The organism is Methylobacterium soli (genome assembly GCF_008806385.1).
GTDB lineage: Bacteria > Pseudomonadota > Alphaproteobacteria > Rhizobiales > Beijerinckiaceae > Methylobacterium > Methylobacterium soli.
Window position 1 is genome coordinate 26,201 of the sequence record NZ_VZZK01000004.1, and the last position, 115,343, is coordinate 141,543.

The window sequence follows — 115,343 nt, forward strand, 5'->3', positions numbered from 1 at the left end:
GGCGCATCACCGAGGTCTCGTTGCACGGCGCCCAGGTCTCAGGCGTGTCACTGCTCAAGCAGGGCGAGGTAATTCGAGATCGAGACCTCGACATGCGGCTGTGTCCGGGCCGAGGTCGTTTGGAGCGAGGGCGGCGAAGCTGGGCTGCATGTCCGGACAGGCCTGCGCCACCCGGCGCTATAGGCTGCGCGGAAACATGCGGCCTGAGCTGTCGCGCCCAGCCAAATGCTTCAGAGCCTGGATCAATTCATGCGGCGTTTGAAGCGCCTATCGGCGCAGAGCCCAGCTGATGCCCGTCGACAAGACCGCCGGACGCGTTCGATTGCCGCTGACGCCCCTGCCGCGAGAGCGGCTTAGTCCTCCGGCGTACAGCAGGACTATCGGCGTGCGAACTCCTGACCCCTTGCAGACCTTAACTCCCGCTTGTGTGCAGGGCCGCTTCGAGGCGCGAAACCGACCTTAACCGGTGATCACTCGGGGAGCGTGCCGCGGTTCTGGAGCGTCAGCGCACCCTCAAGATGGCCAAGTCCGCCCATGCCTACGTCCGGGGAAACACCCTGAAGTTCTACGAGTGGCTAGATGGTCTCGCCCGCGGCACCCTGCCCGAAGGACCGCCGGTCTGGATCTGCGGCGATTGTCACCTCGGCAACCTCGGGCCCCTCGCAGACGCGGACGGGGCGCATCGACATCCAGGTGCGCGATCTCGACCAGACCATCATCGGCAATCCGACCCATGACCTCGTCCGGCTCGACCTGTCGCTGGCCAGCGCCGCGCGTGGCTCGAACTTGCCGGGGGGCGTCACCGCCCGGATGCTGGAGGAGATGGTGCGAGGCTACGCGCTCGGCCTGGGCGGGCCGGAGACGAGCGAGTCCCCGCCCGAACCGGACGTGGTGCGCACAGTTCGCCAACGCGCCCTTGGCCGGCACTGGAAGCATCTTGCCCGCGAGCGCCTCAAGGACGTGGAGCCTGCCATACCGCTCGGACGCAAGTTCTGGGCGCTCGACGGGAAGGAGCGCGGCGCCATCGAGGACCTCTTCCGTAGGCGAGAGGTGCGCAGTCTCATCCTGGCGCTCGACGAGCGCAGCGAGGCGGCCAACGTCCGCCTGATCGACGCGGCCTAGGGGATGAAGGGCTGCTCCTCGCTCGGCTTCCTGCGCTACGCCGCGCTGGTGCGCATCGTCGAGCCGGAGGGCAAGCGCAAGCTCGCCCTCGTCGACCTGAAGGAGGCGGTTGAGGCCGCAGCGCCGGCCGCCCCTGGCATCGAGATGCCGCCGGACTCCGCCGAGCGCGTGGTGGCCGGGGCGCGGGCGCTCTCCCCGAATTTGGGCGAACGCATGCTGCCGGTGGGCCTCCTCGGCAAGTCGGTAGTGATGCGCGAGCTCGCGCCGCAGGACCTGAAGCTCGACGTCGACCAGTTCAGCCGCGCGGAGGCGGTGCGGGCGGCGCACTACTTCGCCTACGTGGTCGGCAAGGCGCACGGCCGGCAAATGGACGCCGATACCCGCTCGCACTGGCGAGCCGAGGTCACAGGGAGCTGCGGCGAGGACAAGGGGACGCCGTCCTGGCTCTGGTCGAGCGTTGTCGAGCTGGCCGGCCGCCACGAGGTCGGCTACCTGCAGCACTGCCGCCGCTACGCCGACAAGCAAGCCGCCTGAAACCGGCGCCTCAGTACGGGCGCTTGGCACGCCTTCTGAGGAGCAGGGCCGCCGTTGCCGCCAGGCCGACGGCAATCCCGGTTGTCGCCAAGGGGTGCAGCGTGGCCCGGGTGTAGGCGCTCGTGCGCATGACGTAGACCGGCGGGTCGCCCCGCTCCTTTCCGGCCTCTCGCGGCGCGTGCAGGGCCCCTTGCGGGTTCCTCGGGCGCTCCGAGCGTTTCTGCAACGCGATGATGGCGGGGGCGAGCTCGTCGTAGGCGCCCGGAGCGAACTCCTTGCCCATGACGAAGAACTTGCCGCCGCCGCCCACGAAGATGTCGCGTTGCGGGTGCACGGCCGCATGCAGGATCGCGTCGGCTACTTCCTGCGGCGGGTAGATCGGCGGCGGCAGCGTCGGCTCGCGGTCCATGTAGTTGCGGGCCCGCTGCGGCAGCGGCGTATCGATGGAGGCGGGCTTCACCAGCGTGACGGATACCGGAGCGCCACCCGCGATCAGCTCCATGCGCAGCGTGTCGGTGAAGCCTTTCACCGCGTGCTTCGACGTGGCGTAGAGGCCCTGGAACGGGAAGGCGAGGTCGGAGGCGATGCTGCCGACGTTGATCAGCGCGCCGCCCCTCTTCCGCAGGTGCTCGACGGCCACGAGCGAGCCGTTCACGGTGCCCCAGAGGTTGGTCTGGATCAGGCGCTGGTAGTCCTCGTAAGCAATCTCGCGTAGGAGGCCGTAGACGGTCAGGCCGGCGACGTTGACCCAGGTGTCGAAGCCGCCGAACTTGGCGATGGCCTTGTCGGCGATGGCTTGGACGTCCTCCCGCTGGCCGACGTCGGCGACCACGTGGACGGCACGGTCACCGAGTTCGGCCGCGACCCTGGCCAGGACGTCCTCGCTGCGAGCGGCGAGCACCACCCGAGCGCCGCGCTCCACGGCCATGCGTACCGTCACCAAGCCGATGCCGCTCGACGCGCCGGTGACCACGATGACCTGCTCGCGCAGCGGTTTATGCCTCATGTCCCACTTGCTCCTTGTCGTTCGCCCTACTCGGAGCGTCTGTGGGCTACGCGTCAGGCCTAGATGCGTTGCGGCCTGCGCGCTTATCGCGCGCCGGCCAGGATCAGGCCGCGCTAGCCAGTGCCGAGGTGCGGTCGACTTCCGGGCGTTCCTCGGCTGACGGCCGGAGCAAGAGCAGCCTGTCACCGCCCGCTGCCTCGCCGAGATCGTGGTCTGGCGAGGGGAAGTCGAGGCTGCCGTCGGACCGGATGATCAGCAAGCACGGTGCCCCACGGACATCCTCCGCGCCAGCCGCCGCGACGGTGAAGCGCCACCCGGCGGCATGTCGCTCGGTCAGGATCTCGAAGTCGAATCCTCCGTTCCCCAATACCTTGCCTCGCGAGTCCCGGCTCACGCCCGTCTCGGCATGCAGGAGGTGGTCCTCCGAGGGCGCGAGTTGGTAGACCCGCTCCCGCCCGAGCTCTGGAGCGAGGCGGGTGCAGACGAGGGCGTTGTAGAGCTCATCCCGGGTCGCGGCGAGCAGGTAGTCCGGCGGCTGGTCGGCCAGGCCTTCCTCGGCCTCGCGGGAGAGAAGCTCCGCCTGCAGCGTCGGCACCCCTGCGGCTTCGGCCGCGCGCAGCGCTCCGGGATAGGTGTCGACCAACAGCACCGGCACACCGGCCCGGTGCATCGTCAGGGCCAGCTCGTTCGACCAGGGCGAGGCGCCCACGATGGCGAGGCGCTCCGCGTCGGCGGCGACCGAGAGCCCGAACCGGCGCGCCAACGGCCGCAGCGAGAAGCCATGGGCCAGCACCGTCGCGACGATCACGGCGAACACCGTCGGCTGAATCAGGTCGCCGCCGGCAAAGCCCGCCTCGCTGAGCCTCGGGCCGGCGAGGCCCGCCACCGCGGCAGCCACGATGCCGCGCGGGCCGATCCACCCGACGAACAGCCGCTCGCGCCAGGTCAGGTCGCTGCGCCAAGTCGCCAGCCAGATCGCGGCGGGGCGCACCACGAACAGCGTCGCGGCCGTGAGCGCCAGAACTGGAAGCGTGAGCTTGCTCAGGACCGCTAAGTCCAGGTCTGCGGTCAGCACGACGAACAGGCAGGACACCAACAGGACGACGAGCGCTTCCTTGAAGCGGCGCAGCTCCGCGATGCCCGGAACATGGAGGTTGGCGAGGGCGATGCCGAACACGGTCGCGCCGATCAGGCCGGCCTCGTGCATCAGGAGGTTCGGCAGCACGTAGGCGACGAGCGCCAGCGCCAGGAGCAGCGGCGTCTTCAGGGTCTCCGGTACGAGGTCGCGCCGGAATGCCCAGGCCACGAGGAAGGCCGAACCGACCCCAAGGACGGCTGCGGCCACCGCCCCTTCCGCAAGGTGCAGCGCCAGCTCCGTCAGGGCTTCCTCGCCCGAGCGGTGGGGCAAGCCCACCAGAATCTCGATGACGATGGCGGTGAGGATGGCCCCTACGGGGTCGTTGACGATGGCCTCCCACTTCAGGAACGAGGCGGAACGGCGCTCCAGCCGGGCATGGCGCAGGAGCGGCAGGATGACCGTCGGACCGGTTACCACCAGGATGGCGCCGAACACCGCCGCCGGTCCCCACAGCATGCCGCCGATGAGGTGCGCGGCGAACGTGCCGAGCACGAAGTTGATGGGCAGCGCGATGGCGGTGAGGCGGAGCACGCCCTGGCCGGCAGCGCGCAACTCGCGGAAGTCGAGGGCAAGACCGCCCTCGAACACCACGATGGCCACGGCCAGTCCGATGAGGGGACGCAGGTTCGGCCCAAAGGCTTGGGAGGGATGCAGGAAGCCGAGCACAGGGCCGACGAGGAAGCCCAGTCCGAGTAGGAGAACGATGGCCGGGATGCGGAGGCGTGCCGCAAGCACTTGGGCGGCGATGCCGCCGGCGACGATGCAGAGCACTGCCGTCGCGACACCCTCTTCCATACGCAACGCTCCTCGAGATGTGCCGAACTCGGGCGGCGCGGAACAACGCCTCCGGCCCCCAATGGTCCCTGCCGTTTATTGCCTCAGGGTCCCTCTGCGGCTTCCACCTTCGACTCGCGCGGTCGAAACGGGCAAAGCCAGTCCTTGTCCACGGCCCGGCCACTGTACTGGCGCGCCTCCGAGACCTCGCCGTGCCGCGCCAGCATCGGATTGACCGAACCTGCCAGGGCCTCGTCGCGTTGCAGGATGGAAGTGCGCAGCTTCTCGTAGCGCCCCATCTCGCGCAGCTGCTCGAACTGGGCATGCAGGTTGAACACCAGGGCCGGCGAGGAGAAACGGCGCGCGGGTCGACTGGCGCGAGGGTGCAGGCCGACCACGAAGAACGCCTCGCCCGCGAAGCTCAGCGAGAAGTGCGGACTGTCCGGCTCATGCGAGACGCGCACGTCCCAGGGGTGGCCGAGCCAGGCATCCTTGTCGGCGAGCGACTGCACCCGGTCCCAAAGGTGCCGCTCGAAGCCGTCCTCGTCCAGATCGCCTGGTCCCTCGAACAGGACCGCGAAGCTCTGGAACAGGTCTGGCTGCCGCCGGTAGCGCGCCGCGAAGGCGAGAAGCGCCGGGTAGATCCGCATGTCATCCCAGGTCGAGGTGATGTCACGGGCGACCAGGATCCGCATCTGCCCCTTGGACAGAGCCGATTTCGCTCCGACACAGGGAAAACCGGTATCGCGGATGAAGTCCCGGAAAGCCGCGGCTTGCGGGTGGTCACGGTCGTCTCTGGGGAATTGCATAGGTACTCGGCACGCAAGTCGTCAGGGTGCCTACGGTCTCCCACCAGGGTGCCGCGGCCTTATGCAACAGCGGCCCGCGAGCGGCGTTCCGGACAGCGCCCGGCACGCGTCACTTACCCACAGAAACGGCCTGCGCCTTAAAGGGATCGATTTCGCAGGACACGAAGAGAAAGCTGTCGCACCTGAACGTCGATCGCCGGCGTCTCGGTGCTCCGGCGTCCGGTCCCTTCGTCGCGGGGGCTGTGCTAGGCGCCGACGGCCCCCCATCTTGGGCAGCCTCCCCCGTGAAAGTCGTCTTGATGTGGCACCTCTACGCGTTCGCCCTGGTCGCGGGGCTCGCGAACGCGATCCAACCTGGCCCGAACTCAACCCTGGCCAAGGCGTCTACGCAGCCGTTCTTCGCGGGGCTCGTTGTCGTCATCGTCAGCGGGACCGCCCTGCTGGTCACGGGCCTGGTCACCGGTCGCCTGAGCGTCCCGAGCTATGAGCAGGCGACCCAGGTACCCTGGTGGGCCTGGTGCGGCGGCGTGCTGGGCACGGTGCTGACCCTCTCGCAGCTTTTCATCGCTCCGAAACTGGGTGCGGCCCCCTTCCTCGGCACCCTGGTGACGGCCGGCGTGCTAGCCTCCATCATCCTCGACCATTACGGTTGGGTTGGGTTCGAGGTGCACCAGGCGAGTATCTGGCGGGTGCTCGGCGGCGGCCTGATGGTGGCAGGCGTCGCATTGGTCGCGCTCTTCTGAGAGGCCGGCGGCGCCCACGGGTCGATCAGGTGCGGCCCGGCTTCTTCTCGGCTCCGTCGACCTCCTCCTCGGTGGGCAATTCGCAGCGGTTGTGGATGTCGGTTGCCGCCACCGCACCGTGGCCCATCGCGACGACGACCTGGTCAAGGCCGCGCACCACTCCGCCCGCGGCGTAGAGGCCGGGCACCGTGGTGCGGTTGTGCTCGTCGACAAGGAGCGCGCCCGTTCCGTCGTGCTCGGCCCCAAGCCCGAGCGCGAGTTCGGAGCGGAGCCGCAGCCCCAGCGCCGAGTAGAGCACATCGAAGCGGTGTTCCTCGCCGCTTTCCGTGCGCAGCAGCGTGATCCTACCTCCCTCAATGCCGAGATCCACGACCGGCTCGTGGACGACCTTGATGCCGTGCTTGGCAATGCGCTCGCGCTCGCCCGCGTCGAGGTTCATGGCCTGGCCGAGCGTCAGCAACGTCACATCGCGTGAGTAGGTCCGGGCCACGAAGACCGCCTCCCCCAGGCCTTTGTCGCCATGGCCCATGACCGCAATGCGCTTATCCATCGCCTCGTAGCCGTCGCAAATCGGGCAGTAGCGCACGAGCCCGCGCCGGATGGCGTCGGGCAACGCGGGCAAGTCCGGCTCCACGTCGTCCGCGCCCGTCGCCAGCAGCACGCGGCGCGCTCGGACTTCGCGCGGGACGGCAGCTCCAGCTCCCTCCTCGAAGGTTGCGGCAAAGCCTCCTTCGGCCTTTCGCAAGGTTGTGACGGTGCCCCGCACGACCTGCGCGCCGTACCGCGCGACGTGCTCACGTTGGCGAGCGAGGATCTCCTGCCCGGAGATGCCGTCGGCGAAAACCGGGACGTTGTGGCTCGTCGGTATCCATGACGCGCGGGAGTCTCCCGCATCCACCGCCAGGAAGCGACGCCCGAAGCGGGCCAGGTACAGCGCGGCGGTCAGGCCGGCCGGGCCGCCACCGACGATCAAGCAGTCGAGTTGCTCCTCTTGGCCGCCCGGCCACTGCTCCGCCATCGCTTCACCTCGCTCACAGACGCACGTCAGGAGACCCAGTCCTGCCGTCACGGCTTTCCCGACCTGCGACGCAGGGCCCCTGTCTGGAACTTGCGGTTGTGCTGGCCGGTTCACGCGTCCCGATCTGCGGGCATCCCAGCGAGAGACGAGCCAACGTGCATCCATCAACTCCTGCGTTACGCTTCCTCGTGGCCGAGAGCGAGCCGCCCGAGGCACGCGAGGCCCGGCGCGCGAGTGTGGGTCGCTCCTCGGGTGAGACCTACCTTGATACGCTGCGCAGCCTGGCACCCGGTGCGGAGTGCTACCGGATCAAGCCGGCAGATGCCGGGGCCGGACTGCCTGCCGGAGAGAGCCTCGCGGGGTACGATGGCGTGTTCCTGACCGGCTCGCCGCTTCATCTCTACGAAGAGACGCCGGAGACGCGGCGAACGGTCGAGTTCATGCGTGCCGTGTTTGCCTCGGGCACCCCGTCCTTCGGTTCGTGCGCGGGGCTGCAGGTCGCCACCGTGGCCGCCGGCGGCACGGTGCGTGCGAACACGCGCGGCTTTGAGGCAGCCTTCGCCCGCCGCATCACGCCGTCCGAGCAAGGGCGCAGTCACCCGCTCCTGGCCGGGCGGCCCGCCTGCTACGATGCGCCGGCCGTCCACACCGACGAGGTTGAGACACTGCCGAAGGGCGCGATTCTGATCGCCGGAAACCGGGTCACCGCCGTGCAGGCAGCCGAGATCCGCTTCGACGGGGGCGTGTTCTGGGGCGTCCAGTACCATCCCGAGCTCGCGCTCGACGAAGTCGCCGGAGCCCTGAGGCGTCAGGCGGACGGCCTGATCGAGGCCGGGCTCGCTCGAAGCCGGGACGAGGTCGGAGCCTATGCCGACGACGTCGATGCGCTGCATCGTGAACCCTGTCGTCGTGATCTGGCGTGGCGCCTCGGTCTCGACGAGCAGGTGACCGACGCGTCGAAGCGGCTGACGGAGTTGCGCAATTTCATCGAGGTCTTGTGCGGAAACCGCGAGACCGCGCGCCGCTGAGCGAAGCGAAATCAACCACTCCCTTATCTCCACATCGGCTGGAAGGGGCCGGTCAGGCGCGGTCAGGCACGGACCCCCATGCCCCGACTCAGGTTCGGGCCTGCCTTGGCTCAGTGCGCAGGCAGCCTGCCATCGGGGGTGTAGCGGTCGACCGCCGAGGGAAGCTCGCGCGAGAGCCGGGACAGCAGTTCGTCGTGCGAGAGCCCGGTCTGCCGTGCGAGCGTGTCGAGCACGTCCGGCCCGATGGCGGTCTGCAGGTGATGGGGCGCGATGTCTTTGTTGGGACCATGGTTGATCCAAGAATCCGCGACCTCGCCGTGGCCGTTGTGGCGGAACTGGTCCACCAACTGGCCGAGCCCGCCGCCGAGCAGGCCGCCGGCACCACCTCCGGCCAGGGCACCGCCAAGGTTTCCTAGGATGCCCCCGAGGCCGCTGCCAAGACCTCCCGAACCAGGAGCGGTGGAGCCGGTGGCGGGCCCTGAGTGGCTCCCGCCCCCCAGCATCTCCGCGATCTTGTCCTTGTTCTGGAAGCCAGCAACGGCAAGGAGCCCTAGCAGCGCCGTCATGGACGGAAATCCATTGTCGCTCATCATCTATCTCCGCTTGGACTTCCGAACCATCGCGGGGCGTCGGGTTAGGGGCGGTCACCGCTCAGGGCTAGCTGCTCGGCTTCCGTTTGCTGTCGTCGACTTGTACTCGGCGACAGCCGCCCGGCATCCGGGCGAGACGTCGTCGATGTTCTTCCGGAAACAGGCCTCCATCTCCGGCGCGTGCGGATCGATGTCGGGACAGAGCCGGACGTAGTCCGCCGTGCAGAAGGTCTGAAGCCTGTCCGTGGGGCGCACCGGATCACGAGCTTGCGCAGGCGTGATCGTCGTGGCGGCTAGCAGGGCGATGACGGTGAGGGAATAGGCGCTCTGCATGGCCATCGTGTCGAGTCCAAAGTCGCGTGAAACGGTAAAACAAGGGCGGGAACGGCTCGATGCCGTTCCCACTTGTGGGCCTCAGACGGGCTTGCGCGCCTCTGTCCCCGTCGTGCCGGTGCGGCTGACGTTGCCGCGCTCGTCCTCGACCTCGACCTCGGTGCGCCGCACAGTGTCGGAGACCGTCTCCGTACGCTGGCCCGCTTCCTTGCGGATGCCGATTTCCTCGACGACGCGGGCATCCTTCGACACCACCGCTTCCTCGCGGTGCTCGGTGGCCTCGATGGTCTTGTCCGCGAACAAGGCCTCGTCGGCGGCCGTCACTGGGCGGTCCACGGCGCGACGCTCGACCTGGACGTTCTCCTCGCGCAGGCTGACCTGCTCCTCGACGGGCGTCTCGACCGCGTAGGAGCGGACCCGCACCCGTCCGTGCTCGGCCACGCGCTTGCCGACGTTCAGCCGCTCCTCGACGACCGGGATGTACTCCGTTCCGGCTGCGGTCCCTGCCGTTGCCGTAGAGCCGGCCGCCCCACCCGTGCGTAGGTCCGCCGCGCCCGCCCGGGCTCCGGTGACGCTGGTTCCGCTGGTCGCCGCGGGAATGCCGCCAGCTGCCTCGGCCGCACCGAGCATGCTCGGGTTGCCTGTCGTCCCCGTCGACGTGCCCGCCGCCGATGCAGCGCCGTAGCCGCTCCAGCCTTCCTTGCGCCAAGCCGCTTCGCGCTCGTCGAGGTCGACCGAGCCGTGCTCCTCCAGAATGTCCATCGCGGTGTCGACGTGGGTGTCCTCGACCGAGACGGTCAGGAGCGTGCCGCCGCGGCTCAGACCCTCGCTGTAGGTGTAGCGGTCCTCCTCCGGCATGAAGGCGTCCTTGAGCGAGGCCCAGAAGCCGCCCTCGTCGCGGGTGTGGTCGTAGCCCGTGGTTGTGCCAGTTTGAGCTGTCTGAGCTGTCTGGGTGCCGGCGAGCAGCTTGATCGAGGCCTGCGGGATGCCGGCAGCCACGAGCTTGGCCTGGGCGGCCTCGGCCTCGGCACGGTTGTCGTACATGGCGGTGACGGTCTGGGTCATGAGGTCTTCTCCTCCGGTGGGACTTCAGTGACGTGCCCGTCGGCGGACACGCGTTCAACGACGGCGTGCTGCCTGCGCAGCGACACGGGAACCTCGACCGCCTCGCCCGAGGTGGTCTGGCGGATGTGGATTTCTTCCCTGAGGACGAGGCGCTTCTCGACGACGAGGACCTCTTCCAGGACCGGGATGATGGTCACCCCGCTCTCCGTTCTGGTGACCGGGGCGACCTCGCCCTCGGCAATGACCCGGTCGATTGGCACCCGGGTCACCCCGACAAGGTCGCTGCGCAGGGTCTCGCGCAACACCTCCTCGGTCGTCTCGGTCCGGGTCTGCACCCGGACCCGTCCCCTCTCGACCACCCGCTTGTCGATGCGGGCGGTCTCCTCGACGACGGGGATCGTCTCGTTCTCCTCGACCGCAAGTTCCGCCACGGGCCGGTCCGGCGTCCCCAGCCGATGCAGGTCGGTCGCGGTTGGGCCGGGGCTCATGCGCGGCGCTGGCCGAGCGGAACGCCGGCAGTCCGCGTAACGGTGGGGTCGACCGCTGCGCCGCGACCGGCGAAGTAGGCGGCGAGCGCACCGAGGATCAGCGCCAGGGCTCCGTAGAGCGCGGCTTGCGAGGCGGTGCGGGCCGTGGCGTCGGCGGCCTGCTTGGCCTGCTCCTTGGCCTTGGCCGTCGTCTCCTTGAACTGCTGGGTGTACTGCTGGACCTGGGTCCGAGCCTGCTCGACCGGGATGTTCTGCGCCTTGGCGAGCGCCTGGGCGGCCTTCTCGGTGGCCTGCGCCTGCTGGGCGTCGTCGCCCGTGACTGCAGCCCGCATGGCGCTGACGGCGGTGTCCTTCAGGGCGGCGGGGTCCTGGCCGTTGGCGCCGCTGCGCACTTGGTTCTCGATGCTGGAGAACGGGTCGGAGATCTTGCTGAGCGACGGGGCCGCGGTCTGGGCCACGGTCTGGATCGAGCCGCCGGCCGCCTTGCCGAGGCCACCCACCGCGCCGGAGGCGGTGTTGAAGGCACCACCCACAAGGCCGCTCACGGCCGAGGACAGCATGTAGAAGATCACCAGGGTCGCGACCGCCCAGGAGATCAGACCATGGTAGCCGGCGGTGGAGTTCGAGGGCTTGCCCGAGAGGCGCCCTGCGAGATAGCCGCCGGCGGCAGAGGCGAGGATGCCGGAGATCACCCACCAGAGCCCTGCGCCCAGGCCGAGCGAGCTGGCCGCCGGCGTGCCGTCCCCGGCCGGGTCGACGGTTGAGAGCCCGATGCCGAGGCCAAGCATGTTCAGGATGACCTGCAGCACCAGGGCCGCGGTGGCGCCGGCGAAGACGGCGCCCCAGGAGATCTGGTTGAGGGCGACGGTGCGCAGGTCCTCGGCTGGGGTGACCATGCTGGTCTGCGGCAGGTCGCGGTCGTGGATAGAGCGGTCGCCCGGTCCGCGTGCAGGGTCTGTGATGGTGGCCATGGAGGACTCCTGAGTTTGGTACGCAGTGGTGAGTGAGCCGAGCGAGGTTCAGACGACCCGGCGACGCCCGATGAGGGCGTGGTAGAGCCAGAGCACGACGACGGCGCCGACGACGGCGCCGACGACGGCCACGAGCAGGCTGTAGAGGTTGAACCCGGACACGCCGGGCTGGCCGAATTGGTTGAATAGGAAGCAGCCTACGACGGCGCCGACGATGCCGAGCAGGATGTCGACGACGAGACCCTGGCCGGTGTTGTTGACGATCTTGCTGCCGATGAAGCCGGCGATCAGGCCGAGCACGATCCAGGCGAGGAGGGACATGGGCTTGGCTCCGTATGGTCTCGCGACCTCACACCCGCCCGGTCCGTCGCACGACGCGAGATGGCCCGGATCGAGCGAGCGGGTTGTCGATGAGCCGCCGCCTAGGCAGGCGGCGGTCGGGTACGTTTCGTTTTCCGCGATGCCTTGACGTGCGCCGCCTCGATGGCGTCGATCTCGGCCGTAGCCTCAGCCTCGGTTTGTTGGTCACCGAAGACGATGCCGACCGCCTGCTTGATCAGGGCACGGGCGTGGTCATCCGACAGAACCTTGCGGCCCTTGCCCATCGCCCGGCACCTTGTGTTGATCTTGCGATCAGTGCTGAGATGCTCGCCCCCAGCAGAGCGACTGAAGCCACAAGCCAGTCGAACGACGTAGTGTTCCGCAGATTTACATAATAATATTTCACATCAGTCGACTTAGTGTTTTCGACCTAGTTTCGCGGCCTTCGCGCTTTCCTTCGCCGCGCTTCCCCCGATGCCACGTTCCCTGGCCCAAACCACCACCGCGCTGCGACGGTTGACGCCGATCTTGCGGTAGAGGCTGGCGAGGTGGTTGCGCACCGTGCTGAGGGACAGGCCGAGCTCGGCCGCGATCTCCGGGTCCTTGGCGCCCTTGCAGATCCCGGCCAGCAGGTCGTGCTCACGGGGTGTGAGCTTCTCGACGAGGGCCGGCGACTTCCCGGATTGCGGCGGGTTGCGCATCAGCGCCAGCTTCTCGATCACGCCGTGGCTGAACCAAGAGGCATCCGCCATCACGGTCTCGATGGCGGCGATGAGTTCCGTTTCCGTGCGCTTGCGAGCCGTGATGTCCTGGATCGCGCAAAGGACGAAGGCCTCGCCGTTGATCCGCACGGACTCGGCCGAGACCAGGCAATCGACGGCCTCCCCGCCCCGGGTCCGCAGACGTGCCTCGAAACCCCGCACCCCTCCCGCTCGCTTCAGCGCGCGCTTGAACCTGGCCTGCTCCGCCTCGTCCACCCAGAGGCTCGGCGCGCCTCCGTCTGGGTTGTCGCCAGGCCCCCCGAACATCGTGGCGAAGGCCTCGTTGACGTTTGATGCCACCAACCCATCCCGGCTCAGGAGGGCGGTCGGGACCGGGCTGAGCTGGAAGGCCTTGGCGAAGCGCTCCTCGCTGAGCTTCAGCTCCACCTCCGCTTTACGACAGTCCTCCAGGTCGGCGAAGGTGAACAGCATGCAGCGCTCGCCGCCCGGCATCCGGATGGGATGGCCGGCGACGATGACGTACTTCTCGCTGTCGGAGGGCACGTTCAGGCAGGCTTCCATCTGCGGGATGGTGCGGCCGGCATGCAGGTTCTCGACGGCGAGCGCCCGGCACTCGGCCTGGGCCAGCAAGTCGATCTCGCAGAAGGAGCGGCCGAGCACATCCTCGCGGGCGTAACCAGTCAGGTCGAGGAAGCCCTGGTTGACCTTGACGTAGCGCAGGTCCGCGACGCGGCAGACGAGGGCCGGCGCGGGGTTGGCCCGGAACATGTCCTCGAAGCGCGCCTCGGCCTCATAGCGCTCGCTCACGTCCTGCATCACCAGCGCGAGTCCCGTGGACCGCCCCTCGTCGTCGGTAGTGACCAGGGAGCGGATGCGGTGCATCCAACTGCGTCCCGGATCACGGAAGTGATGCACCTCGACGACAGCGTCCCGGAACGACTCACCGGCCAGCAGGCGGTCGACCGGATGCTGGAGCGGGCCGACGTCTGGGTGGTTGCGGTAGTCCAGTACGAAGTTGCGCCGGTACTCGGCCACGGTCTCCCCAAGGTCGTCGAGGGCGGCCACGCCGTGCATCGCGAGCGCGGCCTCGTTGGCGTAGGAGATGGTCTGGTCCGGCTCGATCAGGATCACGCCCTCGCTCAGGCCGGCCACGACCTGCCGCATCCGGTCCGTCTCACGCGCCATCCTGGGCCTCCGCCGCCTGGAGGGACAACGCCGCCGCGTCGGCGAAAGGTCACCAGGCGGGCCGGGGCCGGCGGACCGTGCGGCAAAACGGCCCGCGGCGGCGTTGTCAGCCAGTGTGCCGCGCGTGTCGGCGCAGCGTCGAGGAGTTTACGCCGCATGCCGATGGATGAAGTAGCCGCCCCGCGCCCGCCCGCCCAAGTGCCGCCGCCCCTCGTGCCCGGCCTACGCGGCCTCCTGACCCTCGCCGTCGGTGTCGTGCTCGTTACCGCCCTCTACTTCGGCCGCGAGGTCTTCATCCCCCTCGTGCTGGCAGTGCTCCTCAGCTTCGTCCTCGCCCCCGTCGTCAACTTGCTGCGCCGGATCAAGCTTGGGCGCGTGCCATCCGTCATCGTCGCCGTGCTGCTGGCGCTGGCCATCATCGGCGGCATCGGAGCCTTGATCGGCACCCAGGTGGCGGGGCTCGCCGGCAACCTGCCGCAGTACCAAGCCACGGTGCAGAAGAAGTTCGCCGGGCTGCAGGCGGGCTGGCTCGGCGAGGCCAACCGAGTCTTCCAGAGATTCAGCCATCAGGTTCACGACGCCACCCAGAAGGCGGACGCCGCCGGCACCGCGGCGGCGACGGGCCCCGCCGGCGACACGCCCAAGCCCCAGCTCGTCAAGGTCCAGGAGCCCGACCCGTCCCCCTTCACCCTGGCCGAGAAGGTGCTCGGACCCATCGTCGAGCCGCTGACCACGATCGGCATCGTGCTTGTGGTGGTCGTGTTCCTGCTCCTGCAGCGCGAGGACCTGCGAAACCGCATGATCCGCCTGTTCGGGTCGGGCGACCTGCACCGCACGACGGTGGCCATGGACGACGCCGCCGGCCGGCTCGGCACCTACTTCCTGGCCCAGCTCGGCATGAATGCGACCTTCGGGGTCATCATCGGCGTCGGCCTCTGGTTCATTGGTGTGCCCAACCCGCTGCTCTGGGGCGTGTTCTCGGCGCTGATGCGCTTCGTGCCCTACATCGGCGCCTTCATCTCGGCCCTGTTCCCCTTGGCCCTAGCCGCCGCAGTCGACCCGGGCTGGTCCATGGTGATCGCCACGGCCGCCTTGTTCCTGGTGGCCGAACCCCTATTCGGGCAGGTGGTCGAGCCGCTGCTCTACGGTCACTCCACCGGGCTCTCACCCTTCGCCGTAATCGTCTCGACCTTGTTCTGGGGCTTCCTGTGGGGGCCCATCGGCCTGATCCTGGCCACCCCGTTCACGGTCTGCCTCGTGGTGCTCGGTCGGCACGTCGACAGCCTGGAGTTCCTCGACATCATGCTCGGCGACCGGCCGCCGCTGACGCCGGTGGAGAACTTCTACCAGCGTATGCTGGCGGGCGACCCGGACGAGGCGCGCGATCTCGGCGAGACCATGCTGAAGGAGCGCTCGCTGTCGTCGTACTACGACGAGGTCGCGCTGAAGGGCCTTCAGCTCGCCGCCAACGACTACGCCCGCGGCGTCGTCACCCCGGCCCAACTGGAGAACATCCGGGCCTCGGCACGGTCTCTCGTCGAGGACTTTGACGACCATGAGGACGTCGAGCCGACGCGCGAGGTCAAGGAGGTCAACCCGAACGCGACGCCGACGCTTGCCGAGCGTGCCCATCCGAAGAACGAAGCGGTACCGGGCCAGGCGCCGCCCCGCGACGCGCTTCCCGAAACATGGCAGGGCGAGGCACCGGTGCTGTGCGTGGCCGGGCGCGGCCCCCTCGACGAGGCCTCCTCGGCGATGCTGGCCCAACTGCTTCGTAAGCACGGGCTCGGTGCCAGGGTAATCCCCTACGGCGAGGTCTCGCGAGACCGGGTCCGCAGCCTCGACATGACGGGAGTGGCGATGGTCTGCATCTCCTACCTCGACATTACCGGCAACCCGGCGCACCTGCGCTATCTCCTCGAACGTCTTCGGAAGAAGGCACCCTCCGTTAAGTTGCTGGTTGGCCTGTGGCCGGAGGGCGAGAAGGTGCTGACGGATGCTACCATTGGTCGGCAGGTCGGCGCCGACGTCTACGTGTCCTCGCTCCGACAGGCGGTCGACGCATGCCTCGCGGCCGCGTCGGAGGCTTCCGAAGACGTTGGTCGCGCAGCTTGAGCTTCGATAGAGGCGGGCTCCCGGGTGCTTGCCTTGCGCCCGCAGAGCCTGGCCAGTTGAACCTTGGATCTCCTCACAAATTAGACCCAAACCTCAATGGCATTTGAAGGAGACCAGCGGTTAGGCGCTCCCTTTGGAGAGCGGCATCGGGGGCGGTCACGGTCCGAAGCTTCGACAGTATCTCCTCTCGGTTCCTAGCGCGGCGCTCAGCAAGAAGCTTGGCAGTCAAGCGCATGATGCAGTGGCAGAAGCCCTCGGCCCAGAAGCGGTTGAGCCGGTTCTCGACCTTCGAGAGGCGGACGGCCGATCTTATGTTAGCGTCGTCACAGTCAGCTTCCGCATCAAGAGCGGACCTTCGGACACAGGAACGCGAAGGTCTGTTGATGGCGCGATCCAGACCCGCGACCTCGACCGTTGCTATGTCCGCTTCGAAGCTTTCGCCCGAACGGGCTGAATGGCGACGACGGGCGCAAAGCCGAAAGTTCGCCTTCCAGTTTGGCGCATTGGCGCTCCACATCCTTGAACCTCAGCTTCACGTGCTGACGCACAGGTGGACCATTGGTCATCTGGGGAGTTCCGCGATAGGGGGCTTCCGGGGTGATGCCATCCGATCCATGACCAAGACGACGGGATCCGGCTTATAAGGCTTGCCAGGCGCACAAAATCGTCTAGGTTTCCAGCAAATTTATTTGGGATTTGGGGTCAGCTCTCGTTCAGAGCGACAGCATCTTTGAAGTGACAGATCAGCAGTTAACCTTGTAAGTCACTGTTTATTAGGACACTTACCAGGCGCTTAAAACTCACTGCATTGGCCCTACCAGGGGGACCCGGGTTACACGGGTCGCGGCAGGGTACCGGGCGGCGCCCGCAGGCCTTCCCCGACGCGCCGCGGCCCAGTCCGGCGCCCCCTGGCCGCCGCCTCAGCCTCGCCGCCAGCCGCGATGGCGTTCGCCGATCCCGGAACCGGCGGCCGGCATGTCCTGATGACGGGGGCCATCAAGCGGAACGAAGACGCGCTCGGGCGAAGCCGCACGGTGTCGCGCGGGAACTTGCAGCAGCGCCGTCGCTGGCCGGGCCGGCGGGCTGGACGGCCGTGGCCTGCCGCATGGGGCCATGCCCTCGCATAACCGGGTTCGAGCGAAGGCGACCCCGATCTTGGCCGGAGATTTCTGGAGGCCCTCAGGAACGCTGCCACGCCTGTTCAATGCGTTTGCTGATTTTGGTGGCCCGCTCTTGAGCGGCGTCGGGCGCATTCTCCCAAGGACTATTGTAATCGTCCTTGCCGAGCCATGGCAGCCTGAGGGAGGTACCAGCGCCTTGCGGCAGATCACACCGGGCGATGGGACCGAAGCCCAGTTCAACGTAGTCGTCGATTTTGAGGGTGGACAGATCCCCTGAAACCTCGGCGACCACAACTTCCGGCGGCATGTTCCAGCGCCCCTGCCGATACGCCTGCCTTACGCTTCCATCGACGATCCATTTCCGGCCCTCGAACCGGACCAGCGCGACGACGTGCACGCCTTGAGGCCCGAGGTTTTCGTCCGGCTGTCCGATGCCTAGGGTGCCGGGATGCATCTGACCTGACCGGCTGGCTTTGGACCGGGCTGATTGAGAGGATCAGCCCGGTCCAGAGGAACTGGAGATGAAGCGAGGACAGAGGCCGAGCGCGGAGCAGGTGGTGCTGACGCTGCGCCGGATCGAAGTTCAGACGGCGCAAGGCAAGAGCATCGCCGTCGCGTGCAAGGAGGCGGACGTCTCCGAGCAAAGTGACTCACGCGCCGACGAGTGTCTCAAGCAGGAAATCTTCTACTCGCTGAAGGAAGCCCAGGTCGTGATCGATCTCTGGCAGAACACCTGCAACCGCACCCGGCCGCACTCGTCGCTGGGCTATCGCCCGCCCGCGCCTGTCAGCCTCCCGGATCTGGCCTTCCGCCTACCCATGGCCGCTACCACGCAGTGGCCTCTCATCCGGCCGGTCCAAGATACCGGTCAGGTCAGGTCAGGGCTGGGACGCAACCTTTATCAAAAGCAATCCAAGTACGTGATACGGGCCGAGATGATGAAAAGCGTTCCGGGCTTAGTGCAGTATCAGTATAATTGCCGCAAGGGTTTCAGCTACGCTTAACTTGCCGGTATTTGAGCCGGGCTCAAGAAATATCGATTTTTCAGCCGTGATCCGGAAGATGCCGAGCTTCGCCGTCTGGATCGGACGCCGCAGCGGTGCACGGCGTGAAGGTAATCCTTGACCGGGGTGCGGCCCGGCTTAGAAACGCGGGTTCAACGTCCGAGCCATCCTCACCCCTGTCTCCGGCAGGAAGGACGGTGCAACACGGGTGACCTGTCCATGGCGCTGGTGAAGAGGACGCAGCTCGCGTCGCATAGCGAACCCGTTGATGCGGTTGCGGCCGGACCCAACCCTACGCCGCTCGCCCCCGTCCCAGCCGGGCGTTCGCGCGAGCGGTCCCGCGCACGTCGGCAGAAGGCTGTGGAACGGCTGGCGGCGGCGACCGAGGAGCTCGCCGCCGGGGTGACCCAGGCATCGTCGGCCTCCGAGGAACTGCGCCGGTCGATGGAGCAGATCGCCTCCGGCGCCGAGGAAGCCGCCGGGGCCGCGCAGGAATCCCTCGACGCCATCGCGGGTATCGCCGGTCGGTTGTCCGAGGCCCGGGAGCGGGCCGATACGTCGCGTCAGTCGACCGCGTCATTCCAGACGCTGCTAGCGGAAACCGGGGTCCAGATCACCGCGTCGGTCGCGGCGGTTCAGGCCAACGCCGGGCGGCAGTCCGCCACGGTCGCCCTGATCGAGGAACTCGACCGCGGCGCCGCAAGCATCGGCGAGATTACCGGCACGGTCGAACACGTCTCCGACCAAACCAACCTCCTGGCTCTGAACGCCGCCATCGAGGCCGCGCGCGCGGGGGAGCATGGGCGCGGGTTCGCTGTCGTCGCCGACGAGGTGCGGGCGCTCGCCGAGACATCCGAGGCCAGCGCGGCCGAGGTCCGTACCCTGGCTGAGGCGATCCGCACCGAGGTCCAGGGCGTCGGCGAGATCACCCGCGCCGCGGCCCGGACGGCGGCGGCCGGGGCCGAGGCAGGCGGGCGCGTGACCCGGAGCCTGGAGGTGGCGCGTGCGGATCTGGGTGCGGTGAACGAGGGCGCGCAGGCCATCCTTGCCGCCGCGCTTGAGGCCGAGACGGCTATCCGGGAGGCGCAGCGCGGCGCGGAGCAGATCGCCTCGGCGGCGGAGGAGCAGGCCGCCGCCGCGGGGCAGGCCCAGCAAGCCGTGGCGCAACAGGTGCTGTCCCTCGACCAAGCCCAGACGACGGCTCAGGCGCTGGCCGGCCTTGCCGACGACCTGACAGGCAGTGGGTCCGTGCAGGAGCAGGCCGCGGAGGTCGCCTCGGCCGCGGAGGAACTCTCCGCCACGGTACAGGAGCTGTCCGGGGCGGCGGGCGAGATCCTCGCCGCCATCGACGAGATCAGCCGCGGGACCGCCATCCAGAGCGCCGCCGCGCAGCAATCCAGCGCCGCGATGGCGCAGGTCGAGCGCGGCGCCGCAGTGTTCAGGTCGAACGCGACGACCGCGCTGGAGACCGTCGCCGGCGTCGGGGCGACCCTTGGAGAGGTACGCTCGGCGGTCGGTTCCCTCGCCGACGGCGTTGCGCGCTCGCTCGACGAGACCCGCGCCTGCCTCGCACGCATAGGAGAACTGGAGGGCAGCACTCGCCGCATCGAGAAGATCGTCGGCTCCATCGCCCTCGTCGCCGTGCAGGTGAACATGCTCGCGGTCAGCGGCGCCATCGAGGCGGCCCGCGCCGGCGAGGGCGGCCGGGGCTTCGCCGTCGTGTCGAACGACATCCGCGCGCTGGCCCGCGACGCGGCGACGAACGCCGAACGCATCCTCGACACCGTGCGCGACATACAAGATGGCGTCGCCGCCGTTCGGCGCGCGCTTGAGTTGGTCGTCGCGGCGTCCGAGACGGAGGCACGGCGCAATCAGGCTCTCGCCACCACCCTGGCCAGCGTCGAGGAAGTCGTCGCCCGGCTGGAGGCTGGCAACGCCGACGTCCTGAGCGGGGCGGAGGCCATCGTCGTCGCCGCTCGCGAGGCCCTGAAGGGCTCGCAGCAGATCGCGGCCGCGGCCGAGCAGGCCGACCGCGCCTCCAGCGAGGCCGCGACTGCGGCGCGCCAGCAGTCGAAGGGTGCCGAGGATCTCGCGGCGAGCGTCGAGGAGATTGCGTCGCTCGCCGAGGAGTTGCAGGCCGCGGATGTATGAGGCCGACGATACGAGCGACGGTCGCTATCTCGTCTTCACGCTTGGCACGGACGACTTCGCCCTCGACGCGGGCATCGTCCGCGAGCTTCTCCGGCCGCCCGGGCTGACGCGCGTTCCCGGGGCGCCGGCCGCGTTGGCCGGTCTCGCGAACCTCCGCGGCGCGGCCCTGCCGGTGCTCGACCTGCGCCGCGTCGTACGCCCCGACCTGGAACCCGCGACGGAGCCGACACGGGTCGTCGTCGCTGACGCCGGCGAGCCGGTCGGGCTCATGGTCGACCGCATCGTCGCGTTCTCGGGCGGCACGCAATCCGTCGAGGGAGAAGGTCCCGCACGATCCCGGCGCTTGGACCTATCGAACGGGTCCGGGAATGCTCGCGTGCTGGATTTGCCGGCACTGATCGCCGGATCCTTCCCCCACCGCGCTGCGACGTCCGCCGCCGCCGGGATCCGGCCCGCACGGGACGGGGCCGCCGGCGAGGTCGAGACGGACCGCGTCGCGCTGGTGACCTTCACCGTCGCCGGCCGCGCCTACGCGTTTCCGCTCGAACGGGTCGCGGAGGTCATGGCGCTGCCGCCCGACGTGGTACCGGTGCCGCGTGCGGGGAGCGCCGCCCTAGGCATCGTCGCGCGGCGCGGCGGGGTGCTTCCGCTGCTGAGCCTGTCGGGCCTGCTCGGCCTCGCCGCACCCACGACGGGCACGGATGCACGCATCGTCGTCGCGCGTCTCGGGGGGACCGAGACCGGACTGGTCGTCGATGCACTGGGGCCCATCCTGCGGCTCGCGCCGGACGCCGTCGATCCGGTACCGTCGGTGTTGAGCCGGGGCGGCACGACGACCATCGACGCGATCTGCCGCGTCAACGCTGGCGGTGCGCTGGTCTCCGTGCTGTCCGCCGACCGCCTGCTCGAAGGAACGACCGTGGCTGCTTTTCCCGCACGCACCTCCGACGCCAGGACCATTGCAGCCGAGGCGGGAGGCGCGCTGGAGCAGGTCGTCATCTTCGACGTCGCCGGCGAGAGCTACGGCGTGCCGGTGGGTGCGGTGCGAGAGGTGCTGCGGGTCCCGGCGACCATGACGCGCCTGCCCCGCTCGCCCGACCTCGTCGTGGGCGCCATCGACGTGCGGGGCACCGTGCTGGCCGTGGTGGACCAGCGCCGACGCTTCGGCCTGCCACCTGGTGAGCCGGGGCCTCGCCGGCGGATCGTCGTCCTCGAAGCGGGAGGCACGAGGGCCGGCCTGCTCGTGGACGGCGTCTCGCGCATGCTGCGCCTTGAGGCGGCCGCGATCCGACCGATGCCCGACTTCTCCGGTGACGCCGGGAACCCGGTCGACCGGGTCGCGACCCTGAACGATGGCAAACTCCTGCCTATCGTCGACGCTGCGGCCCTGCTCGCTGGCACCGAACGCAGCGTGCGCGCGGCTACGAAGCGACCGCGAGGACGAGAGACCGGAGCGCACCCCGCGACATGATTCGCCTCCTGGTCGTCGATGACTCGGCGCTGATGCGCAAGCTCCTCGGCGGCGTGTTCGCGCAGGAGCAGGACTTCGAGATCGCCTTCGCCCGGGACGGCGACGAGGCTCTGGCCGAGCAAGCCCGCTTCCGTCCGGACGTGATCACCCTCGACGTCAACATGCCGGGCCTCGACGGTCTCGCCTGCCTCGACCGCATCATGCTCGACCGGCCCACGCCCGTGGTGATGGTGTCGTCCCTCACGGCGGAAGGCGCGGAGATCACCCTCGACGCGATGGAGCGCGGGGCCGTCGACTTCGTCGCGAAGCCCGGCGGGGCCGTCTCGCTGGAGATCGACCGCCTCGGTCCGCTGATCGTGCAGAAGGTCCGTGCTGCCGCCCGTGCCCGCTTGCGTCCAACCCTGCGCCTCGCCGAACGCATCCGAGCCAGATCCGGCGCGTCGGTCGGACCGGCCACGCGATTGCGGCCTTCCTCGCGCGCGCCATCTTCGGATTTGGTGACCCCGCCCGTCGCGAGGTTGTTCGAAGGCGTCGTGCTCGTCGGGACTTCCACGGGCGGGCCGCCGGCGCTCGACGCCTTGCTGTCACGGTTACCCGCCGACTTCCCATGGCCGGTCGTGGTCGCCCAGCACATGCCCGGCAGCTTCACCGGTCCACTGGCACGCCGGCTCGATGGTTTGTGCGCCCTCCAGGTGCAGGAGGCCTCGCGACCGATGCCGCTTGCCCCCGGCAACGTCTACGTCGGCAAGGGGGACGCGGACGTGACGCTCGCGCGCCGCCCCTCCGGGTTGGTCGTGCAACCGGTGCCGGCACACGCCGATTACCTCTGGCACCCGAGCGTTGACCGCCTCGTCGCGAGCGCCCTCGAACTGATGGAACCCGCGCGCCTAGTCGGGGTGCTGATGACCGGCATGGGCCGCGATGGCGCGGTCACGATGGCCGAGATGCGGGCGCGGGGCGGGCGCACCATCGCCGAGAGCGAGGAGACCGCGGTAGTGTGGGGCATGCCGGGCGAGCTCGTCAGGGCTGGCGGCGCCACAATCGTCGCCCCTCTCGAAGGCATCGCCGACGCGCTGCTGGATATGGTGCCCTGATGCCTCTCGTCCGCCGCGATCCGCCCCACCCGTCGGAAGGCCTGGCCGCCGCCGGGCCCGACCGGTCCGAGACGTCGCAAGACCTCGGCCTCGCCCTCGGTGCGGAGAAGGACCCGCGTGCCCGCGAGGGTATTCTCGCCATGCTCCTGGCCCGAGCCGATGCATCCGCCGCCGCGGCGCTCGCCCGGCACCTGCGCTCGGAGGACGCCGGGCTGCGCAACGCCTGCGTTGAGGCGTTGCAGGCGATGCCCGTCGCGGCTTCCTCCGTGCTGCCGGACCTGCTGTCTGACCCTGACCCCGACGTCCGCCTGCTCGCCACCGAGATCGTGCGGACGCAGCCGACCGAGGCCGCGAACGGGTTGCTCGCTGGCCTGCTCGACGCCGAGCCCCACCCGAACGTCTGCGGCGCGGCCGTGGAGGTACTGGCGGAGGTCGGGACGGCGGATGCGGTGCCTGCCCTGCGGGTCGCCCGAAGTCGGTTCGCCTCGGAGGCCTTCCTGCCCCTGGCCATCGACACCGTGCTCGCACGCCTCCGAACGGGGCTTTGAGCGCGTGGCCGAACCCCCATCGCCGGTCACCGACGCCGACTTCACGCGCTTCTGCGAGTTCCTCTACCGGCGCACCGGCATCCTGTTCACGCCGACCAAACGCTACTTCGTCGACCGGCGCCTCGCCGAGCGCATGTACGCCACCGGGTCACGCTCGTTCGCGGTCTACCTCGCCCGCCTGCGGTCCGACACGGACGGAGAGGTCGAGCACCTCATCAATGCGTTCACCATCAACGAGACCTACTTCTATCGGGAGGACCACCAACTCCGTTGCCTGACCTCCTCGCTGCTGCCAAAGCTCGTCGCCCGTAAGGCCCCAGGGTCGACCGTGCGGATCTGGTCGATGCCGTGCTCGACCGGCGAGGAGCCGTACTCGGTGGCAATGTGGCTCCTGGAGAACTGGCCGGAGGTCGACCGCTACGACGTCGAGATCGTCGGCTCGGACATCGACACCCGGGCGCTCGCCGCCGCTGAGGAGGGCCGGTACGGCGAGCGCGCGCTGATGCGGCTGAGCCCGGAGCTCGTCGTCCGCTACTTCGAACGCGAGGAAGCGCGGCTCGGCCCGGCCTGGCGCATCCTCGCGGACCTGCGCGGGTCGGTGCGCTTCACACCTTGCAACCTCACGAACGCGGCGGCGATGGCGACGCAGGGCCGGTTCGACGTCGTATTCTGCCGCAACGTCCTGATCTACTTCGACGACGCTTCCCGGCGTCTCGCGGCGGATAACATCTACGATGCCCTCGTTCCGGGCGGCTTCGTCTGCCTCGGCCACACCGAGAGCATGAGCCGGATCTCCCCATTGTTCAGGGTCTGCCGCTACGATGACGCCATCGTCTATCGGCGGCCGCGCGAGGGTGAGCATGTCTGAGACCCCGACCGTGCACGTCGAACCCGTCGAGTTTCCCCGCGTGCTCGTCGTCGACGATGCGAGCCTCGTGCGGATGTACTATCGCGGGATCCTGGAGAAGGCCGGCTTCGTCGTGGACGAGGCGCTCAACGGCATCGAGGGGCTGGAGCGCGTACTGGGCACGACCTACGACCTTCTGGTCGTGGACGTGAACATGCCGAAAATGGACGGCTTCAGCTTCCTCCGCGCCCTGCGGAGCCGGGAGCCCGCGGTCCGCTCCGTCCCGGCCCTGATGACCAGCACTGAGGCAGGCGACAGCGACCGAGAGGCCGCGCGAGCCGCGGGCGCGAACTTCTACTTGGTGAAACCGCTCTCCGAGGACGCGTTGATCTCGCATTCCCGGGCGTTGGCGGGAAGGCGCGCGTGAACGACCTGCTCGAACAATTCCTCGTCGAAACACGCGAGCTCGTCCAGTCCGCCACGGAGGATCTACTCGCCCTTGAGGCATCGCCGGGCGACGCGGATATTGTGAATCGGGTGTTCCGGGCCTTCCACACGCTCAAAGGCTCCGTCGGGCTGTTCGATTACCCGCCGTGGTTAGCCCTCCTGCACGCCGCGGAGGACGGCCTCTCCGCGGCGCGGGCCGGTACCCTCGCCGTCGACGCAACACTGGTCGACCTAGCGCTGGAGACGCTCGACGCGACCGCACGCTGGGCCGACGCCGTCGAAACGTCGGACGCACTGCCGGGCGCCGCCGCGACCGAGGCCGATGCCCTCGCCGGACGCTACCGCTCGCTCCTATCGCGCCGTCCGGAGACCCCGGCCTCGGATGCGGCACCCCTGCCGGAATGGGCGTCTCGGCTCGCCGGTTCCTTGATCGACCTCGGCGAGAAGCCGATGACCGCGGTGCGGTACCGACCCCACGGCGATTGCTTCTTCGCCGGGGACGATCCGCTCGGCTTGGTCCGGAAAGTTCCCGGCCTGCTGGCTGTCTCGGTCGAACCGGGTGCGCCCTGGCCCCTGGACGAGGAGTTCGACGCATACATCTGCAACCTCGACATCACCCTGCTCACTGACGCATCGCGCGCGGAGGTGGACACGGCCTTCCGGCTGGTTCGCGACCAGGTCACCACCGTCGACATGCCCGCCGTCGATGCACGAACGGTGCTTGGCGGAGCGAATCTGGCGAACGCGCCCGCGTTCGGGTCGGTCGTCGTCGCGATCCTCGCGGAACAGGTCCGGGTGCTTGCCACGGCGGGCGACGCGGATACCGACGCGGGCCGCTTGGAGGCCTGCGCGCAGGCAGCGGCAAACGCCCTGAGGTCGGCCGGGCGCGCCGGTGACGCCGAGCGCTGCGCACTGGCACTCGAAAACGGTGCCGGCGGCCTTCGCGAGGCTATCAAAGCGATACTGGCCAGCCCTTCCACGGCGGCTTCCGCGACGAACGCGGGAGAGGTTCCCGAAGTATCCGAGCCGGCCGGCGTCGATGCGGCTCGCACCCTGCGGGTCGACGCTGGCCGGGTCGACGCGCTCGTCTCCCTCATCGGCGAACTCATCGTGTCCCGCAACGCCCTCGGCCATCTCGCCATGCGGGCTGAGGCCGGCGAGGATGCGGCCACGCTGGCCCGGGCGATCCGCGAGGCCGACGCGAATATCGGGCGCCTCTCGACGACGTTGCATCGAAGCGCGGTGTCCTTCCGGCTCATGCCGCTGTCGCAGGTGTTCCGCCGCTTCGCGCGCCCCGTTCGCGAGGCCGCGCGCGGGCTCGGCAAGGAGGTGATCCTCGACATCGCGGGCGAGGACACGGAGGCTGACAGGGGAATCGTCGAGAACCTGTTCGAGCCGCTCCTTCACGTCGTACGCAACGCCGTCGATCATGGCCTTGAGGATGCGGGGACGCGGCGGCGGGGCGGCAAACCCGGAGCCGGGCGCATCCGCATCGAGGGCGGGCAGGACAGTGACGGCATCGTCGTGTCGGTATCCGACGACGGGCGCGGGATCGACCCGGCCTTCATCCGTCGCCGGGCCGTCGAGCGCGGCCTACGCTCGCCGGAGGCCGCCGCAGCCCTGGACGACGCCGCCGTGATCGATCTGATCTTCGCCCCGGGCTTCTCGACGGCGGAGAGCGTCGGAGCCCTCTCGGGTCGGGGGGTCGGCATGGACGCGGTACGCGTCGCGGCGGAACGCATGGGCGGACGCGTCTCGGTCGAGAGCCGCGTCGGTCTCGGCACCACGGTCCGCCTGCACCTCCCTCGAACCATCGCCCTTGCCCGCGTCATGGTGGTCGGGGCAGGCGGGGAAACGTACGGCATCGCGATGGATGCCATCGTCGAGGTCGTTCGCCGGCCCCGGACAGGCATCCATGCCGTCGGCGGCGGGAACGCGATGGTCCTGCGGGGTCGGACCGTTCCAGTGGTCCGGCTCGGCGCGCTGGTCGGTCAGAAGCGCCTTCCCATCGTGGACTTAGACGCGCTGCTCCTCGTCGTCCGCGCGGGCGCGGAGGCCGTGGCGCTGGAGGTCGACCGCTTCGAGGACCGCATCGAAGCCGTGCTCAGGCCGCCGTCCGGCCTTGTCGGAACCGTGCCGGGGGTGGCGGGCACGACCCTTCTCGGCGACGGCCGCGTGTTGCTCGTGCTCGACCCTGCCTCCATGCTCGGGGCCGAACCGACGGCCGCCCGACCACCCCGGGAGGAAAGGTGATGGCCGTCGTCCGCCGGACCGATACGGGGCAGGGGGCGCCGATATGCCTGGAAGGGGTCTGTCCGGTCGAGGATGCCGAGACGCTCGCCTCGCTCATCCTCGAAGACCGGACCGCGCCGGTGGACTGGACCGCATGCACCCGCATGCACACCGCGGTATACCAAGTCCTGCTTAGGTTGCGGCCCAGCGTGCTGGGGACCTGCGGAGACCCGTTCGTCGTCCGCTGGCTTGCTCGGCTCGGGCCAGGATAACGCGACGTCACCGATGCTTACGGCTATGCCTCGCAGCGGCTCTGGCGCATAAAGGGCGTCATCGTCATGCATCCGAGCGTACCGCGCGCAAATTAACCAGCATCGCCCTTCATGCCGACCACAGCCCTCATCGTCGACGATAGCAAGCTCGCGCGCCTCGTCGTCGCCAAGCTCCTGCGCCAGCTCAGACCGGACTGGGAGGTCGTCGAGGCGGTCAACTCCGACTCGGCGATATCCGTGATCGGCGAACGCCGGGTCGACGTTGCGCTCCTCGACTTCAACATGCCCGGCAAGGACGGCCTCGAATTGGCCGCCGACCTGCGCGCGGCAAAACCCGACATGCCCATCGCCGTGGTCTCGGCCAACATCCAGGACGAGATCATCGCACGCGCCCGCAGCGTGGACGCCACCTTCCTGTCGAAGCCCCTCACCGAGGAGGCGCTCGCCGGGTTCCTGTCCGGCGCTACGCTGAGGTTGCGCAGGGCGGCTTCGTGACGGCAGGCATCGTCGATCTCACCGAACTGCAGCGCGACGCCTTCACCGAGCTGGTCAACATCGGCGTCAGCAAGGCCGCCGCCAGCCTGCGCAAGATGATCGGCGTCCAGGTGCTGCTGTCCGTGCCGGCGGTGGAGATCGTTTCCCAGGCGCAGGCCGCGCGCATGATCGGCGAGCGCGAGGCGTCCGAGCTCGTCGTCGTCCAGCAAGACTTCACCGGCGCCTTCGCCGGCCGCGCCCTCTTGATCTTCCCGGAGGAGAACGGGCGCGAGCTCGTCCGCGCAGTGGCGGGCGAGGAACTATCGGCCGAGGAGGTCGCGGAACTTGAGGACGAGGCGCTCACGGAGACGGGCAACGTCATCCTGAACGGTTGCCTCGCGACGATGGCGAACCTGCTGCAGCGAACGCTGAGCATGTCGCTGCCGGAGGTCAGGAGAGGCGACGGACCCCGCATCTTCCAATCGGCCGGCGACGATAGCGCCGATGCGCTGGTCCTGTTCCTCTACATCAATTTCTCGGTGCGCGAGCGCGACATCCGGGGCTACATCGCCATGTTGATGGACCTACCCGCCCTCGAAAGCCTGAAGGTGCTGATCGACGGCTTCATCGAGCGCGCCATCGGCGAGACGGAACCGTGACGGGTCCTGCTCGTAGCGACGGCATGCCCGAGCCGTATGCCGAAAGGCCTGCTTGCCTGGAGCAAGCGAAGGCGGAGATGCGCCGCCGGGCGGGACCTTTCGTCGCCGCCCTGGAGCGGACCAGCCAGCCGATGGTGGTCACGGATCCGCGTCTCCCGGACAACCCCATCGTCTTCGCGAACCGCGCCTTCCTGGCGTTGACGGGGTACGAGGCCGGGGAGGTGCTCGGGCAAAATTGCCGTATTTTCCAGGGACCGGATACGGATCCGGCCGCCGTGGCTCGCGTGAGGTCCGCGGTAGCCGAGCGACGCGAAGTCAAGGTTCAACTCCTGAACTACCGCAAGGACGGCGGCACGTTCTGGAACGAGCTCTATCTCAGCCCGGTGTTCGACGAGCGCGGCTCCCTGATCAACTTCTTCGCCTCGCAGGTCGACGTGACGCTTGCCCGGCAGGGCGAGCTCGGCCAGGAGCGTCTCGTCGGCATGGAGCGCCGGCTCGCGGACGCGCAGCGGCAACTGAAGATCACCCTCACGGCGGCGGGGGTCGCCGGAACCTGGGACTGGGACATCCTGGGCAAGCGCCTCCACGTCGACGACCGCTTCGCCCTCCTCAACGGCATCGAGCAGGCCGTGGGGGAGGACGGAGTCCCGACGGGCGCGTTCTTCACCTGCGTCCATCCCCAGGACCGGGCGCGCGTGCGCATCGCGGTGACCGGTATCCTCAACGGCGCCGAGGTGTTCGATAGGGAGTACCGCCTGCAGGCGCCGGACGGTTCGGTCCACTGGGTCCATGCCCGCGGACGCTGCGTGTATGGCGCGGACGGCGAGCCTGCGCGGTTCACCGGTGCCCTGGTCGAGATCACCGAGCAGAAGCGGGTCGAGGAGCGATTGCGCATCGCCCAGACCGCCGGCCGCATCGGGACCTTCGAGTACGTGCCCGGCTTCGCGACCGTCGAGGTCTCGCCCCAGTTCTGCAAACTCCTCGGCGTCGTTCCGGCCGCGATCCTGGCGGTCAGCTCCGTGAACGCTCTCGTCGTCGAGGGCGACCCGCTCCTTGACCCTGGCGTGCGTGAGGCCGGCGAGCTTCCCTACGCCGAGATGCGCGTGCGATTGGCGGATACCGGCGAGACCCGCTGGCTGGCCCGCCGCGGCGAGGCGGTGCGCGCGGACGATTCCGCCGAACTGCGTCATGTCGGCGTGGCATACGACATCACCGCGGCAAAGGCGTCCGAGGTCGCCCTGCGCGAACTGAACGATACGCTGGAGGCCCGCGTCCGCGAGGCCATCGCGGAACGCGAGCAAGCCGAGGAGCAACTGCGCCAGTCCCAGAAGATGGAGGCGGTCGGCCAGCTCACGGGCGGCATCGCCCATGACTTCAACAACCTGCTGACCGGCATCGTCGGTTCCCTCGACCTTTTGCAGACCCGCATCAACGAGGGGCGGATCGAGAACCTGACCCGGTACGCGGGGCTCGCCATGGCCTCCGCGCAGCGGGCGGCTGCGCTCACTCACCGCCTCCTAGCCTTCTCGCGCCAGCAGCCGCTTGAGGCCAAGCCCGTCGACGTGAACCGACTGGTGGGTTCGATGGACGACCTGCTCCGCCGGACGCTGGGCGAGCGCGTTCGCTTGGAGGTCGTCGTGGCGGGCGGCCTTTGGCTCACGCTGTGCGACCCGAACCAGTTGGAGAACACCCTCCTCAACCTCGCCATCAACGCACGCGACGCGATGCCGGACGGGGGCAGGCTCACCATCGAGACGGCGAACAGCTTCCTCGACGACGCCTACGTCGCGCGCGAGATCGGAGTGCGTGCGGGCCAGTACGTCTGCGTCTGCGTCACCGACACCGGCACTGGCATGCCGCCCGAGGTCATTGCGAGGGCCTTCGATCCGTTCTTCACGACGAAGCCTATCGGGCAGGGCACCGGGCTCGGCTTGAGCATGATTTACGGGTTCGCCAAGCAGTCCGAGGGCAACGTCAAGATCTACTCCGAGCCCGGCGAGGGAACCTCGGTGAAGCTCTACCTTCCTCGCTATTACGGTGAGTTCGAGGAGCAAGACAGGACCGGGGGCGAGACCCCACGCGCCGAGCACGGCGAGACGGTCCTGGTGGTCGAGGATGACGACACCGTCCGGACCCTGGTCGTCGAGGTGCTCGGCGAGCTCGGCTATGCGACGCGGGAGGCATCGGACGGGCCGTCCGGCCTGCGCATCCTGCAGTCCGATGCGCGGGTCGACCTCCTCGTTACGGACGTCGGTCTGCCCGGCTTGAACGGGCGCCAGCTCGCCGACCAAGCCCGCATCGGCAGGCCTGGGTTAAAGGTGCTGTTCATGACCGGGTACGCGGAGAACGCCGCCTTTGGGGCCGGTCACCTCGATCAGGGCATGCAGATGATCACCAAGCCCTTCCCCGTGGAAGGACTTGCCAGCAAGATCCGTTCGATCATCGAGGCGTGAGCGCCGGTTGGCGAGGGGTCTGAACCGCACGCGAGCTTGTGCCGATACTGGGCCATAACATCCTAACGAGAAGCTCGCCCATTCGGATGCGGAGCCAGGACGGCGCCACGTCCCGCATGCCTGCCAGACCACGACGAGTGAGGCCAAAGGCCTGGTTGGCGCGTTGACGCGACCCGACCCCACCATGCCAACCAGACCCCTCGTGAAAGCTCATCGATGACCGGCCACCTGGCGCGCGCCCCATCACCACCGCCGGAACGGTCCATCGGCTGGTCGAACGCGTTGTCCCGGCGCTTCGGAAACATGGCCGGCCGCCGGGCCTACGACCTCATCGTGCCGTCAGGGCATGACCGAGCCGCCTTGCCGCTGGTGGTGATGCTGCATGGCTGCTCGCAGACGGCGCGCGACTTCGCCATCGGAACGCGCATGGACCAATTGGCCGAGGAGCTGGGCTTCCTCGTCGCCTACCCCGACCAACCGAGATCGGCGAACCTCGGCAAGAGCTGGAACTGGTTCCGGTACGGGGACCAGGGCCGTGACATGGGCGAGCCATCCATCCTGGCGGGCATCACGCGTCAGGTCATGGACGAGTTCCACGTCGATCCCGCGCGCGTCTTCGTTGCCGGCCTCTCCGCAGGAGGCGCGGCCGCCGCGGTCATGGCCCAGGCCTACCCGGATCTCTACGCCGCCGTCGGCATCCATTCGGGGCTGGCCAGCGGCTCCGCCGGGTCGATGTCGGCGGCATTCTCCACGATGCGCCGCGGTGCCTTGCTCACGCCCATACGGGCGAGGCATCCGGTTCCGACCATCGTCTTCCACGGGGACCGCGACGATACGGTCTCGTCGGTCAACGGCGACCAGGCCATCGCGCAGGCCCGGCCGGATGGTGAGATGATCACCGACACCATCGAGGGCCGCTCCCAAGGTGGGATGGCCTATACCCGGACCCTCATGACCGAGCCGGGCGGGTCGTGGGCCTCCGAGCAGTGGCTGCTGCATGGCGGAGGGCATGCCTGGGCCGGCGGCCATCCGGCCGGTTCACACACCGACCCCTCGGGTCCCGACGCCAGCCGTGAGATGCTTCGGTTCTTCATGGCCCATCCGAAGGGCGATGGATCAACAGGTCTATAGTGCCTATTCGGGGCATGTCGCCGAATGCGGGCTCCCGCATCCACGGGCTGCCACCTCACCCCACGAAGTACGCCTTGCTCCTTGTCAGGTTCACGACAATTCCGGCCTCGTCCCACGAGCGGGTGACGGGCCGGTTCGGCTGCCGCGTGATCGCCCGCTCCGGCAGCCTGCGTCCGTAGCCCCCCGGACCGGTCGGCTGCGTCACGGCAGGCCCGCCCCTCTCCGTCCGGGCCAGGACGAGGGTCTCCTCCTGATCCGTGCCGGAGACGTCGAGGGTGCCGGTGGGCACTGACGAGGCGCCGTCCTTCATCGAGTTCGTCGCCCGTTCGTGGATGTCCGACGCCAGGGTGGCCGCGGCGGCCTCGCCCACGCTCATCCGGGGCACGCAGACGCGGATGCGCCCGCTGAACGCGCCGAGGTCGTCGTAGGGCCTGAGAAGGATCGCGACGAGGCCGCCGAGAAGCGCCGCCTTGCCCTCGTGGCCCGGAAGCGGGCGGACGAGGTCGTGTGCCCGACCCAGGGCGCCGAGCCGCTGGGTAAGCTCGTACGCCATGTCGACCGTGGTGTTGGTCGAGCGCGAGGTGATGGCGGTCAGGCTCGTGGCGCCGGTGAGCAGGTTCTCGGCCCGGTGGCGCATCTCGCCGGCGAGAAGCGCGTGTCCCGCCTCGGCCTGCTTGCGCCCGGTGACGTCGAGGAAGATGCCGAACAGGGTCCGTCCGACGATAGCCTTGTCGTCGCCCCGGCCGCGCGCCGACACCCACCACAAGAGATCCCCGTGCAGGATGCGGAAGTCGATCCCGTCGGGGCCGATGGTCGGCCGGTGGGACGTGTGAGGACAACTCCTCGAAGGTGACGGAGCCGCTCCGCGGCAGGCCCCGTGGAACCAACGCCGCTCGTCCACGGAGAACGTGTCGTCATCGACGTTCCAGGACCGGAGGGCGACGCCGGCGGCATCGATGGCAAGCCGCAGATGCTCCGAGGATCATGAATGCGGGGCCGGGGGGAGGGGGGCTGACACAGGAACCGTTCCGACAAGGATGGCATGGCGACGGCGTGGATGCCCGGGATGGCGCCGCGGTCAAGCCCCTGCGTCTACGACGATCCTTCCGGGCGAGTCCCTTGCCAGGCCGGCCAACCGTGTCGATACGGCTGCGGCCCTCGGTGGCGCTGCCAGGTCGCCGCCCCGCCATCGAAGCGTTGGAACCTGCCGGGCGAGCGGGGCTTATGCAGCCAATCAGATCCGTCGCTGGCGGTCGGCGCGCGACTTGGCCGCAGCGTGCCGCGACCGTCCTATGGACCGGAAGGAAACACCCTGGGCGCTCGATGGGTTAGATATCGGATATGCCAGCCAAGCACTCCCGTCACATCGGCCTGACCGACACGCTCGCGACTTGGATCGTCAGCCCGGTCACCGAGGGCGTGTTCGCCTCGACAAGCGACCCCATCCGCACGGCCGTCTGGGCGCCGCGCAGCCAGGATGAGGGCAATCGTCCGGTCGAGCGCGCCGTCTCGATGCGAACGCTGCGCGGCAAGGGGCAGGCATAGGTCCATGAGTTCGGTGACTTCGGCTTTTCGCGACGGCGGCGGCATGGGCGCGCGCATGCGTGCCCATGACTGGTCCACGACATCCCTCGGCCCACGCGAGACGTGGCCCGCGGCGCTCCTGACCCTCGTGCGGGTCATGCTGAACTCGCGCCAGCCGATGTTCATCGCCTGGGGAGCCGACCGGACCTTGATCTACAACGACAGCTACGCACCCATGCTCGGCGAGCGGCATCCCGCAGCCCTCGGCCGCCCGTTCTTCGAGATCTGGCCCGAAGTGCGGGACGAGTTGGGAGCCCTGATGGATCGCGTGTACGCGGGCGACCCCGTGCACATGGACGACCTGGAACTCACCTTGCATCGCAACGGCTACCCCGAGGAGGCCCACTTCGCCTTCTCCTACACTCCCGTGCCGGGGGACGACGATGCGGTCGTCGGCCTGTTCTGCGCCTGCACCGAGACGACCCGCCAGGTGCTTGCCGAGCGGAAGGCCGCCTCCGAGCGCCAGCGCCAGCAGGCGCTGCTCCAGCAGATGCCCGGGTTCGTCGCCGTGCTGCGCGAGCCCAGCCATATCTTCGAGTACGTCAACGATGCCTACGTCACGGTCAATGGGCACCGGGATTACCTCGGGCGCACCGTCCGCGAGGTGTTTCCGGAGTTGGCCGATCAGGGTGTCTACGAGCTTCTCGACCGGGTCTATGCGACGGGCGAGCCGTTCGCGGCCCGTGCCTTACCGATCCGGTTCGCCGGCGAAACCCAGGACCGCTACCTCGACTTCCTCTACCAGCCCATCCGCAATGATGCGGGCGCCGTCACCGGCATCTTCGTCGGCGGCTACGAGGTCACGGACCAGATCCGCTCGCGAGCCGCGCTGGCGGAAAGCGACAGCCGCTACCGCACCCTGTTCGAGAGCATCGATGTCGGGTTCTGCATCGTCGAGGTGAGGTTCGACGATGCGGACCGGGCCATCGACTATCGCATCGTCGAGGCCAACCCGGCCTTCGAGCGTCAGACCGGCGCCAACGTGGTCGGCCGATGGGTCAGCGACTTCGCTCCCGACCTCGAACAGCGCTGGTTCGACACGTACGGGCACGTCGCCTTGACCGGCGAACCCGCTCACGTCGAGGACCGGGCCGACGTGTTCGGACGCTGGTTCGACGTGCGTGCCCTGCGCGTCGGCGACCCGGCCGCGCGCCGGGTCGCCGTGCTCTTCACGGACATCACCGAGCGCAAGCGCATGGAGGACGCACTCCAGGTTCTGAACAGCACCCTGGAGCAGCAGGTCTTCGAGCGCACGGCCGAGCGCGACCGGCTCTGGACGCTGTCCGAGGACATGCTGGCCCGGGCCAACTACGATGGGATGATGTCGGCGGTCAGCCCCGCGTGGACGCGGGTCCTGGGCTGGTCGGAGGCCGAACTCCTGTCACGGCCCTACGCGACCTTCATGCACCCCGATGACATGGGGCCGACGCTCGCCGGCCTTGCCCAGATGGGTGAGACACGGCAGCCGACACGCTTCGAGAACCGCATCGCCACCCTCGACGGCGGATGGAAGCCCATCGAGTGGACGGTCGCGCCCGAGCCCGATGGCACCAACTTCATCGCCGTGGGTCGTGACCTGAGCCTCGCCAAGGCACGGGAAGCGGAGCTTGCTTCCGCCCAGGAGGCCCTGCGGCAAGCCCAGAAGATGGAGGCGGTCGGCCAGCTCACCGGCGGCGTGGCGCATGACTTCAACAACCTGCTCACCGTCATCAAGTCGTCCACCGACCTCCTGAAACGTCCGGACCTGCCGGAGGAGCGCCGCAACCGCTACATCGGCGCGATCTCGGACACCGTCGCGCGCGCGGCCAAGCTCACGGGCCAGCTGCTCGCCTTCGCGCGCCGGCAGGCCTTGAAGCCGGAGGTGTTCGATGCCGGCCGGAGCGTCGCCACCATCAGCGACATGGTCGGCACGCTGAGCGGCTCGCGCATCAAGATCGTCACGGACATCCCGGACGAGCCCTGCTTCATCAACGCCGACCCAAGCCAGTTCGACACGGCCCTGGTGAACATGGCCGTCAACGCTCGGGATGCCATGGACGGCGAGGGCACCCTCACCATCACGGTGCACCCCGTCTCAGTCATTCCGCCGATCCGCACCCACCCCGCGGTCCGTGGCGACTTCGTCGCGGTGTGCATCGAGGATACCGGGGCCGGCATCGCTCCGGACCAGATCGAGCACATCTTCGAGCCGTTCTTCACGACCAAGGGCGTCGGACAGGGAACAGGTCTCGGACTGAGCCAGGTCTTCGGCTTTGCCAAGCAATCCGGAGGCGAGGTCCGCGTCCAGAGCACGGTCGGGGAGGGCACGATGTTCGTCCTGTACCTGCCGCGCGTGGCGGCCGAGGTCGCGACCCCGAGCACCGAGCCCGAGCCTCTCGTCGACGGGCATGGCATGTGCGTCCTAGTGGTCGAGGACAATACGGATGTCGGAACGTTCGCGACCCAGACCCTGGCCGAGCTCGGCTACGTCACCGTGTGGGCGACCAACACCGAGCAGGCGCTGGCCGAGTTGGCCAAGGAGGCCGACCGCTTCGACGTGGTATTCACGGACGTCGTGATGCCAGGGATGAACGGGATCGATCTCGCTCACAAAATCCGGCGGGACCACCGCGACCTGCCGGTTCTGCTGGCCTCGGGCTACAGCCACGTCTTGGCGCAGAATGGTACCTACGGGTTCGAGCTGCTGCACAAGCCGTATTCGGTCGAGCAGCTCTCACGCCTCTTGCGCAAGGTGGCGACGTGGCAGCGACGCAGGCGCATCGTCGGCTAACGGCTCAACCTCCGACAGGTCCTCGATTCCGTGCGGGACGCGATGCCTATCCGTGCTGAACGCGCGCCCGCACGCGGTCCGGACGGCCTTGCCGTCGCGGCGGTCGAGCCCGTAGGCGACCGTGACGTCCTTCTGCGATACGGCATGGCTTGCGGCGATCGGTCGACAAGCTTGCCGGGACGTCGGCAAGGCATGGCCGACGCCGTCCCGGCAAGGCCCACCCGTGCACCGGTCGGAGTCATCCTGACGTTCTCGCCACAGACCCGGAACCGCCGGGCTTGCGGGAGTAGATCATGTCGGACCGTCCTAGTGGTCAAAATCTGACGCTTGGTACCCGTGGCGAGGGGCCGCTTGCGACCCTTCTCGGGCCGTCAGAAGGTCCGCTTGTCGGCAGTCTGAGCGGCACTGAAGACCGAACCTGGCCGTTTGCGGCCCGTCCGCTTCGGCGATCAGGTCGTGGGTCAGCAGACATTCGGCGCGGCTCAGGTGAAGGCCCCAGATTGACCCCTTCCGGACCTTCGCGGCAGACGAGTGGAGCGTCCGGTCACGAGCGCTTTCCGGACATTTGATTTCCCGACATGCTTTCACGACACATTTGGTCTCCATCAGGCCCGCCGCAGACGGCACGGCCGACCTGTCGGATTATCCGTCGTTTTCCCGACAGAGCGTTTTGCGCCGTTTGGAACACCCCTTTGGAGCAAACCCTATTAGAACGCGGTGTGATCAGTACGGACAAGCTCAGACATGTGCCGGGTTCATCGCCATGGTGACGGCCGTGGTTTGGACTCGCTCAGATCATGGCCATGAGCAGGCCTTGTAATCGAGGGAACTTAAGTCCGGCGAACAGAAACATTCAACAATTATCTTGGCCATAGATTTCTGAAATTCGCCGTTTCCATACCAAAAAGCGGTCATATGTCGGTGCGGCCGATTAACACGCTCCCTAAACTGCCCTCATCATTGGCAGATCTGGTGCAGGCGCTGATGGCAGGGAGAGGCGTGCGCTTCCGCTTGCGAGACAGGGCATGCCATCATGAACTCCGCTCCCGATCACTCTCTCAACATGCTCGTGCGCAAGCTGGAGAGCGTCGCACCGCTCTCGCACGACGAGCGGCAGGCCATTCAGAGCCTGCCAGTCATGACCCGGATCCTGCAACCGGGGCAGGACATCGTGCGCGACGGAGGTCAGCCCTCGCAGTGCTGCCTCGTCCTCGACGGCTGGACCGCGCGTTACAAGCTGCTGAGTGAGGGGCGGCGGCAGATCCTCTCGTTCCATATCCCAGGCGACATCCCGGACCTACAGAGCCTTCACCTCGCCGTGATGGATCACAGCCTCTGTTCCATGACTGTGAGTACGGTGGCTTTCATCCCGCACGAGAGCCTGCGAGATCTGACAGCCCGCTTTCCCGGGCTTGCAGCGGCTCTCTGGCGCGACACCCTCATCGATGCAGCCATCTTCCGTGAGTGGATGATTGGCATCGGCCGCAAGTCAGCTCACGGCCGGATCGCTCACCTGTTCTGCGAGATGTACCTCAAGCTCCACGCCGTCGGCTTGGCTGACCATCATCGCATGCCGTGGCCGCTCACGCAGATCGACATCGGCGATGCGCTCGGGTTGTCGAACGTGCACGTCAATCGCGTACTTCAGAATCTGCGGAACCAGAAGCTTATCATCCTGGACCGGCGCAACCTCACGATGGGGGACTGGGAGGGCTTGTCCGAGATGGGCGAATTCGATCCGGTTTACCTGCACCTGGAGAGGCGCGCCGCCGCGTAGTCGATGGCACCAACGGCCGACCTGTAGCATGTTTGGGTCGTCTGGGCCGGCATCCGTGACCTCAGTGGGTGTTTGCGGGCAACAAGCGTGCTATTTCTTAGAGATCGTCAGCGGTCCCCACACAGGTGCTGACGGCTGGGAGAGCCGCGCGCTTCCGCCTGCAATGCAAGGCGAAGCCGCGATGGCCTCGAACTTCACCCATCCCCTGTTCCCGCTCATCCGCAAGCTGGACAGCATCGCCACCCTCACGGATGAGGAGCGGCAGGCGGTCGAGAACCTCCCCGTCAGGATCCGGGCACTCCGGGCGCGCCACGAGATCGTGCGCCATGGCGAGAAGGCCTCGCAGTGCTGCCTCATCCTCGAAGGCTGGGCTTGCCGCTCCAAGGTCATCAGCGAAGGCAAACGCCAGATCTTCTCGTTCCATATCGCGGGCGACATCCCGGATCTGCAGAGCCTGCACATCCCGCTGATGGATCACGACCTCTGCACGTTGACCCAGGCCACAGTGGCGTTTATCCCGCACGAGGCTGTACGTGACCTCACCATGCGCTTTCCAAGCATCGCGGCCGTGTTCTGGCGCGACACGCTCGTGGATGCGGCGATCTTCCGGGAGTGGATGATCAGCATGGGCCGGCGCACAGCCTTCGACCATCTCGCCCATCTCTTCTGCGAGCTGTACCTGAAGCAGCAGGCCGTGGGCTTGGCCGGTGAGCACCGCTGTCCCTTGCCGATCACGCAAGGCGATCTCGCCGACGCCACAAGCCTGTCGAACGTGCATGTCAACCGCGTGCTGAAGGAGATGCGCGGCAAGGGCCTGATCACGCTACGCAGCAACACGCTGGTCATCGAGGCGTGGGATGAACTTATCCGGGCGGCGGAGTTTGATGCTACGTATCTGCATCTGCAGAAGCGAGCCGTCCCATGAGCCTGCACCTCCAGCCGGTGCGCGTTGCCACCAGCAGTGACGACAGCGAGAGCCAACTCGTGTTCGCTGAAGGCTTTCTCGTGGCGATGCTGGTGCACCTCTCGGAGCAGCACGAGGACGATGCCGGGCGATGGTTCCTGGAAGCCGGGTTCGGGCGAATTCCGTCGCGAGACCATCCGACGTTCTTGGACCTGGATGAGGCGCAAACCTGGATCAGGCAGCAGCTCGGCAACGCATACGTCAGCTAGACGCGTAGATCCGAACTTGCCGAGCGACTGAGCGCGTTTTCGACCGGTCCGGCGATCAGCCGGTCGTACTCGGCCTCAGGCACCCCATAGGACGCACCCGCAATCACGAGCAGCGCCTTGCGATTGCAAATGGTCAGGATCCCGCGCTGTCTTTGGATGATCCCAGACCGCTCGAAGGTGGACACGGCTGCGGTCAGACCTGGACGGTTGACCCCAAGCATCAACGAGAGGAACTGGTGCGTCGTCGGTAGCTCATCGCCCTCGGTGCGGTCGTGGCACATCAGCAGCCAGCGCGCGAGACGCTGTTCCAGTCTGTAGCGCCCATTGGCCAGAGCGGTGGCAGTGGCCTGCACAGCGAGGACGTGGGCATAGCGGAGAAGGTGACGGTGCAGGCGCGGGCTGCGCCCGAGCGCCTCGCTCAGGGCAGCCGCAGGCATGACGTAGGCCAGCCCAAGCGCCTGCACCCGGGCCTCGTCCGGGGTTTGGCCCGCATCGAGTAGAACCGGAACGCCGACCATGCCTTCGCAACCCACGAGCCCAACCTCGATCTGCTGGGTGTCTGCCGCGACGCTGACGAGCGAGACGATGCCCTGCGCGACGAAGGCCACCTGCCTGATCGGCGTGTTGGCTGGGATCAGCACGTCTCCCACCGAGAGCGTCATCAGCTCCAGGTGCGGCTGCAGCAGAGCAAAGTCCGCCGCCGGCAGCGCCAGGAGTAGGCGGTTCATGCAGGTACGCTGCATCGGCTGAGACACAATCCTGTCCACCTTGCGGCAGGAGGCAAGCACCCTTGCACGTTTGCACCCGAGCCTAGGGGTCGGCAACGGGTCTCTTGAAATTACAAGCGAATTTGCTCCAGGAAATGGTCATATGTCGTCGCGGGCGTCGGATAACCGACATAAGCTGCAACATCGCTCTCGATTGATGTGGCCCGATGCAGGACGCGCTGACCCGCAAGCTTGAGAGCTTCGAGGAGCTGACCAATGAGGATCGGGGTGCGCTGAACGCCCTGACGCTCAAGGTCCGACAGGTGCGAGCGCGGACGGACCTGATCCACGAGGGTGACGCACCCGACACGGTCCACCTCATCCTCGACGGCTACGCCTGCCGCTACAAGGTCTTGGCGGACGGCCAGCGCCAGATCATGGCCTACCTGGTGCCAGGCGACTTCTGTGATCTGAACGTGTTCATTCTCGATCAGATGGACCACAGCATCGGCACGATCACGGCCTGTCAGGCCGTCGACATCCCGCGTCAGGCCATCGAGGCGATTACGGCCGATCACCCCCGTGTCACCCGGGCACTGTGGTGGTGCGCCCTGGTCGACGAGGCCGTGCTGCGCGAGTGGCTGGTCAACCTGGGCAGTCGGCCGGCTAACCACCGCATCGCCCATCTGCTGTGCGAGCTGCTGCTGCGGCTCGAAGCCGTCGGGCGGGTCACCAGCAACAGCTACGACTTCCCCTTCACCCAGAGTGACATCGCTGACACGATGGGCCTGTCGAACGTACATGTGAACCGCACGATCCGGGAGCTGCGCGAACTTGGCCTCGTCGCGCTCAAGCACCGGACCGTGACCATCCTGGATGTCGAGCGCCTCAAGGCTTACTGCGGCTTCAACCCGAACTACCTCCACCTCAGAAACACGCGCTGGAGTAACCGCCGGAGCGTGCCGTGGCTGAGCAGCGGCCATGGAGGCTAGGTGTGATCGGCCAGAACAACATCGAGACGCTTGTGGTTCTGCAGCCGATTGCCGTCGACACGGCAAGCCCGGACCGGGACGGCATGCTGGTGATGGCCAATGGGCTGCTGGTCGGCGTTCTGGTTCGCCTCGACACGCCTGAGCACGAGAGCTTTGGTGGCTGGTTCATGGAGGCGGGTCTGGGGCGTCTGGCAGGGCTGCGCATTCCTGCCTTTGACACTCTGGAAGACGCGACGCGTTGGCTACGGCGTCACCTGAAGCCTTGAGCGGGCCGAAGACACGAGGATGGCTCCATAACGCCCAGTCCGCGAACCCCGGCGCTCGCTGCTTTCGCATCCCTTCTGACCTCGGATAAGGGTTTGGTATCCGGGGGCAGGAGCCCGGCGGGGCAATGCACGATGGCAGGAACAACGGAAGACCGGCTCGACGATCTGAACGGGCAGATCGCGGTGCTGAAAATGGAGCGGGCCGATCAGGTCCTGCTCGTCGAGGCACGGATTGACCGCGGCCAGGACGCCACCGAGGACACGGTGGTGTTACGGGAGATCGAGGCGCGGATCGCGACGCTCCAGACCCGCACCGCGACCTTCGCGCGAGATCCCCGATGAGCCGATTTCGGCTGCACCGCGACTGGCGCGAGCCGGCTCATGACCCGCGAGTCTTCTTAGGGTCAATCCTTGATCAGGCTCTTCATGCGTGAGGCCAGCGCTTCCATCGCAAACGGCTTCGTCAGGACGTGCATGCCCGGCTCCAAGAGGCCGTTGCCGACCGCCGCGTTCTCGGCGTAGCCCGTAATGAACAGCACCTTGAGGTCCGGCCGCGTCACGCGAGCCGCATCCGCCATCTGCCGCCCGTTCATGCCGCCGGGTAGGCCGACATCCGTTACCAAGAGGTCGATGGGCACGTTCGATTGCAGCACCTTCAGGCCCGCCGCGCTGTCGGCTGCCTCGATGGCGGTGTAGCCGAGTTCTTCGAGAACCTCTGTCACCAGCATCCGCATCGTCGGCTCGTCGTCGACGATGAGTACCGTCCCGTCCTGCTCGGTCCGAGGCGCGGTCGACAGCGCGTAGGGAGCCTCCTCCGCGTCTACCGCGCCGTAGTGGCGCGGCAGGTAGAGGCACATCGTCGTGCCCTGTCCCACCTCGGAGTAGATCCGCACCTGTCCGCCAGACTGCCGCGCGAACCCGTAGATCATCGACAGCCCCAGCCCGGTGCCCTGGCCGGCGGGCTTGGTGGTGAAGAACGGGTCGAACACACGGGAGATTACGTCCGGCGGCATGCCGGTGCCCGTGTCCGTCACGCAGAGCGAGAGGTACTGTCCCGGCGGCAGATCGCGCTCTCGCGCAGTGCGCTCGTCGAGCCACTTATTGGCGGTTTCGATGGTGATGCGCCCGCCATCCGGCATCGCGTCGCGCGCATTGATGCACAGGTTCAGCAGCGCGTTCTCAAGCTGTGGCGGATCGATCAGGGCCGGCCAGAGACCTGAGGCGCCGACGGTCTCGACGTGGACGGACGGCCCGACGGTGCGCCGGATGAGTTCCTCCATGCCGGCTACCAGCCGGTTCACGTCGGTGGGCTTGGGGTCGAGGGTCTGACGCCGCGAGAACGCGAGCAGGCGGTGCGTCAGGGCTGCGGCCCGCTTGGAGGCGCCCTGGGCGGCATGCATGTAGCGGTCGAGGTCGTTGAGCCGCCCCTGGCTCAGGCGGGTCTGCATCAGCTCCAGGCTGCCGGAGATCGCCGCGAGCAGGTTGTTGAAGTCATGCGCCAAGCCGCCCGTGAGTTGGCCGACGGCCTCCATTTTCTGCGATTGCCGCAAGGCGTCCTCGGCCTCAGCCAGCAAGGCCGCTTGCTCATGCTCGGCAGTGGTTTGACGCCCGGTCGCGTAGACCTCCCCCTCCTCGAACGCGCCCGTCCAGGCGAACCAGCGGTAGGAACCGTCCGCGTGGCGCAAACGGTACTCGTAAGGCTTGGTGAGCGGCGCCTCGAAGATGCCGGCGAACGCGGCCTGCGTGGCAGCCAGATCCTCCGGGTGGGTGAACGCCACAAAGCTCTGCCCGACGAGATCGGATGCTTGCCATCCCAATTGCTCCGTCCAGGCGGCATTGACCTGGGTCAGAACTCCGTCCGCCCGGGCGATGACGAGGAGGTCCCGCGAGAGCCGCCAAGCGCGATCCAAGGCGCGCGCACGCTCGGCCACGCGGGCCTCCAACGTCGCGTTGAGATCCTGCAGGGCGATGCTGGCCTGCTCGGCTGTCCGGCGCGCCTCAAGGAGCTCCCGTTCGTACCGCCGCCGGTCGGAGGCGTTGAACACCGTAACCCGGATGAACCGGACGCCGCCTGTGTCGTCTCGACGGACGACGGCGTTGACGAGCACGGGCAGCGTTGTCCCGTCCGCGCACACGAGGTCGAGGGCAACCTCGTTGAAGAAACCCTGCATGCGTAAGAGTGGAGCGAAGTGGGTCTCGTAGTAGATCTTGCCCGCGATGTTCAGCAGGTCGAGGAAGCGGCGTCCGACGAGCTGCTCGGAGCCGTACCCGGTCCAGGTCGAAAAGGTGCGGTTGGCCTTGGAGATCCGTCCGTTCGCCAGCGCTGAGATGTAGCCGCAGGGCGCGTTCTCGAAAAGGTCTTCCAGGTCGTCGGCCTCCTGCGGCCCGGACACTGGCGTCGCCTCGTTCAAGTCGTCGCCTTCACAGGAATGCCTTCATGGCCGCAATGGTCGCCTCGGGGGCGCTCAGGTTCGGGCAATGGCCCGTCGCGTCGATGAGAACGAGTTCGCTGTTGCGAAGGTTGCTATGCACGTAGACGCCGACGGAGCGCGGCGCGATCACGTCCTCGGAGCACTGGATCACGAGGCAGCGCGCGGTGACGCCGGCGAGGTCGGCGCGGTTGTCCGAGAGGAAGGTGGTCCGTGCAAAACTCTTGGCGATCTCCGGATCGGTTCGGCAGAAGCTGTTCGTCAGCTCCTCGCCCAACTCTGGGTGGTCGGGGTTGCCCATGATGACGGGCGCCATCGCGTGCGACCACCCCATGTGGTTGCTGTCGAGGAAGTCCAGAAGCTCGTGGACCTGCGCCTCGCTGAAGCCGCCCTCGTAATCGGCGTCATCGATGTACCGGGGCGACGGGCACACCATGACGAGGGCATCGAAAAGTTCGGGCGCCTTTTTCGAGGCCAGGACCCCGATCATGGTGCTCACGGAGTGCCCAACGAAAACACCACCCCGCACGTCCAAGGCGCGGCAGAGCTCGACGACGTCGTCGGCGTACCCGTCGAGGGATGCGTACTTCTGCGGGTCATAGGCCGAGAGGTCGGAGCCACCCGCGCCGACGTGGTCGAACAGGACTGTGCGGTAGCCGCCCTCGAAGGCCGGAGCCACGAAGCGCCACATGTTCTGGTCGCACCCGAAGCCGTGAGCGAAGACCATTGTCGCGGGACCGATACCTGCCAGCTTGATGTTGTGCCGCTGGATGACTGACAACGCTACACTCCTTCGCGCTGCCCCCGTCGTTACACCCAACGCTCCATAACGCCCAGTCCGCGAACCGCGCCGCAGCCGAAAGGCGCCTGCTAGGTTCCGCTGGAGCAAGCCCTATTGGAACGAGGGTGGTTTGAATTGCTCCTGCTCAGACGCCGCTGCCGCCGCAAATCCTGCCCATCCACCCGTGGCTGGTAAAACTGCCGGGTGTCCAACCAAGTAGTCAAAAACTCTGTAAACCGCTTTACGTTGAGACATTTGAATCACATGGGTTTATGATCGTTCTTATCACCAGCTGTTCGACACAGGTGCTGGTGGCTGGGAGAGACGAGCGCTTCTACCTGCAATGCAAGGTGAAGCTCTATGTCCTCGGCTTCCGAGAACCACTCTCTGACCCTGCTAATCCGCAAGCTGGAGAGCATCGCGACCCTCACGGACGAGGAGCGTCAGGCCATCCTCAGCCTGCCGTCCAAGACCCGCGTTCTCGCGCCCGGTCAGGACATCGCGCGCGACGGCGACAAGCCTTCGCAGTGCTGCCTCATCCTCGATGGCTGGGCCTGCCGTTACAAGGTCCTGAACAAGGGTCGGCGACAGATCTTCTCCTTCCACATCGCGGGTGACATCCCGGATCTGCAGAGCCTGCATCTGCACACCATGGATCACTCCCTCGGTACGATCACTCAAGCCACAGTAGCCTTCATCCCGCACGAGAGCATGCGCGAGTTGACCACCCGCTATCCTGGCCTCGCGGCGGCCTTCTGGCGCGACACGCTGGTCGATGCGGCGATCTTCCGTGAGTGGATGATCGGCATGGGCCGGAAGTCGGCCTTCGGGCGGATCGCGCACCTGTTCTGCGAGATGTACCTCAAGCTCCAAGCTGTTGGTCTGGCCAGGGGCTACCGCTGCCCCTTGCCGATCACGCAGATCGATATCGGTGACGCTCTAGGTCTCTCGAACGTGCACGTCAACCGGACGCTGCAGGACATACGTGGCAAGGGCCTCATCACGCTCCGCGACAACACACTGGTGATCCAGGCGTGGGAGGAAATGATCCGGACCTCCGAGTTCGATCCCACGTACCTGCATCTGGAAAAGCGGGCTGCCGGATGAGCTTCAACCTCCGGGCGTAGGCCAGCAATCGCGTTCCAATGATGGCCGCTAATTGTCCTAGGTTAATGCTCTAGAATGTCATGGGTTAATGCTCTAGGCTGGCGCCCTCTGAGAAGGCTATGCCGGTGCCTGACTATGCGGCTGGACGTGCGCAGGTAGCGCGATCTGTTCGGTTGCGCGCCGACATTCGTGCTGAGGCTGCACGCTCACGCGAACTGCTCGAACAAGCTTACCTCCTCTTGAAGCGAACTGGCCCGACCCCGCTGGCGAGCACGCGATGCATGTGGGAACGACGAGTGAGTTCCGAGGTCACGAAGCCTACGTTGTAAGCTTTGCTCCATGCGAGCCGACCAGTTCCATAACGCTCAGTCGGCGAACAGCGCTTCGCCCCTGCGGAGGTCCTATAGAACAAGCCTATTGGAATGCGGGCCCGGTCTCACGCAGGCGAAGTTCATGTACGTGATGGTCCATCCCGACCAATAAGTGTAGTAGTCGACAATCGCCGGCCATGATCCTGGGCGCTAGCGGCTGAGAGACCGAGCGTGCTCCCGCCTACAAGCTGGAGCATTGCTATGGCCGGTGATACGCCCTCCGTCGCGGAGCTTTGCGCTCGTGCGAATGCAGCCATCGCGACCAGCCGCCGGCTGAAGGAGGAGATTGCAGCCTTGCTGGATGCCACACACGCCTACGCGGCGATGGCTTGCGCGAGGCTGGACCGTCCGCTCCACGGCCGTGCGGAGTCGATTGCTCAATCACCCGGCTCCGCCTCGGCCCAGCGAGCACCGTTGTGACGGTCTTCAACGTTGAAACGTCCCTCGACACCGCAATCCAGGCCGTGGCCGAAGCTGAGCAGCGTCAGGCGGGGCATGTCGGTCGCATGACTGAGATGAGCGGCGAGGAACAGGCGCGGGCCCGACACGGGTTAGTAGAGATCGAGCACACGCTCGTGCTGGCGCGTGCCCATCTTTCGCTCCTGCGCAGCCTCGGGACAGAGGCATGAAGAAGAAGAACTAATGACCGTCTACCATTTCCATCTTCGCACCGCGCATGGCCTGGAACGTGACGAGATCGGCCTGATCTGCCCGAACCTGGAGGAGGCCTATCTCGACGCTTGCGCCAGCATTCCGAAGCTCGCTGTGGATCTGATCGAGCAAGGGTACGATCCGAGCGCCTGCATTTTCGAAATCTACGACGGGGCCGATCAGCTCCTGATGGAAGTGCCTTTCTTGGAGCGGATCAAACGGGTGCAGAAGCCGCCTCGCCAAGAGCCGCTGGCCATCTCGCGGGAGACACAGGCGCTGTTCGACCGGCTCGATCTGCTGAGACTGTCGATCCAGGACGAGACGGCGAAGCTGCGGGCCAACCTCGCACAAGCGCACGAGGAAACGGCGAATATCCGAGCGCGAGCCAAGCAGCACGTTCCGTAATGCCCACCCAACGAACCGCGCCACCCGTCGTAGCTCCTCAGTGGCTGCGCTGGGATCGCGGTTCACTGGGTGGATTCCAGTGGTCGTCGCAACGGCTTGGTGGAGGGCGGTTGCGATGGCGGGTCGGCGGCGTTCGGATCGGGCTCTTCGGGATAAGTTGCGGTCACCGGGTCGCCCCGGGGTAGCCTCGCGGGAGAAGCGACGGCGGTTCTGGGCGTTCATCGCCGAAGGACTGTCGAGCGAGGATGCAGCGATGAAGGTCGAGGTATCACAACCGGTCGGCTCGCGGTGGTTCCGGGTGTCGGGCGGGCTGGCGCCATCGCATCTCGCGCGCTCGTCAAAGCCACTTTCGGAGCGTTACCTCAGCTTTGCAGAACGGGAAGAGATCGCGCTGCTTCGCGCGCAGGGGGCTGGGGTGCGGGAGATGGCGCGCCATCTCGGACGGGCGGCCTCGACGATCTCGCGAGAGCTGAGGCGGAACGCCGCGACGCGTGGCGGCAACCTGGACTATCGGGCGACCACGGCACAGTGGCACGCGGAGCGTGCGGCGCGTCGACCAAAGCCCGCGAAGCTGGCGTCGCATGCGCCCTTGCGGTCCTATGTGCAGGAGCGTCTTTCCGGTCTCGTCACTCGCCCGGATGGGGGAGAGGTGAACGGGCCGGCGGTGCCCTGGAAGGGACGGCGCCATGGGCCGCGCCAGCATCGGCGATGGGCCAGGGCCTGGAGCCCAGAGCAGATCGCCGCCCGGCGTCAGTTGGACTACCCGGATGATGAGAGCATGCGCATCAGCCACGAGGCAATCTACCAGGCGCTCTACGTGCAGGGCCGGGGTGCGCTCAAGCGCGAGTTGACGCAGTGCCTGCGGACAGGACGGGCTCTGCGGGTGCCCCGAGCGCGTGCGCAATCGGGCGGTAAGTCGTTTGTGACCCCGGAGGTCCTGATCAGCGAACGTCCGGCCGAGGCGGAGGACCGGGCTGTTCCGGGGCATTGGGAGGGCGATCTGATCCTGGGGCTGAACAGCTCCGCCATCGGCACCCTGGTGGAGCGGACGACGCGGTTCACGATGCTGCTGCACCTGCCGCCGATGGAGGGGCACGGGACGCAGCCTCGCGCGAAGAACGGGCCAGCGCTTGCTGGCCATGGCGCCGAGGCGGTCCGCGATGCGATCACCCGCACGATCACCACCTTACCCGAGCAGGTGCGACGCTCGCTGACATGGGACCAAGGGGCCGAGATGGCGCAGCACGCACGGCTGCGCATCGATGCAGGCCTGAAGGTCTACTTTTGCGATCCGCACTCTCCCTGGCAGAGGGGCACGAATGAGAACACCAACGGGCTCCTGCGACAGTACTTCCCGAAGGGGACGAACCTGGGCGCCTACGACATTGAGGAGCTTGCCGCCGTGGCCGCGGCTCTGAACGGCAGACCACGCAAGACGCTCGGATGGCGAACGCCCGCCGAGGCGCTCGACGGTGTGCGCCGATCCGTTCATGGTGGTGTTGCGACGACCACTTGAGAACAAGCTGCCATTCCTGATCGCTCGCAGGAACAGCTCTGCACATTTCGATGCGCAGGCTTCCGCTCGTGCCCTTGTGTTGAAGGCTTCAGCGGCGCGGATGGCCCCATCTGGTCCGAGACAGACTGCTAACCAGGGCAACCCGAAGGCTGGGGGATCGTAGACGACGAACGTGTAGTGGCCGTCGCTCTCTCGGCTAGGCATCCAGCCCCTCCTTCCTGGATGAAGGCCGGGACCGTACCGCCTGACGCAGTCAGTGACCAGCAGGGGGTTAACCCATGTTGTTTCCGTGCGGTCCGTCAGTGTGGACGGACCCGCCTTCCTCAGCCATCCTGAGGCATGCCGGCAGCGATCCCTGGACACAGTCTCCGCAAGCATAGCAACCGCCCGCGCATCCTCCCGCACAGGCAGTTTTTCTATACCTAATGTGCGAGGCGCCGCGCGGTCGGAACGAGCACTTCCGGAGACTTCAAAAAGGGCCTTAATCGCGTTCCATAATCGAACTTACGCGACGGGAAACGGGCACGTTACGCAAATTGCGCGGCCTCGGACGCGCGTGGGACACAGGCCCAAAAGGGCGCTAGGTTCATGTCTATGATTAACCTAGAGCAAGAGAACGACCATCTTGCCCAAGTGGACCAGCACATTGCCGAGGGCGACCTGCGCGTGACGGAGCAGATTGCTCTGATCGAGCGCATGACTAAGGACGGACAGGACACGGCCAGTGCAACGGAGCTCCTGCGGGCGCTTAAAGAGATGTTGGAGCAGTGGCGCTGGCACCGTCACCTTATTCTCGACAGGATCGCGCAACTCACGGCGGAACCATGAGGCGTTCAGTCTCATAAGTTCGCTTACGCGAGTCGGGCGGCTCCATAACACTCGATCTCAGAACGGCGCTGCTCGCGGGGGCTGCCAAGCATGTTGCGTCGCAAGTGTGCTTCCAGCGTCGCTGATTGATGCCAGGAATTCGTTTCAGCGGCCCCTCGGACGCCCGTGCTTGAGAGGAACCCAGGATGGGCCGGTCCCGCAAAGAGGCCGGCCCATACTTCCGTTGTTGGAGAGGGGTAGAAATCCTTGTCGGCCATCCCGCATCCTTGGCCGGAGCCGAGGACCTCAAACTTCCTCGGAAGCTCAGTGTCGGGTCGTGCCGCTCGCGCTTGCGTGAGCCATGAAGAAGCGCACCATCTCACGGCTCGCATCGGGGCCGCGTGGGTCCGTGTAGCTGCCATTTGTACTCCCACCGGACCAAGCGTGTCCGGCCCCATGCAGAACCCACTGCTCCAACACCTCTCGACCAGAATCATCGGACTGGATGGTGCGGGTGTAGCTCATTCCACCGGGGCTCTCCCCCTGCGTAACGATCTTGCTCGACGTTGCCTCGGGCATGGCCTGAGCGATGACTCGATCGCCGTTGACCGGGTTGACGGTGCGGTCGGCATCACCGTGGAAGACGATGGTCGGAACCGAGGTGCGCGTTCCTCGTGGCTGAACCGTCGCGGCTCCGTTCATAGCAGCGAAGGCGGATGGCATGTCCTTGGCCGCGCCGCAGGGGAGACCGGAATGGACACCGACTGCCGCGAACACGTCAGGATAGGTCGCCGCCATGATGGCAGCTGCCGCGCCGCCGGCGGACAGTCCCGCGGCGTAGACCCGCGTCGGATCGGCTGAGAACTCCCGGACGACCTCACGTGCGATGCCCGCGATCAGCGAGGGCTCGCCTCTCTCTCGCTGCTGATCAGAAGCGTTGAACCAGTTCCAGCACTTCTGCATGTTGGCCGATTGCGGCTGGCCCGGATAGGCCACCAGGAAGGTCTGCTCCTCGGCAAGCTCGTTCATCCGCGTCCCGGCAGCGAAGTCATCGGGGGACTGGGTGCAGCCGTGCAGCATGACGACGACAGGAAGCGCCTGGCCCGTATAGCCGCTCGGGACGTAGACCTTGTAGGTCCGGCTGCCAGCGTCGTTGGAGAAGCTCCGCTCCTCGTACCGGGCGCCGTCTGGCACCGGGACCGGCGCACGTCGCAGCGATCCGAGACCTTCGCCAAGGTCGGGCATCGAGCCCATCTTGGGAAAGCGCTCGCGCAAGGATCGTAGTGTCTCTGACAGGCTCGGGCGTGCGGAGGTCGCCTTCTCTTCGGTCGGAGCCGCGCCGGTTGCGCCCTTCCCGAAGCCCGGGGCCGTCCAGGCTCCTCCCGGAGTCGAGGGCGCTACCATGTCGATGGTCGGCCATGGTCGCGCAGCGCGGGCCCCGGTGCGAGCCGGCTCCTGTTCCGTGGCCGCTTGCGGTTTGGCAGCTACCGGGCGTCCCTGAAGCAGCGCCATGGCCTCAGTGAGCTGGCCGGCTCGGGTGAGACGGGTCACCTCACCCATGTCGATGGCGGAGAATGCGTTCATGGTCATGATCCTGGATGAGGTGGACGAGCCGGTGCAGGCGGGGCTGGCCCTCGCCGCGGATAAGGTTCAGATGAGAGATCAGGCGGTACGGTCGGCCAACGCCGCCTTGACCGCCGGGCTGGCGTGGAAGGCGCCGAGCACCTGCACTGAGGCAATGCCTGCCCGGGCCAGTTCCGGCGTGACGTCGGACGCGATAGAGGCGAGGCCGAGGACCTGAATGTGGAGCGGGGTGGCAGCGTCCCTTGCTGCTTCCAGATCCTGCCGGGTGTAGTGCGAGAGGCCAAGGCTGAGCTGCTTGCGGGCCACCGATTGCTTCACGGCGTCGCTCTGGCGTTCGAGCTGGTTGCGCACGGCCGTTCGAATGAAGTCGGCGCGGTTGGCGTAGAAGCCGTCGCGAACAAGCAGGTCGATATGCCCGAGATCGACGAAGCCGAGGTTGATCGTCAGCTTCTCACTGTCAGGCGATTTGGGCCGAAGCTCCCGCACATTACCCGCCACCTCTTAGACCTCCTCAGACCATCCGGATGGATGGTCTAGAGATGGCTATGGGATGCAGGTCGACAAGGGCGGGCTAACGTTTTTGCCAGGAGGTTCTCGAGACAGGGGCACACGAGGGTGCAGGACCATCGGTCGGCTTAGGAGGTGACGCTGACCTCGACGGTCATGCCTTGGGGTGCGTCGGCTGGGCCGCTGAAGCTACCCATCACCGGCATGGCTTGGCGGACGTCGCGCACGACAGCGACGGGGATCAGGTTCGCGCCGCCCACGCTGCGGTTGGTCGGGTCGAAGGTGATCCAGCCCGCGCCCAGCAGGTAGACTTCGGCCCAGGCGTGGGTGGACCCTGCGCCGGAGGAGCCGACAAGCGCTTGCGCTGGGTCGTAAAGGTACCCAGAGACGATCCGCGCGCCGAAACCGAGGCTACGAACCGCCTCAACAAAGAGGGTCGCGAGGTCCCGACAGGACCCTTGGCCCAGCGCAAGGGTTCGGCTCGGCGCCTGCGTGCCCTCATTCTCTCTGGCTTCATAGCCGATCCCGCCTGCGACGCCGGCGTTGAGATCCTTGAGGAGGGACAGGGTGTCGGTCGGATAGCCCGCGACAAACCCCTGTGCCCAGTTCTGGAGGCGCGCGTTCTCGTCGGGATACTGCCGAGCCGTGAGCGCGCCGAGATCCGTCCACTCGTCGTCGGAATACCGGAAGGGAAACGAAGCCGCTGACGCGGAGATGTCGAACACCGGATAGGCCACAGCACTGAGCTCAACCCGCGCGACGCTGTCGATGACGAGCGTAGGGGCTGGTGCCTGAAACGTGGCTGTTGCCACAGCATTTCCGGCAACGTCGTAGGCCCAGGTCACAGTCGCGGAGGGTGTCACGGTGAGGTCGGTTGAGACGAGGCGGACGTCACGCAACTCACGGGGCTGCAGCAGGAGCCGATGCGGTCCGAAGCTTACGGGCTGCCGGTAGCGGTAGGTCGTCCGATGGTGGATGCGCAGATTGACCAATGAATGCTCCCGCAGGGTTACTCAGGCTTCCCCCGCCGGCGCGGCCATTCTTCTAAAGTTGGATTGGCGTGCACCTCCGACGCCGGTTGGTGCGGTAAGCCGTCGATCACTAACCCAACGCTTGGAAGTGCAGCTGACGGTCCACAGTGAGGGTCCAGAGCGGCTCCGCAAAGTGTCCCGGGAGCTCGGAAAGAAATCCTGTTGAGACGCGGAAAGTTTCTCACGCGGATGTCCCGCCGGGAAATACCGTCGATGGACACCTCAATCCCAATCGGCTGCTCAGCTGTCAAACGCCGCTCTTGCCCTGTTGATCGGGGCCAGGAGGAGACGCAGGCTAGCAGCCATATGGTCACGGCCGTTGAACTCGCGGGTCAGGCCGCAGGTTGACCACTATTGATGTGAAGGACTGACCAAGTGTTTCGATCCGAAGATCACCCCTCACCGGGAAATATTCCTGCTCATGCGCCGCCGCCTTCTGACAAGCCGACTACGGCCATGTTGAAGGCTGACATCGATAGCGGAAGCACTGGTGACAAGGTCGTGCACTACGATCCTGGCCTGTCGCAACTCGGCACAGATGACGAAGCTGCCGGTCACTCCCCCTCGCACGAACGCATTGCCCTGGCGCGGAAGACTGAGGCAGCCTCTGACCGCGTCCGCAAGATTGGTAACCCACAAGGTCGCCAATCGTGGGTGCTGCCAGGCTTCGTGGGCTTTATCGTCGCCGTTCCGCTGATCGTTGGCAGCGCGCTATGGCTGGCTCCGTGATGAGTCCACGGCGGGGTTGATCCCGTTCCAATGGGGCCTACGACATCGGCGGTTTCGCTCTGGTAGGTGTTAGATTGAGTGTATGACTGTCCGAAAATCCCGCTGCGCCGTTCCGCTTGCCTCCTTCGCCCTTAGCTTCCAACGCGGGAGCGTTTGATGGATACCGACCGGGCGACCGAGCCGGCTGTGATCCGCGGGGACCGGTACCGGTTGCTGGTCGAGAGCATCGTCGACTACGCCATCTACATGCTTGACGCCCAAGGGAACGTCACGAGCTGGAACCGGGGAGCGCAGCGCTTCAAGGGCTACACCGACACAGAGATCATCGGACAGCACTTCTCGCGCTTCTACACGGAGGAGTGATCCGCCCCCACAGGAGTGGTCCGCCCTTTAGTATGGCTTTTGAGCCTGTGGAGTTGACCCGATTTGTGGTCCACCACCTATGCAAGTTCTCGGGCTGTGTGAGGGTCCCCCGGATCTTGGTCCGGCCGGAAGGTGAGCTTCCGGGTCTCATTCGGCGGCCTGCAGGGCCGCCGCCAGGGCGAATTCCTGGGGCGTTCGCCACCCCAGGGCTGTGTGAGGACGGCTCTCGTTGTAGTGCCGCCGCCACGTCTCGATCTTGCTCCGCGCGTCGGCCAACGACAAGAACCAGTTCGCGTTCAGGCACTCGTCGCGCAGGCGGCCGTTGAACGACTCGACCAGCGCGTTGTCGGTCGGCTTGCCAGGGCGCGAGAAGTCCAACGTGACGCCGTTCTCGTAAGCCCAGCGGTCGAGTGCTTTCGAGACGAACTCAGGGCCGTTGTCGACCTGAATCGCGCACGGTGCTCCGCGCAGCAGTGCCAAGCGGCCGACGACAGCCACGACCTGCTCGCCTTTGATGCCTTGGTCGACCTCGATCGCCAGAGCCTCGCGCGTGAACACATCGACGACCGTCAGGGTGCGCAGCCGGCGACCGTCGAACAGCGCGTCGGAGACGAAGTCCATCGACCAACGCTCGTTCGGCCGGAGTGCCGCAGGCTGACGCTCACGGTGTGCCCCGCTGACGTGCCGGCGCGGCCGCTTGAGCCGCAGACTCAGCCCCTCGTCCCGGTAGAGACGGTGAACCCTCTTATGGTTCACTCGCCAACCTTCCCGGCGCAGCAGGATGTAGATCCGGTAGTAGCCGTAGCGCACCCGGCTCTTGGCCAGATCGCAGATGCGCATCCGCAGCGGTGCCTGATCGGGCTTGGTCGAGCGGTAGCGGATGCCCGACCGACCGACGCCGAGCGCGACGCAGCTGCGCCGTTCGCTCACCCCGTGCGCCTCCTGAACCTGGTGCACGAGCTCGCGTCGCCGAGCAGGCGTTAGAGCTTTTTTGCGAGCACGTCCTGCAGAATGTGCTTGTCGAGGCTCAGATCGGCAACGAGCTGCTTGAGCTTGCGGTTCTCGTCTTCGAGCTGCTTCAGCCGCCGCAGCTCGCCCGTCCCCAAGCCGCCGTAGAGCTTCTTCCAGCGGTAGAATGTCTGCTCGGAGATGCCCATCCGGCGCAGCACCTCCGCCACCGGTGTCCCAGTCTCGGCCTGCTTCAGCGCGAAGGCGATCTGCTCTTCGGTGAACCTGCTCTTCTTCACGGCTCCGCTCCTCCCGTCAGGGCCTCACAAAACCGGAAAACTCGCACTCACGCCGGACCAAAGCGATGGGGGGACGTCAGGTCAGGGTCACGCGGACTGGGCGGCCTAACAAGGTCCAGTGCACGAATGACCGCTTTGGAGTTCCTGCCCGAACCGGCTGAATGGCGGCAAAGGGCGCGAAGCGGCCGGCCGAAGCTGGCCGAAAGCCGTCGGTCCGCTTCGAGGACCTGATCGTCAGTAAGCGGACGTCCGGCGTGGCTCAGGTGAAGGGCTCAAAGTGACCGTTGCCGACCTCCGGCGTTGCTGGTTCGCGAGTCCGCTTGGGAGGTAAAGGCGGACGTGGCATTTGCGAATACAAAGTCAGCATGGCGCTGTGCATCGAGAGACCCTGTGCAGCATGGCAGCGCATCGGATCAAGCCGCACCTCGTATACTCGAACTGCCTGACTCAACAGACGAGCGACTCAGGCTCGCTACCGAGGCTGGCGCATCAAAATTGCGGTGCTGATGGCTCGAATGTAGCGCCGTGCTCAGGGAGGGGTCGGGTCGGACGGATCCAACATCTGACACTGCCCCCTGGAACATCGACTCTCAGATGCCTCGGATGAGTCCGCCGTCGATCCGAATCTTCGCACCGGTCACGTAGGACGCGCGGGCGCTGGCCAGAAAGGCCACGACATCCGCGAACTCCTCTGGCTTGCCGTACCGGCCTGCCGGGATCGTCGTGACCACCGCCTTCGCGACCTCGTCCCTCGTCGCCCCCGTGCGGGCAGCAGCGGCATCGTCGAGCTGATCGACGCGCTCCGTATGGATGCGGCCCGGCAGCACGACGTTCACCGTCACGCCCTGTGCCGCGACTTCCGCCGCCAGGGTCTTCGACCACCCAACCACTGCGGCGCGCACACCGTTGGACAGGGCGAGCCGCGGGATGGGCTGATCGACGCCCGAGGACGCAATCGTGACGATTCGGCCCCAGCCACGCTCCGTCATCTGCGGAAGCAAGCCCTGAACGAGGTGGAACAGGTTCGCGGCCATCGCTTCGAAATGCGCCATCCAATCGCTGCGGCTCGTGTCCCGCGCCTCTCCCGGGGGTGGACCGCCGGAATTGCCGATCACGATGTCCACGCCGCCGCTCGTGCGCAGCGAAGAGACGAGCGCGTCCACCGAGGTGATGTTCGCCAGATCGACAGCTACCGCTTCGACCTGCGAGCGGCGCTCCTGCGGCATCGCTTCAATCCAGCCCGCGAGCGCGTCGGCATTGCGGGCGGCCGCCACGACGGTCGCTCCCTCTTCCGCGAGCGTCCGCGCGATCGCGGCGCCGAGCCCGCGGCTGGCGCCGATCACCAGGGCCCGCTTTCCGGCAAGTCCAAGGTCCATTGTCTTCCTCCAGATCATGATCATTGATGCGGGGGCACACGACCCCGTCCGCGTGCCCCCGAACCGTCCTCCTCGTGTGCGAAGACGGCTGCGAGGTCCCTGAAGCTGCGCAGAGAAGGACTTGGTCGGAAGCTTAGGCCGATCTTGTCAGAGGCGCCGCCTCGCTTATCATCCGTGGGGCTCGTGGGGAGCCGACCGCCCGCTGCGCCATCCGGGCAGCGGGCAGTCCAAGTCGGGCTTGGCTGGTGCCGGCCCATCAGGTCGCCTGCAGGGCGGCCTTCACCTTGGCCGGCGTGAACGGTACCGAACGCAGGCGTGCGCCGGTCGCGTCGAAGATCGCGTTCGCGACCGCCGCTGGGACGATGGCGGCCGAGGGCTCGCCCGCGCCCCAAGGCTTCTCGGTCGGCCGGTCGATCAGCGCAGTCACCACCTCGGGCACGTCCGGAAAGGTCAGGATCGGGTAGCTCGCCCAGTCGAGGCTTGTCACCGCGCCCCGGTCGAACGTGACCTCCTCCATCAGCACCCGGCTCACCGTCTGAATGACGTTGCCGTCGAGTTGGTTGCGCACGCCGTCCGGATTGATGATCTGTCCGCAATCCTGCGCCACGAAGAAGCGCGGCACGCGCACCTGCCCGGTGCTGCGGTTGACCTCCACCTCGGCGACGCCCGCCACGTAGGTCCGGTTGAGCTCGTACTTCACGTAGGACAAGCCGCGCCCGCGCAGAACGTCGCCGGAAACCTCCTTCACCGGCGAGGGCCGGGCCTGCCACTGCGCGATCTCGGCCACCCGCTTCAGCACCGCGATGCCGCGCGGGTCCTTGAGCGCGCGCAGGCGGTACTCCAGCGGGTCGGCGCCCGCCGCCGCCGCGCACTCGTCGAGGAAAGCCTCGTTGGCGTAGGTGTTCTGCATCCGGCCCGGCGTCCGGATCCAGGAGGGTCGAAACGGCGTCGTGGCCAGGCGGTGGCAGACGGTGCGCACGTTCGGGAAGGCGTAGGGCAGCGCCGAGTTCTGGATGACATTGCCGGGCGCCATCGTGGTCTCGTGCGGCAGCCCGGCGAGATCAGCCGCCACCAGCGGCACGTTGCCGGCCGCGCCCTCCGGCACGTGGAACTGCGAGGACCAAGCGGCGACGTTGCCCTCGCCGTCGAGCCCCGCCTTCAGGTCGATCAGCGTCGGCGGTTCCTTCGGGTCCCAGCCATGTTCATCGGCGCGCGACCACTGCACCCGCACTGGCCGGCCGACCGCGCGGGCGAGCAGTGCCGCATCGCCCGCGGCGTCCTCGTGGCCGTTACGGCCGTAGCAGCCCTACCCCTCGACGTAGATGCAGCGCACGGCCTCGGGCGCGAGACCGGCCATTGCCGCGAGCTGCTTGCGGAGCGCATGCGTCATCTGCGAGGCCGTCCAGCAGGTGAGCAGCCCGTCCTTGAACTCCGCGATCGCGCATGAGGGCCCGATTGAGCCGTGGGTGTGGATGGCGAAGTCGTAGCTCGCCTCCAGAACGCGGGCGGCCTTGCCAAGCGCCGCATCGGCATCGCCTGTGCTGCTGGTGACGTCATCCTTCGTCACCTTGGTGGCGCGAACGTGCTGCCAGAGCTTGTCCTGCTCCGGCAGGCCCTCCCATTTCGACCAGGTCGCCTTGATCTGCCCGGCCCCCTTCGCGGCCGCCCACTCCTTCTCGGCGACGACCGCCAGGAAATTGCCCTGGCGCACCACTTGGATCAGGCCCGGAATGCCGGCGACCGAGGCCTCGTCCACGCTCTGCAGGTCCGCCCCGATGGCTGGCGGCCGGACCACGCGGGCATGCACCATGCCGGGCACGCGGTAATCCTGCATGTAGGTGAAGCGGCCACTCACCTTGTCGGGAATGTCGATCCGAGCCACCGACTTGCCCACGAGCGCGAAGGTGGCGGGGTCCTTGGTGGCGACGGCCGGGTCGACCTTCAGGTCGAGGCGTCCGTCCTTCACGAGCTCAGCGTAGGTGATGCCCGCACCGCCGGCCTTCGGCCGCACAGCGCCGTTCTCGCTTACCAGCGTCTCGGTCGGCACGCGGAGCCGCTCGCTCGCGAGTTGCACGAGCCGGGCGCGCGCCGTCGCGGCCGCCTGCCGGATCTCGACGCCGCCCTTCTGGATCGAGAGGCTGCCGTAGGTTGGGCCCTGGTCGGGGGTCAGCGCCGTGTCGCCCTGCACGAACGTGACGCGGTCGAGCGGCAGGTCGAGCTCCTCGGCCGCAATCTGCGCCATCGCGGTCTCGATGCCGGTGCCGAGATCGACCTTGCCGGAGAAGATCGTGGCGCGGCCATCGGCGCCCAGCGCCAGGAAGCTGTCCACTTGGTCCGGTGCGATCGGCTTAGAGAACCCGTTGGTGACGACCGGCGCGAAGGCCTGCGCGTGGGCGGCGCGGCTGCCGGAGAGCGAAAAGCCGACCACGAGCGCGCCGCCCTGAAGGAGCAGGCTGCGGCGCGAGAGTGTGGGTGCGTTCATGGCTGCAGCCTCCCTCAGAGCGTGCCGGCGGCGCGCTGGACGGCGCGCACGATCCGCAGGTGGGTGCCGCAGCGGCAGAGGTTCTGGGCCAGCGCATGCCGGATCGCGGCCTCGTCGGGCTTCGGGGTCTCGTTGAGGAGGGCGGCCGACTGCATGATCATGCCGTTGATGCAGTAGCCGCACTGCGCGGCCTGCTCCTCGATGAAGGCCGCCTGCACCGGATGAAGCGTGCCCGGACCGCCGAGGCCCTCGAGGGTTATAATCTTCGCCCCCGGCTTCAGGCTCGAGACCGGGGTGATGCAGGAGCGCACCGCCTGCCCGTCGACATGGACCGTGCAGGAGCCGCACTGGCCCAGCCCGCAGCCGAAACGCGGGCCGTGCAGGCCGAGATCGTCGCGCAGCACATAGAGGAGCGGCGTTTCGGGATCGTCCACGGTCACGCGCGCGGCGCGCCCGTTCACGTCCAACGACATAGGCTGCGCCATGGAGTGTCTCCCTGGAACTATTCTCGTATGCGGGGCCTATACCCTGCGTTGAGCCGGGGCAACGCGACCGCGTGACAGCAAACGTCCATTCGCTGCCTGCGATCCCGGTTTGGTTCGGCGTCATTAGGGAGGCCCCATGTCCTGGCGCAGCCGCAGCCGTTTCGTCCCCGCGTTCGCGCTCGTGCTTGTTGCGGGCCAGACAGCTGCAGCCGAATCGGTCGCGCAGGATTGGCCGGAGCCTGCACGCAAGGTCGCGGTTGCGATCATGGACAAGTACGGCCCTCCGCAAGAGCGGACGGCGACCCTTCTGATCTGGTACCGGAATGGACCCTGGATTCGTACCGTGGTGCACAAAGTAGGTGCCGAGCACGACTTTCCAGCTAAGCACAGCGACGTGCTGGAACAGAGCCTGCCCTACAAAGTGCCGCTCAATTTCTACAGCGCGGTCGCGACCTTCAACGGAAGTGCAATCCCCGACCGCACGCGGGGCACGCTCACGGCCTACGGCGCGGGTGAAACCGAGAACGTGCTGAGCCTAAATCTCGCCTGTGCCGTGGTACGGGGCGAGCTGACGCCGGAACAGGCGCGCGAGAAGCAGGTTGCGGCTGCCCAGGAGCTCAAGGACGGAAGGACGCCCGAGTTGGCCGTGAAGCTGACGGTCGAGCAGCAGCAGGAAGGCGACGTCTCGGACCCAGACACGGCGATGATCCTGCCGCCCGGCCGCACACCGTAGGTGATCACCCCCTTGGTCTCCCTCCGCTTCCATCAAGAGTGGACCTTAGGCACGTAATCCAGAAGGCCCGGAAGTAACGCTGAGCGGCCGGCCGAAGCTGGCCGAAAGCTGCCAGTCCGCCTTGAAGCGGGCAAAGCGGTGGAGCGGACATTCTGCGCGGCTCAGATGAATGCCTCAGAGTGACCCTCATGGGCCTTGCGAGCGGCCGCCGTCGCTCGCGTCCATCCGTAGCGCGATCCTGGGGCGAGTTCGATAGGTCGGTCCAGGGACACGGCCGGTGCACGCAGACCAGGCCTTCAACCAGTGAGCACGTTCCCGCTGAACATGCCGCCCCGGAAGACCGGCGCCCCCGGATCGGTCGAGAACAGGACGAGGTCGGCGTCGGAGGCGGCCTGCACCCTCCCGCCGTCCCCCTTCAGGTACGCCGTCTCGCCCACCGCATCGTCAAGCAGCCGACCTCGACGTCGCCGCCGAAGACGTGGAGCAAGCGAACCGCGTCGGGCGCCGGGAGCGAAGGCAAGGACAACGCGGACCCGGCCGGAACGTGCGCGTCGGAAACCCATGCCTGGGCGCGGACCTCCAGCGGCGCGCCTCCGGGCCCCGCGATGAGGCGCCACTTGCCGTGGCTCAGGACCTCCCGGAACTCGTGAAACTGGACCTTGGGTTCGAGGTCGGCCGCCCGCGGCCGCAGGAAGATCTGCAACGCCTTGACCGGGCCGTGGTCGAGCATCCGCTCCTCGTGCCGGAAGGTGTGGCCGGCGTTCATCATCATCATGCGCGTCGCCGTGATCTCCTCCTGGTTGCCGACGGTGTCCCGGTGGAGCATCCGGCCGGCTCGGACGTAGGTCAGGATCTCGTCGTCGCGATGCGGGTGCATCCCGATGACGTGCCCAGGTGCCACGGTGGCGCGGTCGATGCGACCGATGGCGCCCAGGCCGCTGTCCCCGCCTCCGAGGCTCAGCCCGGGACGTATGATCTCCACAGCGAAGCCGCGGGCCGGGTCACCCATGCGGTCGCCGCGCCTGAGCTTGGTCACGTCCATGGTCGTCGTCCTTTTTTCGTGGGCGTCCTAGCCAGGGAACGTAGCGTCGTCGTGACCGGGACGGTATCGTCCGATCCGGGCAAGCTCCGTCCCGGGAAGCGGAACGCGCATGGACGTCGACGACCTGAGGACCTTCGTGGAGGTGGCCGACGCCGGCGGGGTGTCCGCCGCGTCCCGCCGCCTCAACCTGGCGAAGTCGATTGTCAGCCGGCGGCTGCTGCGGCTGGAGGCCGAACTGGGCACCCAGCTCCTCGCCCGCACCACCCGCGGCGCAGCCCTCACCGAGGCGGGCACGACATTCAGGGACCACGCTGCGAGGGTGTGCGCGGAGGTGGACGCCGCCCTGGAGGCCATCTCGCCCGGCGGCGAGCTCCGCGGCCTTCTGCGGGTCGCCGTGCCCTCCACGTTCGGCCCGACGCATTTCGCGCCGGCCATCGCGGAGCTCACCCGCCGCCACCCGCAGCTGCAGATCAACTGCCGCTACAGCGATCGCTACGTCGACCTTGTCACCGAGGGCTTCGATTGCGGCATCCGGGTCGGGTACCTGCCGGATTCGAACCTCGTCGCGCGCCGCATCGGGTCCTTCTCCGTGCGGCTGTTCGCGAGCCCGGACTACGTCGCCGCGCACGGCGCACCCGAGACGCCTGGGGAGGTGCCCGGGCATCCCGCCGTGATGATCGGCACGGAGACTTGGACGTTCAGCGCCGGGGGCAAGTCGTTCCCCATCCGCCCGACGGGCCGCTTCAAGGCCGATAGTGCGGTGGCTATCGCGGAGGCGACGGCTGCGGGCGCGGGCATCACCGCGCTGCCCGACGTCATCGCGGAGCGCTACGTCGCGGCTGCCTCGCTGGTGCCGCTCATGCCGGGCTACGCGCTTCCGTCCATCGGCATGTTCGTGGTGCGCCCCCCGGGACAGCACCAGTCGCGCAAGGTGCAGGCGCTCACTGACCTTCTGATCGAGCGCCTCGGCCGCTAAGCCACACCGCTCCGCCGTCGTCCCGCTTTCAGGGACGGTGAGTGCCGGAACCGGCGGCTAGTGGTGCAGAGTGGGGGACGGCATCTTCGTGGTGTCAAGCGGTTCCGGAGCGGGGCCGCCACACCGAAGGAGAACGCCATGCCCTACGAGAGATTGACCGCCGAGAACGCCGCCGTCCTGTTCGTCGACCACCAGACCGGGCTCGCCAACGGCGTGCAGACCCAGACGCCCGCCGACTTCCTCAACAACGTGAAGGCCCTCGTCACCATCGCGCAGATCTACAAGCTGCCGGCCATCATCACGACCAGCGCGGCCGACGGCCCGAACGGACCAGTCTTGCCGGTCGTCGCCCAGGGCCTGCCCAACGCGACCGTCGTGCACCGGCCGGGTGAGATCAACGCCTTCGACAACACCGACTTCGCCGCCGCCGTGAAGGCGACCGGCCGCAGGAAGCTCCTGATCGCCGGCATCTCGACCGAGGTCTGCGTGGCCTTCGCGGCGCTCGCGGCCCGCGAGGCGGGCTATGACGTCTACGCGGTGCTCGACGCCTCGGGCACCTGGAGCAAGCTCGTCGAGGAGGCGGCCATCGCCCGCATGGTGCAGGCCGGCGTCGTGCCGATCACCTGGGTGGCGGTGGGCGCGGAACTCCTCGGCCACTGGCAGTCCGACGCCGGCGAGGCGCACGCCAAGCTGATGGGCGACCACCTGCCCTTCGCCGGCAACATCTACGCGAGCTTCCTAGCCGCGAAGGGCTAGGCGTGACCGTCGGGAGGGACCGGTCCCCATCGCTCGGTGACGGCCGGCCCCTCGCTCCTGATTATTCCGCTCGCGACAACAATGAACTGACGAAAGCGAGCATTCTCGCCGTGGTCCATCCGGGACACCTTCTCCCTGCGGCTCGGGACTTTACCCGGCCACGAAGTCAGGGAACGCGGTCATGAAGCTCTACCATCACCCCCTCTCGGGCCACGCGCACCGGGCCCGCCTGTTCCTCTCCCTGCTCGGCGTGCCCCACGAGGCGATCGAGGTCGACCTGAAGGCAGGCGCCCACAAGCGGCCCGAGTTCCTCGCCCTCAACCCGTTCGGGCAGGTGCCGGTGCTCGACGACGAGGGCACCGTCGTCTTGGACTCGAACGCCATCCTCGTCTACGTGGCGCGCAAGCTCGGGCGGGCCGACTGGCTGCCGGAGGACGCCCAGGGCGAGGCCGCCGTGCAGCGGTGGCTGTCGGTGGCGGCCGGCGAGCTCGCCTACGGCCCGGCCGCCGCGCGGCTCGTCACTGTGTTCGGCGCGAAGTTCAACCCGGAGGAGGTGATCGGCCGGGCTCACACTCTTCTCAGTCGCCTGGAGGCGCATCTCGCCGGTCGGGACTGGCTGGTCGGCGAGCGCCCCACCATCGCGGACATCGCGCTCTACAGCTACCTGGCGCGCGCGCCCGAGGGGAACGTCGACCTCTCAGGCTACGCCAAAGTCAACGCATTCCTCCGCCGCATCGAGGCCCTACCGGGCTTCCTTCCCTTCGTCCAGACGCCCGCCGGCCTGACGGCCGCCGCGTGACCTTGCGGGTCGGGGCGCGCCGGTGGGCGCGCCCCGACCGTACCAGACGGGAGTGCATCATGAGCGACGGTCTGACCATCACAAAGTCCTCGCCCTGGCATCCGGGCGAAAAGGCCATCCAGCAGCAGGTCGGCGTCGCCGATCGCATGGAAGAGGTGGGCCGCCGCGTGGTGCGGGACTACATGCCCGACCAGCACCGCGCGTTCTACGCCCAGATCCCCTTCATGGTGGCCGGCAGCGTCGATGGCCGGGGCGATGCCTGGGCCACCCTGCTCGCCGGCTATCCAGGCTTCATCGCCTCGCCGACGCCGACCGCCCTCGACATCGCGGTCCGGCCCGATCCGAGCGATCCGGCGAGCCAGGGCATGCGCGACGGTGAGGCCATCGGGCTCCTTGGGATCGAGTTGCACACCCGCCGCCGCAACCGCGTCAACGGCCGGATCGGCGGGTCGGCGGACGGCGTCCTGCGCTTCGCTGTCGATCAGAGCTTCGGCAACTGTCCGCAGTACATCCAACTGCGTGACGTCGCCTTGGTCCGCGACCCGCAGGAGCCCTTCGCTGGGGCCGTCGAGGAGAGCGCCGAGCTCGACGCCGGGGCGCGCGCCATGATCGAGGCCGCCGACACCTTCTTTGTCGCCTCCTACGCCGAGCGCGACGACCGCCGCCAGGTCGACGTCTCGCATCGGGGCGGGAAAGTGGGCTTCGTCCGCGTCTCAGCCGACGGTCCGCTGACGATTCCCGACTTCGCCGGCAACCTCTTCTTCGCGACGCTGGGCAACATCCTCCTGAATGGCAAGGCCGGTCTCGTCTTCGCCGACTTCGAGACGGGCGACCTCCTGCAGATGACCGGCGACGCCGAGGTTGTCTTGTCCTCGCCCGAGATCGCAGCCTTCCAGGGCGCCGAGCGGCTCTGGACGTTCCGGCCCCGCCTGGTCGTGCGGCGGCGGGGCGCGCTGCCCCTGCGCTGGACGTTTCAGGCGGACGGCTGGTCGCCGAACTCCGTGACGACCGGTGACTGGCGCGAGGCCGCCGACCGGCTCCGGGCCGCGGACCTCGCGACGCAGTGGCGCCCGTTCACGGTCACGAAGATCGTCGACGAGAGTCACGCGATCCGCTCCTTCCACCTCCAGCCTGCGGACGGGTCCGGGCTGATCCCGCACCAGGCGGGGCAGCACCTGCCCATCCGCGTGTTGCTCCCCGGCGCGGACAAGCCGGTCATCCGCACCTACACGCTCTCGGTCGCGCCCTCGGACGCGGTCTACCGGATCAGCGTCAAGCGGGACGGCACCGTGTCCGGGCACCTCCACGACACGCTGAGAGTCGGCGACGTGGTTGAGGCGCGGGCGCCGGCCGGCGGCTTCACTATCGATGCCCACGCCAAGCGGCCCGCCGTGCTGCTCGCTGGCGGCATCGGCATCACGCCGCTCCTCGCGATGCTGCGCCACATCGTCTACGAGGGTCTGCGCACCCGCGGCATCAGGCCGACCACCCTGGTCCAAGCGGCCCGCTCGAAGGACGAGCGTCCCTTCGATAGGGAGGTGGCCGAGCTCGCCGCCGCGGCCCAGGGCGCGGTGAGGATCGTGCGGGTGCTGAGCGCGCCCGGGAGTGCCGTGGAAGGCGTCGACTACGACGTCCCCGGCCGGATCGACATGGCGCTGCTCGCCCGCGTGCTGCCGTTCGGCGACTACGACTTCTACCTCTGCGGTCCGACCGCCTTCACGCAGTCGCTCTACGACGGGCTGCGCGGCCTGAACGTCGCCGACGACCACATCCACGCCGAGACCTTCGGCCCATCCTCGCTGATCCGGAGCGTCCCGGGCGACATCGGGACGGCCCGGCTGCCGCACGCGTCGACGGAGCCGGTCCCGGTCGCCTTCCTGAACGCGTCCAAGGAGGCGCGCTGGACGCCGGAAGCCGGAACGCTGCTGGAACTCGCCGAGGCTCGCGGCCTCAGCCCGGAGTTCAGTTGCCGGACCGGGACCTGCGGCACCTGCAGGACCAAGCTCCTGAAAGGTGCCGTCACCTACGCGAAGGCGCCCACCGCGCCCCACGCGGCCGACGAGGTGCTGATCTGCTCCGCCACCCCGGCCGAGGGCAGCGACCCCGTACACCTCGCCCTCTGACCGAAGGCGATGGCCGAGGGGCACGTCCCGCCGGCCTACCGACCGCCCTCTCGACACGCGTCCACCCCGAAAACCCCGAGGAGAAGCCGATGTCCCGTCCCCCGCTGCCGCCGTTCACTGAAGAGAGCGCCATCGAGAAGGTCCGCCTCGCCGAAGACGGCTGGAACAGCCGCGACCCGGCCAAGGTCGCCCTGGCCTACACGACCGACACCCGTTGGCGGAACAGGGCCGAGTTCGTCACGAGCCGGGAGGAGGCCCAGGCCTTCCTCACCCGCAAGTGGAACCGCGAGCTCGACTACCGCCTGATCAAGGAGCTCTGGGCCTTCACCGGCAACCGCATCGCGGTGCGTTACGCCTACGAGTACCACGACGACAGCGGGCAGTGGTTCCGGGCCTACGGCAACGAGAACTGGGAGTTCGCCGAGGACGGGCTGATGCGGGCGCGTCACGCCAGCATCAACGAGCACTCGATCAGCGAGGCCGAGCGCCGGTTCCGCTGGCCGCTAGGGCGCCGGCCGGACGACTATCCGGGTCTCAGCCACTTCGGCTTCTGAACCAACCCTCGAAACCCGAGAGTGCCGCCATGTCTTCCTTCACCCTGGACGGGCGCGTGCGCCTGTCCATCGTGCTCGCCCTGGTCGACAACGGCCGCGACCCGCCTGCTTCTCCAGGGCGGGAAGCGGAAGCCCGCGGGCTCGGGATGTGCGGCGCCGAGGTCGACGCCGCGCGTCGGGGCCGGAGCTTCGATGTGCGCACGTCGCGAGCGCTGGCCCTGGCCCTGGAGGCGGCCTCCCGGGACGGCGGGCGCCTTCACGAGGAGCGTGCGCGGGCGGTGTGGTCGGGCATCCCCGCCGAGGTCTGCCGCGAGATCGAGAGCCTCGCCGAAGAGGTCGCTGGCTACGTAGCGGCGCCGGACGCCGAACCGGCGGTCGCCCGCGACGGCTAGGCGGCCTGGCCCGGCATGCCGTTCACCATGCCGCGACGGTCCGGCGGCGCGCCTGCGCGAACAGCTGTATTCGTCAAGGCGACGATGGCCGAGCCGCTGGGGACGGGGGAGCAGGGACATGGACCGCTGGCAGGCCATGCGGATCTTCGCGAAGGTCGCGGAGACGGCGAGCTTCGCGGAGACCGCGCGCCTGATGCACATGAGCCCGCCGGCCGTGACGCGGGCCATCGCCGCGCTGGAGGAGACCGTCGGCGCCCGCCTGTTCGTGCGGACCACACGCTCCGTGAAGCTCACGGAGGCCGGGGGGCGCTACTACGAGGATTGCCGGCGTATCCTGGCCGACATCGTCGAGGCCGAGGCTGCCGCCGCAGGCTCCTACGCGACGCCGTCCGGCACTCTCGCGGTGACAGCATCGGTCCTGTTCGGCCACATGCACGTGCTGCCCGTCGTGACCGATTACCTCGACGCCTACCCGACCATGGCGGCGCGGACGCTGTTCGTCGACCGGCAAGTGAACATCGTCGAGGAAGGCATCGACGTCGCTGTGCGCATCGGCCATCTGTCGGATTCCGGCTTTACGGCCGCCCGGGTCGGGTCGGTACGCCGCGTCGTCTGCGGCTCGCCGGCCTACTTCGAGCGGCACGGCGTCCCGCAGACACCGCAGGACCTGAGGGACCACCGCGTCGCCATGTCCACGGGCGCGTGGGCCTCGACGGAGTGGCGGTTCGCGCAGGATCAGCGCGTGACGGTCCATCCCGCCCTGATGAGCAACACGAACGAGGCCGGCATCGCCGCTGCCCTGGCGGGTTGGGGCCTGACGCGGGTGCTGCACTACCAGATCGGCTCCGCCCTGCTCGAAGGCCGCCTGCAGGTCGTGCTCGCCGACTACGAGGAGGAGCCGCTGCCCATCCATGTGGTCTACCCCGAGGGGCGGCAGGCGCCGGCCAAGGTGAGGACATTCGTCGACCTGGTCGTGGCGCGGCTGCGGTCCAACCGCCTGCTCAACTGAGCGGGAGCAGGTCGATGCGAGGCGTCGGTCCGGGTCGGTTCAACCTGGCCCAGGCCGAAGGCGCCAGGCGATCTTATTTATTCCGCAGGCGACAACAATGCCTTCCACACGACGCCGATTAACGCCTGCAAGCTGAAGACCGATGATGTCTCCATGAGGCGGCGAGGTCCTCGACGACTTACGAAAGGAGACTCCGATGAAACACCTTCTGCTTGCCCTGATGCTCGCGACGGCGGGCACGGTCCTCCCCTCTTATGCCAAGGCGGAGCAAACCCCGGTCGCCGCGCAGGCGCCGGCAACGGTCCATTACCGTTCCGCGATGGTCGACGGCGTGAAGGTCTTCTACCGCGAGGCCGGCCCGGCCGATGGCCCGGTCGTGCTGCTCCTGCACGGCTTCCCGACCTCCTCGCACATGTTTCGCAACCTGATCCCGACGCTTGCCGACCGCTACCGCGTCATCGCGCCCGACTACCCCGGCTTTGGCCAGAGCGACGCCCCCGACCACACCAAGTTCGCCTACACCTTCGGCCACTACGCCGACCTAGTGGACGGCCTGCTCGGGCAGCTCGGCGCCAAATCCTACGCAATGTACGTGATGGATTATGGCGCGCCGGTCGGGTACCGGCTCGCCCTCAAGCATCCGGAGCGGGTGACCGGCCTGATCGTCCAGAACGGCAACGCCTACGACGAGGGACTCCGCGAGTTCTGGAACCCGATCAAGACCTACTGGGCCGACGGCTCGGCCAAGAGCCGCGAGGCGCTGTCGGGTCTGGTGACACTCCCCACGACGATCTTCCAGTACACCGACGGCGTGCGGGACGTCTCAAGGATCAGCCCGGACAACTGGGTCCACGACCAGGCCCTGCTCGACCGGCCCGGCAATAAGGACATCCAGCTCGACCTATTCTACGACTACCGCACCAACGTGCCCCTTTACCCGCAATTCCAGGCGTTCTTCCGCGAGCGCAAGCCGCCGACGCTGATCGCTTGGGGCAAGAACGACAAGATCTTCCCCGAGGAAGGGGCGCACCCCTACTTGCGGGACCTGCCGAACGCGGAGCTGCACATCCTCGACACTGGCCACTTCGCGCTGGAGGACAAGCTGGAGGAGATGGTGCCCCTCATTCGCGGCTTCCTCGACAAGCAGGTGGCGAAGCGCTGACCCTTCTGACGGCCCAGGCCGGTAGGTGCGATGCGGACCGCGCCCCTTTCACGGGGCGCGGTCCTTGGCGTTCCCGCCGCGTTTCGGTGTCTGTGAGAGCGGAGCATCTGCGGGGTAGACCTGGCGTCAAGCCTGGAAGTCGGTCGAGAGGCTGAGCTCGCGCCAGGCACGTAGCTCGGCCAGCCGCGCCTCGTCCCCGGCTCGGCCTGCGCGTAGGCGTCGCTATCCAGCACCAGGCGCAACGGCGGCGCTTTCGCCGAGACCACGGCCATTATCGCCCGGGCGGCGCGCTGCGGGTCGCCAGGCTGTTTCCCGTCGTAGGCCCGCTGCATGGTAGCGACCTGGCCGACGGTCTCGGCGTAGGCCGGGTTGCCCTCGGCGATGCGCGTCGACGATCCCGCAAAGTCCGTCCGGAAGCCGCCGGGCTCTGACCGGCTGGCTTTGGACCGGGCTGATTGAGAGGGTCAGCGAGGACCGAAGGAGTCGGACATGCGGCGAGGTCAGAAGACGGGCGCGGAGCAGGTTGTGCTGAAACTGCGCCAGATCGAGGTGCAGACGGCGCAGGGCAAGAGCCTGGCGCTGGCGTGCAAGGAGGCGGAGATCTCCGAGCAGAGCTATTACCGTTGGCGCAAGGAGTACGGCGGTCTGCAGGTCGATCAAGCCAGGAAGATGAAGGATCTGGAGCGCGAGAACGCTCGGTTGCGCCGCCTCGTGGCCGACTTGTCCTTGGAGAAGCAGGTGCTGGCGGACGTCGCCTCGGGAAACTTGTAGCCCCTGAGCGACGCCGGCAGGCGGTGGCGGCGATCCAAGAGACGTACGGCCTCTCGGAACGTCACGCCTGCCGCATCGTCGGTCAGCACCGCGGCACACAGCGCTATGTGCCCACCGTGCTGGCCGACGAGGATGGGCTGACCCGAGCCATCATCGCCCTGGCATCCGAGTACGGGCGCTACGGCTACCGCCGCGTCACCGCCCTGTTGCAGGCAGACGGCTGGTAGGTTGGCAAGGATCGCGGTCAGGGCTGACTACGGTCGTGACGGAGACATGGTAGTGGCTGTCGATGATCACGGGCTGCCCTGTAGGAAGCAGTCAGGCAAGGGTTGGGCGCAGGTGGACTTGGCTGGCGAGAGCGGATCGAATTCACGGAACGGGGCCCATGCCGACGCCGCGGCGCTTTTTGCCGGCCCCGGCGAGGTCCGTTCGCTCGCCCGGGACCTCGACTGGTCGGCGACCCCCCTCGGGCCAACCGCAGCTTGGTCACCGGCGCTCCGGACCCTGGCGCGGTCGATCTTCGACTCGCCCTTTCCGATCTGCCTCTGGTCGGGCCCGCATTACGCCCTCATCTACAATGATCCTTACCGCAGGATCCTGGCCGCCAAGCACCCCGCGGCCCTCGGGCAACCCGGCTCCAGCGTCTGGGCCGAGATCTGGGAAGAGCTTCAGCCCCAGTTTGACGGCGTTCGCGCGGGAGGCGATCCGCTCTACTTCGAGGATGCCCCGTTCGTCATGGCGCGGCTCGAAGGCGGCGGCACCGAGACCGCCTGGTTCAACTACCCGCTGTCCGCCCTGCGCGACGAGGATGGCAGCGTCGCCGCGGTCCTCAACATCACGCCCGAGACGACGGCCCGCGTCGTTCTCGAACGTCGGCTCACCGAGGAGCAAACGGCTCTGGCGATGAGCGAGGAGCGCCTGCGCCTCGCCGTGAACAACGCGGATGTCGGCCTTTGGGACGTCGATCTGGTCAATGACCGGTTGGCGTGGTCCGCCCGCACCAAATCCATGTTCGGCATCTCCGCCGACGTCCCAGTGACCATGGACGACTTCTACGTCGGGCTCCATCCCGACGACCGTGAAGCGACCACGGCGGCCTACCTCGCTGCGGCCGATCCGGAGCGCCGGGCCCTCTACGATGTCGAGTATCGAACGGTCGGCAAGGAGGACGGCGCAGAGCGGTGGGTCGCTGCCAAGGGCCGTGGCGTGTTCGACGCGTCCGGGCGCTGCCTGCGGGTCACCGGGACAGCGCTTGAGATCACAACGCGGAGAGCCGCGGAAATCCGGCGTGGCCTCCTCGTCGACCTGACCCAGGTCATCCGCGACATGAAGGACCCGGCCGACATCGCGTATGCCACCGCCGCGGTCCTCGGACGTACGCTGGGCAGCAGCCGGGTGGGATACGCCGCCATCGACCACGATGCCGAGACGCTTCACGTTGCCCGGGATTGGACGGCGCCGGGCGTGGAAACGCTCGCGGGTGTCCTGGCGTTGCGGGATTATGGCTCGTTCATCGACAGCCTGAAGCGTGGCGAACTCACCGTCGTCGACGATGTCCGCACCGACGCCCGGACCGCCGGTCCGGCCGCCGATGCACTCGAACGCAAGAGCGCCCGGACCTTCGTGAATGTGCCTGTCCTGGAACTGGGACGGCTTGTTGCAGTGTTCTTCGTCAATCACGGCGAGAAACGGAACTGGAACGAGGGCGACCTTGGACTGATCAGGGAAGTCGCGGACCGCACGCGGACCGCCGTCGAGCGGGCACGCGGCGAGCATGCCCTCCGGGAAAGCGAGGCGCGGCTGCGCGAGCTGAACGAGACCCTGGAGGTCCAGGTCGAGGCGCGCTCGGCGGAGCGCGACCGGTTGTGGAACCTCTCCCAGGACATGCTGGCGCGGGCCGACTACACCGGCATGATGTCGGCAGTCAGTCCCGCCTGGACGCAGGTGCTCGGCTGGAGCGAACGCGAGTTGCTCTCACGGGGCTACGCGACATTCATGCATCCCGATGACGAGCCTCCGACGCTTGAGGCCATCGGGCGCATGGCGACCACTGGTCGACCCGCCCGCTTCGAGAACCGCATCGCCACACGGGATGGGGGCTTCAAGCATATCGAATGGACGGTTGCCCCGGAGCGGGACGGCGTCAACTTCATTGCCGTCGGACGTGACCTAAGCGACGCCAAGGCGCGCGAGGCGGAGCTCGCGATGGCTCAGGAAGCCTTGCGGCAGTCGCAGAAGATGGAGGCCGTCGGCCAGTTGACCGGGGGCCTCGCGCACGACTTCAACAACCTGCTCGCGGGCATCTCCGGCTCCCTGGAACTGATGCAGACGCGGATGAGCCAAGGCCGGTTCAACGACGTGGACCGCTACTTGGCGGCCGCGCAGGGCGCCTCGAAGCGCGCCGCAGCCCTGACGCATCGCCTGCTCGCGTTCTCGCGGCGCCAGACCCTCGACCCAAAGCCCACCGACGCGAACCGGTTGGTATCGGGCATACAGGAACTGGTGCAGCGTACGGTTGGCCCGCAGATCCTGATCGAGGTCGTGGGCGCGTCGGGGGCCTGGCCGGCCCTGGTCGACCCGTCCCAGCTTGAGAACGCGCTGCTCAATCTCTGCATCAACGCCCGCGACGCGATGCCGGACGGCGGCCGGATCACCATCGAGACCGCCAACAAGTGGCTCGACGAACGGGCGGCACGTCAGCAGGACATGCCGCCCGGGCAATACCTGACGCTGAGCGTTACCGACACCGGGACGGGCATGCCGCCGGAGGTGATCGAGCGGGTGTTCGAGCCGTTCTTCACCACCAAGCCGCTCGGCGAGGGTACCGGGCTCGGGTTGTCGATGATCTACGGGTTCGCCCAGCAGTCCGGCGGTCAGGTGCGGATCTACTCGGAGGTCGGGAAGGGCACGACGGTCTCGATCTACCTGCCGCGCCACTACGGCGAGTTCGACGCGGAGGAGGTCCACGCTCCGCCCGCGATGCTCCCCCGTGCCGAGCAGGGCGAGACCGTGCTGGTCGTGGACGACGAGCCAACCGTGCGCATGCTGGTCACCGACATCCTGGAGGATCTCGGCTACACCGCCATCGAGGCGGGGGACAGCGTCGCCGGCCTGAAGGTCCTGCAGTCCGACGTGCGCATCGACCTTCTCGTGACCGACGTCGGCCTGCCCGGGGGGATGAACGGACGTCAGATGGCTGATGCCGCGCGCGTATCCCGGCCGGCCCTCCAAGTGCTGTTCATCACGGGCTACGCAGAGAACGCGGTGCTGGGGAACGGGCATCTGGCGCCCGGCATGGCGGTCCTGACCAAGCCGTTCGCCGTCGAGACGATGGCGGCCCGCATCCGCTCGATGATCGAGGCAACGCGCATCGAGCCCCTCAGGCGGTCGAAGGCTTCGTAGCGCCGGACTTACCTGCGGCGGGTTCGTTTGTGTTCACCGGCGTCGGGCTTGGGAGATGCTCTTCGATATCAGTCTTCCAGGGCGGCAGTTGGAACGGATGATCCGCCTTTTAGCAGGGGATCCAGCCGCGTAACCAGGGAACGGCCGGCCCACCCTGAGGATTGCCCGTCACCCACAGGAGTCGAGCATGACCGAGAAGAAGGGCTACGGCAGCGAGACGGCCAAGAAGGCCAACGCCAAGGCGAGCCACGAGGGCAGGTCAAACCCACGCACGTCTTCCTCGGCCCAGGCCGAGCTCGGCAAGAAGGGCGGCAAGTCCAAGTCCAAGTCCTAGTAATCGAAATCTGACGCTTGATACTCATCGCGAAGGGCAGATTCCGACCCTACTCGGACCCTGGAGCTTTTACCTCCCCACGACCGGAGTCGATGGAAGGCGGTCATGGCGGGGCGCGTATAAGCTGAGCCGATGCCCGACCTTGCCTTCGCCTTTGCCATCGCGGTTGTCGCTGCGCTCTACTCGGCCGTGGGGCAAGCAGGGGGCACCGGTTACGTCGCGATCATGGGACTTGCCGGCTTCGCGCCTGAAACGATCAAACCTACCGCCCTGGCGCTCAACATCCTTGTTTCAGTACTGGCCTGCATCCGCTTCTACCGGGCGAGGCTGCTGACGTGGCGAGCCTGCTATCCGTTCGGGGTCCTGGGCTTACCGTTCTCGCTGCTCGGTGGAGCTCTGCACCTGCCGTCTTCCACCTACCAACCCGTAGTCGGCGCGTTGCTGCTGGCGGCGGGGTTGCAGATGCTGCGAGGGTCGAGGGCTGGCGTTGATCAGGCGGGCTTGCACCCGCCGCCTTTCGTGCTGGCACTGCTGACAGGAGGCGTGATCGGGCTGGTTTCCGGGGTAACCGGCGTCGGAGGTGGCATCTTCCTCGCCCCGGCCATCCTGACCCTTGGCTGGGCCGATACAAGGCAAACCGCTGCAATCTCGGCGACCTTCAACCTCATCAACTCAGCCGCTGCACTCGCGGGCGTATGGGCCACCATGCCCGTGCTGCCAGCGGCCTTACCATTCTGGCTAGCCTGCGTCGGCGGCGGTGGCATAGTCGGCTCGTGGCTGGGGGCACGTCATCTGCGGCAGCGTACCCTGCGCCTTGTCCTGGCCGCCCTGTTGCTGGCCTCGGCGGTGCGCATGCTCGCAGCCTCGCTGTAGCTGCGTCGTCCGCTTTAGGTTGCGGTCCGGCTACGGCGTGGCGGATCGCGCGTCGCGTGGATGTGACCTTTGGGCCCAGGTAAGGAGCCCCAGGCTCGAAGTCCGGTCGTAGGCAGGCATCCGGGCCGATGCTAGACAGTGGACGACGGTCGCCGCCAAGCAGGCCGGGACCGTCGGGAGGGGAATCTGACGTCGGATCAACGAAGCGACGCGACGCCACGGCCCGACCTTACGGCCTGCGATCGCGAGCCCATACACATCGTCGGCAGCGTTCAGCCCCACGGGTTCCTGCTCACCCTCGACCCCGCCAGTCTCGCCATCGCGCAGGCCAGCGCGAACGCGCCGGGCACCGCGGCCGCCGGGGCCACCCTCGACGCCGTCTTCCCCACGCTCGTTCCGGTGGTTCGCCGATACCTCGACGCCCCTCCGGACGAGGACGGCGCCCACTACCTCCGCACCGTGACCCTTGACGTTGCTGGCGTCTCCCAGGCCTACGAGGTCGCTGCGCACCAGGTCGATGGCCTGGTGGTGTTGGAGATGGAGGAAGCGCCGGACGCCGACGTCGACGCTGGGCTCGACGCGCTCACCCCGCGGCTGCGCGCCTTCGTCCAGCGTCTTCGCGTCGCACGTTCGGTCGAGGACCTCTGCGCCATCGTCGCGGAGGATATCCGGCACGTCACCGGCTTCGACCGGGTCTTGGTCTACCGCTTCGACCGGGACTGGCACGGCACGGTGCTGGCCGAGGACGGCAACGGCGTGCTGCCGTCCTACCTCGACCTGCGCTTCCCGGCCTCGGACATCCCGGTGCAGGCGCGCGAGCTCTACCGTCGCAACCGCCTGCGGATCATCCCCGACGCCGGCTACGAGCCGGTGCCGATCCGGCCGTCGCTGACGCCTGCGGGCAAGCCGCTTGACCTCAGCCAGTCGGTCCTGCGCTCGGTCTCGCCGGTGCACGGGGAGTACATGCGCAACATGGGCACTGGCGCTTCGATGTCGGTCTCGATCATGGTCGACGACGCCCTCTGGGGCCTGGTTTCCTGTCACAACCGCCAGCCGCACCGCGTGCCGCTCCAGGCCCGCAACGCCTGCGACTTCCTCACCCAGATCTTCGCCTTGCAGGTCTCCGCCCGCGAGCGCGGCGCCCAGGCCGAGCAGCGCCTCGCGCTCGGGGCGGTGCAGGCGCGGCTCCTCGGCTTCATGGCAGAGGAGGACAGCTTCGTCGACGGGCTCCTCAAGCATCCCGACGACGTCTTGGCGCTCGCCAACGCCGCGGGCGCTACCATCGTCACCAAGGACCGTTGCCGGTTGATTGGGACCACGCCGGCCGAGCCGGAGGTCCGCCTGCTCCACGACTGGCTCTCGGCGCGGACCGACGAGGCCGAGGTGTTCTCGACGGAGGCACTCTCCGAGCTCCTGCCCGACGCCGAGGCCTTCGCCGACAAGGCCAGCGGGCTCCTCGCCATCTCGGTCTCGAAGAAGTACGCGAGCTACATCCTTTGGTTCAGGCCGGAGGTGGTGCGCACCGTCAAGTGGGGCGGCAACCCGGTGAAGCCGGCCCAGCCCGACCCGGAAGGCGGCCCCGACCGCCTGCACCCGCGCAAGTCCTTCGAGATCTGGAAGGAGACCGTGAAGGGCCGTTCGCTGCCCTGGTCGGGCCCCGAGGTCGATGCGGCCAAGGACCTGCGCAACTCGGTGCTCGGCATCGTGCTGCGCCGTGCCGAGGAGCTCGCGGCGATGAGCGAGGAGCTGCAGCGCTCGAACAGGGAGCTCGAAGCCTTCTCCTACTCGGTCAGCCACGACCTGCGCGCGCCGTTCCGACACATCGTCGGCTACTCGAACCTTCTGAAGAACCGCGAAGCGGCCAACCTCTCGGAGAAGGGCCGGCACTACGTCGACACCATCATCGAGGCGGCCTTCTCGGCCGGCACCCTCGTCGACAACCTGCTCTCCTTCTCGCAGATGGGCCGCAACTCACTGAACCGGGTCACCGGGGACATGAACGCCCTCGTCGAGGAGGTCCGGCGCAAGACGATGCGCGACGTCGCCCCCGAGCGCACGGTGCGTTGGGAGGTCGGCTCCCTCGGGCGGGCCTACGCCGACCCGTTCATGCTGCGCCTCGTGATCGAGAACCTGCTCTCGAACGCCCTGAAGTACAGCCGCGACCGGTCCGAGGCGGTCATCGAGGTCGGGCGCCTGCCTCCGAAGGACGGCGAGGCGGTGTTCTTCGTTCGCGACAACGGCGTCGGCTTCGACATGGCCTACGTCGACAAGCTGTTCGGGGTGTTCCAGCGCCTGCACCGCGTCGAGGAGTTCGAGGGCACCGGCATCGGGCTCGCGAACGTGCGGCGCATCGTCGAGCGTCACGGCGGCCGGACCTGGGCCGAGGGCAGGCTCGGCGAGGGCGCGACCTTCCACTTTACGCTGCCCTTGCGGGAGGACGGACACTAAGATGGCGAGCCTGAAGCCGATCCTCCTCGTCGAGGACAACCCCAACGATATAGAGCTTACGCTCGCCGCGCTGGAGGCGGGCCAGCTCGCCAACGAGATCGTCATCTGCCGCGACGGGGCCGAGGCGCTCGACTTCATCTACCGTCGCGGCCCACACGAGGGCCGCGCGGTCCAGGACCCGGCCGTGATCCTCCTCGACCTGAAGCTGCCCAAGGTCGACGGCCTGGAGGTGCTGGCCGCGGTCAAGGGCGACCCGCGGTCCCGTGGCATCCCCGTCGTGATGCTGACCTCCTCGCGCGAGGAGACCGACGTGGTGCGCTCCTACGACCTCGGGGTGAACGCCTTCGTGGTCAAGCCCGTTGGATTCGAGGAGTTCTTCGCGGCCATCAAGGAGCTCGGCGTGTTCTGGGCCGTCCTGAACGAGCCGCCGCCGCATCGGGGAAGCTGGCCATCGAACGCGTGACTGACGCCGGCAACCCGATCCGCATCCTCCACCTGGAGGACAGCGACCTCGACGCGGAACTCATCGAGGCGGAGCTCGACGCGGTGGGCCGTCCCTTCGTGATCGAGCGGGTCATGGACCGGCCCGACTTCATGGCGGCCGCCCAGCCTGGCCGGCACGACCTGATCCTCGCGGATTACGTCCTGCCGACCTTCGACGGCATCAGCGCCCACAGCATCGCCCGGGAGCAATGCCCGGACACTCCCTTCGTCTTCGTCTCGGGCACACTCGGCGAGGAAACGGCTGTCGAGGCGATCAAGAACGGCGCGGTCGACTACGTCACGAAGCAGCGCCTCGACAGGCTCCCTCGTACGGTCCTGCGGGCCCTCGCCGAGGCGCAGGCGAAGGCCGACAAGCGTGAGGCCGAGGCCGCGCTGCGGGAGCTCAACGAGACGCTGGAGACCCGCATCGTCGAGCGCACCCGCGAGCTTGCCGAGGCCAACGCGGCCCTGCAGTCGCAGATCGCCGAGCGCGAGCGCGTCGAGGAGGCCCTGCGCCTTGCCCAGAGGCTTGAGGCGGTCGGGCAATTGACCAGCGGCGTCGCGCACGACTTCAACAACCTCCTCACCGTCATCGCCGGAAATATCGAGTTCCTGGCCCGCGAGGTGGCGACCGAACGCTCCCACCGGCGGCTGGCGATGATGAAGGGGGCGGCCGAGCGGGGCGCGAGCCTCACGGCGCAACTCCTCGCCTTCTCGCGCCGCCAAAGGCTGGAACCCACCCCGGTGAGCCTCAACCAGACGGTCGCCTCGATGCGCGACCTGCTACAGAGCTCCATCGGGGGAGCGGTGCGCATCGAGACGACGCTGCGGGCCGACCTCTGGCCGGCACTGGTCGACGCGACCCAGATCGAGCTCGTGATCCTGAACCTCGCCATCAACGCGCGGGACGCCATGGCGGTGGGCGGCTGCCTGACCATCGAGACCGCCAACGTCACGGTCACCGGCCCTCAGACGAGGCCCGAGCAGCCTGTACCCGGCGAGTACGTCATGGTGGCGGTCAGCGACACCGGCACGGGCATGCCGCCCGAGGTCGTGGCACGGGCCTTCGAGCCCTTCTTCACCACCAAGGAGGTCGGCAAGGGCTCGGGCCTCGGCTTGGCGCAGGCCTACGGCTTCGTGAAGCAAAGCGGGGGCGGCATCCGCATCGACACGGTCGTCGGGGAAGGCACCTCGATCAAGGTTTACCTGCCCCGGTCCGAGAACGTGGCGGATACGGTCCCGGAGGGTCCGCGTACGGTCGATTGCGCCGCCCAGCACGCCAAGGACAGCCAGTCCTCCGTGTTGGTTGTCGACGACGACAGCGCCGTCCGCGAGGTCACCACGACCCGCCTTGAGGAGGCCGGGCATGCGGTGCGCGAGGCTGGCTCCGGCCTGGCGGCGTTGGCGGCACTGGAGGCGGACCCGTGCGTCGACCTCGTGCTCCTCGACTTTGCGATGCCCGGGATGAACGGGGCGGAGGTCGCCACCGAGATCCGCAAGCGCTGGCCCGGGCTGCCGGTGCTGTACGTGACCGGCTATGCGGACACCGCCGCTCTGATGCGGGGTGGGGCCGTCGGCCCGGAGGGCATCGTCCTGAAGCCGTTCCGGGACGGCGAGCTGGAGCGCAAGGTCGCCGAGGCCATCGCCAAGCGGCCGCCGCCCGGCCTGCGCCTCGTTTCGGGCGGACCGCGCGACGCCTGAAGGCCGTCGACAACGACGCCCAGATACAATCTGTCGCGGGCGACAGGCGAGACCACGCTGATAGGTCTTGCACGATGCGCCTGCGGCTCGGCCTGCGGTCACGGGGCTTGCCGAGGGACTCCGGTCCTGGTTGGGCAGCCTTCGTCCGCATCCGGCTGGTGGAAAAGTATCTCATGGGGAGGCCAGGGGGATCGGGTCGTGCGGAAGGACGGCGATACCCCCAAGGGGGACTTCATGGACGTGGTCAGCGCGCAGGACATCGTCGACACCGTCCGGACGAGCCTCCTCGTCCTCGACACCGATCTTAGGGTCGTCTCCGCCAACCGCGCCTTCTACCGTACCTTCTCCGTCGATCCGGACGCGACCGAGGGACGGATGCTGTTCGAACTCGGCGACGGACAGTGGGACATCCCCGGCCTGCGCAGCCTGCTCGTTGATGTCGTCCCGCGGGACGATGCGGTCGAGGCGTTCGAGGTCGCGCACGACTTTCCGGGGGTTGGGCACAGGGTGATGCTCCTGAACGCCCGCAAGGTGTTCCGCCCCGGGAACCACGTCCCCTTCCTTCTGCTCGCCATCGACGACGTCACCGGCGAACGGGAGGCCAGGGCGGAGGCCGAGCGCCATTGGCGCCTCGCCCAGAACGTCGTCGACACCGTCCGCGACCCGCTCGTGATCCTGGAGCAGGACCTTACGGTCGTCACCGCGAGCAGGGCCTTCCTGACACTGTTCCGGGTCCAGGCCGACGCGGTGGTCGGACGGCCGATACAGGACCTGTCGCAGGGGCAATGGAAGGTCGGGCGCCTCCAGGAACTGCTCGAACGCGTGGTGCCGGATGATGCCGCCGTCGACGGCTACGAGGTCGAGGACGATTTCCCGGGGCTCGGACGGCGCATCTTCAGGCTGAACGCCCGCAAGATCCACCGACCCGGCAATCACGTCACTCGGCTCCTCCTGGTGTTCGAGGACGTGACGGAGGCCCGCCTGATGGAGCGGCACCGGGACCTCCTCGCGGCCGAGCTCGCCCACCGCATCAAGAACTCCCTGCAGATCATCACCTCGTTCGTCTCCTATGAGATCCGCCGCGCGGCGGCCCCGTGCGTCGAGGGCTACCGGGCAATGCAGGCGCGCATCGGCGCGGTGGCAGAGCTCTACGACGTGATCTCGCGCTCGGCGACGCTCGGACCGGTGCCGATGCGACCCTACCTGGAGGGCATCGCCGGCAGCCTGCGCTCCAGCCTGCTCGGGATGGACGCCCGGGTCGCGGTCGAGGTGGAAGCCGAGCCGCTCGCCATCGTCGCGGACCAGGCGGTGACGGTCGGCCTGATCGTCAACGAGCTCGCCACGAACGCGGTCAAGCACGCGTTCCCCGGCGGGCAGGGCCGCATCGTGCTCGGGTTCAGGCGCATCGACGGCGAGGTTGCCCTGACGGTCGCCGACGACGGGATCGGGCTGGGGGGCGCCGCCGGCGGCGGGACGTCAGGGCTGGGGTCGCGCTTCGTCGACGCCTTCGTGCGTCAGGTCGGCGGTACCTTGGCGCGGGCCACGGGCAAGGAGGGCACGACCGTCACGGTGCGGCTGCCCGCCACCATCCTCGCCGAGGTATGACGCCCGACGTTGCGTGAGGGCAGTCGTGGGGCCGGCTACGGATGTCCTTGGCGCCAAGTGAAGCCCGGCGCCGGGATGGGCCCGATCCGTTCGGCGTTCGCGGATGCATGTTCAGCCCGAGCGCTGGCCGTAACGACCGTCGCACTGGGCCTCGAAGTACCTTCCGAAGCCCACGCGGACGTCCATCTTCTTCTTGAGGGTGCCGGGTGTGAGTGGCTCCTTGTGCAGGGCCGCGACGATGCGTGCATCCCTTCAACGACGATAGGCAGCTAGCAAGCTTTGACAGCAGCTTGGCCGGCGTGGGAGTCTGCGGCATGTCGAGCACGCCCACCCGCAACATCGCCCTCACTCCCGTCATGGAGGAGTACATCCGGGCGCAGGTGGCTTCGGGGCACTACGGAAACGCCAGCGAGGTCGTCCGGGCCGGCTTGCGCCTCCTGATGGAGCGGGACCCCGCCGTCGCCCGTCTCAAAGCCGCCGGGTCGAAGGCTCAGCCCAACCGATGAGCCTCCCCGATGCGGCGCGCCCGCACGACTTCCAGGCCGACATCGACCTGATCGGCAGCATCGAGGCGGTCCCGACCATCCTCGACGCCGTCTGCCGCATCACCGGCATGGGCTTCGCCGCCGTGGCGCGCGTCACCGGGGACCGTTGGGTCGCCTGCAGCGTCAAGGACGACATCGCCTTCGGCCTGGAGCCCGGCGGAGAACTGGAGGTCGCGAGCACAATCTGCCACGAGATCCGGCAGAACCGGACCGCAGTGGTGATCGACCACGTGGCCGAGGATCCCCGGTACCGCACACACCACACGCCGGCGCGGTACGGCTTCCAGAGCTACGTCTCGATGCCCATCGTGCTGCCGGACGGTACGTTCTTCGGCACTCTTTGCGCTATCGACCCGAAGCCTGCGGCTGTGAACCGACCGGAGGTCGTGGGCACCATCAGGATGTTCGCCGACCTGATCGGCTTCCACGTCGATGCCAACCAGCGCGTCGCGTCGAGTGGCGCGGCGCTGCGGCTCTACGCCAACATCGTGCAGTCGGATGCGGCGCCGATCTGCGCCTTCGACCACGACTTCCGCCTCATCGCCTTCAACAAGGCCCACAACGACGAGTTCTTCCGCGTCAACGGCTTCCATACGAAGGTCGGCGACGTATTTCCGGACCTGTTCATCCCGCAACAGGCCGCCGCCATGCGCGCCAACATGGCCCGGGCGCTCGCCGGCGAGTCGTACAAGGTCGAGGCCGTCTTCGGTCGACCCGAGTTCGGGCAGCCCTGCTGGGAGATCACCTACACGCCCCTGCGCGACGAGACGGGCTCTATCATCGGTGCCTTCCACCAGGCGCACGACATCAGCGCGCGGCTCCTGGCCGAGGCCGAGCTCCGGGACGCCCAGGAGGCGCTGCGCCAGTCGCAGAAGCTGGAGGCGGTCGGCCAGCTGACCGGGGGCGTCGCGCATGATTTCAACAACCTGCTGACCATCATCCGCTCGTCGGTCGACTTCCTGCGCCGGCCCGAGCTCTCGGCGGAGCGCCGCGCCCGCTACATGGACGCGGTCTCCGACACGGTCGACCGGGCCGCCAAGCTGACGGGCCAGCTCCTCGCCTTCGCCCGGCGGCAGACGCTCAAGCCCGAGGTGTTCGACGCCGGGGCGCAGCTGCATGCCGTGGCCGACATGCTGGACACGCTCACCGGCGCCCGTATCCGCGTGGTCACCGAGGTGGCGGACGAGCCCTGCTTCGTCCGCGCCGACGTCAGCCAGTTCCAAACGGCGCTGATCAACATGGCCGTCAACGCCCGCGACGCGATGGATGGCGAAGGGACGCTGACGCTGCGGCTCACCTGCGCGAGCGGGCTGCCGGCCATCCGCGGCCATGCCGCGGCGACCGGACCCTTCGCCGCGGTGTCGCTGACCGATACCGGCGCCGGCATCGCGCCGGACCAGCTCGTGCGGATCTTCGAGCCGTTCTTCACCACCAAGGAGATTGGCAAGGGCACGGGCCTCGGCCTGTCGCAGGTCTTCGGCTTCGCCAAGCAGTCGGGCGGCGACGTCGCGGTCGAGAGCGAGATCGGCCGGGGCACGACCTTCACCCTCTACCTGCGGGAGATCGCGGGCGAGCCGTGTGGCGAGCCACCGGTCACCGACGCGAACGAGTCCTTCCCGGTGGGCGAGGGACAGCGCGTGCTGGTCGTGGAGGACAACGTCGAGGTGGGCCGCTTCGCAACCCAGATTCTGGAGGATTTCGGCTACAGCACGACCTGGGCGGCGAACGCCGAGACTGCTCTGGAGGTGCTCGGCCCTGACGGGTCCGGGTTCGACGCGGTGTTCTCGGACGTGGTGATGCCAGGCATGGGGGGGATCGCGATGGCCCGCATCCTCCGGGACCGACTCCCGAACCTGCCGGTGTTGCTGGCCTCGGGCTACAGCCACGTGTTCGCCCGGGACGGCTCGGACGGCTTCGAGCTCCTGCACAAGCCGTACTCGGCCGACCAGCTCGGGCGCATTCTCGGCAAGGTCGTGCCGCGGCGCATTCGCGAGCGGGACTAGCGGTCAGCCTCCTACGCTTGGAAGTCGCCTAAGAAGGCTCGCTCGGCGTGGGTAGCGGAGGTTTTCTGAGAACGTTGTGGCCGCCGGAGCGATCATTCTACCTCAACGTCCGCTGTCGGGCTCCAAGCGGCCATTCGAGTGATTTCGCCCGAAGGTCCGCTGATGGCGCAAGTGGGGCCTGTGATTCAGCTTGAGCCAATGTCCGCTTCGGAGACGCCGGCAAATGCCGCCGAATGACCGAGATGGGCGCACAGCCGAAGGTCCGCTTCCGGGCATCGAGCTAACTTCCGCTCCCCACCCTTTGCGGACCTCGCGACTGGGTACTAAGCGTCAGATTTCGCCCATTAGATCGACCCTCGTCGCCGCCACCGCCGCTGGATGGCGGACCGCATGACCCGTCATTCGATCAGCGCCGTCGCGAGTGCGGTGTTTGGCGACGCGGCACGGCTTCATATCCCATTGCCGACATCCTTTCCGGCCCCTCCGCCGGCCTTGTCGGCCAAGTTCGGCACGTCGCGCAACTCGTCGTCGATCTGACGCACGACGATCCGCCCTTCCGCGATGACGATGGTCGCCGCCACGATGACCGTGACGAAGCCGCCGATTGCCGTGACGATGCCGCAGACCGTGACGGCTGCGGACCGCGGGACGATGACATCCAATGCGCCGAAGATGAGGGAGCCGATCAGCAGGATGGCCGCGACGAGGCCAAGGAGGGACGCCCGGCTCATCAGGCGGCACCTGTGCCGGTATGCGAGCACCTGTGCCTTCAGGTTGTCGGCCCGGCCGGCCTCGTGCCCCTTGGAGCGGTAATCTCCGACCGCCTGTTGGTAGCGGTTCAGGGCCGCGTCGTAACGCTGCTGCAGGAACCCCATGAAGATCCAGGCGGCGAACACGATGGACGCGTTCGGCCCGATGGCCTTGAGGACGTCGCTGAGCTGTACCATCGCGGATCCATGGTGGTGGGTGTCGTCACTTCGCCGACACGGTGCGCCAACCCGGAGCGGTCGATGTCCCCTGTTCGGTGCCGGTGGCATCGGATCGGATCCTCGCCCGACCCGATGCCTGTCGTTGCCTATGCGGTGCCGTTGCCGCCGGTGGCGCCATAGACTTCGCCCGTGACGAAGCTCGCCTCCTGAGAGGCCAGGAACACGTAGATCGGGGCGAGCTCGACCGGCTGACCCGGGCGGCCCAGCGGCACCTCCGACCCGAAGGTCTCGACCGCGTCCTGTGGCTGGCCGCCGGAGGGCTGCAGCGCGGTCCAGAACGGGCCCGGGGCGACGGCGTTCACCCGGATGCCCTTCGAGATCGCCTGCTTGGCCAGCGCCTTCGAAAACGCGACGATTCCGGCCTTGGTGGTCGCGTAATCGACGAGGATCTGCGGCGGGTTGTAGGCGACCACGGAGGCCGTGTTGATGATGGATGCGCCGGCCGGGAGCAGCGGCATCGCCGCCTTGGTGATCCAAAACATCGCGTAGAGGTTGGTCTTCAGCGTCAGGTCGAACTGCTCGTCCGAGATGTCGCCGATGTCCTTCCGGTTCGTCTGCTTGCCGGCATTGTTCACGAGGACGTCGAGCCCGCCGAGGCCCGTGACCGCCCGGTGGACCAAGGTCTCGCAGAACGTCCTGTCAGTGATGTCGCCCGGCAGCAGGATGGCCTTGCGACCCTCCGCCTCGATCAGCTTGGCGACCTCCTGAGCATCGGGCATCTCGGTCTCGACAAAGCTGAGGGCGACGTCGGCGCCCTCGCGGGCGAATGCGATGGCGGCGGCGCGTCCGATGCCGCTGTCGGCGCCTGTCACCAGGGCCTTGCGGCCTGCGAGGCGGCCATGCCCCCGGTAGCTGGTCTCGCCGTGGTCCGGCTTCGGGTCCATGGCCCCGGCGAGGCCCGGCGCTTCCTGCGGCTGCCGCTTGAACGGCGGCTGCGGGTATTGGGTGCGCGGGTCCTGCATCGTTGTGCGATGACCGGGTGAGTTCGTCATGATGTGTCCTTCGACATCGCCGGAAGCCCGGGCGGGGACGGCGACGCAATGATGGGTTGCTGGCGGAATGTCCGGCGCGCGGGGGCGGTTCCTGCTCCGGCCCGGTCACGCCCGGGCTTCGGGGACGCCACCTCGTCACGGCCCCAAGGGATGCCGAACCCCGCGTCGCCCACGGCCTTCCGGTCGGTGATCGGAGGCTCGGCCGCACGGGCGAAGACCCCCGCACGGATCCGGGAGATGCTCCCGGCGGACGTCGCGCCGCGGTTGGTCCGATGCCGGTTCAGCGGACCCATGGCGGCGTCGCAAGGACGTGCCTGGTCCTCGAAGGCGACGAGGTCCAAGCGCATGTCCTCGATCTCCGCGGGCCCGATCATCCCTGGCATCCCTGCGGCCGGGCGGAGGTCGTCACATCCCGGCCTGCACCGGGGATCCGAGACCTACGGCAGGGCGCCGATCATGCCCTTGGCCTGGGTCATCGTGTTCTCGCAGGCGCGCTTGTCGCCGCGCCGGTCCTCGTCCGCCGCACGCACGATGAGTGTCCTGGCGACGGCCACGTGGTCGGCGGTCGAGAGGGTCTCAGGATCGCTGGGAGCGTCGGCGCGGGCGGCGGCGATGCCCTTGGGCGATCCTGTCCGGACGGAGTGACCGTCCTGCAGCCCGGCGACCTGGATGGCCCCGGCGCTGTCGAGGCGACGCTCGATGGTGCCGATCTGCTCGGCGCAGGATGACGCCAGGACCGGAAGCGGCGACAGGACGAGGAGGACGGCGGTGAGGGTCGGAACGATGCGCATCGGCATGACTTTCGGGAGGTGGCAGCATCGTGGTTTCGCCCGGCGAGCGTTCGACCCGATGCCGTCCCTCACGCGGCGATGCAAGGGTAGCGTCCGGTCAACCAGCCCCGGCAGCTAATGTTGCATCGCAGCGTGAAAACGCGGGGCAGGTGTGCGTGGCCGGGCGAGCGATGGACGACTGGCAGCCCGGACCGGGCGCCTCACCGATATGACTTCCACCTGTCCGATGCGCGCTGGCTTCGTCAGCCTCGCCAACGACGTCGCCGAGGCGGGGACCGACTTTCGACGACTGCGACGCCCCGCCACCGTCCTGGTCTGGATCTCCGGTGACGCCACGCTCCCGGCGCACCGGAACATGCAACGCAAGCCACCGCTTTCGTAGAGGAAAGAAAAAAGGCGTTCCATGCCCACCGCAGTGATCTTCGACGTCGATGGCACCCTCATCGACTCGGTTCCCCAGCACGCCCGTGCCTGGCAGGACGCCTTCCGCGACTTCGGTCACGACATCCCCTTCGAGGACCTGCGACGGCAGATCGGCAAGGGCGGGGACCTCCTGCTTCCGGTGTTCCTGTCGGAGGCCGAGAACGCGCAGAAGGGGGAGGCGCTGGAGGAGCACCGCTCGAAGATCCTGAAGGAACGCTACCTGCCGACGATCCAGGGCTTGCCGCAGGTCCGTGCACTCGTCGAGCGCCTGCTGGCCGACGGCAAGCAACTCGCGCTCGCGTCCTCCGCCAAGGGCGACGAGCTGCAGACCTACAAGAAGATAGCCGACATCGAGGATCTCATCGGCATCGAGACGTCCTCGGACGATGCCGAGGAGAGCAAGCCGAACCCGGACATCTTCCAGGCTGCCCTGAAGCGCATCGATGGTGTCGCGGCGGAGGGAGCCATCGTCGTCGGCGATACCCCCTACGATGCCGAGGCCGCCAGCAAGGCCGGCATACGCACGATTGGCCTGCTCAGCGGCGGTTGGACGGCCGAGGAACTCATGCAAGCTGGCTGCATCGCCACTTACAGGGACCCCGCAGACCTGCTGGCTCAGTACGACACCTCACCGCTGGCTGGGTCTCGGACCTGAACGCGCAAGGGCGGAGCACCTCCCATGACAGACACCATCCCGAGCGTCTCCGACGGCCCGCACCTGCGCACCATCGCCATGCCGCGTGACACGAATGCAGGGGGTGCCATCTTCGGCGGCTGGACCGTGTCGCAGATGGATCTCGCCGGCGGAACCTTCGTGGCCCAGCGCGCCCAGGGACGCGTGGCGACCGTCAGCATCGATGCGATGCGCTTCCTGCGACCGATTGCGGTCGGCGACGAGGTGAGTTGCTATTGCCGGCTGCAGGAGGAAGGGGAGACGTCCCTGGCCGTGAAGATCGAGGTCTGGGTTCGGGCCCGCACCGGCAGCAACCCGGAGAAGGTGACTGAGGGCGTGTTCACCTACGTGGCCCTGGACGACGAGGGCAAACCCCGTTCCCTGAAGGGTGGTTGACGGTCGAGGGGCCAACACCGCCGACCTCATCTGCGCGCCCGTGCCGGCACGGTGCTGTCAAGCGCGCGTTCACCCGCATCGCCGGCCTTCTGCCCAGGGTTTGGTCCCTCGGTCCGAGAACGGCTTTCCGTGTGATGCGGAAGCGACCTACTTGCTCTTCCCACCCTTCTTGCCGAGTTCGGCCTGGGCCGACGACGAAGTGCGCGGGTTCGACTTTCCTTCGTGGCTGGCTTTGGCGTTCGCCTTCTTGGCCGTCTCGCTGCCGTGGCCCTTCTTCTCGGTCATGTTCGTCTCCTCGTGAGGCAACGGAAATGCGCCGGGCAAAAGCTCGTTCCTGGACGGGTCGTATATTGCGGGCCTGGCGGGATGTCGGAAACGCACGTCGTCAGGGTCGCAGGGAGGGTGCTACCGGGAACGAGCCCTCATCCGCGATGGTTCGCCCCTGAATGGAAACCTATGTCCTCGTCGTCGCCGGGTTCGGTGTCCTGGTGCTTCTGACGGCATGGCTGCCGATGGTGCTCCGGGCCTTACCCTTGTCGCTGCCCATCTGCTGCGTTGGGATCGGGGCCGCCCTATCCCTGATCCCCGCAATCGCGGACCTCACGCCCCATCCCGGTTCGCACGTCGGTCTCATCGAGCATGCTACCGAGGCGGTCGTCGTCATCTCGCTCATGGGCGCGGGCCTGAAGATCGACCGGCTGATCGGCTGGCAGCGCTGGGCGCTGACTTGGCGCCTGCTCGGCATAGGCATGCCGCTCACCATCCTGGCCCTGACCGTCCTGGGTTCTGCCCTGCTCGGCCTGGGCACGGCGGCGGCCCTGCTCCTGGGCTCGTCCCTGGCTCCCACGGACCCGGTGCTGGCGTCCGACGTGCAGGTCGGCCACCCGGCCGAGGACTACGAGGACGAGCCCCGGTTCGCCCTGACCTCGGAGGCGGGCCTCAACGACGGGCTCGCCTTTCCCTTCGTGAACCTTGCTATCGCCGGGGCTGGGACCGGTGGCTTCGCGGGCTTGGCGTGGTCGCACTGGCTCGCTGTCGACGTGCTCTGGAAGATCGTCGTCGGCGCCGTCCTGGGGGCCCTGATCGGACGGGCGCTGGGCTGGTTGACCTTCCACCTGCCCAACGTCTCGAAGTTGTCCCGGACCGGAGACGGCTTCGTCGCGCTCGGGGTGACCTGCATCGCCTATGGAAGCGTCCAGGCCGTCGACGGGTACGGCTTCGTGGGGGTGTTCGCGGCCGCGCTCGCGCTGCGCTCGTCCAGCCACGGGCACGACTATCATCGCAAGATGCACAACTACGCCGAGGAGCTCGAACGGCTCTTGATGATGGTGCTGCTCGTGGGCTTCGGGGCTATTCTGGTCGGCGGTGGGCTGCTCCAGGCCCTGACCTGGCAAGCCGCCGCGTTCGCCCTTATCGCCCTCCTGGTCGTGCGCCCCTTGGCGTGCTGGGTCGGCCTGCTCGGAAGCGGTCGATCCCGGGAGGATCGCGCGGTGGTCAGCTTCTTCGGCATCCGGGGGCTCGGGACGATCTACTATCTCTCCTTCGCCATGAGGCACGCCGCGTTCGAGGGGGCGGACCTGCTCTGGGCCACGGCGGGGCTGACGGTGCTGATCTCCATTCTCCTGCACGGGGTCACGGTGACGCCGGTGCTCCGCGCGCTCGACCGCCGGACGGGACGGGACATGGAGAGCGCCCAGCCCGACCTGACGCTCTCCCGGCCTTGACCCCGTGATGGCGGCGGACGCGACCCGCGTTACCCCTCGCCGACGCTGACGTCGCCCTCGACGCCATCGGTCTTGCCGCTCAGGCCCGGCACCTCGTCGAGCTGCCGCAGGCTCGTGAACCGGCCGCGCTCTACGCGGTACCGCGTGATCTCGAACCCGTGGTCCTTCAGGGCCGGTACGCCATCCAGTTTCTCGGCCGTCGCGGCATTCAGATTGATCATTCCAGGTCCTTCCGATGACCGGGCGCGAGTTCCCCGAGATGCGCTCGGCCACCTCACGCCAGACGATTGTTTGCCCGCGCGGGACCGGGCGCGATGGATGCTCGCGTCCCGGTCCCGTCCATGTCCGGTCAACCGTGCGGTTTGAACACGACCTTGGTGCAGTTGTCCTTCTTGTCCCGGAACATGTCGTACAGGGCCGGGCCGTCCCCCAGGTTCGTGGAACGATGGCTGATGATGAAGGACGGGTCGATGTCCCCGTTCTGGATGCGCTCCATCAGGGGCTTCATGTAGCGGACCATGTGCGTCTGGCCGGTCTTCAGGGTCAGACCCTTGTTCATCAGGACGCCCAGGGCGACCGGACCCACGGGGCCGGCGAAGACGCCGGGCATCGAGACGTTGCCGCCCGGGCGACAGGCCAGGATCGCCTGGTTCAGGGCAAACGGTCGTTCCAGGCTGACGGTGTGCTCCATGATGGCCGAGGAGACCTTCTGGAGCGTGGTGTCCGCGCCGTGGGACTCCATGCCGACCGCCTCGATGACCGAGTCCGGCCCAAGGCCATGGGTCATCTCCATGAGCGTGTCCTGCACGTTCTCCTTCGACAGGTCGATGGTCTCCGCGCCGGTTTCCCGGGCGAGCGCGAGGCGCTCCGGCACGCTGTCGATGGAGATGACCCGCTTGGCGCCCAGCATCAGGCAGCACTTCACGGCAAGCACGCCGACCGGGCCGCAGCCCCAGATGGCGACCGTATCCTCCGGACCGATGTCGCAATGTTCGGCGGCCTGGTAGGCGGTCGGGAAGATGTCGCTGAGGAACAGCACCTGCTCGTCGGTCAGGCCCTCGGGCACGACGATGGGGCCGACATCGGCATAGGGCACCCGCAGGTACTCGGCCTGACCGCCGGCGAACCCGCCGGTAATGTGCGAGAAGCCGAACAGGCCCGCGAGTGGATAGCCGTAGGTCTCGGCCTGGAGCTTGCCGTTCGGGTTCGTGCGCTCGCAGCAACTCCAGTTGCCCCACTCGCACTGGCGGCACTCACCGCAGCAGATGGTGAAGGGCACCACGATGCGGTCGCCGACCTTGAGCTTCCGGTTGTCGCGACCGACCTCGATGACCTCGCCCATGGTCTCGTGGCCCAGCACGTCGCCGCACTCCATGGTGGGCATGAACCCGCCCATGAGGTGGAGATCCGAGCCGCAGATCGCACAGGCGGTCACCTTGATGATGACGTCGCGCCCATGCTCGATCTTCGGGTCGGGCACGGTCTCGCAGGAGATCTTGCCCCTGCTCTGCCAAGTCAGCGCCTTCATGCGTGTCGTTCTCCCGGGGAATGACGGTCCGCCGAAGGGAAGAACCTTCCACCGGTCGACGCCAAGCGAGGGTCAATGGTTTCCACGGAGCACATGATCCTCAGGGTCCGAAATAAGGATGCTTGAACCGGGGACCGTGGCATTCGCGCCATCGCCGGAGAGGAGATCCCGACTGGTGGAGACCAACGGTACTTCGTCGCTCTTGTGGGGGACGAGGATGGCCGTCCCGTCTACTCGGCCACCCTCAACCATGCCCGGCATTCATCAGCGGTATAAGCCGGTGCCGCCGACGGCCCTTTCGCCTGCCGCCTCGGACGGAACGGAAAAGGTTGCTTTGCAAGACCTTCCGCGTCGGTCGCGTGGGAACTTGCTCGGGCAACCGTAGCCACTGGCCCCCAAAGCTCAACTTCGGCCTGCCGGTATGCGACCAGGTCGTCGGGCGCCTCCTCCGGTAGGGGGAACACCGAGCTCGCGTTGATCTCGAAGGGCACGTAAGTGTCCTCGCCGCCAGCGTCCCAGAGCAATGGCGTCACCCTAAGCGATAAGCCCGCTTGTATGCATTCTGGATCGTGCCGCGCCGGTCGCTTGAGTCGTAGCGGCCGTACGTCGCCCGTACCATGGCCACGTCGTCTTGGATCGCGTCCGCCGCCGCGGACCAGCTGTCCGTCGCCTTGAAGACGCCGGTCGCGACGATGTGGCGGAAGTCCAGCGGCGGGAACGCGCGCACATCGGGGATACCGGTTCCCGCATTCGCCCTGCCCGCCAAGTGACGCCCTGTGGCGGCCCGGACCTGATTGTCGATGGCGTCCGGGCACATCCGGCATGCGTCTGCCGCGGGGGGCAACTCGCCGTTGGGGAGCCGGACGACCTCGCGTTCGCGTCGCACCGGCCGGCGCTCGGCGTCGAGCCGCGGCCTGACCACGAACAGCGCATCGGTGTGGCCGATCAGCTGCCCGGTATGGCGGTCCCGCCTGATGATGTCGCGTCCCTGGGAGACGTATCTGGCGATTGCATCGTGCAGCCCGCACAGGTCCTGGATGTCCTCCTCGAAATCCTTCCAGGTGGTCCTGCCGACGCGGAAGTAGGTGCTCCACGGGTTCTTGAACAGGAACCGGGAGATGCGCAGCTTCCAGCCGCCGCCTTCCCGGCGGAGGTGCCCCCGGCCGTCCGACGTGTAGTCGAGGAGTGAGAGGGTCTCGGGACGCAATGGGAACTGCGAGAGCACGCCGACGAGGACCCGGTCCCGAAGATGCATTGCGGCGTGTATCCCGCCGGTGATCGCCTCCCCCTCCTGCTCCATGCCCCGATTGAGCGTGTGGAGGGCAGCGAGGGGTTCCGGGGAACTCAGGATGGGCAGCACCGGCTCGTGCGAGTCCCGCCCCGGCGCGACATGGCGCTGGTAGCTCTTGATGAGGCTGCGGCAGTCCCGGTGGGCACCGGCGCAGGCCCCGGCCCAGTCGGCCTGGACCGCCGCGATGTCCTCCTGTGTGACGAAACCTTCCACCGGCGTCAGCCGCGAGGCGAGTTCCGCGCGCTGGGCGAGCCAGCCGGTACCCGGCTTGAGCTGGCTGCGGATCATCCACAGGGCGCTGACCTCGGCCGTCGTGATGTAACCCTGCTTGAGCTTCTTGGCAGTCCGGTTCCTGTCGCTCCGGAAGGTCAGGTACGAATTGTAGAAGCGACCGGCGAAGACCAGGTGGGTCAGGGTCAGGTCCTCGGCCTTGACTGAGTAGGGACTTCCGGGCTTGGTCATGAAGCCGAGGATGCTGCTGAGTGCGCTCTTGAGGATGCGCAGCGTACCGGGCCGCCATAGCTTGCCTTCGCGCCGGTCCGTGCCCCGCCCGAGCGCGCCCTCGCCCTTGAAGCGCGCGAGCTCCCCCCACTCGCGCTCCAGGCGTTCGGGCCAGACGTTAAGGCGATAGGGCGAGCCGATTGTGTGGGAGACGTGGTGTTCGCGCCCCTTCTCATCGAGCAAGCGCTGGCAGGTCCCGAGGATCAAGGCATCGCGCTGGGCGGTCCCCCTGGCCATGATGTCGTCCGGTAGCTCGCGCAGGAGGCGGCGGCGTAGGGGCGTCCCCGGCGCAAATTCGGGCGGCAACGTGAGCTCGCGCGGAAGCGCGCCCTTACCGCGGCCGCTGAACCTCACACGCGAAGCGAGGGTCCCAGGCGCGAGGCGGCAGGCCGCTTCCAGACGGGCGACCAGATGCATCGAGAAGGGCCTTGGGGCGGCCCGCCCCCCGACCCAGGCGACCAGGGTGTGGAAGGTCATTCCGACCTGTTTGGCCGCCTTCTTCTTGGAGAGGCCGGCCTTGATGAGGGCGGTGCGAAGCGCCGACGCGAAGCTCTCGGGCAGGTCCTGGCCGGCCTCGTAGGTGGTGAGGAGCCGCAGGCACCAATTCAGCTCGGCCCGGAGGCTGCCGCTGCCATCGCCCAAATCAGCCAACAGGGTCTCGATGGCGGCCCTCGCGCAGGCGTCAGGACCGGTCGATTTGATGACCCGGTTCAACGCCCAGCGAAGGTTGGAGAGCTTCTTCCGGTTGCTGGACTGGTCCTCGGGCGCCTTCGATAGCGTCTGGGACCGTCCGTTGATTGCCAGCTCCTTGAAGCGAAAGGTGCTGATGCCGTCGATCCCGACTACCTGCGTGAGCCCGATCTCCCGAGCGAGCGCCTGGATCTCGCGTCGCGCGAACTGGCCGGAATGCACCTGCGACTGCGGCAGCCCCGTCTCCCGACGGACCTGCCACCAACAGATCTCGCCAAGCCGCTGAGGGTTCTCGGGAACGCCGCGACCTTCGTCGAGCAAGCGCTGCCGGTAGGTCCTGATCGCCTCGCACTGGGCCATACGAAGCGTCGCGAGCGACCCGAGCGGCCGCCGCCGACCACGGGTCGGCCGCTCGGGGGTACCCTGGACGTTGAGGCCTAGTGACATCGGAACTCCTGGTTCGAGGCATGGAGGGATAGGCATCAGGACAGCCGCTCTCGATGGCCCTGCCGGATCTCGGGAGACATGTCTGAGGACCCCGGTGCCTGGTCGGCCAGGGTCGTCCGGTCCGCACTGGAGAAGCATCAACAGCGTCGCCGCGAGGGCGCCCCTCGCGGCAATCGGCAGCACGCAGCCACCGATTAGCTACAACTGGATGCGATAAGCCAAATTGTACGACAAATCAACCATCATCCAAAGAACATAGTCAAGATCACAACCGCATTACGGGGCTTTATTCAGTAAATGATTGGATGATCTATCCTTGAATTTTCAGTCATACTCACGTCAAGGATTGACGCAGGCCATCACCAGCCAGACCGTATCTTTCCGATTTTTATCAGTAGTTTGTGGAGCAATGCTGCGCGGTGGCGCGTCTCGAAGGACCAATGCGGCAATTCTCTGTGACAGTCCCCAGATCGCGCCCGCGGGGGCAACCCCCGGGGCGCAACGGGCCGGGCCTAACGGCCTGCCCCCATGCCCAGCCAAGCCTGGCCTCACCTAGGCGAGCGAGTGCCTTGCCGTGATCTGAGCGTCAAAGCGCCCGAAACGCGGACGCCAATCGCCGAGGCCGATCCGATGGCCGGCCAGGTTGAGGAATTCCCGAACGTCTCCAGGGTTGAGGACGTCGGGAAGGAAGTGGGCCTCGAAGGACAGCCGCCAGCCGGCCGGGAAGCGTGGCCGCGTTCGCATGATCTTGCGCGGCCCGATGGAGACCGGGACGCGCAGACGGAACCGCGGGTCGCATCGAAGGTCCCCTAGGTCCTGGGGTCCATCGTAGACTAGGAGCGGGGCTTCCGGGACGAGGAATCCGGCGCGGACCGCCTTGGAGGCCCTTCGGAGCTTCGCAGCCTCAGCCACCATCGCCTCGATGGCCTCCCCGGGGACGCAGGGCACCCCTGAGCGCGCCCAGAGGCCACCGGTCCACTCAAGCTCGTCGATGCGGGCGATATCGGCGTCCGTCCGGGCGCGCTTGCGCGTGATGGCCGCTATCTCGCGTGAGATGGGGTCTAACGGATCGACGAGCCGCGCCGACCTCATCAAGAGCGGGGCCGTGCCGGTCAGCTCGACGGTCAGGCTCTCGTAAGTCATGGGCGGGTCTCCGTGGCGAAATGTGGCCTAGGCGGCGGCCAGGGACGAGGTCGCGTATGTCGGGGGGCGGACCGATTGGCCGGAGGGCATAGCGGCGCCGGCGCAACTCGGCGGTCACCACGCGATGGCAGGGCTGACAGAGCAGCGTGAGGTCCGCCGCGGCTTCGCAGCCGAACCGCTCGTAGGTCCTATGATGGACTTCGAGCCGCGCGTCCTCGGCCCCAGCGTTGCAGAGGCGGCAACGGCGGCCCGCGGACTCGATTTCGGAGAGGCGGGCCGCGCTCGTCCGCCACTCGGCAGAGCCGATGTAGCCCTCGTAAGATATCGGCATGGAACCTCCTTTCGGTTTGCCGCGCGACGAGAGCGCCTCACGGAAGCGCACGTTTCCCCGGCCATGACAGCCGACGTCCGCACCACCGAGCAGCCCGCTCGCGGCGCGTGTTGAGGTGTCTAGGAATGCTCGCGGAAACCCAACCGCTCGCCCGCCCCGCCCGATGGAGGCGGCAGAGGACCCGGGAATGCAGGCTCGGCGGAGGGGAGGGAGCCTGGATGGCTATTCCTGCGCCCTAATCTGCATCGGCTCCGTCACCGGACTTCCGTCCAGCGGCGGGAGGCGCAGCTTGGGCATCGCTCGCCGCGCGGCCCGCATCTCAGGACCTTCGCTGTAGACGTCGAGGGTGATGGATCCATTCGCATGCCCCACGATTCCGGAAATCAAGTCTGGGGCCACCCCTGCTTGCTGCATCCGTGAGATGAACCACCGCCGGAAGCTGTGGAAATTCACCCGCGAACGCCGGCTGCTCCCCACGACGTCGGCCACCCCGACGGTACGCCGATATTCCGTGAAATGGTTCGACGTCTTGAAACTACGCTCGCGCATGGAGCCGGCCTTCTTGACCGGGGGCCATTCAGGGAAAAGGTCGTCCCCATGTGCCTTCCCGGCGATCCTCCGCTCGATGACCGGCGCCAGGTCAGGATGGATCGGCACGAAGCGTCCGGCGCTCTCCTTCTTCTGCGGGTTGAAGAACAGGCATTTGTGGCGGACGTCGCTGACCTTCAGCTCGACGATGGCATTGAGGCGCGCGCCGGTGAGCGCCCCGATCATCATCAGGTCATGCATGTGCGGCGTGGCCGGTCCCAAGAGCAGGTCGGCCACTTCCCTGTTCGTGAATGGCCGCTCCTTTTCGGCGGCCCTTTTCTTGGGCTTCCTGACGGTGACGCCTTCGAACACGTTCTGCACGACCGCATCCGTCCTGTTGATCAGGAACTGCCAGTAGGATGAGAGCCTGCCGAGGTACTTGTTGAGCGTCACGGGCTTGTGACCGCTCGTCGCCTTCAGCGAGTCCGCAAAGGCATAGGCCTGCTTCTTGTCGATCCGTTCAAGCGTGGCCGGAACCTTCTGTTCGGCACACCATTGCAGCAGGAACTTGAGGGCCCGTTCGTCGTCGGCCTTCGTCCGAGGGGTTACGTCGAGTTGTGCCAGGTAATCGGCATGCAGGATGTCGATGGGCGTCGCGCGCCCGTAGGCAACGTCCGAGAAGGTGTCGGCCTTCCTGGCCTGCTCGGGCCGCGCCTCCTCAGCCTCGAAAGGCCCGTCCTCCGGATCCTCCAGGGTGATCCACTTGGCGTCCTTGTAACGGATCTCGGCCTGCTGCTCGTAGACGACCTCGGAGAAGGCTTGCCATTCCTCCGCTGAGCCCTCCCGCCGCAGCTTGGCGGCGATCTTCCCGAGGTCGATGGCGACACGCAGCTCGGTCTTGCTCGGGCCCCGCATGCTGGCGACCGCTTCCGCGATCCGCCTCTTGAAGCGCTCGACATGCGGCTTCTTCAGCAAGTTGGCGGTCCTGAGGCTGTCGGTGCCGAGAGGGTGCCGCAACCGCCCCGTGCCGACAACCCGCCGCGCCTCCGCGGGCACGGCGACGCTGACGCGCCACTGCGTGCCATGGAGTTCGAGGTACTCCTTCTGAGGGTCCGGTTTGCGCGGCAAGGTAAGCCCCATGTTGACGGCGGATAAGTCCCACGTTCGTCCCAGGACACGTCCCAAAATCCTTCGGGCGGCCAAAGGCTTGTTTAGCCTCAGGAGGTTAAGCGAACGTGGGTAGGTTTCCCCTCAGCTCCACCAGGCTTTCCTGGTGATCGTCAGGTACCGTATTCGGACATGATCCGGCGCCTTCGGTGCGACGAGCGCCGTCCTTCCCGCCACGCCCTGATCATGCGGTTCCCCCCGGATCCGCCCTGCGCCGTGCCCGCTTATCGCTCCGGCTGGCCGCTCGCCGGCGGAGCCGGATTCACCAGCAGCCTGGCCGTTGCGAGGCCGAGCAGGAGGATCGCGGCGCCGCATCCGGCCAGAGCCGCGAACTGGCCGACGCCCTGGAGGGCCGCACCCACGATCGCGACGCCGAGCGCCTGACCGCAGAAGAAGGAGAAGGCGTGTAGCGCGACCGCCGAGGCGCGCGCGCCCGGCGCCACCTCCGTCACCTGAACCTGGAACGTGTTGTGCAGCATGTAGAAGCCGAGGCCCATGGCGACGAGCGCGGCGCAATCGAGCTGCCAGCGTCCCGCGAGCCCGATCGCCAGCAGTGCCCCGGCGCAGACGATGCCGCCGCAGATCAGCATCCGCGACATCCCGAGAAAGCGCAGCAGCAGCCCGACCAGGGCGGAATAGAGCAGGCCCCCCGCGGCGAATCCCGCGAGCGCCAACCCCGCCTCCCGCGGGCCGCCCTCGCCGCGCGCCTCGATCAGCGGCGCCAGGTGGGGGAAGATCCCGAACACCGCGATCGCCTCGATGAAGACCGCCGCGAACAGGACGCGCGCCCGCGGGTTTCCGATGATCGCGCGATAGCGCGTCAGCGCCTGCCGGAATTCCGGCCGGCGCGGCGGGGCGCCGACGCCGCGCTCGAAGCCGAAGAGCGCGGCCGCGCAGCCGATCGCCCCGACGGCCGCCGTGATGGCGAAGACGCCCTGCCAGCCGACCTGCCCCTCGATCAAGCCCGCGAAGGTCGAGCCCGAGAGCTGCCCGAGGATCACCGCGACGAGGAAGCGGCCGATCGCCACCTGACGCCGCTGCATCGGGATGCGATCGCCCATCAGCGCGAGGGCGAGGGGCACGACGCCGCCGGCTGCCGCCCCCGCGACGATCCGCAGGCCGAACAGGAGGTCGATCCCGGTCGCGAAGGCACAGCCCGTGAGAGCCAGGGCGAGGAGGCCGAGGCAGGCCGTGATGACCCGCTCCTTGCCGAGCGCGTCGCCGACGGGACCGAGCACCGGCTGAATCAGCGCGTAGGGCAGCGCGAAGGCGGCCGAGAGCAGCGCCGCCGTGTGGGCATCGCTGCGGAGGTCGCGCGCCAGCACGCCGACGAGGGGCTCGACGGAGCGCCCCGCGAAGGTGCTGGCGAACCCGGCGACCGCCAGGACGGCGATCAGGCGCAGGGTCGAGGGCGCGGGTCCGGCGGTCACGGCCGCGCGTCGGGGCCGCGGCACCCGGCCTGCCGGGCGCCCCGCCGCCACCGAGGCCGCCACCGAGGCCACCCCAGCGGCGGATGAACCCGGCGCCCCCGAGGCGCGCAGGGCCGGTCGCAGGGGCAGCCCGGCGGCTGCGCCGGGGCCGGCCAGACCCTCAAGAGACCGCTTCCGTGCGCACGGCCAGGACCTTGTCGACCCTCCGCCCATCCATGTCGACCACCTCCAGGCGCCAGCCCTGCACCTCGACGAAATCGCCCGCGGCCGGGATGTGCCCGAGCCGGAAGATGATGAAGCCGGCGAGCGTGGTGAACTCGTCCGTATCGGGGCGATCCCCGAAGGCGAGCCGCTCGAACGCCTCCTCGGCCGGGATCATGCCGTCGATCAGCAGCGAGCCGTCGGAGCGCTCGACGACGGCGGGCTCCTCGCCCGGTTCCGGGATGTCGCCCGCGATCGCCTCCAGCAGGTCGGTCTGGGTGACGATGCCCTCGAGGCTGCCGTACTCATCCACCACAATGGCCATCTGCACCGGATTGCGCTGGAAGGTCTCCAGGACCGCCAGCACCGACATCGCCTCGTGCACGACGATGGGCGGCCGCGTCGCCGCATCCACGTCGACGCCCCCGCCATCGAGGAGCTGGTCGAGCAGATCCTTCTTGCGCACGACGCCGACGACCTCGTCGACGATGCCCTTGCTGACCACCACCTGCGCATGCGCGCAGGCGCGCACCGCCTTCAGAATCCGTTCCTGGCCGTCCTCGGTGTCGATCCACTCGATCTCGTGGCGCGGCGTCATGATCTCGCGGATGCGGCGCTCGCCGAGGGTGAAGATGCGCTCCACCGCCTCCTGCTGCGCCTCGCGGATCAGGCCGGCCTCGCGGCTCGCCTCGACCAAGAGGTTCAATTCGGCGGTCGAGTGCTGGCCGCCCTCGCCGTGGCCGGGTTGCAGGCCGCACAGGCGCAGGATCCCGTTCCCGAGCCCGTTGAGGAACAGGATCGCGGGGCGGAACACGAGGAGGAACAGGCTGAGCGGCCGGATCACCGCCAGGGCCGTGCGCTCGCTGCGCTGGAGGGCGAGGCTCTTCGGGGCAAGCTCGCCCAGAACGATGTGCAAGGCAGTGATGATCACGAACGAGATCACCACCGCGACGGTGTGGGCGGCGGCCGTGGCGAGGGAGAGCGGCAGCCAGGCGAGCGCAGGCTCGATCAGGTGCGCGAGCGCGGGCTCCCCGACCCAGCCCAGCGCCAGGGACGAGATCGTGATGCCGAGCTGGGTCGCGGCGAGGTGCGCGTCGAGATGGTCGGTTGCCCAGAGCAGGGCCTTGGCGTTGGTCCGCCGCTCCGCGACGAGTTCGGCGACACGGCTCCTGCGCACCGCCACCAGGGCGAACTCGGCGGCCACGAAGAAGCCGTTGGCCAGCACCAGGCCGAGGACCGCGAGTAGTCCCAAGCCGGTTGCCCAAGCATCGTCGGAAATCGTCATCTCCTCGTCCACACGGCGGCGCAGACCTAGCAGGAACCTCGGGCGCTCGCCATCGTCCTCCCGATGCTGTCACCAACGCGGTGAAGCCCGATCCGATCAGGGCGCCGAGCGCGGAATTCGGCGCCTGCGCTCAGGCGAGGAGATCGCGATGGTCGGGGTGGCGCCGCAGCCAAGCCCCGGCATAGCTGCACAACGCCACGATCCGCTGGCCATCGTCGCGTGCCCGGCGCGCCACGGCCTCCATCAACCGCCCGGCAGCGCCGGTGCCGCGCAGAACCGGCGGCGCGTAGACATAGGTGATGAAGAGGAGCCCCTCCTGGCGCCGGTAATCGGCGAAGACGGTCTCGTCGCCGACCCGCAATTCGAAGCGTCTCTTCTCGGTGTTGTCATGCATGGAGGCCCCACCAGGTCCCGGCCGCGTCCGAGGACGAACTGTTTCCGCTCGGGAGATGGTCCGGGCAACACGGCCGGCCAAGGCCTGGCGCGCTCTCCGCCGAAGAAGAGAACGCCTCGGCCTCAGGGCGCGCAGCCTGGTCGCCTCGGCGAGGTTTCAGAGAATCTCAATCAAATTGAATACATTTCGCTCAGGAACGCAGTCGAGCGGACCCGCCGCAGCCATCGCGACTGCCCAAAGGTGTCGGCCGTGTTCCTTCAGACTCTCTCGATTCGCACCAAGCTGATCGCGACGTTCTCCGCGCTCATCCTGTTCGTCCTCGGTCTCGGGATCCTCAGCCTGACGGGACTCGGGCGGATCCAGGGCCTGCTCGGCGACGTGGAGACGAACTGGCTTCCCAGCGTGCGCGTGACGGGCGAGATCGACGTTACCGCGGCGCGCTACACCACCAGCCTCCTGCGCCTGACGCAGACGGCGGAGCCCGGCGACCTCGCGGCGATCGAGGCCGACCTCGCAGCGCGCGCGAAGACGATCAGCGAGAAGATGAACGACTACGAGCCTCTGATCAGCTCCACCGAGGAGCGGGACCTCTACGAGACGTTCCGGCGCGAATGGGCGACGTTCATCGCGGCGGTCCAGCCGATCACGGCCGCCGTCCGCGCCGGGGAGCACAGCCGCGCCTACGCCCTCTACAAGTCGACCGGCGTCGAGCCGCGGCGGCGCGCCTCGGCGGCGCTCGAGAAGATCATCGCCCTCAACAATGCCGGGGCGGCGAAGGCGCAGATCGACGGCCGGGCCGCCTACGAGGCAACCCGGATGCAGGCGATCCTCGCGGCCGGCGCCGCCATGCTGCTGGCGCTCGTGCTCGCCGCCATCATCATCCGCGGCATCTCGGGCGGGATCGATTCCGTCGTGCGGCCGATGACGGCTTTGGCCGGGGGCGATCTCGCCGTGACGGTGCCCCACCAGGGCGTGAAGACCGAGATCGGGCGCATTGCCGACGCGGTCGCGGTCTTCAAGGACGGCCTCGTGCGGATGCGCCGGCTGGAGGAGGAGACGGCGCTCGCCCGCGCCGGCGCCGAGGCGCAGCGCAAGGCCGCGATGCGCGAGATGGCGGATGCCTTCGAGCGGGCGGTCGGCGGCATCGTCGGCCAGGTCTCCGCCGCGGCGACCGAGCTGCAGGCCACCGCGCAGGGCATGACCGCGACCGCGGCCGAGACCGCGACGCAATCGACGACGGTCGCGGCGGCCGCCGAGCAGGCGAGCGGCAACGTCACCATGGTGTCCTCGGCCGCCGAGGAACTCGGTTCGTCCGTCGACGAGATCGGCCGGCAGGTGGACGGCTCGGCCGCGCTGGCGCGGGCCGCCGAGACGGAGGCGGGGCAGACCGCGGCCCTGGTGCAGGAACTCAGCGCGGCCGCGAGCCGGATCGGGGATGCGGTGAAGATGATCTCCGACATCGCGGCCCAGACGAACCTGCTGGCGCTCAACGCCACCATCGAGGCGGCGCGGGCCGGCGAGGCGGGGCGCGGCTTCGCGGTCGTCGCCGCCGAGGTCAAGGAACTGGCCAACCAGACCGCGAAGGCCACCGACGAGATCGGCAGCCAGATCGCGCGCATCCAGGACGCTACCGGCGCGAGCGTGCGGGCGATCGCCGGCATCACCACCCGCATCGGCGACATCAGCGGGGTCGCGGCCTCGATTGCCGCCGCCGTCGAGGAGCAGGGCGCGGCAACGCAGGAGATCGTGCGCAACGTGACGCAGGCGGCGATCGGCACCGGCGAGGTGACGGCCAACATCGCGGGCGTGGCCTCCGCCGCCGAGGAGACCGGCGCGGCGGCCGCCCAGGTCCTGATGTCGGCCTCCGAGCTGTCGCGGCAATCCGAGCATCTCGGCGCCGAGGTGCAGCGCTTCCTCGACACGGTGCGGGCCGCCTGACAGGCGCGCCCGCGCCCGGCGGTGCCGGCTCAGACGTTCGGGGCCGCCACGCGGTTGCGCAGGCCCCGGATCACGGCCCGCAGGATGTCGGCATCGGCCTCGCCGACGCCGTCGGTCGAGCGCACCGCGTAGATGCGCTCGTGCACGAAGGCGAGCTTGGCGATCACCGCCGGGGTCAGCTTGAACGGGTAGAGGGCCGCCTGGCCCATGCTGCGGGAGAGCGAGTTGACCGCGTAGGTCAGCGGCAGCCAGACCTCGATCAGACGGTCGAGATCGGCGGTGCGATGGGGATCGAAATCGATCACCACCGGCTCGGCCGGCCCGTGCCGCAGGCGGGGACGCACGTGCAGCTCGAAGGCGCTCGCGGTCTCGATCGTGTCGACGATGTGGAGGTAGTGAGCCCAGGTCTCGGCGAAATCCTCCCAGGGGTGGCTCGTCGCATAGGCCGAGACGTAGAATTCCTCCCAATCCGGCGGTGCGCCCTGCGCGTAATGCCGCTGCAGGGCGGCGCCGTAATCCTGGCTCTCGTCGCCGAACAGGGCCCGGAAGGTGACGAGGCTGGGGTCGCCCTGCACCAGCACGTTCCAGAAATAATGACCCACCTCGTGGCGGAAATGCCCGAGCAGCGTGCGGTAGTATTCCCCGAACAGCATCCGGCGCCGCTCGCGCTCGACGTCGTCCGCCTCCGCGATGTTGAGGGTGATGAGCCCGTTCTGGTGCCCGGTCAGCACGGGTGGTCCGATCAGGAAGCTCTCGGCCGGGTCGACCAGGAAGTCGAAGGCAAGGCCCGTCGCGCTCTCGGCCCGCGAGGGAAGCGGCAGTTCGAGCCGCAGGAGCGAGTAGAACATCCGGTGCTTGGCCGCCTCGATCTGGCGCCAGCGGATCAGGTTCCAGCCCACCGTGAGGTCGGGCACCACCCGGTTGTGGCGGCAGGCCCGGCAGAAGATCTCGGGCGAGGAATCCGGCACCAGCCAGTTGCAGGCCGCGTGCTGCGCGTTGGCGCAGAACCGGTACTTCGCGCCCGGGCTGGCATAGGCGTGAAAGGTCTGGGCATGGAAGGTCTGGGCGGATCCCGCCTGGGACTGGCCGGAGGGCTCGACGGCCGAGACCTCATGCACCTCGCAGACATAGCCCAGGCGCCGCTCGCAACTCTCGCAGGCCGTACTCTCGAAGCTGACCGGCTGATCGCAGGCTTGGCACTGGAAGATCTTCATCTCAGGATTCCGGTGCCATTCCGCGGCGACCGCGGCAGCATCTTCGAGCGTCAAGGGCGCTTCGGCGCCAAAGTTCCCGCCCATCATGGCGCCCGCCGCGAACGCGTGGCCGCGCGTCGCGTCCCGCTCTGGGCCGAGCGGCCGGCCGCCCGGTCAGGCAGGGCGCCCCGGCTCGCGGCCTCCGGGGATCTCCGCAGCCGCTCGCCGGGACGCTGCGGGCTGCACGGAACTTGCTTAGCCGATGCGGCCTCGGCCACCCTCGGTCGAGCCTGCCGCCGCGCTCCGAATGCGGTAGAGTGACCACGCCAACACAGCCGGCCGCGCCCTGCGCCGGACGTCCGCAGCGACGGGAGTCCTCGTGTCGATCAAAGCCGCCCTGCATCACGTCACGCATTATCGGTACGACCGGCCCATCGCGCTCGGCCCTCAGGTGATCCGCCTGCGGCCGGCGCCGCATACCCGGACGAAGATCCCGTCCTACGCGCTGAAGGTGACGCCCGAGAACCATTTCGTGAACTGGCAGCAGGATCCGAACGGCAATTGGCTCGCCCGGCTCGTCTTCCCGGACAAGGCCACGGAGCTGAAGATCGAGGTCGACCTCACCGCCGAGATGTCGGTGATCAACCCCTTCGACTTCTTCGTGGAGGACTACGCCCAGACGCGGCCCTTCGCCTACGCGGATGACCTCCTGGGCGAGCTCGCCCCCTACCGCGTCACGGAGGACGCGCAGGGCCCGGAGATCGATGCCTTCCTGGCGCGCCTGCCGACGGAAACCGGCACGGTGCAGTTCCTCGTCGCGTTGAACGACCTCGTGCGCTCCGAGATCGCCTACGGGGTGCGCATGGAGCCGGGGGTTCAGACGCCTGCCGAGACCCTGCAGCGCAGGAGCGGGTCGTGCCGCGACTCCGCTTGGCTCCTGGTTCAGGTGCTGCGCCGGATCGGTCTCGCCGCGCGCTTCGTCTCCGGCTACCTGATCCAGCTCGTGCCCGACACCACCGCCGTCGATGGCCCCGAGGGCACCAAGACCGACTTCACCGATCTGCATGCCTGGGCGGAGGTCTACCTGCCGGGCGCGGGCTGGATCGGTCTCGACGCGACCTCGGGCCTGTTCTGCGGCGAGGGCCACATCCCGCTGGCCGCAACCCCGCATTACCACTCCGCCGCGCCGATCTCGGGCGTTTCCGAGCCGGCCGAGGTCACGTTCGGCTTCGAGATGTCGGTGACCCGCGTCGCCGAGGCGCCGCGCATCACCAAGCCCTTCTCGGAAGCGGTCTGGGCCGCCATGGACGCGCTCGGCGACCGGATCGACCAGGACCTCGCGGCGCAGGACGTGCGCCTGACCATGGGCGGCGAGCCGACCTTCGTGTCGATCGACGACTACGAATCCCCCGAATGGAACGCCGCCGCCGTGGGCCCGACGAAGCGCGGCCTCGCCGACACGCTGATCCGGCGCCTGCGCGACCGCTTCGCCCCCGGCGGCATGCTGCATTACGGCCAGGGCAAGTGGTATCCCGGGGAGAGCCTGCCGCGCTGGGCCTTCGCGCTCTACTGGCGCCGGGACGGACAGCCGATCTGGCGCGATACGGGCCTGATCGCGGCCGAGAACGGCCCGCGCACCGCCGAGCCCGAGCAGGCGCGGGCGCTGATCACGGCGCTCGCCAAGACGCTCGGCCTCGGCCCCTTCGTGATGCCGGCCTACGAGGACCCGAAATACTGGACCGAGAAGGAGGCGGAGCTGCCTCAGAACGTCACGACGGAGAGCCCGATGCTCGCCTCCGCCGAGGCCGATGCCCGCATGAAGCGGGTCTACGAGCGGGGTCTCGGGCAGGCCGCCGGCTACGTCCTGCCGCTCGCCAGCCTGCCCACCGGCGAGGCGGGCGATTCCGAGCGCCGTTGGGTCTCGGAAGCCTGGGAATTCCGGCGCGGCCACGCCTTCCTGACGCCCGGCGACTCGCCCCTCGGCTTCCGCCTGCCGCTCGCCTCGCTGCCGCACGTGCCGCCGGAGCACTATCCCTATTACCAGCCGCAGGACCCGCTCGAGACGCGCGCGCCGCTGCCCGACGGGCATCCGGGTGCCCGGACCGTCAACGGCGCGGGTATCACCGGGGTCGCCGTGCGCACCGCGTTGGCGGTCGAGCCCCGCGACGGCGTCCTCTGCGTGTTCATGCCCCCGCTGCAGCGGGTCGACGAGTATCTCGAACTCGTCGGGCACTTGGAGACGGCCGCGGCCGCGCTCCGGCAACCGATCCACATCGAGGGCTACGAGCCGCCCTACGATCCGCGCGTGAACGTCATCAAGGTCACGCCCGATCCGGGCGTGATCGAGGTCAACGTGCATCCGGCCGCGACCTGGCGCGAGGCGGTGCAGATCACCACCGACCTCTACGCCGATGCCCGCCAGACCCGGCTCGGCGCCGAGAAGTTCATGACCGACGGACGCCATACCGGGACCGGCGGCGGCAACCACGTGGTGCTCGGCGGCGCGACGCCGGATGATTCGCCCTTCCTGCGCCGGCCCGACCTGCTGAAGAGCCTGGTGCTCTACTGGCAGCGCCACCCGTCGCTCTCCTACCTGTTCTCCGGCCTCTATATCGGGCCGACGAGCCAGGCGCCCCGCATGGACGAGGCCCGCCACGACGGGCTCTACGAGCTCGAGATCGCCCTCGCGCAGGTGCCGGCGCCCGACACGCCGAACATCCCGCGCTGGCTCGTCGACCGGATCTTCCGCAACATCCTGGTGGACGTCACCGGCAACACCCATCGGGCCGAGATCTGCATCGACAAGCTCTACTCGCCGGACGGTCCGACGGGGCGGCTCGGCCTCCTCGAGTTCCGCGGCTTCGAGATGCCGCCGGACCCGCGCATGAGCCTGGCGCAGCAGCTGCTGCTTCGCGCCATCGTGGCCTGGCTCTGGCGCGAGCCGCAGGAGGGCGGCTGTGTCCGCTGGGGCACGACGCTGCACGATCGCTTCATGCTGCCCCATTTCCTCTGGGCGGATTTCCGCGGCGTGCTGGAAGACCTTCGCGGGGCGGGCTACGATTTCGACCCCGCCGCCTTCGAGGCGCAGGCCGCCTTCCGCTTCCCGGTCTTCGGCACGGTCGAGCATGGGGGCGTGGAACTCGAACTGCGCCAGGCGCTGGAACCCTGGCACGTGCTCGGCGAGGAAGGAACGATCGGTGGTACCGTGCGCTTCGTCGACAGCTCGGTGGAGCGCCTGCAGGTCAAGGTCAGCGGGTCCGTGCCCGGGCGGCACATCATCGCCTGCAACGGCCGGCGCCTGCCGATGACCGGCACCGGCACCGGCGGTGAGGCGGTCGCGGGCCTGCGCTTCAAGGCCTGGCAGCCGGCCTCGTCGCTGCACCCGACGATCCCCGCGCACTCGCCGCTCACCATCGACATCCTGGATGCCTGGAGCGGGCGCGCCCTCGGTGGCTGCCGCTATCACGTCGCCCATCCGGGCGGGCGCAACTACGAGACCTACCCGGTCAACACCTACGAGGCCGAAGGGCGCCGCCTCGCGCGCTTCCAGCCGCAGGGCCACACGCCGGGCCGGGTCGCGATGCCGCTTTCCGAGATCAATCCGGAATTCCCGCTCACCCTCGACCTGCGCAGACCCGCGCCGCGATGAGCCCGGCGGCCGGCCAGGACGCGGAGAGCCCGTCCGAGCGGCTAAGCCGCTGGACGGGGGGCTACCGGCCTCAGCCCGGGCTGCCGGACGAGTTCCTGGGGGCCGGCGGCGCGATGCGCGGCGCCTGGCCTCGGCTGCTCGCCCGCCTCGGCGGCTTGAGCGAGGCCGAGATCATGGCCCGCTTCGTCTCCGCCGAGCGCCATATCCGGGATACCGGCATCTCCTTCCGGATCTACGGGGACCAGCGCGAGCATGCCTGGCCGCTCGGGTCGCTCCCCCTCGTGATCGAGGCGGCCGAGTGGCGGGCCCTGAGCGAGGGCCTCGTCCAGCGGGCGGAGCTGATGGAGGCGATCCTCGCCGACGTCTACGGCCCCGGGAACCTCGTCTCGGCCGGTCTCCTGCCCGCGGCGGTGGTGGCGGGCAGCCCCGAATTCCTGCGCCCGCTCCATGGGGTGAGCCCGCCCGGCGGGCGATACCTCAAGCTCTACGCGGCGGATATCGGGCGGGGCCCGGACGGTCGCTGGCGGGTGCTGGCCGACCGCACCCAGGCCCCCTCGGGCCTCGGCTACGCGCTGGAGAACCGGATGGTGCTGACCCGCACCTACCCGGATCTCTACCAGGATCTCCAGGTCGAGCGCCTTCCGCCCTTCTTCCAGAGTTTCCGCGAAGGGCTCGCGGCGGGCGCCGAGCGGGCCGATCCCCGCATCTGCCTCCTCACCTCCGGGCCCTATTCCTCGACCTATGTCGAGCAGGCGGCGCTCGCCCGCTATCTCGGCCTGATGCTCGTCGAGGGCGACGACCTCGTGATGCAGGACGGCTGCCTCCACGTGCGCACCGTCTCCGGGCTCAAGCGGGCCGACGCCCTCTGGCGCCGGATCGACGCGGATTACCTCGACCCGCTCGAGCTGAACCCGGCCTCGCGCCTCGGGGTCCCGGGCCTGATCGAGGCCCTGCGCAACGGCAGCCTGGTGATGGCCAACATGCCGGGCTCCGGCATGGTCGAGTCGGGGGCGCTCGCCACCTACCTGCCGGGCATCGCCCGCGCGCTTCTCGGCGAGGACCTGCGCCTCGAGAGTCCGCGAACCTGGTGGTGCGGCGATCCCGATGGCCTCGCCTACGTGCGCGATCATCTCGACGGCCTGACGCTGCGCCCCGCCGCGACGCCCCAGCGCGGGGCCGGCCGCGATGCGATCCTGGGACCGCACGCGCTCGCCGCAGACCGCGAGCGCGTGGTGGCGGCCCTGCGCGACCGGCCCTTCGACTATGTCGGCCAGGAAGCCGCGCCGCTCTCCACGATGCCGGGCTGGGAGCGCGGCGATTCCGGCCTGCGCTTCGTGCCGCGGCCCTTCGCCCTCCGGGTCTTCGCGACCCGCACGCCACAGGGCTGGCGGGTGATGCCGGGCGGATTCTGCCGGATCTCCGAGCGGCCCGACGTCGATCCGATCGAGATGCGCCTAGGCATCAAGTCGGCCGATGTCTGGGTCCTCTCCGACAATCCCGTCGATGCGCCGACCCTCGCCGCGCAGGGCGCGCCCCGCGTGCGGCGGATCGCCGGCCACCTGCCGTCGCGGGCCGCCGACACCCTGTTCTGGTACGGGCGCTACACCGAGCGGGCGGAGGCGGTGATCCGCCTCGTCCAGGCGCATCTCGGCAGCGTGGGCGACGCCGTCGTCACCGACATCACCGGGGATGTCCGCGCCCCGACGGCTCTGCGCATCCGGGCGATTCTCGACGAGTGGGGGGCGGTCAGCGCCCCGAATCTGCCCACCGCCGCCATGGCGCAGGAGGCCCTGGTCGGGCGCGCGACCCGCGGCTCGGCCCGGGCCCACATCCTCGCGGCGCGCACCAACGCCGCGACCCTGCGCACGCGGCTGTCGGGCGAAGCCTGGCGGGTTCTGGCCGACCTCGTGGACCTGCTCTCCCTCGACCAGGCCCGCGACTTCGCGGAATCGCAGCTCCTGCGCCGGGCCGAGCGGGCACTCAGCCACATCGCGGCCCTGTCCGGGCTGACCCACGAGAACATGAGCCGGGCGGCGGGCTGGCACTTCGTCGATCTCGGCCGGCGCATCGAGCGGGCGATCAACACCTGCTCCTTCGCCATGGCTTTTGCGGGCGACGCGGCGAGTGCCGACGATCTCGGGGTGATGCTGGCCCTGTGCGACTCGCAAGTGACCTACGGGGCGCGCTACATGCAGGGCGTGGCCCTCGACCCCGTCCGCGACATGGTTCTGCTCGATCCCTACAATCCCCGCTCCGTCGCCTTCCAGGTGGAGGCGGTTTTGCGCCATCTCGCGGACTTGCCGGCGCTCAGCGCCGACGGCATCCCGGAGCCGCACCGGCGCCTCGCCTCGCGGATCGCGGCCGAGTTCTCCGCGGGCGAGGCGGGGGATTTCGACGGCGTCGCGATGGCGCGCCTGGAAAGCGAGCTGGAGCGCCTCGCCGACGCCATCGCGGGCCGCTACTTCCCGAACGGCCCGCACGCCCTGCGCCCGGAGAAGCTCGCGGGGCTCGCGTGATCTATACGCTGCGCCACCTGACGGCCTATCGCTACGGGCGCCCCGCCCGGTTCGCCCGCTGCTCGCTGCGCCTCCGGCCCCGCGACGGCGAGGGCCAGACCGTGCTGGCGAGTCGCCTCGAGATCTCCCCGGCCCCGCAGACCGAGATCCGCCGCCAAGATTATTTCGGGATCGAGACCACCGCGATCACCATCGACACGCCGCACACGACCTTCCGGGTCGAGGCCCTGTCGCGCATCGCGGTCGCCCGTCCGCCCCTGCCGGACCCGGAGACCGGGCGCCCCTGGGAAGCGGTCCGCGACGCGGCGGCGGCGAGCCGCGATCTCGGACCGGAGGCGCCCGTCCACTTCCTGTTCCCGAGCCAGCGGGTGCCGCTCCTGCCCGCCGTCACCGATTATGCGCGAGCGAGCGTCCTTCCGGGCCGCAGCGCCTACGGCGTCGCCTTCGACCTGATGCGGCGCATCCAGAGCGACTTCCGCTTCGATGCGAAGGCCACCACGGTCGCGACGCCCCTGGCCGAGGCCTTCGCCCTCCGGGCCGGCGTCTGCCAGGATTTCACCCACGTGATGATCGCGGGGCTCCGCGGCCTCGGCCTGCCGGCGGCCTATGTCAGCGGCTATCTCCGCACCACGCCGCCGCCGGGGCGGCCGCGGCTGCGCGGAGCGGATGCGAGCCATGCCTGGGTCTCGGTCTGGTGCGGCGACCGCTGGATCGGTCTCGACCCGACGAACGGCGTCGGCGTGCGCGACGACCACCTCGTGGTGGCGCGGGGCCGCGATTACGGCGACGTCTCGCCCATCGACGGGATCGTCAGCGCCTCGGGCTCCCAGAAGCTCAAGGTCGAGGTCGACGTGGTGCCGGAGCACGAGGAGGCGGAGGTCGCCGCCGCGCTCTTCGCCTGACGCGCCGGGCGGCGGCTCACGCGTTCCGCTCGCCTGCGGCGAAGCGGCGGAAGGCCTCGAGGGTCTCGGTGCTGACGTGGTGCTCGATGCCCTCGGCATCGCGGCGGGCGGTCTCGGGGCTGACCCCGAGGGCGCAGAGGAAGCCCTCGACGATGCGGTGGCGCTCGCGGCTCTGCTCGGCGAGCACCCGGCCGGCCTCGGTCAGGAACACGCCCCGATAGGGACGCTGCTGAACGAAGCCCTCCTCGGCGAGCCGCTTGAGCATCTTGGCGACGGTGGGCTGGGCCACCCCGAGGCGGGCCGCGATGTCGACCTGGCGCGCCTCGCCGCCGTCGCCGATCAGGTCGGCGATCAGCTCCACGTAATCCTCGACGAGCTCGAGCCGGCGCGCCTCCCGGGCCTGCCGGAAGCTCTCGACATGGACTTCCGGATCGAGGAGGGCGGGCTCGGGTCGCGACGGTTCCTGCATGGTGCCGGCTTGTCTCCCCTCAGCCCCGTGCCGCTCCGGGCGCGATCGGCTCTCGGGCCCTGTGTAGCAAACGCAGGTGGGGGTGCGGGAGTCCCGTCCGCCGAATTCGCAGGTCCCGCTGCGCCCGGCCTTCAGGTCGGGCTGACGATCACCTCGATCAGGTTCGGCAGGCCGGAGGCGATGCCGGCCTCGATGGCCGGCGCGATCTCCTCGGCCCTCGTGATCCGGCGCGCCGCCACCCCCATCGAGGCCGCGAGCGCCGGGAAATCGAGGCGCGGATCGACGAGGTCCATGGCGATGAAGCGGTTCGCCCGGACCGAGGCGTAGTGCGTCTGGCTCTTCATGAACGTCTTCAGGATGTTGTACTCGGCGTTGTTGATCACCACGAAGGTGATGGGCAGCCGCTCGTGGGCGGCGCTCCACAGGGCCTGGGGCGAGTACATCGCCGCCCCGTCGCCGACGACGCAGACCACCGGGGCCCGGTCGAGGCCGAGCGAGAACCCCACCGAGGCCGGCATGCCCCAACCGAGCACCCCGCCGCGGATCGAGGAATATTGCCGGGTCCAGTTGCTGTGCAGGAAGGTGCGCAGGTGCCCGAGCGTGGCGGGCGCCTCGTCCACGATGGCGATGTCGGAGCCGACCGCGCGGGCGATCTCGCGGGCGGCGACGAGGGGCATCACCGCGGGAGCGCCGAATTGCGCGTCGGCCGCCGCGAACAACCTGGCACGCCGCGCGTCATAGGCGAGGACCGCCTTGGCGCGCTCCGCCGCGTAGGCCTCGCGGCGCTCGGCGATCCGGGCCTCGACCAGGGGCTGGAGCATCGCGAGGGAGGCCCGGATGTCGCCGACCATCGAGAGCGCCGTGACGTAGGTGCGCCCGAGATCGCGCACGTCGGCCGAGAGCTGGAACACCTGCGTGCCCGGCGGCACGGCCGAGCCTTCGGTGTACAAGACCGTGATCAGCGACTTGCCGCCCAGCGCGAAGACCGCGTCGTAAGCCCCGAGGATCGCGGCGATTTCGGTCGCCTTGGTGGGCAGGTTTCCGGCCCAGAGCGGATGCGCGGTGGGGAACGGGATATGGGCCGGCCAGGATGATCCGTAGACGGGGGCGGCGAGCGCGTCGGCGAGGCGCACCGCCTCCGCCGAGGCATCGCTCGCCTCGATCTCATCACCCGCGATCAGCGCCAGCCGTCCGGGCGGGATCGCCGCGAGGTGATCCGCCAGCCGGTCGAGGGAGCCCGCCACGGCGCAGCGATCGATGGTGGAGATCTCGCCCGGCGAGGCGTCGGTCATCTCCTCCATCACGTCCATGGGCAGCGACAGGAAGACCGGCCCGGAGGGGGCGGCGCTGGAATCGTGGAAGGCGCGCCGCAGGAGGATCGGCAGCTGGTCCGCATGCGTCACCTCGCGGGCCCATTTCACGGCCGGAGCCGCGATGGTGACGAGATCGCCGAACAGGAGCGGGTCGGTGAGGACGTGCCGGGAATCCTGCTGGCCCGCCGTCACCACGAGCGGCGTGCCGGTGATGTGGGCGTTGAGGAGGTTGCCGAAGCCGTGCCCGAGGCCGCCCGCCGTGTGCAGGTTGAGGAAGCCGGGCCGGCGCGCGCCCTGTGCGTAGCCGTCCGCCATCGCGACCGCGCTCGCCTCCTGCAGGGCCAGCACGTAGGCGATGTCGGTGGCCTCCGTCAGCGCATCGATCAGCGGCAGCTCGGTGGTGCCCGGATTGCCGAAGATGTAGCGGACGCCCTCGCTGCGCAGCACCTCGACGAGGACCGCCGCGCCGCGGCGGCGTCCTGGCGTCTCCGTGGTCGTGATCGTCATGGGCTCCTGCCTTCGGTGAGCGCCGCGCCTGCCGCCGAGGCTACGCCTTCGGGCGCGCGAGGCAATCTCCCGGCGCGCCGACTCCCTGCAGAGAATGGGTCGGTTCAGGCTGCGTCGAGGAGCGGCGGGCGCCGGCGCTCGACCCAGCGGGTCGCCGCGTCGTAGGCGGCGCCGAGTTCGAGGCAGGCGCGCTCGCCGTGGTTGCGGCCGACGATCTGGATGCCGGTCGGCAGTCCCTCCGGGCTGAAGCCGGCCGGCACGTTGAGGGCGGGCAGGCCGCTCATGGTGATCGGGATCACGACCTGCATCCAGCGGTGATAGGTGTCCATGTCGCGTCCGCCGACGCGCGCCGGCCAGGGCAGGGCGGCATCGAAGGGGAAGACCTGGGCGCTCGGCAGGGCCAGGAAATCGAAGCGCTGCATGAAGGCTCGCAGGGTCTCGTACCAGGCGCTGCGCCCGGCCTGGGCCGCCGCGACCCTGTCGGCATCGAGGGCGAGGCCGCGCTCGACCTCCCAGATCGCCTCTGGCTTCAGGAGCGCGCGCTTGACCGGGTCGGCGTAGAGCGGGCGCAGGCTGGAGGCCGTGAACCAGGCGCGCAGCACCAGCCAATCCTGCCACAGGGCCTCGAAATCGAAGGAGGGGCAGGCCTGCGCGACCTCGCAGCCGATCGCCGCAAAATCCTTGAGCGCCGCCTGCCCGAGTTCGAGCACGCCGGGCTCGAAGGGCAGGTGTCCGCGCAGGTCCCCGAGCCAGGCGATGCGGGTGCCCGCCACGTCGCGCGCGAGGGGAGCGGCGAAGGCGGCCGGGTCGGCCGCGATCGCGAGGGGATTGCGCGGATCGGGCCCGGCCTGGACCGACAGCATCAGGCCGATATCGGCGGGGGAGCGGCCGATCGCCCCCTCGACCGCGAGCCCCGGGGTGAACACGTCGGGGGCCGCCTGCGGGATGCGGCCGTAGCAGGGGCGCAGGCCGAAGAGGTTGTTGAAGGCGGGCGGGTTGCGCAGGGACCCGGCATGGTCGCTGCCGTCGGCGACCGGCTGCATCCGCAGCGCCACCGCGACGGCCGCCCCTCCGCTCGAGCCGCCGGCGGTGCGGGCAGGATCGTAGGCATTGCGGGTGGTGCCGTGGACCGGGTTGAAGGTCTGGGAGCCGAGGCCGAATTCCGGCGTGTTGGTCTTGCCGATGAAGAGGGCCCCGCCGCGGCGCAGGCGCTCCACCATGATGGCGTCGCTCTCGGCGATCCGGTCGCGGAAGATCGGCGAGCCCTGCGTGAAGGGCAGGCCCGCCACCGCCGCGAGGTCCTTCACGGCGAGGGGAAAGCCGTGGAGCGGGCCCCGGCTCCGCCCTCGGGCGAGTTCCGCGTCGCGCGCCGCCGCCTGCCGCAGCAGGTCGGCGCGCTCCTGCAGCGCCACGATGGCGTTGACGGCGGGGTTGAGCCGCTCGATCCGGTCGAGATAGGCGCCCATCACCGCGGCGCAGGAGATGCTGCGGGCATGGATCGCCCGGGACAGGGCGACGGCGCCGAGTTCGACGATGGCGCAGGTCTGCGACGTCATGGGCTCACCGCATGCAGGCCGGGTGCCGGGTGCCCGCCCGGCGGGCCCCTCAGACCTCGCGGGCGATCATCATCTTCTTGATCTCCGCGATGGCCTTGGCCGGGTTCAGGTTCTTCGGGCAGGTGTTGGCGCAGTTCATGATCGTGTGACAGCGATAGAGCCGGAACGGGTCGTGCAGTCCGTCGAGGCGCTCGCCGGCGCCCTCGTCGCGGCTGTCGATCAGCCAGCGATAGGCCTGGAGCAGGGCGGCGGGGCCGAGGAAGCGGTCGCCGTTCCACCAGTAGCTCGGGCAGGACGTGGTGCAGCAGGCGCAGAGGATGCACTCGTAGAGACCGTCGAGGCGGGCGCGGTCCTCCGGGGTCTGCTTCCACTCGGTCTCGGGCGAGGGCGTCTCGGTCTGGAGCCAGGGCTCGATCGCGGCGTGCTGGGCGAAGAAGTTCGTCAGGTCCGGAACGAGGTCCTTGAGCACCGGCATATGCGGCAGCGGGTAGATCCGCACCGCCGGGGACTTCTTGCCGGAGGAATGCGCCTTGCACTCGTCGATGCCCATGGTGCAGGCCAGCGCGTTCTGGCCCTCGATGTTCATGGCGCAGGAGCCGCAGATCCCCTCGCGGCAGGAGCGGCGGAAGACCAGCGTCGAATCGACCTTGTTCTTGATCCACAGGAGCGCGTCGAGGACCATCGGGCCGCAATCGTCGCGGTCGACCTGATAGGTGTCGACCCGCGGGTTGGCGCCGTCATCCGGGTTCCAGCGGTAGACGCGGAACTCGGTCAGCGTCTTGGCCCCCTGGGGCGCCGGCCAGGCCTTGCCCTCGTGGATCTGGGAATTCTTCGGGAGGGTGAACTGAGCCATGACTTTCTCGCTGTCACGAGGCCGAGACACGGCGGCTGGAGAACGCTGCCAGAGGCTCGTTCCACGCAGGCCGCCGCAGGAAAGAAAGAAGAGTCAGTACACCCGCGCCTTCGGCTCGATGTACTGGATCTCGTTCGACATCGTGTAGGTGTGGACCGGCCGGTAATCGATCGAGACCTGCTGGCTCTGCTCGTCGAGCCAGGAGAGGGTGTGCTTCATCCACTCCTTGTCGTCGCGGTCGGGGAAGTCCTCGCGGGCATGCGCGCCGCGCGATTCCTTGCGGTTGGCCGCCGATTCCATGGTGACGACCGCCTGGCCGATCAGGTTGTCGAATTCCAGCGTCTCCAGGAGGTCGGTGTTCCAGACCAGCGAGCGGTCGGTGATGCGGATATCGGCCGAGGCCGACCAGACCTTGTGGATCAGGCCCTTGCCCTCCTCCAGCACCTCGCCGGTGCGGAAGACCGCGCAGTTGTTCTGCATCGTCTTCTGCATCTCGAGGCGCAGCTCCGCCGTCGGCGTGCCGCCATCGGCGTAGCGGAAGCGGTCGAGGCGGCTCAGCGCCTTGTCGGCCGAGCCCTTGGGCAAATCCATCTGACGGCCGTTCGGCTCGACGATCTCGGCGCAGCGCAGGCCCGCCGCGCGGCCGAACACCACGAGGTCGATCAGCGAATTCGAGCCGAGGCGGTTGGCGCCGTGGACGGAGACGCAGGCCGCCTCGCCCAGCGCCATCAGGCCCGGGACCACCGTATCGGGGTTGCCGTCGCGCAGCGTCAGCACCTCGCCGTGATAGTTCGTCGGGATGCCAC

At 68.3% G+C, this 115,343-nt stretch carries 97 protein-coding genes and 6 pseudogenes (1 of these 103 cut by a window edge); 57 read left to right on the forward strand and 46 right to left on the reverse strand.

Annotated features, from left to right (window positions below):
* Positions 1 to 518 precede the first annotated feature (518 nt).
* Positions 519 to 1,656, forward strand: a pseudogene (locus F6X53_RS05060) (DUF2252 family protein).
* Between the two features lie 10 nt (positions 1,657 to 1,666).
* On the opposite strand, the gene F6X53_RS05065 reads toward F6X53_RS05060, so the two are convergent.
* From F6X53_RS05065 to gntA, 3 genes are all read right to left on the reverse strand, one after another.
* Complete coding sequence (locus tag F6X53_RS05065; protein ID WP_150997852.1) at positions 1,667 to 2,662, reverse strand: SDR family oxidoreductase; 996 nt, start codon at positions 2,660 to 2,662, stop codon at positions 1,667 to 1,669.
* A 103-nt stretch (positions 2,663 to 2,765) separates the two neighbouring features.
* The gene (locus F6X53_RS05070; protein WP_150997853.1) at positions 2,766 to 4,595 is read right to left on the reverse strand and encodes a cation:proton antiporter; all 1,830 of its coding nucleotides are present in this window, start codon (positions 4,593 to 4,595) and stop codon (positions 2,766 to 2,768) included.
* Between the two features lie 83 nt (positions 4,596 to 4,678).
* A complete protein-coding gene (gene gntA / locus F6X53_RS05075; RefSeq protein WP_150997855.1) occupies positions 4,679 to 5,383 on the reverse strand; it encodes a guanitoxin biosynthesis heme-dependent pre-guanitoxin N-hydroxylase GntA in 705 nt (234 codons plus the stop codon).
* Positions 5,384 to 5,682: 299 nt separating this feature from the next.
* Between gntA and F6X53_RS05080 the strand changes: the two genes are divergently transcribed.
* A complete protein-coding gene (locus tag F6X53_RS05080; RefSeq protein ID WP_150998212.1) occupies positions 5,683 to 6,126 on the forward strand; it encodes a DMT family transporter in 444 nt (147 codons plus the stop codon).
* A gap of 25 nt (positions 6,127 to 6,151) precedes the next feature.
* Here the strand turns inward: F6X53_RS05080 and F6X53_RS05085 are convergent, their stop codons facing one another.
* Positions 6,152 to 7,144: an NAD(P)/FAD-dependent oxidoreductase gene (locus F6X53_RS05085; protein ID WP_150997857.1), complete on the reverse strand. Its 993-nt coding sequence runs from the start codon at positions 7,142 to 7,144 to the stop codon at positions 6,152 to 6,154.
* A gap of 188 nt (positions 7,145 to 7,332) precedes the next feature.
* Between F6X53_RS05085 and F6X53_RS05090 the strand changes: the two genes are divergently transcribed.
* On the forward strand, positions 7,333 to 8,172 hold the full coding sequence (locus tag F6X53_RS05090) for a type 1 glutamine amidotransferase (RefSeq protein WP_238296840.1): 840 nt from the start codon (positions 7,333 to 7,335) through the stop codon (positions 8,170 to 8,172).
* A 110-nt stretch (positions 8,173 to 8,282) separates the two neighbouring features.
* On the opposite strand, the gene F6X53_RS05095 is transcribed toward F6X53_RS05090, so the two are convergent.
* From F6X53_RS05095 to F6X53_RS05130, 8 genes are all read right to left on the reverse strand, one after another.
* Complete coding sequence (locus tag F6X53_RS05095) at positions 8,283 to 8,738, reverse strand: YidB family protein (protein WP_238296841.1); 456 nt, start codon at positions 8,736 to 8,738, stop codon at positions 8,283 to 8,285.
* A gap of 78 nt (positions 8,739 to 8,816) precedes the next feature.
* Positions 8,817 to 9,101 (reverse strand): hypothetical protein, encoded by a 285-nt coding sequence (locus F6X53_RS05100; RefSeq protein ID WP_238296842.1) that lies wholly within the window; start codon positions 9,099 to 9,101, stop codon positions 8,817 to 8,819.
* Between the two features lie 75 nt (positions 9,102 to 9,176).
* Complete coding sequence (locus F6X53_RS05105) at positions 9,177 to 10,160, reverse strand: YsnF/AvaK domain-containing protein (RefSeq protein WP_150997859.1); 984 nt, start codon at positions 10,158 to 10,160, stop codon at positions 9,177 to 9,179.
* Positions 10,157 to 10,648, reverse strand: a complete 492-nt coding sequence (locus F6X53_RS05110) for a DUF2382 domain-containing protein (protein WP_150997861.1) — start codon at positions 10,646 to 10,648, stop codon at positions 10,157 to 10,159. The genes F6X53_RS05105 and F6X53_RS05110 overlap by 4 nt, the downstream gene beginning before the upstream one ends.
* Positions 10,645 to 11,619, reverse strand: a complete 975-nt coding sequence (locus F6X53_RS05115) for a PhnA-like protein (RefSeq protein WP_150997863.1) — start codon at positions 11,617 to 11,619, stop codon at positions 10,645 to 10,647. Before F6X53_RS05115 ends, F6X53_RS05110 begins: the two co-directional genes overlap by 4 nt.
* Before the next feature lie 48 nt (positions 11,620 to 11,667).
* Entirely contained in the window at positions 11,668 to 11,940 is a 273-nt protein-coding gene (locus F6X53_RS05120) for a GlsB/YeaQ/YmgE family stress response membrane protein (RefSeq protein WP_150997865.1), read from the reverse strand.
* A gap of 101 nt (positions 11,941 to 12,041) precedes the next feature.
* Positions 12,042 to 12,224, reverse strand: coding sequence for a hypothetical protein (locus tag F6X53_RS05125; RefSeq protein ID WP_150997867.1), 183 nt, complete (start codon positions 12,222 to 12,224; stop codon positions 12,042 to 12,044).
* A gap of 132 nt (positions 12,225 to 12,356) precedes the next feature.
* Positions 12,357 to 13,847, reverse strand: coding sequence for a PAS domain S-box protein (locus F6X53_RS05130; RefSeq protein ID WP_150997869.1), 1,491 nt, complete (start codon positions 13,845 to 13,847; stop codon positions 12,357 to 12,359).
* A gap of 156 nt (positions 13,848 to 14,003) precedes the next feature.
* Between F6X53_RS05130 and F6X53_RS05135 the strand changes: the two genes are divergently transcribed.
* Entirely contained in the window at positions 14,004 to 15,962 is a 1,959-nt protein-coding gene (locus F6X53_RS05135; RefSeq protein ID WP_150997871.1) for an AI-2E family transporter, read from the forward strand.
* 1,179 nt (positions 15,963 to 17,141) lie between these two features.
* On the opposite strand, the gene F6X53_RS05140 is transcribed toward F6X53_RS05135, so the two are convergent.
* A complete protein-coding gene (locus tag F6X53_RS05140) occupies positions 17,142 to 17,537 on the reverse strand; it encodes a hypothetical protein (RefSeq protein WP_150997873.1) in 396 nt (131 codons plus the stop codon).
* A gap of 205 nt (positions 17,538 to 17,742) precedes the next feature.
* On the opposite strand from F6X53_RS05140, the pseudogene F6X53_RS05145 reads away from it, so the two are divergent.
* The 12 genes and pseudogenes from F6X53_RS05145 to F6X53_RS05205 form a co-directional block, all read left to right on the forward strand.
* Positions 17,743 to 17,868: pseudogene (locus tag F6X53_RS05145) on the forward strand (integrase core domain-containing protein); the annotation flags it as partial.
* Between the two features lie 579 nt (positions 17,869 to 18,447).
* The gene (locus tag F6X53_RS05150; RefSeq protein WP_238296527.1) at positions 18,448 to 20,238 is read left to right on the forward strand and encodes a methyl-accepting chemotaxis protein; all 1,791 of its coding nucleotides are present in this window, start codon (positions 18,448 to 18,450) and stop codon (positions 20,236 to 20,238) included.
* On the forward strand, positions 20,231 to 21,709 hold the full coding sequence (locus F6X53_RS05155; protein WP_150997877.1) for a chemotaxis protein CheW: 1,479 nt from the start codon (positions 20,231 to 20,233) through the stop codon (positions 21,707 to 21,709). Before F6X53_RS05150 ends, F6X53_RS05155 begins: the two co-directional genes overlap by 8 nt.
* Positions 21,706 to 22,803 carry a chemotaxis-specific protein-glutamate methyltransferase CheB gene (cheB, locus tag F6X53_RS05160; RefSeq protein WP_150997879.1) on the forward strand — a complete coding sequence of 366 codons (1,098 nt, stop codon included), beginning with the start codon at positions 21,706 to 21,708 and terminating at the stop codon, positions 22,801 to 22,803. The genes F6X53_RS05155 and cheB overlap by 4 nt, the downstream gene beginning before the upstream one ends.
* Positions 22,803 to 23,351, forward strand: a complete 549-nt coding sequence (locus F6X53_RS05165) for a HEAT repeat domain-containing protein (RefSeq protein WP_150997881.1) — start codon at positions 22,803 to 22,805, stop codon at positions 23,349 to 23,351. Before cheB ends, F6X53_RS05165 begins: the two co-directional genes overlap by 1 nt.
* Before the next feature lie 4 nt (positions 23,352 to 23,355).
* Positions 23,356 to 24,219: a CheR family methyltransferase gene (locus F6X53_RS05170; protein ID WP_238296525.1), complete on the forward strand. Its 864-nt coding sequence runs from the start codon at positions 23,356 to 23,358 to the stop codon at positions 24,217 to 24,219.
* Positions 24,212 to 24,625, forward strand: a complete 414-nt coding sequence (locus F6X53_RS05175) for a response regulator (RefSeq protein ID WP_150997885.1) — start codon at positions 24,212 to 24,214, stop codon at positions 24,623 to 24,625. Before F6X53_RS05170 ends, F6X53_RS05175 begins: the two co-directional genes overlap by 8 nt.
* Positions 24,622 to 26,898: a chemotaxis protein CheA gene (locus F6X53_RS05180; RefSeq protein WP_150997887.1), complete on the forward strand. Its 2,277-nt coding sequence runs from the start codon at positions 24,622 to 24,624 to the stop codon at positions 26,896 to 26,898. The genes F6X53_RS05175 and F6X53_RS05180 overlap by 4 nt, the downstream gene beginning before the upstream one ends.
* A gap of 362 nt (positions 26,899 to 27,260) precedes the next feature.
* Positions 27,261 to 27,644 (forward strand): response regulator transcription factor, encoded by a 384-nt coding sequence (locus F6X53_RS05190; RefSeq protein ID WP_150997891.1) that lies wholly within the window; start codon positions 27,261 to 27,263, stop codon positions 27,642 to 27,644.
* Positions 27,641 to 28,282 (forward strand): chemotaxis protein CheX, encoded by a 642-nt coding sequence (locus F6X53_RS05195; protein WP_150997893.1) that lies wholly within the window; start codon positions 27,641 to 27,643, stop codon positions 28,280 to 28,282. Before F6X53_RS05190 ends, F6X53_RS05195 begins: the two co-directional genes overlap by 4 nt.
* 77 nt (positions 28,283 to 28,359) lie before the next feature.
* Entirely contained in the window at positions 28,360 to 30,735 is a 2,376-nt protein-coding gene (locus F6X53_RS05200; protein WP_244965525.1) for a PAS domain-containing protein, read from the forward strand.
* A 216-nt stretch (positions 30,736 to 30,951) separates the two neighbouring features.
* The gene (locus F6X53_RS05205) at positions 30,952 to 31,866 is read left to right on the forward strand and encodes an extracellular catalytic domain type 1 short-chain-length polyhydroxyalkanoate depolymerase (RefSeq protein ID WP_150997895.1); all 915 of its coding nucleotides are present in this window, start codon (positions 30,952 to 30,954) and stop codon (positions 31,864 to 31,866) included.
* A gap of 55 nt (positions 31,867 to 31,921) precedes the next feature.
* On the opposite strand, the gene F6X53_RS05210 is transcribed toward F6X53_RS05205, so the two are convergent.
* Positions 31,922 to 32,623 carry a sensor histidine kinase gene (locus F6X53_RS05210; protein WP_238297668.1) on the reverse strand — a complete coding sequence of 234 codons (702 nt, stop codon included), beginning with the start codon at positions 32,621 to 32,623 and terminating at the stop codon, positions 31,922 to 31,924.
* 584 nt (positions 32,624 to 33,207) lie between these two features.
* Between F6X53_RS05210 and F6X53_RS05215 the strand changes: the two genes are divergently transcribed.
* The 5 genes from F6X53_RS05215 (at position 33,208) to F6X53_RS05235 (ending at position 39,170) form a co-directional block, all read left to right on the forward strand.
* Positions 33,208 to 33,411: a type II toxin-antitoxin system ParD family antitoxin gene (locus F6X53_RS05215; protein WP_150997899.1), complete on the forward strand. Its 204-nt coding sequence runs from the start codon at positions 33,208 to 33,210 to the stop codon at positions 33,409 to 33,411.
* Positions 33,412 to 33,415: 4 nt separating this feature from the next.
* Positions 33,416 to 36,220, forward strand: coding sequence for a PAS domain-containing protein (locus tag F6X53_RS05220; protein ID WP_238297666.1), 2,805 nt, complete (start codon positions 33,416 to 33,418; stop codon positions 36,218 to 36,220).
* A gap of 1,033 nt (positions 36,221 to 37,253) precedes the next feature.
* Positions 37,254 to 37,997 (forward strand): Crp/Fnr family transcriptional regulator, encoded by a 744-nt coding sequence (locus F6X53_RS05225; RefSeq protein WP_150997901.1) that lies wholly within the window; start codon positions 37,254 to 37,256, stop codon positions 37,995 to 37,997.
* 181 nt (positions 37,998 to 38,178) lie between these two features.
* Positions 38,179 to 38,922, forward strand: coding sequence for a Crp/Fnr family transcriptional regulator (locus F6X53_RS05230; protein ID WP_150997903.1), 744 nt, complete (start codon positions 38,179 to 38,181; stop codon positions 38,920 to 38,922).
* On the forward strand, positions 38,919 to 39,170 hold the full coding sequence (locus F6X53_RS05235; RefSeq protein WP_150997905.1) for a hypothetical protein: 252 nt from the start codon (positions 38,919 to 38,921) through the stop codon (positions 39,168 to 39,170). Before F6X53_RS05230 ends, F6X53_RS05235 begins: the two co-directional genes overlap by 4 nt.
* Here F6X53_RS05235 and F6X53_RS05240 read toward each other — a convergent pair.
* Positions 39,167 to 39,913, reverse strand: a complete 747-nt coding sequence (locus F6X53_RS05240) for a Crp/Fnr family transcriptional regulator (protein WP_150997907.1) — start codon at positions 39,911 to 39,913, stop codon at positions 39,167 to 39,169. The two genes, F6X53_RS05235 and F6X53_RS05240, sit on opposite strands and share 4 nt — an antisense overlap.
* 191 nt (positions 39,914 to 40,104) lie before the next feature.
* Between F6X53_RS05240 and F6X53_RS05245 the strand changes: the two genes are divergently transcribed.
* The 3 genes from F6X53_RS05245 to F6X53_RS05255 all read left to right on the forward strand — a co-directional run bounded on the left by F6X53_RS05245 (position 40,105) and on the right by F6X53_RS05255 (position 41,477).
* Positions 40,105 to 40,869 carry a Crp/Fnr family transcriptional regulator gene (locus F6X53_RS05245; protein WP_150997909.1) on the forward strand — a complete coding sequence of 255 codons (765 nt, stop codon included), beginning with the start codon at positions 40,105 to 40,107 and terminating at the stop codon, positions 40,867 to 40,869.
* Between the two features lie 2 nt (positions 40,870 to 40,871).
* On the forward strand, positions 40,872 to 41,135 hold the full coding sequence (locus tag F6X53_RS05250) for a hypothetical protein (RefSeq protein WP_150997911.1): 264 nt from the start codon (positions 40,872 to 40,874) through the stop codon (positions 41,133 to 41,135).
* Between the two features lie 132 nt (positions 41,136 to 41,267).
* On the forward strand, positions 41,268 to 41,477 hold the full coding sequence (locus F6X53_RS05255; protein WP_150997913.1) for a hypothetical protein: 210 nt from the start codon (positions 41,268 to 41,270) through the stop codon (positions 41,475 to 41,477).
* Between the two features lie 62 nt (positions 41,478 to 41,539).
* Here F6X53_RS05255 and F6X53_RS05260 read toward each other — a convergent pair whose 3' ends face one another.
* Both F6X53_RS05260 and F6X53_RS05265 read right to left on the reverse strand, forming a co-directional pair.
* A complete protein-coding gene (locus tag F6X53_RS05260; protein WP_244965526.1) occupies positions 41,540 to 43,528 on the reverse strand; it encodes a PAS domain S-box protein in 1,989 nt (662 codons plus the stop codon).
* A 28-nt stretch (positions 43,529 to 43,556) separates the two neighbouring features.
* Positions 43,557 to 44,345, reverse strand: coding sequence for an alpha/beta fold hydrolase (locus tag F6X53_RS05265; RefSeq protein ID WP_280525998.1), 789 nt, complete (start codon positions 44,343 to 44,345; stop codon positions 43,557 to 43,559).
* Positions 44,346 to 44,705: 360 nt separating this feature from the next.
* Between F6X53_RS05265 and F6X53_RS05270 the strand changes: the two genes are divergently transcribed.
* The 5 genes from F6X53_RS05270 (at position 44,706) to F6X53_RS05290 (ending at position 49,223) form a co-directional block, all read left to right on the forward strand.
* Positions 44,706 to 45,452, forward strand: a complete 747-nt coding sequence (locus F6X53_RS05270; protein ID WP_150997917.1) for a Crp/Fnr family transcriptional regulator — start codon at positions 44,706 to 44,708, stop codon at positions 45,450 to 45,452.
* Positions 45,453 to 46,239: 787 nt separating this feature from the next.
* Positions 46,240 to 46,452 (forward strand): hypothetical protein, encoded by a 213-nt coding sequence (locus tag F6X53_RS05275; protein WP_150997919.1) that lies wholly within the window; start codon positions 46,240 to 46,242, stop codon positions 46,450 to 46,452.
* Positions 46,453 to 46,465: 13 nt separating this feature from the next.
* Positions 46,466 to 46,879: a DUF6894 family protein gene (locus F6X53_RS05280; RefSeq protein WP_150997921.1), complete on the forward strand. Its 414-nt coding sequence runs from the start codon at positions 46,466 to 46,468 to the stop codon at positions 46,877 to 46,879.
* 115 nt (positions 46,880 to 46,994) lie between these two features.
* The gene (locus F6X53_RS05285; protein WP_191970709.1) at positions 46,995 to 48,395 is read left to right on the forward strand and encodes an IS30 family transposase; all 1,401 of its coding nucleotides are present in this window, start codon (positions 46,995 to 46,997) and stop codon (positions 48,393 to 48,395) included.
* 588 nt (positions 48,396 to 48,983) lie between these two features.
* Entirely contained in the window at positions 48,984 to 49,223 is a 240-nt protein-coding gene (locus F6X53_RS05290; protein WP_238296401.1) for a hypothetical protein, read from the forward strand.
* 303 nt (positions 49,224 to 49,526) lie between these two features.
* Here F6X53_RS05290 and F6X53_RS05295 read toward each other — a convergent pair whose 3' ends face one another.
* The 3 genes from F6X53_RS05295 to F6X53_RS05305 form a co-directional block, all read right to left on the reverse strand.
* Entirely contained in the window at positions 49,527 to 50,786 is a 1,260-nt protein-coding gene (locus F6X53_RS05295; RefSeq protein ID WP_150997923.1) for an extracellular catalytic domain type 1 short-chain-length polyhydroxyalkanoate depolymerase, read from the reverse strand.
* Between the two features lie 78 nt (positions 50,787 to 50,864).
* Positions 50,865 to 51,284, reverse strand: coding sequence for a CopG family transcriptional regulator (locus tag F6X53_RS05300; RefSeq protein ID WP_150997925.1), 420 nt, complete (start codon positions 51,282 to 51,284; stop codon positions 50,865 to 50,867).
* Between the two features lie 137 nt (positions 51,285 to 51,421).
* Positions 51,422 to 52,285, reverse strand: a complete 864-nt coding sequence (locus F6X53_RS05305; protein ID WP_150997927.1) for a transglutaminase family protein — start codon at positions 52,283 to 52,285, stop codon at positions 51,422 to 51,424.
* 495 nt (positions 52,286 to 52,780) lie between these two features.
* Between F6X53_RS05305 and F6X53_RS05310 the strand changes: the two genes are divergently transcribed.
* Positions 52,781 to 53,053, forward strand: coding sequence for a hypothetical protein (locus tag F6X53_RS05310; protein WP_306426587.1), 273 nt, complete (start codon positions 52,781 to 52,783; stop codon positions 53,051 to 53,053).
* 156 nt (positions 53,054 to 53,209) lie between these two features.
* Positions 53,210 to 53,413 (forward strand): annotated as a pseudogene (locus F6X53_RS05315) (PAS domain S-box protein); the annotation flags it as partial.
* 150 nt (positions 53,414 to 53,563) lie between these two features.
* Here F6X53_RS05315 and F6X53_RS05320 read toward each other — a convergent pair.
* The 5 genes and pseudogenes from F6X53_RS05320 to F6X53_RS05335 form a co-directional block, all read right to left on the reverse strand.
* Positions 53,564 to 54,553 (reverse strand): IS3 family transposase, encoded by a 990-nt coding sequence (locus F6X53_RS05320; RefSeq protein WP_306426588.1) that lies wholly within the window; start codon positions 54,551 to 54,553, stop codon positions 53,564 to 53,566.
* Positions 54,511 to 54,663: pseudogene (locus tag F6X53_RS33075) on the reverse strand (transposase); the annotation flags it as partial. The pseudogene F6X53_RS33075 and the gene F6X53_RS05320, both read right to left, overlap by 43 nt.
* A 590-nt stretch (positions 54,664 to 55,253) precedes the next feature.
* Positions 55,254 to 56,039, reverse strand: a complete 786-nt coding sequence (locus F6X53_RS05325) for an SDR family oxidoreductase (RefSeq protein WP_244965528.1) — start codon at positions 56,037 to 56,039, stop codon at positions 55,254 to 55,256.
* A 256-nt stretch (positions 56,040 to 56,295) separates the two neighbouring features.
* Positions 56,296 to 58,521: pseudogene (locus F6X53_RS05330) on the reverse strand (xanthine dehydrogenase family protein molybdopterin-binding subunit).
* 14 nt (positions 58,522 to 58,535) lie between these two features.
* Positions 58,536 to 59,006, reverse strand: a complete 471-nt coding sequence (locus F6X53_RS05335; RefSeq protein ID WP_150997935.1) for a (2Fe-2S)-binding protein — start codon at positions 59,004 to 59,006, stop codon at positions 58,536 to 58,538.
* Between the two features lie 136 nt (positions 59,007 to 59,142).
* On the opposite strand from F6X53_RS05335, the gene F6X53_RS05340 reads away from it, so the two are divergent.
* Positions 59,143 to 59,739: a hypothetical protein gene (locus F6X53_RS05340; RefSeq protein WP_150997937.1), complete on the forward strand. Its 597-nt coding sequence runs from the start codon at positions 59,143 to 59,145 to the stop codon at positions 59,737 to 59,739.
* 296 nt (positions 59,740 to 60,035) lie between these two features.
* Here the strand turns inward: F6X53_RS05340 and F6X53_RS33080 are convergent, their stop codons facing one another.
* Together F6X53_RS33080 and F6X53_RS05345 are read right to left on the reverse strand one after the other, a co-directional pair.
* A complete protein-coding gene (locus F6X53_RS33080; RefSeq protein WP_238298754.1) occupies positions 60,036 to 60,176 on the reverse strand; it encodes a hypothetical protein in 141 nt (46 codons plus the stop codon).
* Positions 60,155 to 60,781 (reverse strand): pirin family protein, encoded by a 627-nt coding sequence (locus F6X53_RS05345; protein WP_238298756.1) that lies wholly within the window; start codon positions 60,779 to 60,781, stop codon positions 60,155 to 60,157. Before F6X53_RS05345 ends, F6X53_RS33080 begins: the two co-directional genes overlap by 22 nt.
* 109 nt (positions 60,782 to 60,890) lie before the next feature.
* On the opposite strand from F6X53_RS05345, the gene F6X53_RS05350 reads away from it, so the two are divergent.
* From F6X53_RS05350 to F6X53_RS05440, 18 genes and pseudogenes are all read left to right on the forward strand, one after another.
* Complete coding sequence (locus F6X53_RS05350; protein ID WP_150997939.1) at positions 60,891 to 61,757, forward strand: LysR family transcriptional regulator; 867 nt, start codon at positions 60,891 to 60,893, stop codon at positions 61,755 to 61,757.
* Between the two features lie 138 nt (positions 61,758 to 61,895).
* Positions 61,896 to 62,513: an isochorismatase family protein gene (locus F6X53_RS05355; protein ID WP_150997941.1), complete on the forward strand. Its 618-nt coding sequence runs from the start codon at positions 61,896 to 61,898 to the stop codon at positions 62,511 to 62,513.
* A gap of 181 nt (positions 62,514 to 62,694) precedes the next feature.
* Positions 62,695 to 63,312 (forward strand): glutathione S-transferase family protein, encoded by a 618-nt coding sequence (locus F6X53_RS05360; RefSeq protein ID WP_150997943.1) that lies wholly within the window; start codon positions 62,695 to 62,697, stop codon positions 63,310 to 63,312.
* A gap of 59 nt (positions 63,313 to 63,371) precedes the next feature.
* Positions 63,372 to 65,435, forward strand: a complete 2,064-nt coding sequence (locus tag F6X53_RS05365) for a 2Fe-2S iron-sulfur cluster-binding protein (protein ID WP_150997945.1) — start codon at positions 63,372 to 63,374, stop codon at positions 65,433 to 65,435.
* 89 nt (positions 65,436 to 65,524) lie between these two features.
* On the forward strand, positions 65,525 to 65,989 hold the full coding sequence (locus F6X53_RS05370) for a nuclear transport factor 2 family protein (protein ID WP_150997947.1): 465 nt from the start codon (positions 65,525 to 65,527) through the stop codon (positions 65,987 to 65,989).
* 29 nt (positions 65,990 to 66,018) lie between these two features.
* Entirely contained in the window at positions 66,019 to 66,381 is a 363-nt protein-coding gene (locus F6X53_RS05375; protein ID WP_150997949.1) for a hypothetical protein, read from the forward strand.
* 118 nt (positions 66,382 to 66,499) lie between these two features.
* Positions 66,500 to 67,390, forward strand: coding sequence for a LysR family transcriptional regulator (locus F6X53_RS05380; protein ID WP_150997951.1), 891 nt, complete (start codon positions 66,500 to 66,502; stop codon positions 67,388 to 67,390).
* 196 nt (positions 67,391 to 67,586) lie between these two features.
* The gene (locus F6X53_RS05385) at positions 67,587 to 68,552 is read left to right on the forward strand and encodes an alpha/beta fold hydrolase (protein WP_150997953.1); all 966 of its coding nucleotides are present in this window, start codon (positions 67,587 to 67,589) and stop codon (positions 68,550 to 68,552) included.
* Between the two features lie 489 nt (positions 68,553 to 69,041).
* Positions 69,042 to 69,547 (forward strand): annotated as a pseudogene (locus F6X53_RS05395) (transposase); the annotation flags it as partial.
* A gap of 55 nt (positions 69,548 to 69,602) precedes the next feature.
* A complete protein-coding gene (locus F6X53_RS05400) occupies positions 69,603 to 72,725 on the forward strand; it encodes a PAS domain-containing protein (RefSeq protein WP_238296736.1) in 3,123 nt (1,040 codons plus the stop codon).
* A gap of 187 nt (positions 72,726 to 72,912) precedes the next feature.
* A complete protein-coding gene (locus F6X53_RS32185; RefSeq protein ID WP_191970710.1) occupies positions 72,913 to 73,059 on the forward strand; it encodes a hypothetical protein in 147 nt (48 codons plus the stop codon).
* Between the two features lie 132 nt (positions 73,060 to 73,191).
* On the forward strand, positions 73,192 to 73,932 hold the full coding sequence (locus tag F6X53_RS05405; RefSeq protein ID WP_150997957.1) for a sulfite exporter TauE/SafE family protein: 741 nt from the start codon (positions 73,192 to 73,194) through the stop codon (positions 73,930 to 73,932).
* Positions 73,933 to 74,118: 186 nt separating this feature from the next.
* Entirely contained in the window at positions 74,119 to 76,380 is a 2,262-nt protein-coding gene (locus F6X53_RS05410; protein ID WP_150998235.1) for an ATP-binding protein, read from the forward strand.
* A 1-nt stretch (position 76,381) separates the two neighbouring features.
* Positions 76,382 to 76,843, forward strand: coding sequence for a response regulator (locus tag F6X53_RS05415; protein WP_150997958.1), 462 nt, complete (start codon positions 76,382 to 76,384; stop codon positions 76,841 to 76,843).
* The gene (locus tag F6X53_RS05420) at positions 76,840 to 78,564 is read left to right on the forward strand and encodes a hybrid sensor histidine kinase/response regulator (protein WP_238296734.1); all 1,725 of its coding nucleotides are present in this window, start codon (positions 76,840 to 76,842) and stop codon (positions 78,562 to 78,564) included. The genes F6X53_RS05415 and F6X53_RS05420 overlap by 4 nt, the downstream gene beginning before the upstream one ends.
* A gap of 198 nt (positions 78,565 to 78,762) precedes the next feature.
* On the forward strand, positions 78,763 to 80,169 hold the full coding sequence (locus F6X53_RS05425) for a sensor histidine kinase (RefSeq protein WP_244965527.1): 1,407 nt from the start codon (positions 78,763 to 78,765) through the stop codon (positions 80,167 to 80,169).
* A gap of 314 nt (positions 80,170 to 80,483) precedes the next feature.
* Positions 80,484 to 80,675, forward strand: coding sequence for a type II toxin-antitoxin system ParD family antitoxin (locus F6X53_RS05435; RefSeq protein ID WP_150997962.1), 192 nt, complete (start codon positions 80,484 to 80,486; stop codon positions 80,673 to 80,675).
* Positions 80,672 to 82,717: an ATP-binding protein gene (locus F6X53_RS05440; RefSeq protein WP_150997964.1), complete on the forward strand. Its 2,046-nt coding sequence runs from the start codon at positions 80,672 to 80,674 to the stop codon at positions 82,715 to 82,717. The genes F6X53_RS05435 and F6X53_RS05440 overlap by 4 nt, the downstream gene beginning before the upstream one ends.
* 449 nt (positions 82,718 to 83,166) lie before the next feature.
* On the opposite strand, the gene F6X53_RS05445 is transcribed toward F6X53_RS05440, so the two are convergent.
* The 4 genes from F6X53_RS05445 to F6X53_RS05460 form a co-directional block, all read right to left on the reverse strand.
* Positions 83,167 to 83,664, reverse strand: a complete 498-nt coding sequence (locus F6X53_RS05445; RefSeq protein ID WP_191970711.1) for a DUF2721 domain-containing protein — start codon at positions 83,662 to 83,664, stop codon at positions 83,167 to 83,169.
* Positions 83,665 to 83,792: 128 nt separating this feature from the next.
* On the reverse strand, positions 83,793 to 84,698 hold the full coding sequence (locus tag F6X53_RS05450; RefSeq protein WP_150997968.1) for an SDR family oxidoreductase: 906 nt from the start codon (positions 84,696 to 84,698) through the stop codon (positions 83,793 to 83,795).
* A complete protein-coding gene (locus F6X53_RS05455) occupies positions 84,695 to 85,072 on the reverse strand; it encodes a hypothetical protein (protein WP_150997970.1) in 378 nt (125 codons plus the stop codon). Before F6X53_RS05455 ends, F6X53_RS05450 begins: the two co-directional genes overlap by 4 nt.
* A 63-nt stretch (positions 85,073 to 85,135) precedes the next feature.
* A complete protein-coding gene (locus F6X53_RS05460; RefSeq protein ID WP_150997972.1) occupies positions 85,136 to 85,489 on the reverse strand; it encodes a hypothetical protein in 354 nt (117 codons plus the stop codon).
* A gap of 403 nt (positions 85,490 to 85,892) precedes the next feature.
* Here F6X53_RS05460 and F6X53_RS05465 point away from each other — a divergent pair, with 403 nt between their 5' ends.
* Positions 85,893 to 86,567 (forward strand): HAD family hydrolase, encoded by a 675-nt coding sequence (locus F6X53_RS05465; RefSeq protein WP_150997974.1) that lies wholly within the window; start codon positions 85,893 to 85,895, stop codon positions 86,565 to 86,567.
* Positions 86,568 to 86,591: 24 nt separating this feature from the next.
* The gene (locus F6X53_RS05470; RefSeq protein ID WP_150997976.1) at positions 86,592 to 86,981 is read left to right on the forward strand and encodes an acyl-CoA thioesterase; all 390 of its coding nucleotides are present in this window, start codon (positions 86,592 to 86,594) and stop codon (positions 86,979 to 86,981) included.
* A gap of 147 nt (positions 86,982 to 87,128) precedes the next feature.
* On the opposite strand, the gene F6X53_RS32190 is transcribed toward F6X53_RS05470, so the two are convergent.
* Positions 87,129 to 87,266 (reverse strand): hypothetical protein, encoded by a 138-nt coding sequence (locus tag F6X53_RS32190; protein WP_191970712.1) that lies wholly within the window; start codon positions 87,264 to 87,266, stop codon positions 87,129 to 87,131.
* A 161-nt stretch (positions 87,267 to 87,427) separates the two neighbouring features.
* Between F6X53_RS32190 and F6X53_RS05475 the strand changes: the two genes are divergently transcribed.
* Positions 87,428 to 88,705 carry a cation:proton antiporter gene (locus tag F6X53_RS05475; RefSeq protein ID WP_150997978.1) on the forward strand — a complete coding sequence of 426 codons (1,278 nt, stop codon included), beginning with the start codon at positions 87,428 to 87,430 and terminating at the stop codon, positions 88,703 to 88,705.
* Positions 88,706 to 88,734: 29 nt separating this feature from the next.
* Here the strand turns inward: F6X53_RS05475 and F6X53_RS05480 are convergent, their stop codons facing one another.
* The 8 genes from F6X53_RS05480 to F6X53_RS05520 form a co-directional block, all read right to left on the reverse strand.
* Positions 88,735 to 88,926, reverse strand: coding sequence for a ComEA family DNA-binding protein (locus tag F6X53_RS05480; protein ID WP_150997980.1), 192 nt, complete (start codon positions 88,924 to 88,926; stop codon positions 88,735 to 88,737).
* A gap of 128 nt (positions 88,927 to 89,054) precedes the next feature.
* Entirely contained in the window at positions 89,055 to 90,233 is a 1,179-nt protein-coding gene (locus F6X53_RS05485) for a zinc-dependent alcohol dehydrogenase (RefSeq protein WP_150997982.1), read from the reverse strand.
* A 529-nt stretch (positions 90,234 to 90,762) separates the two neighbouring features.
* Positions 90,763 to 93,075, reverse strand: a complete 2,313-nt coding sequence (locus tag F6X53_RS05495) for a helix-turn-helix domain-containing protein (protein WP_150997986.1) — start codon at positions 93,073 to 93,075, stop codon at positions 90,763 to 90,765.
* A gap of 639 nt (positions 93,076 to 93,714) precedes the next feature.
* A complete protein-coding gene (locus F6X53_RS05500) occupies positions 93,715 to 94,305 on the reverse strand; it encodes a hypothetical protein (protein WP_150997988.1) in 591 nt (196 codons plus the stop codon).
* A gap of 553 nt (positions 94,306 to 94,858) precedes the next feature.
* Positions 94,859 to 96,304: a tyrosine-type recombinase/integrase gene (locus tag F6X53_RS05505; protein WP_150997990.1), complete on the reverse strand. Its 1,446-nt coding sequence runs from the start codon at positions 96,302 to 96,304 to the stop codon at positions 94,859 to 94,861.
* A 251-nt stretch (positions 96,305 to 96,555) separates the two neighbouring features.
* Positions 96,556 to 97,761 (reverse strand): MFS transporter, encoded by a 1,206-nt coding sequence (locus F6X53_RS05510; RefSeq protein WP_150997991.1) that lies wholly within the window; start codon positions 97,759 to 97,761, stop codon positions 96,556 to 96,558.
* A 160-nt stretch (positions 97,762 to 97,921) separates the two neighbouring features.
* Positions 97,922 to 99,247 carry a hemolysin family protein gene (locus F6X53_RS05515; RefSeq protein ID WP_150997993.1) on the reverse strand — a complete coding sequence of 442 codons (1,326 nt, stop codon included), beginning with the start codon at positions 99,245 to 99,247 and terminating at the stop codon, positions 97,922 to 97,924.
* Positions 99,248 to 99,377: 130 nt separating this feature from the next.
* Positions 99,378 to 99,641 carry a GNAT family N-acetyltransferase gene (locus F6X53_RS05520; protein WP_150997996.1) on the reverse strand — a complete coding sequence of 88 codons (264 nt, stop codon included), beginning with the start codon at positions 99,639 to 99,641 and terminating at the stop codon, positions 99,378 to 99,380.
* A 249-nt stretch (positions 99,642 to 99,890) separates the two neighbouring features.
* Between F6X53_RS05520 and F6X53_RS05525 the strand changes: the two genes are divergently transcribed.
* Positions 99,891 to 101,579 carry a methyl-accepting chemotaxis protein gene (locus F6X53_RS05525; RefSeq protein ID WP_150997998.1) on the forward strand — a complete coding sequence of 563 codons (1,689 nt, stop codon included), beginning with the start codon at positions 99,891 to 99,893 and terminating at the stop codon, positions 101,577 to 101,579.
* A gap of 29 nt (positions 101,580 to 101,608) precedes the next feature.
* Here the strand turns inward: F6X53_RS05525 and F6X53_RS05530 are convergent, their stop codons facing one another.
* Positions 101,609 to 102,793 (reverse strand): zinc-binding metallopeptidase family protein, encoded by a 1,185-nt coding sequence (locus F6X53_RS05530; RefSeq protein ID WP_150998000.1) that lies wholly within the window; start codon positions 102,791 to 102,793, stop codon positions 101,609 to 101,611.
* Between the two features lie 358 nt (positions 102,794 to 103,151).
* Between F6X53_RS05530 and F6X53_RS05535 the strand changes: the two genes are divergently transcribed.
* From F6X53_RS05535 to F6X53_RS05545, 3 genes are read left to right on the forward strand one after another with little or no spacing between them, the layout of a single operon-like run.
* Positions 103,152 to 106,421, forward strand: coding sequence for a transglutaminase family protein (locus F6X53_RS05535; protein WP_150998002.1), 3,270 nt, complete (start codon positions 103,152 to 103,154; stop codon positions 106,419 to 106,421).
* A complete protein-coding gene (locus F6X53_RS05540; protein ID WP_150998004.1) occupies positions 106,418 to 108,937 on the forward strand; it encodes a circularly permuted type 2 ATP-grasp protein in 2,520 nt (839 codons plus the stop codon). Before F6X53_RS05535 ends, F6X53_RS05540 begins: the two co-directional genes overlap by 4 nt.
* Complete coding sequence (locus F6X53_RS05545; protein ID WP_150998006.1) at positions 108,934 to 109,839, forward strand: transglutaminase family protein; 906 nt, start codon at positions 108,934 to 108,936, stop codon at positions 109,837 to 109,839. The genes F6X53_RS05540 and F6X53_RS05545 overlap by 4 nt, the downstream gene beginning before the upstream one ends.
* 16 nt (positions 109,840 to 109,855) lie before the next feature.
* Here F6X53_RS05545 and mntR read toward each other — a convergent pair whose 3' ends face one another.
* The 5 genes from mntR to sdhA all read right to left on the reverse strand — a co-directional run.
* A complete protein-coding gene (gene mntR, locus F6X53_RS05550) occupies positions 109,856 to 110,308 on the reverse strand; it encodes a manganese-binding transcriptional regulator MntR (RefSeq protein ID WP_150998008.1) in 453 nt (150 codons plus the stop codon).
* A gap of 131 nt (positions 110,309 to 110,439) precedes the next feature.
* On the reverse strand, positions 110,440 to 112,128 hold the full coding sequence (locus F6X53_RS05555; RefSeq protein ID WP_150998011.1) for a thiamine pyrophosphate-binding protein: 1,689 nt from the start codon (positions 112,126 to 112,128) through the stop codon (positions 110,440 to 110,442).
* Positions 112,129 to 112,232: 104 nt separating this feature from the next.
* Positions 112,233 to 113,684: an amidase gene (locus F6X53_RS05560; RefSeq protein ID WP_150998013.1), complete on the reverse strand. Its 1,452-nt coding sequence runs from the start codon at positions 113,682 to 113,684 to the stop codon at positions 112,233 to 112,235.
* 49 nt (positions 113,685 to 113,733) lie between these two features.
* Complete coding sequence (locus F6X53_RS05565) at positions 113,734 to 114,537, reverse strand: succinate dehydrogenase iron-sulfur subunit (protein ID WP_150998015.1); 804 nt, start codon at positions 114,535 to 114,537, stop codon at positions 113,734 to 113,736.
* Positions 114,538 to 114,630: 93 nt separating this feature from the next.
* Positions 114,631 to 115,343: the end of a succinate dehydrogenase flavoprotein subunit gene (gene sdhA / locus F6X53_RS05570; protein ID WP_150998017.1), read on the reverse strand. Its footprint extends 1,105 nt past the window's final position; the window shows 713 of its 1,818 coding nt (coding positions 1,106-1,818); its start codon lies off the right edge, out of view; the stop codon is at positions 114,631 to 114,633.

Coding starts and splice junctions, on each gene's coding strand:
- F6X53_RS05155 (WP_150997877.1), top strand. CDS start 20,231: ATGTATGAGGCCGACGATACGAGCGACGGTCGCTATCTCGTCTTCACG.
- F6X53_RS05105 (WP_150997859.1), bottom strand. CDS start 10,160: ATGACCCAGACCGTCACCGCCATGTACGACAACCGTGCCGAGGCCGAG.
- F6X53_RS05240 (WP_150997907.1), bottom strand. CDS start 39,913: ATGCAGCGTACCTGCATGAACCGCCTACTCCTGGCGCTGCCGGCGGCG.
- F6X53_RS05280 (WP_150997921.1), top strand. CDS start 46,466: ATGACCGTCTACCATTTCCATCTTCGCACCGCGCATGGCCTGGAACGT.
- F6X53_RS05115 (WP_150997863.1), bottom strand. CDS start 11,619: ATGGCCACCATCACAGACCCTGCACGCGGACCGGGCGACCGCTCTATC.
- F6X53_RS05295 (WP_150997923.1), bottom strand. CDS start 50,786: ATGAACGCATTCTCCGCCATCGACATGGGTGAGGTGACCCGTCTCACC.
- F6X53_RS05540 (WP_150998004.1), top strand. CDS start 106,418: ATGAGCCCGGCGGCCGGCCAGGACGCGGAGAGCCCGTCCGAGCGGCTA.
- F6X53_RS05345 (WP_238298756.1), bottom strand. CDS start 60,781: ATGGACGTGACCAAGCTCAGGCGCGGCGACCGCATGGGTGACCCGGCC.
- F6X53_RS05325 (WP_244965528.1), bottom strand. CDS start 56,039: ATGGACCTTGGACTTGCCGGAAAGCGGGCCCTGGTGATCGGCGCCAGC.
- F6X53_RS05520 (WP_150997996.1), bottom strand. CDS start 99,641: ATGCATGACAACACCGAGAAGAGACGCTTCGAATTGCGGGTCGGCGAC.
- F6X53_RS05270 (WP_150997917.1), top strand. CDS start 44,706: ATGTCCTCGGCTTCCGAGAACCACTCTCTGACCCTGCTAATCCGCAAG.
- F6X53_RS05285 (WP_191970709.1), top strand. CDS start 46,995: ATGGCGGGTCGGCGGCGTTCGGATCGGGCTCTTCGGGATAAGTTGCGG.
- F6X53_RS05440 (WP_150997964.1), top strand. CDS start 80,672: ATGAGCCTCCCCGATGCGGCGCGCCCGCACGACTTCCAGGCCGACATC.
- F6X53_RS05225 (WP_150997901.1), top strand. CDS start 37,254: ATGAACTCCGCTCCCGATCACTCTCTCAACATGCTCGTGCGCAAGCTG.
- F6X53_RS05070 (WP_150997853.1), bottom strand. CDS start 4,595: ATGGAAGAGGGTGTCGCGACGGCAGTGCTCTGCATCGTCGCCGGCGGC.
- F6X53_RS05200 (WP_244965525.1), top strand. CDS start 28,360: ATGCGCCGCCGGGCGGGACCTTTCGTCGCCGCCCTGGAGCGGACCAGC.
- F6X53_RS05555 (WP_150998011.1), bottom strand. CDS start 112,128: ATGACGATCACGACCACGGAGACGCCAGGACGCCGCCGCGGCGCGGCG.
- F6X53_RS05095 (WP_238296841.1), bottom strand. CDS start 8,738: ATGACGGCGCTGCTAGGGCTCCTTGCCGTTGCTGGCTTCCAGAACAAG.
- F6X53_RS05130 (WP_150997869.1), bottom strand. CDS start 13,847: ATGGCGCGTGAGACGGACCGGATGCGGCAGGTCGTGGCCGGCCTGAGC.
- F6X53_RS05375 (WP_150997949.1), top strand. CDS start 66,019: ATGTCTTCCTTCACCCTGGACGGGCGCGTGCGCCTGTCCATCGTGCTC.
- F6X53_RS05230 (WP_150997903.1), top strand. CDS start 38,179: ATGGCCTCGAACTTCACCCATCCCCTGTTCCCGCTCATCCGCAAGCTG.
- F6X53_RS05500 (WP_150997988.1), bottom strand. CDS start 94,305: ATGACTTACGAGAGCCTGACCGTCGAGCTGACCGGCACGGCCCCGCTC.
- F6X53_RS05475 (WP_150997978.1), top strand. CDS start 87,428: ATGGAAACCTATGTCCTCGTCGTCGCCGGGTTCGGTGTCCTGGTGCTT.
- F6X53_RS05245 (WP_150997909.1), top strand. CDS start 40,105: ATGCAGGACGCGCTGACCCGCAAGCTTGAGAGCTTCGAGGAGCTGACC.
- F6X53_RS05165 (WP_150997881.1), top strand. CDS start 22,803: ATGCCTCTCGTCCGCCGCGATCCGCCCCACCCGTCGGAAGGCCTGGCC.
- F6X53_RS05450 (WP_150997968.1), bottom strand. CDS start 84,698: ATGACGAACTCACCCGGTCATCGCACAACGATGCAGGACCCGCGCACC.
- F6X53_RS05480 (WP_150997980.1), bottom strand. CDS start 88,926: ATGATCAATCTGAATGCCGCGACGGCCGAGAAACTGGATGGCGTACCG.
- F6X53_RS05415 (WP_150997958.1), top strand. CDS start 76,382: ATGGCGAGCCTGAAGCCGATCCTCCTCGTCGAGGACAACCCCAACGAT.
- F6X53_RS05310 (WP_306426587.1), top strand. CDS start 52,781: ATGTTGAAGGCTGACATCGATAGCGGAAGCACTGGTGACAAGGTCGTG.
- F6X53_RS05255 (WP_150997913.1), top strand. CDS start 41,268: ATGGCAGGAACAACGGAAGACCGGCTCGACGATCTGAACGGGCAGATC.
- F6X53_RS05235 (WP_150997905.1), top strand. CDS start 38,919: ATGAGCCTGCACCTCCAGCCGGTGCGCGTTGCCACCAGCAGTGACGAC.
- F6X53_RS05380 (WP_150997951.1), top strand. CDS start 66,500: ATGGACCGCTGGCAGGCCATGCGGATCTTCGCGAAGGTCGCGGAGACG.
- F6X53_RS05110 (WP_150997861.1), bottom strand. CDS start 10,648: ATGAGCCCCGGCCCAACCGCGACCGACCTGCATCGGCTGGGGACGCCG.
- F6X53_RS32190 (WP_191970712.1), bottom strand. CDS start 87,266: ATGACCGAGAAGAAGGGCCACGGCAGCGAGACGGCCAAGAAGGCGAAC.
- F6X53_RS05190 (WP_150997891.1), top strand. CDS start 27,261: ATGCCGACCACAGCCCTCATCGTCGACGATAGCAAGCTCGCGCGCCTC.
- F6X53_RS05215 (WP_150997899.1), top strand. CDS start 33,208: ATGCCAGCCAAGCACTCCCGTCACATCGGCCTGACCGACACGCTCGCG.
- F6X53_RS05505 (WP_150997990.1), bottom strand. CDS start 96,304: ATGGGGCTTACCTTGCCGCGCAAACCGGACCCTCAGAAGGAGTACCTC.
- F6X53_RS05065 (WP_150997852.1), bottom strand. CDS start 2,662: ATGAGGCATAAACCGCTGCGCGAGCAGGTCATCGTGGTCACCGGCGCG.
- F6X53_RS05560 (WP_150998013.1), bottom strand. CDS start 113,684: ATGACGTCGCAGACCTGCGCCATCGTCGAACTCGGCGCCGTCGCCCTG.
- F6X53_RS32185 (WP_191970710.1), top strand. CDS start 72,913: ATGACCGAGAAGAAGGGCTACGGCAGCGAGACGGCCAAGAAGGCCAAC.
- F6X53_RS05385 (WP_150997953.1), top strand. CDS start 67,587: ATGAAACACCTTCTGCTTGCCCTGATGCTCGCGACGGCGGGCACGGTC.
- F6X53_RS05355 (WP_150997941.1), top strand. CDS start 61,896: ATGCCCTACGAGAGATTGACCGCCGAGAACGCCGCCGTCCTGTTCGTC.
- F6X53_RS05360 (WP_150997943.1), top strand. CDS start 62,695: ATGAAGCTCTACCATCACCCCCTCTCGGGCCACGCGCACCGGGCCCGC.
- F6X53_RS05335 (WP_150997935.1), bottom strand. CDS start 59,006: ATGGCGCAGCCTATGTCGTTGGACGTGAACGGGCGCGCCGCGCGCGTG.
- F6X53_RS05205 (WP_150997895.1), top strand. CDS start 30,952: ATGACCGGCCACCTGGCGCGCGCCCCATCACCACCGCCGGAACGGTCC.
- F6X53_RS05365 (WP_150997945.1), top strand. CDS start 63,372: ATGAGCGACGGTCTGACCATCACAAAGTCCTCGCCCTGGCATCCGGGC.
- F6X53_RS05435 (WP_150997962.1), top strand. CDS start 80,484: ATGTCGAGCACGCCCACCCGCAACATCGCCCTCACTCCCGTCATGGAG.
- F6X53_RS05515 (WP_150997993.1), bottom strand. CDS start 99,247: ATGACGATTTCCGACGATGCTTGGGCAACCGGCTTGGGACTACTCGCG.
- F6X53_RS05495 (WP_150997986.1), bottom strand. CDS start 93,075: ATGGCCCAGTGCGAGGCGATCAGGACCTACCGGCAGCGCTTGCTCGAC.
- F6X53_RS05125 (WP_150997867.1), bottom strand. CDS start 12,224: ATGGGCAAGGGCCGCAAGGTTCTGTCGGATGACCACGCCCGTGCCCTG.
- F6X53_RS05470 (WP_150997976.1), top strand. CDS start 86,592: ATGACAGACACCATCCCGAGCGTCTCCGACGGCCCGCACCTGCGCACC.
- F6X53_RS05405 (WP_150997957.1), top strand. CDS start 73,192: ATGCCCGACCTTGCCTTCGCCTTTGCCATCGCGGTTGTCGCTGCGCTC.
- F6X53_RS05175 (WP_150997885.1), top strand. CDS start 24,212: ATGTCTGAGACCCCGACCGTGCACGTCGAACCCGTCGAGTTTCCCCGC.
- cheB (WP_150997879.1), top strand. CDS start 21,706: ATGATTCGCCTCCTGGTCGTCGATGACTCGGCGCTGATGCGCAAGCTC.
- F6X53_RS05485 (WP_150997982.1), bottom strand. CDS start 90,233: ATGAAGGCGCTGACTTGGCAGAGCAGGGGCAAGATCTCCTGCGAGACC.
- F6X53_RS05455 (WP_150997970.1), bottom strand. CDS start 85,072: ATGATCGGGCCCGCGGAGATCGAGGACATGCGCTTGGACCTCGTCGCC.
- F6X53_RS05085 (WP_150997857.1), bottom strand. CDS start 7,144: ATGGCGGAGCAGTGGCCGGGCGGCCAAGAGGAGCAACTCGACTGCTTG.
- F6X53_RS05530 (WP_150998000.1), bottom strand. CDS start 102,793: ATGAAGATCTTCCAGTGCCAAGCCTGCGATCAGCCGGTCAGCTTCGAG.
- F6X53_RS05350 (WP_150997939.1), top strand. CDS start 60,891: ATGGACGTCGACGACCTGAGGACCTTCGTGGAGGTGGCCGACGCCGGC.
- F6X53_RS05100 (WP_238296842.1), bottom strand. CDS start 9,101: ATGGCCATGCAGAGCGCCTATTCCCTCACCGTCATCGCCCTGCTAGCC.
- F6X53_RS05460 (WP_150997972.1), bottom strand. CDS start 85,489: ATGCGCATCGTTCCGACCCTCACCGCCGTCCTCCTCGTCCTGTCGCCG.
- F6X53_RS05370 (WP_150997947.1), top strand. CDS start 65,525: ATGTCCCGTCCCCCGCTGCCGCCGTTCACTGAAGAGAGCGCCATCGAG.
- F6X53_RS05465 (WP_150997974.1), top strand. CDS start 85,893: ATGCCCACCGCAGTGATCTTCGACGTCGATGGCACCCTCATCGACTCG.
- F6X53_RS05565 (WP_150998015.1), bottom strand. CDS start 114,537: ATGGCTCAGTTCACCCTCCCGAAGAATTCCCAGATCCACGAGGGCAAG.
- mntR (WP_150998008.1), bottom strand. CDS start 110,308: ATGCAGGAACCGTCGCGACCCGAGCCCGCCCTCCTCGATCCGGAAGTC.
- F6X53_RS05140 (WP_150997873.1), bottom strand. CDS start 17,537: ATGCATCCCGGCACCCTAGGCATCGGACAGCCGGACGAAAACCTCGGG.
- F6X53_RS05290 (WP_238296401.1), top strand. CDS start 48,984: ATGTCTATGATTAACCTAGAGCAAGAGAACGACCATCTTGCCCAAGTG.
- F6X53_RS05340 (WP_150997937.1), top strand. CDS start 59,143: ATGTCCTGGCGCAGCCGCAGCCGTTTCGTCCCCGCGTTCGCGCTCGTG.
- F6X53_RS05135 (WP_150997871.1), top strand. CDS start 14,004: ATGCCGATGGATGAAGTAGCCGCCCCGCGCCCGCCCGCCCAAGTGCCG.
- F6X53_RS05220 (WP_238297666.1), top strand. CDS start 33,416: ATGAGTTCGGTGACTTCGGCTTTTCGCGACGGCGGCGGCATGGGCGCG.
- gntA (WP_150997855.1), bottom strand. CDS start 5,383: ATGCAATTCCCCAGAGACGACCGTGACCACCCGCAAGCCGCGGCTTTC.
- F6X53_RS05445 (WP_191970711.1), bottom strand. CDS start 83,664: ATGGTACAGCTCAGCGACGTCCTCAAGGCCATCGGGCCGAACGCGTCC.
- F6X53_RS05080 (WP_150998212.1), top strand. CDS start 5,683: ATGTGGCACCTCTACGCGTTCGCCCTGGTCGCGGGGCTCGCGAACGCG.
- F6X53_RS05120 (WP_150997865.1), bottom strand. CDS start 11,940: ATGTCCCTCCTCGCCTGGATCGTGCTCGGCCTGATCGCCGGCTTCATC.